Raw genomic sequence first — 114,375 nt, forward strand, 5'->3', positions numbered from 1 at the left:
AAGAGCCAAACCGTAACCCGGCCCCAATCAGCATCCGCCAATCTTTTAAGGTTTTCACCGAAACGAAGAAGTCCGTCGCTAGCAGCGCCGCCGCCCTCGGTCAGTGAGCGGGTTATAGATCCGAGGCCTAGAACAAGTCAACAGGCCTAGTCGCAAAAACTTCAAGAAAAATGCAAGGCGTTGGATTAACATGATAATTCGCCTTTTAAAGCGCAAGGAGGCCGTCAGGACCCGGTTTCCCGAACTCCAATCCGTCTGTCGCTCTCCTTGCCGACCACCGATCGCTGGTTCCGGCTTCCTCACCTCCTGCGACGCATCTCCATCCCGGCAATCGCCTTGTGCCGGCGCGGAAAAACATGGCATAGCCACAGCTCGGATTGATATCATCGAGGCCTTGCAAGCCGCCTCTATATAGAGAGAGCCATGACCGTGCGCGTATTAGACGAAGCCTTCATTGCGGAACTGCCAAACTACTATCGCGGCAAGGTGCGCGATAATTACGATCTGCCTGACGGTTCGCGCATCATCATCTCGACCGACCGGATCAGTGCTTTCGATCGGATCCTGACGGCAATCCCGGATAAGGGGCACGTGCTGACGCAGACTGCCCGCTACTGGTTCGATGCAACGGCCGATATCTGCCCCAACCACGTCATCTCCTATCCGGACCCGAATGTCGTCATCGGCAAGCGGCTGGATATCCTGCCCGTCGAGATCGTCGTGCGCGGCTACCTCGCCGGCACGACCGGCACATCGCTTCTGACACTCTATAAGAAGGGTCAGCGCCGCATGTATGGTCTCGAGCTGCCCGACGGGCTGAAGGACAACCAGGTTCTGCCGTATCCGGTGATCACCCCCACCAGCAAGGCATTCGACGGCGGTCATGACGAACCACTGACGCCGGATGATATCATTGCGCAGGGACTGCTGACGGCGCAACAGTGGGAAACGCTGTCGCGCTATGCGCTGGCATTGTTTGCCCGCGGCCAGGAGCTTGCGGCAAAACGCGGCCTCATACTGGTTGATACGAAATACGAGTTCGGCACCGACACGGATGGTACCATCATTCTCGCCGACGAGATCCACACGCCCGACAGCAGTCGTTACTGGATTGCCGACAGCTATGACGACGCCTTTTCAACCGGCGGCCGTCCAAAAAGCTTCGACAAGGATTTCATCCGCTCTTGGGTGGTCGAACGCTGCGATCCCTACAAGGACGATATTCCGGAAATCCCGGCCGATCTGATCGAGGAAACGGCCAAGGTTTACCGAACCGCGTATGAAACGATCACGGGCGCGCGTTTCGTGCCCGATGAGCGCGGCGAGACGGTGCTGGCGCGCATTCGCAAGAACCTCGAGCCGTATTTCGGTACTTGATCAGCAGCAGTCTCCGGGCGGTATCGGCGGCACACACTTGAGGACATCGTGCGAAGACCAAGGCGCAAGGCGGAAGAGACAAAAGCGGATATCCTGACGGCCGCCGAAGCGCTGCTCAGGAAGAAGGGTTTTGCCGGCTTTTCGATCGCCGACCTTGCAGCCGAATTGCAGATGTCGCCCGCCAATGTCTTCAAGCACTTTCAATCCAAGACGGTGCTTGCGGATGCAATCTGCGACCGGCACACCACCAGGATGATCGGTCGCTTCGACGCGAAGGACGATTCCGTCCCGGCGCCGGCGAGGCTGGGGCTTGTCGCGCGCCGCCTGATGGACGCGCATCTGGCCGATATCAGGGATAATCCGCTGTTTTTCGAAATGCTGGCCATGATGGCAAGTACCGACCTGCCCAGCGGCCGGCATTATCGAAAGCTCATCGAGGATCTTTTCGAAAGCGTCGTTCGCCACGGCTTCGAAACCGGGGTCTACAAGTCCGCACCGGAAAGTACCATCGGGCGGAGCGTTGCCCCTTGCTTTGCAGGGGTCCTCCACCATGTCTTTCTTATACATGCCGACGAGGCGGAGCTGCATGCCCGCTGCGACGGACTTGTCGAACTCGTGAATGCTGCACTGCAAAGCCCGCTTGCAAAGTGACGATAAGTGAATTACGTCACTTCGAGGCTGGGCTGTGGCGGTTCCGCCCCTTGCCATGCTTCCTCCCGCTTCTTGTGGGTTAACCTGTCCCTCCCGAGGAAATCCGGTTCTTCGGAATGCGCAACGACCGGCCCTGGATCCAACGATGACCCGTCGCAAACTGCTTCTCCCCCTCCTTTTCACGGTCTTGCTCGCCTCCTGCAGCGATTCCGATCAGCAGAACGCAAACGCTCCAGCCGGCGGCGCACCTCAGAAGCCGCCGCAGGCCGTCAGCGTCGTCGTCATGCAAAAGGCCGAGCGGCCGATCACCTCGGTTTTGCCGGGCCGCGCCGTTGCGTTCCAGACGACCCAGATCAGGCCGCGTGTCACCGGCGCAATTCGCGAGATCAGCTTCAAGGAAGGAAGCGAAGTCAAGGCGGGCGACATCCTCTATCAGATCGAGGACAATCTCTACGAGGCGACCGTCGCGCAGGCGAGAGCCAGTCTTTCCAAGGCCGAAGTCAGCATCCCGGCGGCACAGGCGAACCTCACGCGCTACGAGCGGCTGGTCAACAGCGGCGCAACGCAGATCGAATATGAAAATGCGAAGGTCACCCTGCTGCAGGCCCAGGCCGATGTGGCGCAGGCGCAGGCCGCTCTGCAATCGGCCGAGATCGATCTCGACCTGACCAAGATCAGGGCGCCCTTCGATGGCGTCACGACCATCTCCAATGTCAGCCTCGGCAATATCGTCACCGCCAACCAGACCGACGCGCTGTCGACACTGCGCAAGCTCGATCCGATCTATATCGATCTCATCGATTCCAGCACCAATCTCCTGGAGCTTCGTGCAGCCTTTGCGTCCGGCCGGGTCACCGGCGATCCGCGCAACGCCGAGATCCGATTGCGGTTGGAGGACGGCAAGGCTTACGAACCTGCCGGCAAGCTCGACATGTCGGAAATGGCTGTCAGCGAAACCACCGGCACGTTTCAGATCCGTGCCGTGTTCCCCAACCCGGACAATATCGTTCTGCCCGGCATGTATGTGCGTGCGACGGTGACGCTTGGCAACGAAAACGGCTATCTGATCCCGCAGCGTGCCGCGACCCGCAATGCCCGTGGTGAACTGACGGCGAAATTCGTTGGCGCGGACAACAAGGTGGAAACGCGGACCTTCACGGTCAGCACCACATCCGGCAACAACTGGCTGGTCACCGACGGCATCGCGGACGGCGATCGCCTGATCGTCGACGGGTTCCAGTGGATTGCCGACGCCGCCGCCGTCCAGCCTGTCGAAGTCACGGTCAACGAGCAGGGATTTACAGTCGAGAAGCCGAAGGTTGATGCGCCGAAGCCGTAGAGGTTGAGGTCCGCATCTCGCAACAACGCGAAGAACGCCGCCCCGAATACGGCAAGGAACAAGTGAATGGCCCATTACTTCATCCGGCGGCCCGTCTTCGCCTGGGTTATTGCGATCGTGATCATGCTCGGTGGTGCGCTTGCCATCACCACGCTGTCGATCTCGCAATATCCGGATATCGCCCCGACCACGGTGCGCATTTCTGCCAGCTATAACGGCGCCAGCGCCGAAACCGTCGAGAAATCGGTCACAACGATCATCGAAGACGGCATGACCGGACTCGACGATCTCACCTACATGAACTCGTCGTCGTCAACGGGACGCGCGACCGTCACGCTGACATTCGGCAACTCGATCATGCCTGATATCGCCCAGGTTCAGGTGCAGAACAAGTTGCAGCTGGTACAGTCCCAGCTGCCTGACGTCGTGCAGCAGTCCGGCATCGAAGTCTCGCGCTCCACCTCCAGTATCCTGATGGTCGGCGCGCTCGTGTCGTCGGACGGCAAACGCAGTTCGGTCGATCTCGGCGACGTGTTCTCGACCCAGATCGAAGATCAGGTGAAGCGCCTGGAAGGCGTCGGCAGCATCAATATCTTCGGCTCAGGCTATGCAATGCGCGTCTGGCTCGATCCCTTCAAGCTCCAGAAATACCAGTTGACGTCGGCTGACGTCACGTCCGCGATCGAAGCGCAGAATACCCAGGTGTCCGTTGGTTCGCTCGGGGCGCAGCCCGTGTCGGAAGGCCAGCAGCTGACCGTCACCATGACCGCCCAGAGCCAGCTGACCACCGTCGACGACTTTGAACGGATCATCCTCAAAGTCGGACAGGACGGCGCAACGGTCAGGATATCGGATATCGGCCGGGTCGAGATCGGCCAGGAAAGCTATGGTGGCAGCTCCCGCTTTAACGGCAAGCCGGCGGCGGGCTTTGCGGTCAACCTCGCGACAGGCGCCAATGCGCTCGATACCGCCGAAAGGGTAAAAACCGCCCTCAACCGGGTTGAGCCGACGCTTCCCGAAAATGTCAGCATCACCTATCCCTACGACACGACGCCGTTCGTCGAGCTGTCGATCGAGAAGGTCATTCACACGCTGATCGAAGCGATCGTTCTGGTGTTCGTGGTGCTTCTGGTCTTCCTTCAGAACCTGCGGGCAACGCTGATCCCCATGGTCGCCGTTCCGGTGGTGCTGCTCGGGACCTTCGGCATCCTGGCGCTGACGGGCTATTCGATCAACACGCTGACCATGTTCGCCATGGTGCTGGCGATCGGCCTTCTCGTGGATGACGCGATCGTCGTCGTCGAAAACGTCGAGCGCATCATGGACGAGGAAGGTTTGTCTCCGCTCGAGGCGACCGAAAAGTCCATGCACGAAATTACCGGTGCCATCATCGGCATCGCGCTGGTTCTGACGGCCGTGTTTATCCCGATGGCCTTCTTCGGTGGGTCGACAGGCATCATCTATCGCCAGTTCTCGATCACGATTGTTTCTGCCATGCTGCTTTCTGCCGTGGTTGCGATCGTGCTGACGCCGGCGCTCTGCGCGACGATCCTGAAGCCGGTCAATCACGAGAAGAAGAACAAGGGTATCGGCGCCTGGTTCAACCGCGGCTTCGACAAGACGACAAACGGCTATGTCGGATCGATCGGTTATCTTCTGAAGCGGCCGCTGCGCGTCATGCTTCTTTTCGCACTGATTGTCGGCGGTTGCGGTCTGTTGTTTTCAAGGCTCCCCAGTTCCTTCCTTCCGCAGGAAGACCAGGGCGTTCTGATGGTGCTTGTCCAGACTCCCAACGGTTCGACGACCGCCAGAACCGAGGAAGTGGTCAAGCAGATCGAGTCCTTCTTCCTCAACGACGAGAAGGACAGCGTCGCTTCGGTGTTCGGTGCGATGGGCTTCAGCTTCAACGGCACCGGCCAGAACAATGCGATGATCTTTGCCAAGCTCAAGGATTTCGACGTTCGCACCGAGCCGCAGCAGGAAGCGGCCGCCGTTGTGCAGCGGGCTCAGCGCCATTTCTTCGGACTGCGTGACGCGCAGGTGTTTGCGCTTCTGCCACCAGCAATCCAGGGCCTCGGCAATTCCAGCGGCTTTTCGATGTACCTTGTCGACAGCGGCAACAACGGCAATCCCGCTTTGACGAGCGCATCGCAGCAGCTGATGCAGATCGCGGGCAGCAACCGCAATATCGGCTCGCTGCGCAGCAACTCGCAGAGAACCGAAACGCAGCTGCAGATCCTGCTCGACCAGGAGAAGCTGGGTGCGATGGGTGTCGACCTCGCTTCGGTCAATTCGATGCTCACCACCATCTTTGCCGGTCGCGACGTCAATGACTTCACGCTCGAGAACAAGCTGAAGCCCGTCTATGTGCAGGGTGATGCGCCTTACCGCATGCAGCCGGAAGACCTCAAATACTGGTTTGCCCGCAACACCGGCGGCGAGATGGTCCCGTTTTCGTCCTTCAGCACCGTCCAGTGGAACACGGGCACGCCGCAGCTTGCGCGGTTCAACGGCGTCAGTGCCATATCGCTTGACGGCGCGACCGGCGCCGGCGTCAGCACCGGTCAGTCCATGGACGAGATGGAGAAGCTGACTGCGGCATTGCCGGGTGGCTACTCCGTGGCCTGGCAGGGCATCTCCTATCAGGAACGGTTGTCTGGCTCCCAGGCTCCCATGCTTTACGGCCTGTCCGTTCTGATCGTATTCCTCTGCCTTGCGGCACTTTATGAAAGCTGGTCGATTCCGTTCTCGGTCATTCTCGCGGTTCCGATCGGCGTCCTTGGCGCATTGGCTGCAGCCTATCTGCTTGGCCAGTCGAACGACGTCTATTTCAAGGTCGGTCTTTTGACGACGATCGGATTGGCGGCGAAGAACGCCATCCTGATCGTCGAATTCGCCAAGGATCGTCAGGAGACAGGTATGGGCGTGCTCGAAGCGACCCTCGAGGCCGCAAGATTGCGCCTTCGTCCGATCATCATGACGTCGCTCGCATTCATTCTCGGCGTGGTACCACTTGCGATCGCAACGGGTGCCGGCTCTGCCGCTCAGAACGCCATCGGCATCGGCGTGCTGGGTGGTATGCTTTCTGCAACACTGCTCGGAATTTTCTTCGTTCCGTCCTTCTTTGTTGTTGTGCGCCGGTTATCAAAGCGTGAAAAACAAGTGAAGACAGTGTGAATCTGTTAACGGATTGCCAGCATCGAATCGCCGCTCGTCTGAGCGGGAGGCTGTGCAGTGATTTGCTCCGCTGTTCGCGGGGCCCCATTCTTAAGCGTTTCGGGACAAAGATATGACATCCATTCGCGTAGCCGCCCCTCTCGTCATGCTCCTCCTTTCCGGCTGCGTGGTCGGACCGAACCATCAGGCGCCGGAAGTGTCCCTTCCTTCGAAGTTTGCCGAGGGTGCGCAGACGAGCAATGGCGACGTTTCCATGAAGGCTTGGTGGACGGCGTTTTCCGACACGCGCCTGAACGGCTACATGCAGACGGGCCTGTCGCAGAACCTCAGCGTTCTTCAGGCCCTGGAACGCATCAACCAGGCCCAGGCGTCCGTCGTCAGTGCCGGCGCCGGCGGTCTTCCGTCGCTCGATATCGATGCGCAGGGCGAGCGTAGCGGCACGAAGGACATCGGCGGGCGGCTCGGTCCAACATCGACCGCTCCGCAATCATCCGCCGTCGGTGGAGCCAGCGCGTCCTGGTTCCTGGATCTGTTCGGCCTTTACCGCCGCAGCAAGGAATCGGCTCTTGCCAGTCTCGACGCCGCCTATGCAAGCGTCGACGTTGCGCGCCTGAGCCTGCTTTCGCAGGTTGCCGCAGCCTATATCGATGTTCGCTACTATCAGGAGCGTATCGCGATCACCAAAAAGAACCTCGGTTCTCGCCGTGAAACGCTTGATCTCACCAAGCTTCAGCTGGAAGCCGGTGCTGCCTCCAGACTGGATGTTGTTCAGGCCGAAGGTCTTGTGAACTCGACACTTTCAGAGCTGCCAGGTCTCGAGACCCAGTATCGCACCGCCGCGCATCGCATCGCGACGCTTCTCGGCATGCCGGCGTCCACACTGCTTCCTGAACTGCAGCGAGGTGCCCGCCAGCCGGTCGCCCGCTACAGCACCAAGACCGGCATTCCCGCCGACCTGATCCGCAATCGACCTGACATCCGTGCGTCCGAACGGCAGCTTGCCGCAGCCGTTGCGCAGATCGGCGTTGCCGAAGCACAGCTCTATCCGGCGATTACGCTCGGTGGCTCCATTTCGCCATCCTACACCCGCGTTGCCGGAAGCGGCGAAAGTGGCATCCTGTCCTGGTCCTTCGGTCCGGCCTTGTCTCTTCCGATCTTCGACGGCGGCGCCCTGCGTGCCAACGTCAAGTCGTCCGAATCGTCAGCCCGCGAAGCCTATCTGTCCTGGAAGCAGACGGTTCTCGATGCCGTCGAGGAAGTCGAGAACGCGCTTGCCGCCGTTGCCCGCGATGGCCGCACCGTGGCAGCGCTCCGTGCGACCGTGAAATCCTATGAGGAAGCTCTGCAGCTCGCGACCGCCAGCTATCGTGATGGCGCCTCCTCGCTGCTCGACGTTCTCGACGCACAGCGCGAAGTCTCCACCGCCCAGGCAAGTCTGGCCCAGGCCGTACAGCAGATGGCGCAGGACTATGTCTCGCTCAACGTCGCACTCGGTGGCGGTTATGCCTTCGGATCACCGACGGCACAGGTGGCCTCTGCCAAGCTGGTTCTGAAAAACTAAACAGCGAAACAGGATGGACCGGCCGGTTCGCCGGCCCTTTTCTTCTCGCAGGATCGCCAGACAACAAAAAACCTCCGAAGCCTGCGGCTCGGAGGTTTTTTTTATGCTCGAATGAAGCCTGATGCTTCGATCAGTTCTTGGCGCGCTCGACGTAGGAATTGTCTTCCGTGGCAATGACGACGCGGGTGCCGGTATCAACATGCGGCGGAACGGCCGTGCGGATGCCGTTCGACAGGATCGCCGGCTTGTAGGAGGACGATGCTGTCTGTCCCTTCGTGACCGGCTCTGTCTCGACGATCTCAAGCGTGACGTGACGCGGCAGCTGCAGCGCGAGCGCGATGCCTTCATGCATAGACAGGACGCAGGTCATGCCTTCCTGCAGATACGCCTTCTGGTCGCCCATCGTATCCACGTCCACGACGATCTGATCGTAGTTTTCCGGGTTCATGAAGTGGAAGCCTTCGCCGTCTTCATAGAGGAACTGGAAGTTGACGTCTTCGACGAAGGCGCGCTCGACCTGTTCCGTGGTGCGCCAGCGTTCCGACACCTTCACGCCGTCAACGATGCGACGCATGTTGACCTGTGTCACCGGAGTGCCCTTGCCGGGGTGGAAGTTCTCGGCGGTGAGAACCACATAGAGCTTGCCGTCGACGTCGATGACGTTACCCTTGCGGACGGAAGATGCGATGACCTTGACCATTTGAATTCCTTGTTGGCGTGCCGGCTTGTAACTGCCGGGAATGCGTCGTAGAGGACCGGGCGATAACCGGCCTGAAGGACGGATGATCTGTTTTCCGGGCAACTACCGCAAAAACGCGCAAAGTGGAAGCCTTGCGGGCAAGAACCCGCGAAGAAAGCCGAAATGAGCCTGTTTCACTCCGAAGCCCGATCTGCCCCGTGGTGGACACCGGAAAGTCACGCCGACCGGCGTCCTTTCCTGATGGGCCGCAACGCGCTTCAAACGGCGCTGCGGGGTTTCTTCGGCAAAGCGGATTTTATCGAGGTCGACACAGCGACCTTGCAGGTATCGCCCGGCAACGAAACCCACCTTCATGCTTTCGCGACGCAAGCGCTGACGATCGACGGCCGCGCAACGCCACTCTACCTGCACACTTCGCCGGAATTTGCTGCAAAGAAGCTGCTTGCGGCCGGCGAGAAGCGCATATTCACCTTCGCGCATGTCTATCGCAACCGGGAGCGCGGACCGCTGCACCACCCGGAATTCACCATGCTGGAATGGTACCGGGTTGGTGAAAACTACGAGCAGCTGATGGCCGATTGTGCCGACATGCTGAAGCTTGCCGCCGAGACCACGGGAACGAAGCAATTTTCGTTTCGCGGCATGCAAACCGACCCCTTTGCCGAACCTGAGATCGTGACGCTGGCGGAGGCGTTTCTCCGCTACGCCGGGATCGACCTGCTTTCGTCCGTGCGAACCGATGGCGCGACCGATCGCGACGCGCTCGCAGCCGAACTGACCCGCACCGGCCATCGGGTTTCGGATGACGATACCTGGGCGGATCTGTTCAGCAAGGTTCTCGTCGAAAAGATCGAACCGCATCTCGGTCAGGGCCGGGCGACGATCCTCTGCGAGTATCCCATCTCGGAAGCAGCCCTCGCCCGACCCTCGGCCCGCGATCCCCGCGTTGCCGAACGCTTCGAGCTCTACGCATGCGGCGTGGAACTGGCGAACGCTTTCGGCGAACTGACTGATGCGGCCGAACAGCGCCGCCGGTTCGAGCACGACATGGCGGAGAAAGCGCGCATCTACGGCGAGACCTATCCGATCGACGAGGATTTCCTGTCAGCGCTTTCGATCATGCCGCAGGCGAGCGGCGCAGCACTGGGCTTTGATCGCCTGGCGATGCTCGCAACCGGCGCGACCCGCATCGACCAGGTCCTGTGGGCGCCCGTCGCCGAGGTTCTGCCGTGAGCGTGGCGCGTACCTTGAAAACGCCCGAGGAACTGGCCGATGCAGGTCTGATTGCGCAAGACCGTCTCGACGGCATCCGTGCCGTCGCCGGCAGTTACGCGATCGCGCTGACGCCGACGGTCCTCTCGCTGATCGACCCGACCGATGACGCCGATCCGATTGCACGACAGTTCGTGCCCGACGCGGCCGAGCTTGTCGGCACACCGGACGAACGGGCCGATCCGATCGGCGACGCGGCGCATAGTCCGGTCAAAGGCATCGTCCACCGCTACCCGGACCGCGTCCTTCTGAAGGCCGTGCACATCTGTCCTGTTTATTGCCGTTTCTGCTTTCGCCGTGAAATGGTTGGCCCGCAGGGCGATGGAACGCTTTCGCCGGACGAACTAACGGCCGCGCTCGACTACATCCGCACTCATGAGGAAATCTGGGAAGTCATCCTGACCGGCGGCGATCCGCTTGTCCTGTCTCCGCGCCGGCTTTCCGTGATCATGGCTGGATTGGCTGAAATCGAGCATGTCAAAATCGTGCGCTTTCATACGCGCGTGCCGGCGGTCGAGCCCGAGCGGGTGGATTCGCCGATGATTGCGGCGTTGAAGGAAAGCGGCAAGACAATCTATGTGGCGCTCCACGCCAACCATCCCCGCGAAATGACTGAGGACGCGCGGGCTGCCTGCGCAAGGCTGATTGAAGCCGGCTTTGCGATGGTCAGCCAGACGGTCCTGCTCAAAGGCATCAACGACGACCCGAAAGTGCTCGGCGACCTGATGAAGGCTTTCGTCGAAACGCGCATCAAACCCTATTACCTGCACCATCCGGACCTGGCACCAGGCACAGGCCATTTCCGGCTTGATATCGCCGAGGGCCAGAGGATCGTTTCGGCTCTGCGCGGCACCATTTCCGGGCTTTGCCAGCCAACTTACGTGCTCGATATTCCAGGTGGCCACGGCAAGGCGGTGATCGGCGAAAGCGCTGCGCGTGCTGAAGGTGGCTGCTATTCGGTGAGCGATTTCCGCGGCAACGAACACACCTATCCGCCAATGTGAACTCTCTCCGCGTTCGATGATTCACGTGAAATAGCGAGAGCTTAACGCCCGCAGGAAGCATTCTCCGACATCGCTTTCAGAAGCGTTGCCATCTGGGGTTTGTCGGCTTGGCGAACCGGCTGGATGTTAAGGATCTCGTCTTCCGGCCACCAGTCACCGGCTGCCCAATAGGCCCAGCCCAGCCACGCATCCGGGTTGCTCTCGACGACCTTGACCATATCGACCAATGCCGACTGGCATTCCGGCTGGCGCGGAACGGCAAACTCACCCAGCAGGCCACGCCGGTTGTTCTGCTTCAACCAGGTGCCGACGTCGGAGAGCGCCTTGACCGCATCGGCGGCACGCGAGCATTCGTCATTCTTGCCGGAGAAATCCTGGTCAAGATACTGGTGCACCTCGAAAACGTAATTGTTCTGCGGGTCGACGATCGCCGACATCGCGGCAGCGTTGGTGGTGCCGTAATCGCCGGCAGACCAGCTGTGGGCGCCGGTCCAGGCCGTGCCGGGAACAAGGATCAGACTGGCGGACCCGGCCTGCCGGATGGCTGCGATCGCACCGTTGGCGGCGGACACCCAGTCTTCGGCTGCAATACCATGCGGTTCGTTCATCAAACCGAACGCAATGTCTGCCTCTGTGCCAAACCGTACCGAAAGCCTACGCCAAAAGTCGGCGAACGCGCTTTGCGGAACGTTGTCCGTCCCGATCAGATCACCCTTGTAGCGCGCGTAGTTGTGCGGATCGAGAATAACGACCATCCCGGCTTTGCGTACGAGCTCGACAGTAGCCGCAAGCCGCTTGGCCTCAGCCCGATCAAACGACGCATAGAGCTTAGGCTGCAACCTTTCCCATAGAAATGGCAGCCGAACGGCCGTGAACCCCTTGCTCGCAAAATAGCGGATCGTTTCGGCTGAAGGGTAAGTGTAGCCTTTACCGTAGACATCGCCAACCTTGCCGAATTCGGCACCGGCGAGATTGATGCCCCGCATACAGGTCGTGGCAGCAGAAACCGGCTGCGTCGCGAGACCGGCCGCACCGATCAAGGCGATTCCCCTCAAGGCAATGCTTCTGAGGTTTCTACCCAACCAGGCCTTACCCTGAAACCGCCCCGCATCTCTAGCCACCAGCATTCCTCCCGTATCTTACAAAATCCGACGAAATAAATATTCGAAAATATTGAATGACAAATGCGCGGCGGACCAAGCGCCGCGACGGTGATCAACGCGTGAAAGGCGCAAAAGGACCGGAATTTTTGACGTCCTTGCCTAAGCTGCTGTTTGTAAGGGTGGAACGTTCCATTGCTTTGAGCCGGAACGGAAAAACGCCTCCGTATTTCTGTTGTTTCCTACGCCATCGGATATGGTCCGCCGGCGTGGTTATGTCTACAAGGATTTCCGCCAAGTGCAGACCAAGGGGTTATCGATGAAAAGCTATGTACTGACCGTCACCTGCCGTTCCACGCGCGGCATTGTTGCTGCGCTTTCCGGCTTTCTGGCGGAACAGGGCTGCAACATCATCGACAGCTCGCAGTTCGACGATCTGGATACCGGCCGGTTCTTCATGCGCGTCTCGTTCATTTCCGAAGAAGGCGTCGGTCGCCCGGCAATTGCCGAAGGCCTCAAGCCGATCGCCGAAAAGTTCGAGATGGAATGGGACATCTTCGATACCGAGGAGCGCATGAAGGTGCTTCTGATGGTGTCGCGCTTTGGCCATTGCCTCAACGATCTTCTCTACCGCTGGAAGATCGGCGCGCTGCCGATCGATATCGTCGGCGTCGTCTCCAATCACTTCGAATACCAGAAGCAGGTGGTCAACAACGATATCCCCTTCCACCACATCAAGGTGACGAAGGAAAACAAGCCGCAGGCCGAGGCCCAGTTGCTTGATGTCGTCGAGGCAAGCGGGGCCGAACTGGTGGTGCTCGCACGCTACATGCAGGTCCTGTCGGACCAGCTGTGCCAGAAAATGTCGGGCAAGATCATCAACATCCACCACTCCTTCCTACCGAGCTTCAAGGGTGCAAACCCTTACAAGCAGGCCTATCAGCGCGGCGTGAAGCTGATTGGGGCGACAGCCCATTACGTCACCGCCGATCTCGACGAAGGCCCGATCATCGAGCAGGACACGGTGCGCATTACCCACGCGCAATCGCCCGACGATTATGTCTCGCTTGGCCGTGATGTGGAAAGCCAGGTTCTGGCCCGCGCGATCCATGCGCATATCCACCACCGCACCTTCATCAACGGCAATCGCACGGTGGTCTTCCCGCCGAGCCCCGGCTCCTACGCCTCCGAGCGTATGGGGTAATCCATCCGAGTCATCTAATGCTTTGATCCGACTGTCGGTTTACCGACGGTCGGCGCAGCGCCGGATAACAACGTGTCACAATAACTTTAGCCGGTCTCATCTTGTCGCAGACGAGGCCCGCACCTATTTCCTGGCTTGTCGAAGGACAGGCCATCGCGAATGAAATTTCACATTTCCGCCGCGATACTGTCATCAGACAGAAAAATATTTCCTTCAAAAGGATTTTCGTTGATCGCATTCTGCGAGTCACCTAAAGTCCACTTTCGATCGACGGACGTTATCCGTCGGCATTTTACGCAACGCCATGAGGGAGAGTGACATGATTAAACCTGCTTACGTCGCCGCCTACGGTCGGTTCGCGTATAAGATGCTAGGCACGGAGCGTAGCTCCCTTCCGTGCTGTCGAATGTAGACCTTTCAGTTCTTTCGTTCCTGAAAATCCATTCGCCAGTGCTGCGCTTTAGGCAGCAAACGCGGGAGCATGCCATGCAAAAGCAAGTTATAGAATTCGGCGGCGAGCCCGTCGGTATCGTTATCCCGGACGAAGACCGGTTGAAATTCATTGCCGTGAAGTTTCACGTCATCGATCTCGATGAGCAGCGTTTCAATTCGCCCGACGAAGTGAAACTGGCCATCCGTGACCTGGTGCGTGCACGCGCCCAGGCACCGACGGCGCTTGCCTGATCAAACCTGATCATCAAGACAGAAAAGCCGCCCTTGAGGCGGCTTTTCTATTGAAGGCATCACGGATCAAAATGCCGTGAACGTCATCGTCGTCAGCGACCGCTCGATACCGGGGATCGAGGCAATCTTCTCGTTGACGAAGCGGCCGATTTCATCGTCGCCGCTGATATAGACTTTCAGAAGCAGGTCCCAGTCACCGCTGGTGGAATAGAGTTCGGAAGCCAGCTCGGTCTTATAGATCGCATCGGCGACCTCGTAGGTCTTGCCGGGCTTGCAGCGAAGCTGGACGAATATCGGTTTCATCAGGGTCTTCCCGTCGGTCGGTCAAAACAATAACAAGTCTCACGGACTATTGGCCGATAGCGCCCATGATCGCAAGTGACCGGTCGCCATCCGCTTCGATCTCCCGCGAGATCCAGTCGCGAAAGACGGCAAGCGGCGGATAGGTTGCGCGGTCGGGTGGATAGGCGAGATAATATTGTCCCGTCCCCATCGATCCCCCGGCAACCGCCTCCACCAGCAGCCCCTGTTGCAGTTCGCGCTCGATCAGAAAGCGCGGAAGCAGCGCCGTGCCAAGGCCCGCCACGGCCGCCTCGACCATGGTCGCAAACTGATCAAACAGCATGCCATGCAGTGCGTCGAACTCGGTTGCCGCTGTGCGGAACCACGTCTCCCAGGCATCCGGCCGGCTGTTGAGGTGAAGCAGCGGCGCATGCACCAGATCACCGGGTGCCCGAATGGCGTGCTTCCTTAGGAAATCCGGGCTGCAGGCCGGGATCACATCCTCGTCCATCAGGAATGTCAGGGCAGCACCCGGCCAGCGCGCCGAGCCGAAATGGATCGCCGCATCCAGCGTATCGAACCGGAAGTCGAACGGCTCGAGCCGCGTGGTCAGGTTGACGACGACGCCGGGATGAAGATCGAGAAACCGACCGATCCTTGGAGTGAGCCAGCGCGTGCCGAAAAACGGCAAAATGCCGAGATTGAGCGTACCGCCGGACGGATTTGCCCGAAGGTTGAGCGACGCATTGGAGATCCGCCGCAGCGCTTCACGCACCTCGCGCGCATAGGCATCGCCGGCCAGCGTCAGCCGGATCGTTTGACGCTCGCGAAGGAACAGCGCCACGCCCAGCTGTTTTTCCAGCGCGGAGATCTGTCGGCTGACGGCGCTCTGCGTCAGGCCGAGTTCGTGCGCCGCCGCAGTGACGCTGCCACTGCGAGCCGCCGCCTCGAAGGCGGCGAGAAGCGAAAACGATGGAAGAAACCGTCTTGGCGGGAGCATTGTCATTCCTCCCGCGAATGACCTGTTGAGATTATGTCGATATTCATCGGGAAACGGGTTCTGTAAAGTCTGCAAAACATAAAGTGCGAGAACTTTCGATGCTCGACGACCAGCGCTCCCACGGCCTCTGGGAAAGAACCGCTCCTGCGGCTCCTTCCACTCTTCCTCTGAGGGGATCAACGTCGTCGGACGTGGTGATCGTCGGCGGCGGTTACACCGGTCTCTCCGCGGCCTTGCATCTGGCGGAACGCGGTGTCGACGTGGTTCTCCTCGAGGCCGCCGAGATCGGCTTTGGCGGTGCCGGCCGCAATGTCGGGCTGATTAATGCCGGCATGTGGGTCATGCCCGACGATTTTCCGAAAGAACTCGGCGATCTCTACGGCGAGCGGGCGCTCGACCTGCTCGGCAACGGCCCCTACCTCGTCCGCGAACTGATCGAGAAGCACGCCATCGCCTGCGAGCTCGAAACCAACGGCACGCTTCACTGCGCTGTTGGTGACAAGGGACTGCGGGAACTGGAGGAGCGCGCGCGCCAGTGGCAAAAGCGCGGTGCCCCGGTCACCATGCTGGATGCCGCAGAGACCGAACGCCGGATCGGCACAAGCGCCTATTCAGGCGCGCTTCTCGACATGCGCGCCGGCACGCTCCAGCCGCTCGCCTATGCCCGCGGCCTTGCCCATGCGGCGATCAAGGCCGGGGCCAAAATTCACACCGGCAGCGCCGTCATCGAAACGTCCGAAGCCGATGGCAAGAAGATCGTTAAGACTGCTGACGGCGAAGTTCACGCCCACTGGATCATCGTATCGACCGACGCCTACAGCACCGGCCCGTGGGCGCAGATACGGCGCGAACAGGTGCACCTGCCCTATTTCAACCTGGCAACAAAGCCGCTGTCCGCCAACCTGCGCGGATCGGTTCTGCCCAATTGCGAAGGCTGCTGGGATACGAAGGAAGTCCTGTCCTCCTTCCGGATGGACCAAGCCGGCCGCCTTGTCTTCGGGTCCGTCGGCGCATTGCGCGGAACGGGCCTCGACATCCACAAATCCTGGGCGCGGCGGTCGCTGAAGCGGCTGTTTCCGCAGCTCGGCGACGTGGAATTCGAGGCCGAATGGTATGGCAAGATCGGCATGACCGACAACGCCCTGCCGCGCTTCCACAAATTCGGCCGCAACGTCATCGGCTTTTCCGGCTATAACGGTCGCGGCATCTCGCCGGGCACCAATTTCGGTAAGGTTCTTGCCCGCCATATCCTTGGCGAGATCACCGAGGAAGACCTGCCGCTGCCGCTGACCACGGTCATGGAACCAGGCTTTCGCACCATCAAGGAAGCCTATTACGAGGCCGGCGCTCAGATCGCTCATTTCACGGGCGAACGCTTCTGACCCAGAACGAATATCGGCGCACCTGTTGTCAAACCGGCGCCGATTTGTAGATTGACCCCAAATTTCGATATCCGGAGACCGACATGACGCTCGCCAAACTCGACCTCGTCGCCGAAGTGGACAAGATCTTTGCTGATCTCGGCGTCACAGCCGACCAGTACAAGGGCGGGACACTCACCGTCCGCTCGCCGATCACAGGCACGGAAATCGGCAAGCTGCCGGAAGTGAGCGCAGACGATGCCGGAAAGGCGATCGACGCAGCGCATCAGGCCTTCCTCGAATGGCGCCTCGTGCCGGCGCCCAAGCGTGGCGAACTGATCCGTCTCCTGGGCGAGGAACTGCGTGCCGCCAAGACTTCCCTCGGTCGCCTCGTGTCGATCGAAGTCGGCAAGGTCACATCCGAAGGTCTTGGCGAAGTCCAGGAAATGATCGACATCTGCGATTTCGCAGTCGGCCTGTCGCGCCAGCTCTACGGCCTGACGATCGCTACCGAGCGTTCCGAGCACCGGATGATGGAAACCTGGCATCCGCTTGGTCCCGTCGGCATCATCTCCGCGTTCAACTTCCCCGTCGCCGTCTGGTCGTGGAATGCAGCGCTTGCCCTCGTCTGCGGCAATTCCACCATTTGGAAGCCTTCGGAAAAGACCCCGCTCACCGCACTCGCCACCCAGGCGATCTTCGAAAAGGCGCTGTCGCGCTATATCGCCGATGGTGGAAAAGCCCCTCAGAACCTCTCGACCCTGCTGATCGGCGGCCGCGACATCGGCGAAATCCTCGTGGACCACGACAAGGTGCCGCTCGTCTCTGCGACAGGCTCCACCCGCATGGGCCGCGAAGTCGGTCCGCGGCTGGCGCAGCGCTTTGCCCGCTCCATTCTCGAACTCGGCGGCAACAACGCCGCGATCGTCACCCAGACGGCCGATCTCGATCTGACCCTGCGCGGTGTCGCCTTCTCTGCCATGGGCACAGCCGGACAGCGCTGCACGACGCTCCGCCGCCTCTTCGTCCATGACAGCGTCTATGATGCGCTCGTGCCGCGCCTTGCCAAGGCCTACCAGTCGGTCACCATCGGCTCCCCGCTGCAGGACGGCAATCTCGTCGGCCCGCTGATCGATCAGGCCGCTTTCGACAAAATGCAGGCAGCACTCGAGGCAGCCAAGGCCGCCGGAGGCACAGTCGTTGGCGGTGAACGCGTGCTGGATGGCGAAGCGGCTGATGCCTATTACGTGCGTCCGGCCATCGTCGAAATGCCTGATCAGACCGGCCCGGTCAGAGACGAAACCTTCGCACCGATCCTCTACGTCATCCGATATCAGGACTTCGACGAAGCGATTGCGCTGCACAACGACGTGCCCCAGGGCCTGTCCTCCTCGATCTTCACCAACGACATCCGGGAAGCCGAAGCCTTCGTATCTGCGCGCGGATCCGATTGCGGCATTGCCAATGTGAATATCGGTCCGTCGGGCGCTGAAATCGGCGGCGCTTTCGGCGGCGAAAAAGAAACCGGCGGCGGACGCGAATCGGGCTCCGATGCGTGGCGCGCCTATATGCGCCGCGCCACCAACACCGTGAACTATGGCCGCACCCTGCCGCTCGCGCAGGGCGTCAAGTTCGATATCGACTGATACTCGCATGGTGGCGCCATTGAACCTTCTCACCGATATCGAAGGCGTGGCTGTTGGCCACGCGACCGATCTGCAGCTTGGCTCAGGCGTCACCGCGATCATCTTCGACGAGCCGGCGATCGCCTCCGGCTCGGTTCTAGGCGGTGCACCGGGTGGGCGCGAGACCGCCCTTCTCGACCCGTCCATGACGGTGCAGACAGTCGATGCCTTCGTTCTCTCGGGCGGCTCGGCGTTCGGGCTGGATGCAGCCGGTGGGGTGCAGGCGGGCCTGCGCCAGATCGGCCGCGGCTTTCCCGTCGGGTCTGCCAAGGTGCCGATCGTGCCGCAGGCGATCCTGATGGATCTTTTGAACGGCGGGAATAAGAACTGGGGCCTCCATTCGCCCTATCGCGACATGGGCTACGACGCCTTATGCGCCGCCCAGAAAGGCGTTTTCGCGCTCGGCACAGTCGGGGCCGGCACCGGCGCTACGACCGCGACCGTCAAGGGCGGCATCGGTTCGGCAAGCGCAAAGACCGCGTCCGGGCACACGATTGCCGTCCTCATGGCCGTCAATGCCATGGGCGCCGCAACGGTCGGTGATACCAAGCACTTCTGGTCGGCACCGTTTGAGCAGGATGACGAGTTCGGTGGTCTCGGCCTTCCCTCGACATTCACAGACGACCACACGGCCCTGCGGATGAAGGGCGTGACGTTGAAGGCGACGACGATCGGCGTGGTCGTCACTGATGCTGTTCTGACCAAGGCGCAGGCGCACAGGCTTTCTATCATGGCGCATGACGGACTGGCACGCGCCGTCTTGCCCGCGCATCTGCCTGGAGACGGCGACACGATCTTTGCAGCCGCGACCGGAAAGATCCCGATGGACGACATGGGCGCCTTCGCCGAACTCTGCCATCTTGCAACCCTGGTGACAGCAAGAGCCGTTGCGCGCGGTGTCTTCGAGGCTGTTGCGCTACCAAATGCCAGCGCCCAACCGGCCTGGCGAGACCGGTTCGGCGGCTAGAAGCCCCCAAGGGCCGCTTCCAGCCGCGACCAGTCCTTCTCGTCGGGAAGCCCTACCCGCAGATCATCCGGACGCTCTTGGAAGCGTCGGGTCATGATCCCGTGTTCGCCGAGGTGCTGGAAGAGACCTTGAGCGCGCCTGTCACGGATGGAACGAAACAGTGACGTGCCGCCGAAGACCCGAATACCGGCCGCCGACAGAGCTTCGTCCAGCCTTGCAGCATCCGCGCTGAGCCTGATGCGCATCGCGACCTGCCAATCGGCATCCGCCAGCGCTTCGCAAGCCACATGCAGAGCCGGACCGGAGACCGCCCAGGGCCCCAGCCTTTCCTCGATCTTTACGGTGACAGCGGGATGGCCGATCGCAAAGCCCAGCCGCAGGCCGGCCATGCCATAGAACTTGCCGAAGGAGCGCAACACGATCAGCCCGCCCTCGCAGACAGCGCCGACAACGCTCTGCGCTTCCGACACATCCATGAAGGCCTCATCGACGACGAGCAGCCCGCCCTTCGCGCGCATGATTTCGGCCAGCGCCAGAATGTCATCCGTCGACACGATCCGCCCGGTCGGATTGTTCGGGTTGACGATGACGGCGAGACTGGATGTCGCAAGATCGCCGAGATCATCCGTCTCCAGAACCTTAAAGCCTGCCATCGTCGCGGCACGCGCATGTTCCGCATAGGTGGGCGATAGAATAGCTGCCGTTCCGGTCGCTCCGACAAGACCGGCGATGATCGGCAGCAGGATCTGCGTTCCCGGTCCGGCCACGATATGAGCGGGTGACGGTGCCCGATATGCCTCAGCCGCTGCGGCCCTCAGCCTCTCGAGCGATGAAGGCTCCGGCAGACGCGCAAAAACATTGCCGGGGATCGGCGTATGCGGATAGGAATGCGGGTTGATGCCGGTCGACAGATCGATCCACGGCTCGGGCGCGTGAGGAAACAGCGCGCGCGCCATGGCAAGGTTGCCGCCATGCTGTATCGGACTGCCCAACTCAGAGATCGCCAACGTCATGTTCCTTCTCGCATTCTTCGCACTGATCACCGAGCGCATCGTCGGCTATCCGGACTGGCTGTTCAAACGCGTCGGCCATCCCGTCACCTGGATCGGCCGGCTGATATCGGCACTCGACAGTCGATGGAACCGCGAGGGCGAGGATTTCGCCAGCCGCAAACGCATGGGCATCCTCGCGCTCATTGTCCTCATCGGCTGCACCGTCGCCGCCGCGCTGGCGATTGCCGCCGTTCTCATGCTTTTGCCCTTCGGACCGATCCTTCTCGTGCTTGCCGCAGCCAGCTTGCCGGCCCAGAAAAGCCTCGAGACCCATGTTGAAGCCGTGGCAACCGCGTTGCGCTACAACGGGCTCGACGCCGGACGCAAGGCCGTCTCGATGATTGTCGGCCGCGATCCGGAAAAGCTCGATGACGCCGCGGTTTGCCGCGCGGCGATCGAAAGCCTGGCCGAGAATTTTTCCGATGGCGTCGTCGCCCCTGCCTTCTGGCTCGGCATCGGCGGCCTCTCGGGCGGCGCGGCCTACAAGGCTGCCAATACCGCAGACAGCATGATCGGCCATCGGTCGCCGCGTCATGAAGCGTTCGGCTGGGCCGCGGCCCGGTTCGATGACCTGATCAATCTGCCGGCCTCGCGACTGACGGCCGCGCTGTTCGTCGTGGCCGCTGTCTTCGTCAAGGACGCCTCGCCCCGCGATGCCATGCGTGCAATCCGCCGTGACGCGAAACACCATCGTTCGCCGAACGCCGGCTGGCCGGAAGCGGCGATGGCGGGTGCGCTTGGCATCGCGCTCGCTGGTCCCCGAAGTTATGGCGGCCAGATGATCGAAGCCCGCTACATGGGCGATGGCAACCGGACCAATCTGAATTTTGACGATATCACCCGCGCCCTCAAGCTCGCGCGCGTGGCGGATGCGCTGCTGATCAGCCTGTTCGGCATCCTGGCGCTGCTCATCTGGCAATTTTGAGCAGTCCGTCGATATCGAGATGCTGCTCCATATGCGCGGCAAGGCGATCGAGAATGGCATCGACATTCGCCTCGTAATTCAAGCCCGACACTGTGCCGCCGAGACGCGACAGCCAGGCTGAACGCTGCCGGTCGTCGCAAAACAATCCGTGCACATAGGTGCCGACCACCCTGCCATCCCGAGACGACGCACCTTCCGGATTGCCGCCAATGCTCGAAAACGGACGTGAACAGTCGACGCCAGTGGTATGACCCGTATGCATTTCGTAGCCGGCGAAGGATATTCCGTCTGCGCTGACGCCTGTTACCGCCTCCAGCCGCTTCGACGCCGACAGAACGGTTTCGACATCGAGAAGCCCCAGCCCCTCCGCCGAACCGGGAGGACCTTCCGATCCCTCTGGATCCGATATCCGTCTGCCGAGCATCTGATACCCGCCGCAGAGGCCGAGCACCCGCCCGCCGCGCCTGTAATGAGCTGCGATATCGGTATCGAAGCCCGCTTCCCGGAGCGCCGCCAGATCGGTGATCGTCGCCTTCGAGCCGACCAGCAGCACGAGATCGCAGTCTCCAGGGATAGCCTCGCCGCGCCTGACACGGATGAGCTCGACATCCGGCTCCGCTTCCAGCGGATCGAGATCATCAAAATTGGAAATATGCGGCAGGATCGGCACTGCGATACGCATCTTCGCGCCGGGCTTGCGCGCAAACGACTGGGTCAGGCCGAGCGCATCTTCTGCCGGCAGGAGAGCCGCATCGGCGAAATGCGGCAAGAGGCCGATCGATTGCCAGCCGGTAAACGCACCGATTATCCGCATGCCCTCGGCAAACAATGCCGGATCGCCGCGAAAGCGGTTGACGATAAAGCCGTGGATCATGGCCGCGTCGTCGTCATCGATGACGAGTTTCGTGCCGGCGAGGCTGGCAATCACGCCGCCCCGGTCGATATCGCCGATCAGAACCACCGGCACATCGGCAGCGCAGGCAAAACCCATATTGGCAATGTCGTTCTGGCGAAGGTTGATTTCGGACGCGCTGCCAGCCCCTTCGACCAGAACCAGGTCCGCCCTGGCTTTCAGGATCTCGAAGCTCTCAAGCACCCGCGAAAGCAGCCTCGGCTTCAGAAGCTGGTATTCGGCCGCCTTGGCATTGCCCTCGACCCTGCCCTGCACCACCACCTGGGCGCCGACCTCGCTCTGGGGCTTCAACAGAACCGGGTTCATATGGACGCTGAGCGGCACGCTGGCCGCCCTCGCCTGCAGGGCTTGCGCCCGGCCGATCTCGCCGCCATCGGCAGTGACCGCAGCATTGTTGGACATGTTCTGCGGCTTGAAGGGCAGGACACTCAAGCCACGCAGCGTGAAGACGCGGGCAAGCCCGGCAACGACCAGCGACTTGCCCACATCCGAGCCTGTCCCCTGAAACATGAGAGCGCGCGCCACCACCCGTCAGAACTCGATGCCGGCCTGGGCTTTGACGCCGGCCTTGAAGTGATGCTTGACGAGCGTCATCTCGGTCACCAGATCCGCCGCCTCGATCAGAGCCGGTTTTGCATTACGGCCGGTGACGACCACGTGCAGATCCGCCCGGCGCGCCTGTAACTGGGCAACGACCGTTTCGAGATCGAGATAATCGTAACGCAACGCGATATTGAGTTCGTCGAGAATGACGAGGCCGATCGTTTCATCCGCCATCAGTTCGAGTGCCATGCCCCAGGCCTTCTCGGCAGCGGCGATGTCGCGTTTGAGATCCTGGGTTTCCCAGGTAAAGCCCTCGCCCATCGTGTGCCAGGCAATGCGGTCACCGAACACAGCAAGCGCCGGCTGCTCGCCGGTTGACCATGCGCCCTTGATGAACTGCACGATGCCGACGCGGCGGTTGTGGCCGAGCGTCCGCAAGGCCAGCCCGAAGGCCGCCGTAGACTTGCCCTTGCCGGAGCCGGTATGAACCATGAGGAGCCCCTTCTCGACGGTCTTCTCCGCGACTTCGGCATCCTGAACCGCCTTGCGGTTTTCCATCTTGGCGCGGTGGCGCTGCTCGGTGGTCTGATCGATTTCCTTCAACGGACTGCAAGCTCCTTGGACGTGGTCGAAATTTCCTCACCAGCACGAAAACGCTCGCGAATGACGCCGGAAAGCGCTCCGAGAACGGCCCAGAAGACGAGGTTCGTCGCGTAGACGGCATTGACGAACCGCGCATGCAGGTCGATCGGTACTGCGCTGTCATGGGTCGGCGGCAGCGGTGCACCGATGATGTGCGGCGCAACGAGCAGGACCACCGCGAGCGCTGCAAGAAGGGCGGAGCGGGTATAGGCAAGCAGGCCAAGGGCCAGGGCAGTGCAGACGGCCGTCGCAATCCACCAGATCTGCCGCGGTCCGAGTTCGGCGACGGGCATGCCCGGAAGTTCCGGCGGCAGGCCAAGGCCGGGTGCGAGGCTGACGGTGAGGAAGCCAGCAATGCCGAACATCAATCCGCCGCGCCATCCGCCAAACCCGCCGAGTGCTTCGGCAATGGCGATGGCAACCAGCGCAAAACCGATGGCAGAAAGCGCATTGGCCGCAGCCGTGTAGGCAAAGCGCTCGATCCCGTCAGCCGGCGCCCATGCCTCTTCGGCGGGATCATGCTGAGCGGAAGCCGGCGCTGCAGTGCTGGCTACCGTATTCGGAGCTGTGCCATGGCTATGTCCAGCGCCGTTGCCGCCGGCGTGTTCATAGGTCTCCGCTGCGAGAATAAGCGGCACGACGGAAAAGCTTTGCATCACGGTCATCAGGAGCCCGGACAAAAGCCCTGCGATCACCGCCGTGAGGACGATGTTTCGAAACAGCGACATTTAAGGAATTCCTCTTAGTGGCAGGGAAAGGCCAGCGAGTGGCGCGTATCGTGAGCCGCATTGTGCACAGCCTCGATATGCGAAAAGCCGACAAAGCCGACGATGAACAGGCCGAGTATGGCTGTCATGCCAAGAGGAATGATTTTCGATGCGGAAACGCTGGCTGCACCGGCAGCAGAGTTCGTAACCATGGACGTCGTCTTTCTGCCCTCCACCCGAGGACTTTCACTGTGCCTATCGTCTCCGGCAGGTCTCCTGGCTCGCGGATCGAACGCCTCTGACCCGCCTTCCCGGATGTCTCCAGTGGCATGTTGAGCAGAGACTTTCCGCTTACAGTTGCGGGGGCAGCCGCGGGTTTGACGCCAAGATGTCGTCGCACCGCATTCCCTTCGATGAGCCCTCTCGGGCACCAAAGACGTGATCACTATAGACGGTTTCCCCATACGGGCAATCGCCTTTGCGACATTGACACTGCCCTGCGACAAGGCTTAGGTGACTGCGATACGGTCCCTTGCCGGCAACGGTAGGGGCTAAGAGAGAATGCGGTGCGAGCCCGGGATCATCTTTGAGATCCCATGGTTCAATGCCGCGGCTGCCCCCGCAACTGTAAGCGGCGAGCCATCCTGCCACGAAAGCCACTGGAGAAATCCGGGAAGGCAGGCGGATGGTGACGACCCGCGAGCCAGGAGACCTGCCGTTCGAAAACGTGCCTTTCCGGGCGGGGTGCTCCGGAAAAGCTTCTTTCACTCTGCAGGATAGGCTTGCCTTCCTGTCGTGCACCCCGATGTTATTGACTTGGGCGGTAGTGCGACACGATGGTGATTGACGAACGAAAAGACGAACGCGATGCGTCCGCAGACGGCCTTGCCGGCGAGCCGGATGTGACGATTTTCGTCTGCACCAATTGTCGCGAGGCCTCCGATAGCCAGGCGCGCCCGGGCATCGTCCTGATGGATGCCCTGCGCGAAGCTGCCGCCGGCAAGCCGCTCTCGGTCAAACCCGTCACCTGCCTTGCCAACTGCGAAAAAGGCCCAAGTGCTGCCTTCAACCATCGCTCCGGCTGGTCCTATGTCTTTGGTCATCTGTCGCTCGACACGGTCGAGGACATCTTGATCGGCGCGATGATGCTGTCTGACGACGAGCGCGGTTTACTTCCCCTTCGCGGCCGTCCCATGTGCCTTCGCGGCAAGGGCATGACGGCCCGCATTCCACCATTCCAGCACCACGAGGACCTGCCTTCATGAGCGTTTCATTCGACCGCGTTCCCTGCACCGTCATCACCGGGTTTCTCGGTGCCGGCAAGACGACGCTGATCCGTCACCTGATCGAAAACCTCAAGGGCAAGCGCCTCGCGATCATCGTCAACGAGTTCGGCGATGTCGGCATCGATGGCGACGTGTTGAAGAGCTGCGGCATCGAAAGCTGCCCTGATGATAATATTGTCGAACTTGCCAACGGCTGCATCTGCTGCACCGTCGCCGACGATTTCGTTCCGGCGATCGACCAGATCCTGGCCCGCGAACCGCGCGTCGATCATATCCTGATCGAAACCTCCGGCCTTGCCCTGCCGAAGCCGCTCGTCCAGGCCTTCCAGTGGCCGGATGTGAAGGCCCGCGTCACCGTGGATGCCGTCATTGCCGTGGTGGACGGTCTGGCGCTTGCGCAAGGTCGCGTGGCCGACGATCATGAGGCGCTGGAAGCGCAGCGCAGCCAGGACAGCTCGATCGACCACGACGACCCGGTCGAGGAAGTGTTCGAGGACCAGATCGCCTGCGCCGACATGATCGTGCTGACCAAGACCGACCTTCTCGACCAGGCATCGCTTGCCGCCGCCAAGGGCCGTGTCCAGGCGCATCTGCCGCGCGCGGTCAAGATCGTGCCCGCCGCAAACGGCGCCGTCGATCCGAGCGTGCTGATCGGTCTCGGCCTTGCCGTCGAGGACGATATCGAAAACCGCAAGACCCATCACGACGATGAGCTGGATCACGATCACGACGATTTCGACAGTTTCGTCATCGATATTCCAGCCGTTGCCGATGCGGACGAACTCGCCGCCCGCATTTCCGCCACGGCGGAAGCGGAAAACGTGCTGCGCATCAAGGGTTTTGTCGACGTCGCCAACAAGCCGATGCGCCTTCAGGTGCAGGCGGTCGGTTCGCGCGTGAACCATTATTTCGACCGCGCCTGGGGTGCAGGCGAGACCCGCCAGAGCCGCCTCGTCGTGATCGGCGAAAAGGGCATGGACCGGGCGGCGATCGAAAAGATGCTGGCGGCATAAGAGGGCTTTAGAAGGAAAAGGATGCATATTCTCGCCACCACCTCGTCGTCGCTCGACGACCTGATCGAGCCGGTCGACCTCAACCAGTCGCCGGCAGATGTGGTGGTGCTGTCTTTTTCCGGCAGTGACCTCAACGGCATTGCAGCGGGTTGGAGCGATGGCAAGGCGAGCCTTTGCCTCACCAATATCTCCGACCTTCGCCATCCGATGTCCGTCGACCTGTGGCTCGAAAAGACCGCTGCCCATGCGCGCTTCATCCTCGTGCGCATTCTAGGCGGCTACGATCGCTGGGCCTATGGCGCCGATCAGTTGTCGCGGCTGGCGAAGCGAAAGAAGATCCCGCTCGCGATGCTGCCCGGCGAATGCAGCATCAGCGATGACCGCCTGGCCGCTGCTTCCACAGTGCCCGATGAGACGCTGACCGACGTTCTCGCCTTCTTCCGCGAAGGCGGGCCGGACAATATGCAGCTTCTGGCGCGCCGCCTGGATGCGCTGGCAAGCGGCGATACGCAAAGCTTGCCAACCGCGACGCCGATGCCGAAACGGGGCTTCTACAAGCCCGGCCACGGCATCTCGACCGCAGATGAGCTTACTGCTGGCTTCCCGCCCGATGCGCAGCGGCTGCCGATCCTGTTCTACCGCTCCACCTTGCTTGCCAATGATGCGGCCCCGATCGACGCGATGTACGAGGCGCTGGCCGCCCGCGGGTTCGCACCGATGCCGATGTTCGTCGGCGGCCTGAAGGATGCGGACACCATCGGCTTTGTCGAACAAGCGATCGCAGAGCTCGATCCGGCCGCCATTCTCACCACGACCGCCTTTGCAAGTGCGACCGACGACAACGGCGACACGATTTTCGACCGCTCAGGGATTCCCGTCTTCCAGCTGGTCACCGCAACGACACGGCGGGACGGATGGATGGAAGGCCGCCGCGGCCTCAACCCTTCCGACCTTGCCATGCATGTCGTGCTGCCGGAACTGGACGGCCGCATCCTTGCCGGCGCGATCTCGTTCAAGGCGGGCGACAAGACGGCCGACCTCGTCAACCAGCCCGAACCGGACCGTATCGAACACGTCGCAGACCGGATCGCCGCCTTCCTGGCGATGAAGACCGTGTCCCGGGCCGAGCGAAAGCTCGTGATCCTGATGCCGGATTATCCGAGTGCGCCGGGCCGCACCGGTTATGCCGTCGGTCTCGATGTGCCGCAAAGCGTTCTGACGATCCTCAGCACGCTATTGACAGCCGGCTATTCTATTTCGGATATCCCGCAAACCCCGCGCGCGCTACTGGATCTCCTTGCCGCCAGGACGGCGCAATATCCGCTGGCAACCTACAGCCCTTCAGCTGGCATTGATTCCGCCTGGGGCGAACCCGCGATGGACGCGGATCTGGAAGACGGCGCCTACCGTTTCCGTGCCGCGCAATTTGGGAACGTCACGGTGGCGCTTGCCCCGGAACGTGGTCGCGATGCCGACCGGCGCACTGACTATCACAGCCCCGACCTGCCGCCGCGCCACGCCCTGAATGCCTTCGGTCAATGGATGCGTGATGGCGTTGGCGCCCATGCGATCGTTCATGTCGGCGCCCATGGCACGCTGGAATGGCTGCCGGGAAAGACAGTGGCGCTGTCGAAAGACTGCTTTCCGGAGCTTGTGACCGGCGGCCTGCCGGTCATCTATCCCTTCATCGTCTCCAATCCCGGCGAGGCGGCGGTTGCTAAGCGGCGCATTTCTGCGGTCACCATCGGTCACCTGCCGCCGGTTCTGGCCGGTGCGGGCCTTTCGGTTGAGCAGACGAAACTCGAGCTGCTGGTCGACGAATACGCGCAGGCCGACGGGCTCGATCGGCGCCGCCGCGACCGGCTGGCGAAACTGATCGTCGAGACTGCGGCCGACTGCGGACTGGCATCCGAGGCCGGCATCACAAGTGATGACGACCCCGACACCGCACTCAACCGCATCGACGCGTTTCTCTGCGACCTCAAGGACTTCGCCATCAAGGATGGCCAGCACGTGTTTGGTGAAGTCGCCGACGGTGACGACGATCCGCTGCGAATCGCCAGTGCCGGAACCGAAATGCAGGCGCTGCTCGATGCTCTCGATGGCCGGCATATCCGCCCCGGACCATCGGGCGCGCCGGCACGGGGCCGCCGCGACGTGATGCCGACTGGCCGCAATCTTTACGCCAGCGATCCGCGCACCCTGCCGACCCCGACCGCGTTCGAACTGGGCAAGCGCGCCGCCGACGAGATATTGCGCCGATACCTGCAGGACCATGGCGACTGGCCGAAAAGCCTCGTCTTCGATCTCTGGGGCAGCGCTTCGCTTCGAAGCGGCGGCGAGGAAGTGGCGCAGGTTCTGGCGCTGATGGGTGCCAGACCCGTCCAGGACGCCGCAACCGGCCGCGTCACCGGTATCGAGGTTCTGGCGCCTGCCACACTCGGACGCCCGCGTATCGATGTGAGCCTTCGAATTTCAGGCCTGTTCCGCGACATGTTTCCGGCACTGATCGCGCTTCTTGATGCCGCCATGCGGGCGATTGCCGCGCGCGAGGAAGCACCGGGCGACAATCCGCTGGCAGAGGATGCGCAGACGCTCGGCCATTTGCCCCCGCGCATCTTCGGCTCGGCCCCCGGTACCTACGGTTCCGGCATCGAGGAAAAGCTTGCCGACGGCAGCTGGGGCGAACGCGAGGAACTCGGCCGTCTCTATCTCGAAGCCACCAGCCACGCGTTCGGCGGCGCTGATGGCGACGGCGTCCACGTTCCCGGCGGGTTTGCCGAGCGAATCGGCAGCGCCGACCTGCTTGTCCATACCGGCGACGATCCCGGCCGCGATCTTCTCGATGGTTCCGCTGACGTTGCCTTCATCGGCGGCTTTTCGGCAGCCGTCGCGGCACTTGGCGGCAGGGCGGATGTGATCGCGCTCGATACGACCGATCCGCAGAAGCCCAAAGCCCGCTCCATCTCCGAGGCCCTGACCCGCGTCGTGCGCGCCCGTGCCGTCAACCCACGCTTCATCGCCGGCCAGATGCGCCACGGCCCGCGCGGTGCAGCCGAACTGGTCGAAACCGTCGACCGGCTGATCGGCTTTGCCGAGACCACCCACGCCGTTCCGCAATCGCTGATCGACGCGACCTATGACGCCTATCTGGGTGACGAGACAGTCCGCGACTTCCTGCTGTCGCAGAACCCCGAAGGCGCCCGCTACATGGGCCTGCGGTTCCGCGCCGCGCTCGATCGCGGTCTCTGGCATCCACGCCGCAACGCGGTGGATGCCGAGTTGGAGATGCTGGCCGAAGACTGCGAAAGGCTGGTCGCATGACAGTATTCGCACGCGACCGGGCCGATCTGGACATGAGACGCGGCGCCTGCCCTGCCCTGTCTGCGCCGATGATGACGGGCGACGGCCTGCTTGCGCGCGTGCCGCTGACCGCTGCAATTGCGCCGGAACAACTGGCAGATCTCTGCCGCCTGGCAATGCGCCACGGCAACGGCATGATCGACATTTCCGCCCGTGGCAACCTGCAGATCCGCGGCTTGAGCGAAACCTCTGCGCCGCAGCTCGAGGCCGAGGTCCGGGCGCTGGACCTGCCGCTGCGCGATGGCCTTGCCGTCGAAGTGCCGCCGCTTGCCGGTGAGGACGCCACCGAGATCGCCGATCCGCGCCCGCTGGCAGACGCAATCAGAGACCGCGACCGCGACATCCAAGGCCTTGCGCCAAAGACATCTGTCATCGTCGATGGTACGGGTCGCCTGACACTGTCCGGGCTGATTGCTGATATAAGGCTGGTCGCCGTGGAGGCGGATAGCGAAATCCTCTGGAAGATCCTGCTCGGCGGCACCGAAGCTTCCGGGCGTGTTTTCAACGTTTTACGTGAAACAGAGGCCATCGAGGCGACCGTCTCGCTGCTCGAAAACCTCGCCTCGCTTGGAAGCGATGCCCGGGGTCGTGACCTCGCTTCAGGTCTACCTGCCAACGATTTTACTGCCGCAACCATCTCCCCCTTCACGCTGCATGCCCTTTCAAACGGCACGTTCGCGACCGGCCTAGGCCCGGCATTCGGCCAGACCCATGCCGAAAACCTGATTGCCCTCTGCAACGAGGCCACACGCCTGGACATTCGCACCGTCAAACCCGCGCTCGATCATTCGCTCCTCTTTTTCGGCAGCGAGACCGCGTGCCGAACACTGACGGCTTTTGCAGATGGCAACGGTTTCGTGACGTCGGATGCCGATCCGCGCGGTCATGTCGCTGCCTGTACCGGACGCCCGGCCTGCCGGTCCGGCACCATTGCCACCCACGAGATCGCCACGCGCGCTGCCACAGAATGCGCCGATCTGCTGGACGGTTCGTTCAAGCTGCATGTGAGCGGCTGCCCCAAGGGCTGCGCCCATCCGCAGGCAACGGCACTGACGCTGTGCGGCATGCCGGACCACGTTTCGCTGCTTGCCTCGGCGAAAGCGAGCGGGCAACCCTTTGCTTCCATCGCTTTTGCCGATACCAACGCCACGCTTCGCCGCCTTGCCGATCTCGTTCGATCGGAACGGCGCTCGGGGGAAAATTCCGCTGCCTGCCTTGCCCGGATCGGTCCGGACCGGCTTTGCCAGGCGGCCATACCAGGATGACCATGACCAGTTACGACTATATCCACGAAGGCGATGCGATCTATCTGAAGTCCTTTGCGATCATCCGCGAGGAAGCCGACCTTTCCGCATTTTCGGAAGAGCAGGCGGATGTCGCAGTCCGCATGATCCACGCCTGCGGCCTGGTCGAGGCGGCCGAACATTTCCGCTTCTCCGACGACTTCGTTTCTGCAGCCCGCAATGCGCTGCTGGCCGGCAAGCCCATCTATTGCGACGCATTCATGGTGGCACAGGGGGTAACCCGGGCAAGGCTTCCGGCCGACAACGAGGTGATCTGCACGTTGCGCGACAGCCGCACGATTGAACTCGCCAAAACGATCGGCAACACGAGATCGGCAGCGGCACTGGATCTGTGGGACGCGATGGAAGGTTCGGTGGTCGCCATCGGCAATGCGCCGACGGCCCTGTTTCACCTGCTGGAACTGCTGGATGCCGGTGCACCACGCCCCGCCGCGATCATCGGCATGCCGGTCGGCTTCGTCGGTGCAGCCGAATCCAAGGAAGCCCTGATGGAATCGACGCATGGCATTCCCTATGCCGTGGTGCGCGGCCGCATGGGCGGCTCTGCCATGACGGCGGCCGCCGTCAACGCGCTGGCGAGGACAGGCCTTTGAACCCCAAAAGTATAAAGGGCAGACTGATCGGCGTCGGCACCGGACCGGGTGATCCGGAACTGATGACGCTGAAGGCCGTGCGTGCCATCAATGAAGCGGATGTGCTGGCTTTCTTCTGCAAGAAGGGCTCCTCCGGTAACGGCCGCACCATCGTCGACGCGCATATCCGCCCGGGCACGATCGAGCTGCCGCTCGTCTATCCGGTCACGGTCGAGACCCACAAGGACGAAGCCGACTACAAGACGCCGATCAACGATTTCTTCGATCGGTCGGCCGAAGAAGTCGCAGCTTACCTCGATGCCGGAAAGACCGTCGCGGTTCTGAGCGAAGGAGACCCGCTGTTTTACGGGTCCTACATGCATCTGCATGTCCGGCTGAAGGATCGCTACGAGGTGGACGTGATTGCCGGCGTCACCGCAATGTCCGGCTGCTGGTCGATGACGGGCCTGCCACTGGTGCAGGGAGACGATATCCTGAGCGTGCTTCCCGGCACGCTGTCTGAAGAAAAACTAATCGAGCGTCTCTCCGATACCGATGGCGCCGTGATCATGAAGGTCGGGCGCAACCTGCCGAAGATCCGCCGGGCGCTGGCCGCAGTCGGCAAGCTTTCAGGCGCGCTCTATGTCGAACGCGGCACCATGGCCAACGGCGCCTCGGAGCGGCTGGAAACCCGCGACGAAAGCCCGGCGCCCTATTTCTCCCTCGTGCTCGTTCCCGGATGGACCAATCGTCCGGGGCCCGATCATGGAGCGGCAGAATGACGGGATCGCTGACGGTCGTCGGGCTTGGCCCCGGAAGTCCGGACCAGATCACCCCGGAAGCACTGTCGGCGGTTGCGTCGGCAACCGATTTCTTCGGCTACTTTCCCTATATCGACAGGCTGAACCTGCGACCGGACCAGCGCCGCCATGCCTCTGACAATCGCGAGGAGCTGGCACGCGCCAAGGCGGCGATCGACATGGCAGCGAGAGGCGGCAAAGTCTGCGTCGTCTCGGGTGGAGATCCCGGCGTCTTCGCGATGGCGGCAGCCGTCTGTGAAGCGATCGACGAAGGCCCTGCAGAATGGCGCGACATCGATCTATCCATCGTTCCTGGAGTCACCGCCATGCTGGCGGTTGCGGCGAAGGCGGGAGCGCCTCTCGGCCATGATTTCTGCGCGATTTCGCTCTCGAACAACCTGAAACCCTGGGCCATCATCGAAAAGCGTCTCGTCGCCGCGGCAACGGCCGGCTTCGTCATGGCCTTCTACAATCCAATCAGCAAGGCACGGCCGCATCAGCTGGATGAAGCCTTCGAGATCCTGCGCGCCAACCTGCCGGGAACGGTTCCGGTCATCTTCGGTCGCGCCGCCGGCCGGCCTGACGAGGCGATCCGGATCGTGCCCTTGGCGGAAGCTCAGGGCCACATGGCCGACATGGCGACCTGCGTCATCGTCGGCACAGCAGAGACCAAGTTGATCGAAAGAACCAATAAGCGACCGATCGTCTATTCGCCGCGGTTCCTGCGGGAGAGCGCCCAGTGACGCACCCGGTCGACCAGCGCATCCACGCTTGTGGCAGACGGCACATCCGGCAGCTCTGGCCGGTCGATCAGGATGACGTCTATGCCAAGCCGCCGTGCAGCGCTGATCTTGGCCACACTGGCGCGACCGCCGCTGTTCTTCGAGACGATAAGATCGATGCCGTGCTCCTCGAGCAGCCGGATCTCGACACCCTCGGAAAACGGCCCACGAGCGGTGATATAGGTCACATCCGGCAGGTCCAGCGGCGGATCGACCGGATCGACGCTGCGCACCAGGTATCGATGCTGTTTCCTCACTTCGAACGGCAGCAGTTCCTGTCGGCCAAGCGTCAGGAAAACCTTTCGCGGGGCGATATCGAGCGCGGCGACCGCCGCTTGGATGCTGCCGACCTCCTGCCAGCGATCACCGTCCTGGCGCAACCAGGCGGGACGGCGCAGAGCCAGGATTTCGACGCCCGAGGACGCCGCCGCTTCAGCCGCATTGCGAGAAATCTGCGCCGCGAACGGATGCGTCGCGTCGATCAGCAGATCCACGCCCTTCTCACGGATGAAGGCATCGAGGCCGACAGCACCGCCGAACCCGCCGATCCGCACGGGCACTGGCTGTTTCGCCGGCGCTTTGGTGCGGCCGGCAAGCGAAACGAGGATCTGGTATTCCGGGTCGGTCGCCAACCGGCCGGCCAAGGCCTTGGCTTCGGTCGTGCCGCCCAGAATGAGGATGGAGTAAGTCAAGTTGCCTCCTGAATCAGAGATGAGAGCTTTAAACCAAAGCCGCTGGCTGTCCATCGTCGGCATCGGCGAGGATGGCGTGAAGGGTCTCGGCGAGAATGCCCGCGACGCGATCGCGGCCGCCGCATTTGTGTTCGGCGGAAAGCGACATCTGGAGCTTGCCGCGTCCCTCATCACCGGCGAAGCGCGGCCCTGGCCGATGCCCTTCGATCCAGCGATGCGCGATGTCGTCGCCCTGCGTGGCCGAAAAGTCTGCGTGCTTGCCTCCGGCGACCCCTTCCTGTTCGGCGTCGGTGCGACGCTGTCACGCCATGTGCCGGCGGACGAATTCATCTCCTATCCGTCCTCCTCTGCATTTTCGCTCGCAGCCTCGCGTCTCGGCTGGCCGCTGCAGGAGATCGAGATGGTCTCGCTGCATGGCCGTCCGTTGGATCTCATCCGTCCGCTTCTGCATCCGCGCCGACGCGTGATCGCGCTGACCTCGGATAAACGGGGCCCTGCGGAACTGGCGACGCTCGTGACAGAGAGCGGCTTCGGGAAATCGCAGCTGACCGTGCTCGAAGCGCTTGGCGGCCAAGCGGAGCGCATTCGCAAGGTGCAGGCGGACGAATTTGCATTGCAGGATATCAACGTGCTGAACGTCGTCGCGATCGACGTTGCCTCGGACGGTCCGGCTCGCATTCTGCCGCTGGGCTTCGGCCTTGATGATGCGCTGTTCGAGCATGACGGTCAGATCACCAAACGCGAGATCCGCGCCTTGACGCTATCAGCGCTTTCGCCCCGGCGCGGCGAGCTGCTCTGGGATATCGGCGCTGGATCCGGCTCGATCGGCATCGAATGGATGCTGGCCGATCCGGCGATGAAGGCGATCGCCATTGAAATGCATCCCGAGCGGGTCGCCCGTATCAGACGCAACGCCTCAAGCTTCGGCGTTCCGGGCCTCGTCGTGGTCGAGGGCGAGGCACCGTCGGCGCTCCATGGCCTCCCCCCACCGGATGCGATCTTCATCGGCGGCGGCGGCAGCGAACCGGGCGTCTTCGATGCAGCCGTCGCAGTACTCAAGCCGCGCGGCAGGCTCGTTGCCAATGCCGTGACGCTGGAAATGGAAGCCGTGCTGCTGACCGCAAAAGCAACGCTCGGCGGCAGCCTCATCCGCATGGACGTCTCGCGCGCCTCGCCCGTCGGGTCGATGCAGGGCTGGAAACCGGCCATGCCCGTCACGCAGTGGACTTGGACAAAAGGAACAGAACCATGATCGTCGCCGGTTTGGGTTGCCGCAAGGGCACCACGCGAGCAGACCTTCTGTCCGCGCTGGATGCGGCCTGCACCGAGGCCGGTATCGTCAGGGGATCGATTGGGGCACTCGCCACCGGAGAGATCAAGCGGCAGGAACCGGGCATCCTGCAGCTGGCCGAAACGCTGGACATTCCCCTTCACATCGTCAGCGACCAGGCGTTGCTGGCGGCTGAGCCGCGGACCAAGACCGTTTCCCGCCACAGCTTGGCCCAGACGCCGTCATCAAGCCTCTCCGAGGGTGCAGCACTTGCCGCTGCGGGGGAATGGTCCGAAATCATCGTGCCGCGGCTGATATCCCAGGGCGCTACCTGCGCCTTGGCGCAAACGAAAGACTATCCATGACCGTCCATTTCATCGGTGCCGGCCCCGGTGCCGCGGATCTGATCACCGTCCGCGGCCGCGATATCCTCAGCCGCTCGCCGGTCTGCCTCTATGCAGGCTCGATCATGCCGAAGGAACTGCTGGACTATTGCCCGGCCGACGCACGGATCGTTGATACCGGCTCTCTGTCGCTTGACGATATCGAGGCCGAATATGTTGCCGCTCACCAGGCCGGTAAGGATGTGGCCCGCCTGCATTCGGGCGATCTTTCGGTCTGGAGCGCCGTGGCCGAACAGATCCGCCGACTGGAAAAGCACGGCATCGACTATACGCTGACCCCTGGCGTCCCCTCGTTTGCCGCCGCCGCAGCCGCGTTGCGGCGGGAGCTGACAATTCCCGAAGTCGCGCAAAGCCTCGTCCTCACACGCATCTCCGGTCGCGCCTCGAAAATGCCCGAGGGCGAAACGCTGAAAGCCTTTGGCGCGACAGGTGCAACGCTTGCGATCCATCTCGCCATCCATGCACTGGACAGGATCGTCGAGGAACTGACGCCGCTTTACGGTCCCGATTGCCCGGTGGCGATCGTCGTTCGCGCCTCATGGCCGGAAGAGCGCATCATCACCGGCACGCTTGCCGATATTGCGGCGAAACTGGCCGCAGAACCCGCCGAGCGCACCGCGCTCATCTTCGTCGGCAAAGGGCTGGGAGCGACGGATTTCGTCGAGAGCCAGCTATACAATGCAGACTATGTACGACGCTTCCGCCCCGGCTGGGATCAGCTCTCCGGCGCCAAGGACCCGGAATGATCGGACGGCGTGAATTCCGTTCGTCCGGCAAGCTGGCCGTGCCGGTCGAACACCAGGATCTCCAGCGCGATCGCAGGGTCGCCGAGCGACTTTGCGGCGGTCTTCCAGGCAAGCGCTGCAATGCGGTCACCGAGCTTCAGACCACGCGCGCCAGCCATCTCGAACGCCTGCGCGACGGTGTTTGCAGCGATGATCCGCGCAACGAGATCGGCACCGGCGCCAGCGTCTTCAGCCACCTTCGCAAGCGCCTCAAGATCGGCAAGCCCGCGCTTGGAATGCACGTCGAGCATGCCTTGGGCGAGCTTGGTCATCTTGGCGACGCCGCCGGCAACCGTCACCTTCGGCACCGGATGGCTGCGGATATATTTCAGCATGCCGCCGACGAAATCGCCCATGTCGATCAGCGCGACATCGGAGAGGTCATGATAGGCCTGCGCCGCCTTTTCGGACGTATTGCCGGTGGCGCCGGAAATATGATCGAGGCCGGCCGCGCGCGCCACATCGATGCCGCGCCAGATGGAATGGATCCAGGCCGAGCACGAATACGGAATGACGATCCCGGTCGTACCGAGGATCGATATTCCGCCGACAATGCCGAGCCGGCCGTTAAGCGTCTTCTCGGCGATCTTCTCACCGTCGGGCACCGAAATCTCCACCTCGAAATCGGCGCCCTCGCCGGCAACCTCTGTTATCGCCTGCGCAATCATCTGCCGTGGCACCGGGTTGATCGAGGGTTCGCCGGGTGGCAGCGGCAGACCGGGCCGCGTCACCGTACCGACGCCAGGTCCTGCCCTGAACGTGATGCCGCTTTTCGCCGCGCCGCGCCGCACCGTGCTGATGATCAGCGCGCCATGGGTGACATCTGGGTCGTCGCCGGCATCCTTGATGATGCCAGCCTTGGCGAAACCCTCGCCCACCTCTTCGATGGCCAGCGCAAAACCCGGCCGTTGGCCGCCGGGCAGGGTCACCTCCACCAGCGCCGGAAATTCGCCTGTCATCAGCGCCAGACAGGCAGCCTTCGTGGCCGCCGCAGCGCAGGTTCCCGTGGTCCAGCCACGTCGCAGGGTCTTGCTGTCAATATCGATGGCGGCTTCCATGGTCGTTTCTATAGCCCGGCCTTCACCGGCCGGCAAAAGGTTTGCACTCCATGCCCATGAATGAGTTGATCGAAACCATCGTCGAAGCACCGGAATTCGAGCCCGGCCATGTCTGGCTGGCCGGCTCCGGCCCCGGTCATCCGCGCTATCTGACGCTGGAAGTCGCCGATGCGCTGCAAAAGGCCGACGTGATCGTGCATGACGCGCTGGTCTCCGACGCCGTGCTGGCATTGGCGCAGACACACGACATGATCTTTGTCGGAAAGCGGGGCGGCAAGCCTTCGGTGGCGCAGGACGATATTACCGCACGGCTGATCGAACTCGCCAGATCGGCCAAACGCGTGCTGCGTCTGAAGGGCGGAGACCCGTTTATCTTCGGTCGCGGTGGCGAAGAGGCGGAGGCGTTGGTGAAGGCCGATATCCCCTTCCGGATTCTGCCCGGCATGACCTCTGCCCTTGCGGCACTTGCCTGCGCCAACATTCCGGCGACGATGCGCGGCATCAGCCGTTCGATCACGCTCGCAACCGGCCACGCCGCCGGTACGCCTGGCGATCTCGACTGGAAGGCTTTGGCAAAGACGGGCGAGCCCATCGTCGTCTATATGGGTGTGAGCACGATCGGCACGATCGCGCGGCTGCTGATGGAGGGCGGATTGGCAGGAGATACACCCGTCGCGGTTCTGATGGCGGCAACCACACCCCAGGAGCGCTCGATGATTGCGACGCTTGCGACCGTGGAAGCAGAAGTGCAGCGCCAGGATTTCCAGGCGCCAGCGCTGATCGTGATCGGCAGGATCGTCGATATGCAGGCGGTTCTTACGGGACCTGCATCATGACGGCCCGCGCCCTGATCATCGGCGCACCGCGCTCCGGCTCCGGCAAGACCAGCGTCACCATCGGCCTGTTGCGTGCCTTCCAGCGGCGGGGCATCAAGGTGCGCGGCATCAAGACCGGGCCTGATTATATCGATCCCGGTTTCCACGAAGCGGCAACCCGCCTGCCCGGGCTCAATCTCGACAGCTGGGCCATGGCCCCCGATCTTCTGCGGCATCTGGCACGCGGCCAGGCAGAGGATGCGGACCTGATTCTGATCGAAAGCGCCATGGGTCTTTTCGACGGCATTCTAGGCGAACCCGGTCGCTCGGGCGCAGCGTCCGATCTCGCGCGCCTGTTCGGCCTGCCGGTTCTGCTGGTGCTCGACGTGTCGGGACAGAGCCAGACGGCGGCGGCCGTCGCCTGCGGCTTTATGCATTATGATCCGACCGTGAAGATGGCAGCCTGCGTGCTCAACCGGGCCGGAAGCGAGCGCCACAGAAAACTCTCCGGCGACGCCATCTCCGCGATCGGGCTTCCGGTTGTCGGCACGATTTTGCGCGATCCGACCCTGACCCTGCCCGAACGCCATCTAGGCCTCGTGCAGGCAAGCGAACATCCGCAGATGGACGCCCATATCGACCGGCTGGCCGATGCGATGGAACGCGCGCTGGATCTCGACGCGATTTTCGAGGCAGCGCGTCCGTTCCATATCCCGTCCGGTACGACGGAAAAGGCACTACCCCCGCCGGGCCAGCGGATCGCGCTCGCCGAAGACGCCGCCTTTACCTTTCTCTACCCGCATATCAAGCGGGAATGGCAGGCGATGGGGGCGGAGATCATCCGCTTTTCGCCGCTCGCCGACGAAGTGCCGCCGGCCGACTGCGACGTCTGCTGGCTGCCGGGCGGTTATCCCGAACTGCATGCGGGACGGCTTGCGGCGGCTGACACGTTCAAGACAGGGCTGAAGACCTTCTCGGAGACGAAGCCGGTCCACGGCGAATGCGGTGGTTACATGGTGCTTGGCGAAAGGCTGGAGGATGCCGACGGCGTCAGCCACACCATGACCGGCCTGCTTTCCCATTCCACAAGCTTTTCCAAGCGTAAGATGAACCTCGGCTACCGCCAGGCGCGCCTGATGAGAGAAAGTGCCATTGGTAAAATAGGCGACGTGGTGCGGGGCCACGAATTCCATTATGCTCGAGTGATCGAAGCCGGAACCGACCAACCTCTCGCTATGATTGCAGATGGTCGAGGCGACGAAATAGGTCCGTCGGGCGGTTTCCGGGGAAGGGTGACCGGCACGTTTTTCCATGCGATAGCGCGCGATTAGCAGGATTTGCATCCCTTTCGACAGGCGCCTAATTTTCGCAACCCATGGGGGGTTGCTAAATGTGTCGCATCGAAGGCACTTAATGTCGTAGCGAAGGCTCACCCACGCGGCAACGCGACCGTAATCTCCATCACGCCTCAACGGGCCTTCGATCGCTAAGCAGACTATTTCCCGAGGCATAGAGCTCGCACGATAAGAGCCGGGGACTGCATCAGAAAGGAAGTTATGTCGGCCGCAACCGAACCATTTCCCACGATCGACGGAATAATGCGCAAACCGCTGTGGAAGAGGAAACCCGGCGAGACAGCGCAGATAAAGAACGCAGAAAACTGCATCGAATAAAAGGGAACAGGGAAATGAACGATATTACGAAATACCTCGCTGGCCGTGTCACGACAGGTGGCATGAACCGCCGCGAATTCATGGGCCGCGCCATGGCAGCGGGCGTGACACTGGCTGCAGCAAGCCAGCTTTACGCAACCAGCGCCTCTGCGCAGGCCCCCAAGAAGGGCGGCAACCTAAAGCTCGGCCTCGAGGGCGGCGCAGCCACCGACAGCATCGATCCCGCCAAGGCGACCTCGCAGGTGATGTTCACCGCGGTCCGCACCTGGGGCGACACGCTGGTCGAAACCCATCCTGAAACCCGCGCGCCGGTTCCATCGCTTGCCGAATCCTGGTCGCCATCACCCGACGCCAAGACCTGGACCTTCAAGATCCGCAAGGGCGTGCAGTTCCACGACGGCAAGGAGATGACCACGGACGACGTGGTCGCGACCCTGAAGCGCCACAGCGATAGCAAGACCGAATCCGGTGCAGCCGGCGTTCTGAAATCCATCAAGTCGATCGAAAACAAGAGCGGCGATCTGGTCGTGACGCTGGATAGCGGCAATGCCGACCTTCCCGCGATCTTCACCGACTACCATCTCGTCATCCAGCCGAACGGCGGCGTCGACGCGCCGAACGCCGGCATCGGCACCGGTGCCTACAAGGTGAAGAGCTTCGAGCCTGGCGTTCGCATGACCTTCGAGAAGAACACCAGCGACTGGCGTTCCGACCGCGGTTATGTCGAAACGGTCGAAATCATCACCATGAACGACGCAACCGCCCGTATCGCGGCCTTGTCGTCCGGCCAGGTGCAGTTCATCAACCGCGTCGATCCAAAGACCGTGCCGCTTCTGACCCGCGCCCCGACGGTGCAGCTTCTGACCACGTCCGGCGGCGGCCACTACGTTTTCATCATGCATTGCGACAAGGCGCCGTTCGACAACAACGATCTGCGCATGGCCCTGAAACTGTCCATCGACCGCGAGGAAATGGTCAAGCGCATCTTGGGCGGCTACGGCAAGGTCGGCAACGACTTCCCGATCAACGATACCTATGCGCTCTTCCCCGAGGGCATCGAGCAACGCTCCTACGATCCGGACAAGGCGAAGTTCCACTTCAAGAAATCAGGCCATAGCGGCTCGGTGCTTCTGCGCACGTCGGAAGTTGCCTTCCCGGGCGCTGTCGATGCATCGGTTCTCTTCCAGCAGAGCGCGAAGAAGGCCGGTATCGATATCGAGATCAAGCGCGAGCCGGGTGACGGCTACTGGTCGAACGTCTGGAACGTGCAACCGTTCTCGGCCTCCTATTGGGGCAGCCGCGCCACGCAGGACCAGTTCTATTCCGGCGCCTATCTGTCGTCTGCAGACTGGAACGACACCCGCTTCAAGAACGAGAAGTTCGACAAGCTGCTGATCACCGCCCGCGGTGAACTGGATGAAGCCAAACGCCGTGAAATGTACCGCGAGATGGCGGTGCTGGTGCGCGACGAAGGCGGCACGATCCTGCCGATGTTCAACGACTTCGTGAACGCGGCGTCGAAGAAGCTTCAGGGTTACGTCAAGGACATCGGCAACGACATGTCGAACGGCTATGTCGCGACCCGCGTCTGGCTCGACGCCTGATACCCGACAGGGGCTTGTCCAGCCCCGCCGATGAATATGGACCGCAGGAAAACCTGCGGTCTGAACCCTTCATTTCGGATACGGGATCGCGCCACATGTCCAATTCCACAGAGGCTGGCGGCTCGCCGGCCCGCAGCTTGAGAGAGCGCTTTCCGCTGCTGAGCATTATCGCCCAGCGCATGGTGCTTTCGCTGATTCTGCTTCTGGCAGTGTCGGCCCTGATTTTCGGCGGCGTCGAAGCGCTGCCCGGCGATTTCGCCTCCACCTATCTCGGCCAGTCCGCGACGCCGGAGGCTGTGGCCAACATCACCGCGGAACTCGGCCTCGACCGGCCCCTTGTCACCCGCTATTTCGACTGGCTGGGCGGCGTCCTGCAGGGCGATTTCGGCACATCCTGGGCAAGCCGCAATTCGGTCTCCGAACAGGTCGGCAACCGGTTGGGCAATTCGCTTTTCCTCGCGGCCTTTGCGGCCGTCATCGCCGTGCCGCTGGCGATCTGTCTCGGCATGCTCTCGGTGCATTTCCGCGATCGTATTCCCGACAAGATCATCAACGTGATCTCGCTCGCGGCCATCTCGCTTCCGGAATTCTTCGTCGGCTACCTGCTGATCCTCTATTTCGCCGTCAATTTCGGCATCGCCACCTTCCCGGCCACCGTCTATCAGGGCATGGGCTTTCTGGAGCGCCTCCAGACGATCGCCCTGCCGACCGCGACACTCGTTCTCGTCGTGCTCGCCCACATGATGCGCATGACGCGGGCGGCGATCCTCTCCGTCATGTCCTCGGCTTATATGGAAACCGCCGAGCTCAAGGGCCTGTCCGGCTGGCGCGCGATCGTCAAGCATGCGGCACCCAATGCGCTTGCCCCGATAATCAACGTCGTAGCGCTGAACCTTGCCTATCTCGTGGTCGGCGTCGTGGTGGTCGAGGTCGTGTTCGTCTATCCCGGCATGGGTCAGTACATGGTCGATGCGGTAACCGTGCGCGACATGCCGGTCGTCCAGGCCTGCGGCCTGATCTTTGCGGCCGTCTACATCCTACTCAACATGGTGGCGGACATTCTTGCGATCATCGCCAACCCCCGTCTGAGGCATCCACGATGAGATTGAGAGAGATCCCCATCACCGCCTGGGTCGGCCTGTTCGGCATCGCGCTCGCTGTTTTCTGCGCCCTGTTCGCGCCCTGGATTTCCCCTTACGGCGAGACCGAAGTCGTCGGCAATGTCTGGCAGGAGGCCGATGCGCAATTCTTCTTCGGCCTCGACAATCTCGGCCGCGATATCCTGTCGCGCCTGATCTTCGGTGCGCGCACGACGCTGATTGTCGCTTTGGCGGCAACCGTGATTTCCTTTTCGCTCGGGATCATCCTGAGCTTTACCGCCGCCGTTTCAGGTGGTCTGGTCGATACGGTGTTTTCCCGCTTCAACGACCTGATGATGTCGATCCCGACGCTAATCTTTGCGCTCGTGGTGCTGGCCGTGCTGCCGCAACACCTGATCGTACTCATCCTGGTGATGGCGATCCTTGATTCCACCCGCGTGTATCGCCTTGGCCGGGCCGTGGCGCTGGATGTGGCCGTGATGGAATTCGTGGAAGCGGCAAAGCTGCGCGGTGAAGGCAAGATCTGGATCATCTTTCGGGAAATTCTGCCCAACACGCTCTCGCCGCTGCTGGCCGAATTCGGCCTGCGTTTCGCCTTTGCGATCCTGTTTCTCTCCACCCTCTCGTTCCTCGGCCTCGGCATCCAGCCACCGACCGCCGACTGGGGCGGCATGGTGAAGGACAACAAGGACGGCATCATCTTCGGTATTCCCGCAGCCCTAGTGCCTGGAACCGCGATTGCGGCCCTCGCCGTCTGCGTCAACCTTGTGGTCGACTGGCTCCTGAAGCGAACCTCCAGCCTGAAGGGAGGCCGCGGCGATGCATGAAGCTTCATCCCATCTCCTCTCCGTCCGTAACCTCAAGATCGAGGCGACCAGCTATCCGCCGGGCGAGCCTGCCAAGCGCATCACCATCGTCGACGACGTCTCGTTCGATCTCGCCAAGGGCAAGGTTCTGGGCCTGATCGGCGAATCCGGTGCCGGTAAGTCAACGATTGGGCTCGCGGCGCTCGGCTACGGCCGCGGCGGCGCCGAAATCACCGGCGGCGAAGTGAAACTTGACGGCACCGACATCCTGCAACTGGGGAAGGGTGGCATCCGCAAGCTGCGCGGCGCCTGCGTCTGCTATGTCGCGCAATCGGCAGCTGCCGCATTCAACCCCGCCCACAAGCTCGGCGACCAGGTTATCGAGGCGACTGTCAAGCATCGCCTGATGAGCAAGGAAGATGCTCGCGAGCGCGCTCTCTATCTGTTCCAGGTTCTTGGCCTGCCGAACCCCGAAACCTTCGGCGATCGGTTTCCGCACCAGGTTTCCGGCGGCCAGTTGCAACGCGCCATGACGGCGATGGCGCTCTGCTCCAAACCCGACCTGATCGTGTTCGACGAACCGACGACCGCACTCGACGTGACGACCCAGATCGACGTTCTCGCAGCGATCAAGCACGCGATCGAGGAAACCGATACGGCAGCGCTCTACATCACCCACGATCTGGCCGTCGTCGCGCAGATCTCCGACGACATCATGGTGCTGCGCCACGGCAAGATGGTCGAATACGGTCCCGTGCAGCAGATCATCGAGGCACCGAGACAGGATTACACCCGGGCTCTGGTCAATGTGCGCCAGGCCGCCCGCGAGGAGGCAGTTGACCAGACCGAAGCGGTTCTGCGGGTCGATCATGTCAGCGCTCAGTATTCGAACGGGTTCAAGGTGCTGCACGATGTTTCCCTGCATCTGTGCAAGGGCCAGACGCTTGCGGTCGTCGGCGAATCCGGCTCGGGCAAGTCGACGCTGGCGCGCGTCATCACCGGCCTCCTGGCCCCCAGCAGCGGCGCGATCACCTTCGAGGGCCGGCCGCTGACGCCGTTGCTGAAAAGCCGGCCGCGGGACGACCTGCGCCGCATCCAGCTGATCTACCAGATGGCCGATACGGCCATGAACCCGCGCCAGACGGTGCGCGACATCATCGGCCGTCCGCTGACCTTCTATGACGGCCTGCGCGGTTCGGCCAAGACCGCCCGCGTCAAGGAACTGCTCGACCAGATCGAGATGGGCACCGGCTTTATCGATCGCTATCCGGCTGAGCTTTCCGGCGGCCAGAAGCAGCGCGTCGCCATTGCCCGCGCCCTTGCGGCAAGGCCCGAACTCATCCTCTGCGACGAACCCACATCGGCGCTCGACCCGCTGGTGGCGGAAGGGATCCTGAAGCTGCTGATGAAGCTTCAGGAAGAACAGCAGCTGTCCTACCTGTTCATCACCCACGACATCGCCATCGTGAAAGCAATCGCCGACTCGGTCGCCGTCATGCATCGCGGCAAACTCGTGCGCTTCGGCCCGAAATCTGAGGCGCTGTCGCCACCATTCGACGACTATACCGACCTTCTCCTCAAATCCGTGCCCGAAATGCAGCTGGGATGGCTGGAAAAGGTGCTTGCAACGCGGCGGATGGAAAGTGCGGGGAATTGAAGATCGATATTTGAGAGCGCATGACCATGACTGACCGCACCTTCACCGTCATCGAGAACCAGTGGATCAGGCTGAAGGACGGTACCCGACTTGCCTCCCGCATCTGGATGCCTGACAATGCCGACGCCGATCCGGTGCCGGCCGTGTTCGAATTTCTGCCCTATCGCAAACGGGATGGAACGAGCCCGCGCGACGAATCCACCTATCCGGTCTTTGCGGCAGCGGGCATTGCGGGCGTTCGCGTCGACATCCGCGGCTCCGGGGAATCCGACGGCGTCATCGACGGCGAATATACCGAGCTGGAGCTTGCCAATGCCTGCGAGCTGATCGCCTGGATCGCAGAACAGCCCTGGTCGAACGGCAGCGTCGGCATGATGGGCATTTCCTGGGGCGGCTTCAACTGCCTGCAGGTGGCGGCGCTTCGACCACCGGCGCTCAAGGCCGTGATCTCGATCGCCTCAACCACCGACCGCTACAATGACGACATCCATTACAAGAATGGCTGCCACCTGTCGGCCCAGCTCTCCTGGGCCGCCACCATGCTCGCCTACCAGTCGCGATCGCCCGATCCCGACAGCGTCGGCGATCGCTGGCTTGAGATGTGGATGGAGCGGTTGGAAAATGAACCCTTCTTCCTGGAGGAATGGCTTTCCCACCAGCGCCGGGACTCCTTCTGGAAACACGGCTCCATCCGCGAAGATTATGCGGCTATCGAAATTCCGGCGCTCGTCATTGCCGGCTGGGCGGACGGGTATCGCAACACGCCGCTGCTGGCCGTCGAAGGGCTCGGTGACAAGGCGAAGGCCCTGCTCGGGCCCTGGGTGCACAAATATCCGCATTTCGCCTGGCCGAAACCGCGCGCCGATTTTCATGGCGAGGCAATCGCCTTCTGGAACCGCTGGCTGCGGGGTGAGGAAAACGGCATAGAAACCCTGCCCCAGGTTCGCGCCTATATCCTCGACGGCCCGAAACCGGCGGTACGGCGCGATGTCGATCCGGGCTTCTGGGTTTCCAAGCAGCGCTGGAGCGCGCCGGAGAGCGAGTGCTTCTATGTCGACCAGTTCGGTACGCTGCTGGAGGGGATGCCGATCCCGCATGCACAGGCGCACGAGATCTATCTGAAGTCACCGCTCGACACCGGAACGGCGGCCGGCGAATGGTTTACCCTCAAACCCGACGCGGAACTCGCCGGTGACCAGCGCAGCGACGATGCCGGATCGTTGGTCTTCCAGACAGCGCCGCTTGCCACGGCCAAAACCTTTCTCGGACGCCCGAGCATCACCTTGACGCTCAGCGCCGACGCCGAGCTTGCCAATCTTTGCGCCCGGATCGTCGATATCCATCCCGACGGCACCGCGACCCGCGTCTCCTTCGGCGTGATCAACCTCGCCCATCGCGACGGCAATGAGGATCCGCAACCGCTCATTCCCGGCCAGCCGGTCGAAATCCGCCTCGATCTCGATGCCTGCGGCTACCGGTTCGGGGAGGGTCACCGAATCCGGCTATCGCTCTCGACCGCCTACTGGCCGATGATCCTGCCGCCACCTGTCGATCCCGGTGTGACGATCGATATCGCCTCGCTCGGGCTTGCCATGCCGCTTCTCGGCGATCACCAGACATTCGAGATGAAGCAGCCGGCGAACCCGGATCCGCTGCCGAAATATATCGAGCACGCGCCGTCCACTACCCGCCGCAGCGTCACCCGTGACCTTGCTGAAAACCAGACGCGCTACGAAGTGGCTGAAGACACAGGCCTGTTCGAACATCCGGGCACCGGCCTTTCCACCCGGCAGTTGCGCGAGGAGACCTGGGCGATCGACCCGACCGATCCGCTGTCGATGACGGGCACTTCGGTCTGGACCTGCGACATGAGGCGCGACCGGTGGTCCGTCCGTACCGTCTCCACGGCAAAACTCGCCTGCACGGCAACTGACTGGCTGATCAGCGCTTCGGTGCTTGCCTATGACGGCGACAGGAAGATCTTCGAAAAGACGTTCGAGAAGGCCATTCCCCGAGATCACATGTAAGCGTCGCCGGCCGTGGCCGGCTGCGTACGTCTATGTGATTTGACGCCAAGCCCGGATCCCTGAGACAGTCGTTTCGAACAGGAGGAGTTCCCATGGCAGTCTTCGCAAATCGTCTGGCGGCGGCAATGCTGAGCGCCATCGTGATGGCGTTTCCGGTATCGACGCTGCGTGCGCAGGAGGCCGCCGTTGCCATTCCGGCGCCGGCGATCGACGAAGCCGCGAAGGGCGACGTCGAGAAAGCTATCTTCGCCGGCGGCTGCTTCTGGGGCGTTCAGGGCGTTTTCCAGCATGTGAAGGGCGTCAGCAATGCCGTTTCCGGCTATTCCGGCGGCGACCAGAAGACTGCGACCTATGAGACGGTCAGCTCGGGCAAATCGGGCCATGCGGAAGCTGTGGAGATTACCTTCGATCCGAAGCAGGTGAGCTACGGCAAGCTGCTGCAGATCTTCTTCTCCGTCGCCCACAACCCGACCCAGCTGAACTACCAGGGTCCCGATCGCGGGACGCAGTACCGCTCTGCGATCTTCACCACCAGCGACGAGCAGAAAAAGGTCGCCGAGGCCTATATCGCCCAGCTCGATGCGACGAAATTGTATCCCGCAGCCATCGTCACGAAAATCTCCAGGCTCTCCGCCTTCTACCCGGCCGAGAAATACCACCAGGACTTCCTGACGCTGAACCCGAGCTATCCCTATATCGTCTATAACGACATGCCGAAGATCGATAATCTGAAGGCGATCTTCCCGAGCGCATTCCGCGCCGATCCGGTTCTGGTGTCCAAGGCTAAGAGCTAGCCATCCGCCGCACGGCCTCACAGAGCGCCTCGAATCCGCTGCGTGCGCCAGCACTCATGTGGCGGGCACGCATCCAGGCATGCACCATCTGCGGCTCCTCGCGGAACGTCGCCTCGACGCCCGCCTCTCGCAACCGTCGCGCATAGAGTTCGCCATCGTCCCGCAACGGATCGAAATGCGCAACGGTGATATAGGCCGGCGGCAGGCCCGAGAGGTCGCGGGCCAGAAGCGGATGCGCGACGGGTTCAATCTCTGGCGCCCTAAGCACTGCCCGGTAATAGGCAACATCGGCCGTGCTGAGCCCCGGCGCATGTGCCATCTCACGGTAAGAGCCCGACACAAGATCGCCGCCGAGCGCTGGATAGATCAGCACCTGGCCGGCAATCCCAGAGAGTCCTTCGTCCCGCGCACGCAAAGCAAGGCCCGCCGCAAGATTGCCGCCGGCGCTGTCGCCGATCAGCACGACCTTTCGCCCCTCCCCTAAAAGCTGCTTCATCACACCGAAACAATCGTCCGTCTGAGCCGGCCAGACATGTTCTGGAGCAAGCCGGTAATCGACAGAGACCAGTTCCGCCTGCGCGAAATCGGCAATCTCCGCGCAGATCGCGTGGTGGCTATCCAGCGACCCGACGACGAACCCGCCGCCATGCAGATAGAGGAGAACGATACCGGTGCCGATTATCGCGGGACGGTAACGCCGGATCGGCACGACCAGCATCTCGTCCTGAAACGTCAGGCCTTGCGGCAGCGGCTGGTCGAAGCGGGCGCAGAGCGCATCATACCAGTCCCGCTGCTGTTCGATCGGCGCATCCACGGCGCCGACAGGATAGAAGCGATCGCAGATATCGAGAAATTCAAGGATCCCGGGCTCTTCCGGAAACGGCCCGGACTTCTGGTCACTGTCTGACATCGGCAAGGCACTCCCAATGATTGCGGGATACTATGCGCAACCGTCGCCGCAGGGCAACAACCGGCAGCCATGAACGCCTACTCCGTGCTGATCTTCGCCTTGACGAACACGTCGTACCGGGTGCTTTTCCCCAATATCTGGTGGGACGGTTTGCGCACGCCCGGCATCGGCTCGGCGCGCAGCGGCCACTTCAGCACGACCCGGTTTTGGGCCGCCTCCAGCGCGACCTGCATGAGCTGCACGGAATCCGCATCGGTCCCGACGATATCCCGGATCAGCCGCATCTCTTTCTTCACCAGAGCCGTCTTGTCGCGTGGCGGATGCATGGGATCGATCAGGATCACCTGTGGCCTCATCTGCGGCAGCAGAACACAGGAATCCCCGTGCACCAGCGTCATCCGAGACACGGTTTCCGCGTGGCGCCCGCCTTCCGCCCGCGCCCGTTCGAGCCCTTCCAGAAGCAGCGCATGCATCGTTTCGGATCGCTCGATCAGCGTGACGCGCGCGCCGAGCGATGCCAGCAGAAACGCATCCCGGCCGAGGCCTGCCGTCGCATCGACGACATCAGGGATCGTGCCGCTCGAAAACCCGACGGCCTTCGGCAGGTCCTGTTTGCGGCCCTCGCCGGAGCGGAAACGGTGGCCGACTGCGCCACCGACAAAATCGACGATCAGCGGCGTTTTCTCGAGGTTTTGTGCCAATGTCCGATCTCAGAAAGGCGTTGGAGCGGTGAACGTGACGTCCGAACCGTCAGGATGGCGGAAGCTTAGTTCTTCGGCATGGAGAAGCAAACGGTTCGCAGCCAGAAGCGCATCGCCCTCGGCATAGAACTCGTCGCCGATGATAACATGTCCCAGCGCTTTCATATGCACGCGCAGCTGATGGGTGCGTCCCGTCAGCGGAAACAGCCGAAGCCGCGTCCTGTTCTCGCCGTATCCCATCACCTGCCAGCGCGTCTGCGCCGGCTTGCCGTGCTCAGGATCGACGCGGTGGCGCGGCTTGTTATCCGGATCGATCGCCAACGGCAGGTCGACCACGCCTTCCGCCTGCTCGAGCCTTCCCCAGACTTCGGCCACATAGGACTTCCGCGTGGTCCGCCCTTCGAACTGCGCTGCGACAAGCGCATGTGCCCGGCGGTTGAGCGACATCACCACGACACCGGATGTATCCTTGTCCAGCCGGTGCACGATCAGCGCCTGCGGATAATCTTTCTGGACCCGGGTTAGGAGACTGTCGGAGAGCGCCGGATGCCGCCCGGGCACCGACAACAGACCGCTCGGCTTGTTGAACACAAGCAGATGCGCATCGCGGTGCAGCAGCGAAAGATAGGGATCCTGCGGCGGGTTATAGATCGGAGCGGCATCGGAAAGCGCGTTCATGGCGACCCTCTACCAATGATTCCGTCGGCGTGAAAGGTCCTCGACAGCGCTCGGCAGCAAGCCAAGGACGAAAACCGGGCTGAAACACTTGCAAATCCCGGTCCGGTTCTGAACTGTCGCTCCCGACACCTCACGCAAGACCGTATCGACATCGCCATGGCCACGAAGACGACCCTCAACGCGAAGAACCTGGAAGCGCTCGGCACGCAACTACTTGCCGAGCTGCTGATCGAGATCAGCATGGGCAGCGCCGCAAACAAGCGCCGACTGCGCATGGAACTGGCCGGCAGCCACAGCAGCGGCGAAGTGGCGCGAGAAGTTCGCAAGCGGCTCGGTAGCATCGCTCGCGCCCGGACCTTCATCAGCTGGCGACGGGTGAAGGCGACGAAGGCCGACCTCGAAACCCAGCGCAAGACGATTGTCGAGACCGTGGCGCCGGACGATCCCAGTGAGGGCTTCGAGCTGATCTGGCAGTTCCTTGCCCTCGGTGAGCCGATCTTCGACAGAACGGACGATGCGAGCGGCGTGCTGCTTGCAAGTTTCCATCAGGCCTGCAGCGATGCCGGCACCATCGCCAGCGCCTCGGGCATCGACCCCGATATATTGGCCGACAGGGTTCTGGCAGCGGTTCAGAACAATGGACACGGTCAATTCGACCCGTTCATTCCAGCCATGGCCCCGGCCCTCGGGGCAGAAGGCCTCGACCGCCTGAAATCGCTGCTTGTGCAGTGGTTGAACGAGCCCGATGAGAGCGACCGGCATCGCGAGACGACGGTGCGTATCGCGCTTCAGGCAATCGCCGATGCCACGGGAGATGTGGATGCCTACATTGCGCAACAGCCCGAGAAAACCCGCCGGATACCGGTGATCGCTGCCGAAATCGCCCGCCGTCTCCTCTCCGCAGGGCGCGCCGATGACGCGCTGCAGGCACTCGATGGCGCGGACGTAACCGGTTCGCCCGACCGCGAGATGGAGTGGCAGCTTGCCCGCGCCGAGACGCTGGAAACCTTGGGACGCACCGACGAAGCGCAGGTCGATCGCTGGCGATGGTTCGAACAGTCGCTCAGCGACATTCACCTGCGCGCATTCTTGAAACGCCTGCCGGATTTCGACGATATGGACGCCGAGGAAAGGGCGTTTGCCTATGCCCAGACATTCCCGGATGTTCACGAGGCGCTCGCCTTCTTCCTGCGCTGGCCTGCATTGGGCCAGGCGGCGAAACTGGTGATCAACAGGCCGGCAGAACTGAATGGCGATCTCTACGACCTGATGACACCAGCTGCCGAAGCGCTCTCACCCCATCATCCTCTTGCCGCAACGCTGATCCTGCGCAGCATGATCGACTTCTCGCTCGATCACGGAAAAGCCAGCCGCTACAAGCACGCGGCCCGGCACCTCGCCACAGCGCAAGCCCTCGCGCCCCATATCCTCGATCCCGGCACCCTGAAATCCCACGAGGCCTATGTCGCAGCGCTAAAGCGTCTGCACGGGAGCAAGCGTGGCTTCTGGAAGCATGTGGCGTGAGGACTTGGCGGCGTTAAGGCGAACCTGCCTTGTCCGGCGCCCAATACGGCGCCGGACAAGGGTAGCAGCAAAACTGCGAAAGCAGATCACGCGGCTTTCGTCAGGTCTCCATGAGGATCCAGCACGTATTTGACCGCGGCCCCTTGGTCGAAGCTTTCATAGCCTTGCGCTGCCTCATCAAGCGAGATGATCTTCGCGTTGACGATGTCGGCGATCGGCAGCCGGTCGTGAAGGATGGCTTGCATGAGCTGACGATTGTATTTCAAAACCGGCGTCTGCCCTGTGTGGAAAGACTGGGCCTTCGCCCAGCCGAGACCCAGCCGAAGCGACAGACTGCCCTGTTTGGCGGCGTCATCCACCGCACCGGGATCTTCCGTCACGTAAAGGCCAGGAATACCGATCGAGCCCGCCGCGCGGGTGATCTCCATCATCTGATTCAAAACGATAGCCGGCTGCTCGCCACCCGAATGCCCACGGGCTTCGAAACCGACGGCATCGATGGCGCTATCGACCTCGTCCGTGCCGGTAACCTGCGCGATCATCTCGCCAAGCCGGTCGCTTTTCGACAGATCGATCGGCTCGAAGCCGACCTTTGCGGCGTGGGCAAGACGATCCTTGTTGAAGTCTCCGATCATCACGACCGCTGCACCGAGAATGCGCGCTGACGCCGCAGCCGCAAGACCGACCGGACCGGCGCCCGCGACATAGACCGTCGACCCGACCCCGACGCCTGCCTTGACCGCCCCGTGAAACCCCGTCGGCAGGATATCCGACAGCATCGTCAAATCGCGGATCTTCGACATTGCCCGGTCGCGATCCGGAAATTTCAGAAGATTGAAATCCGCATAGGGAACAGTGACATAACGCGCCTGGCCGCCGATCCAGCCGCCCATATCGACATAACCATAGGCGCCGCCGGCGCGCGATGGATTGACGGTAAGGCAGACGCCCGTATCCTGCGACTTGCAGCAGCGGCAACGGCCACAGGCGACGTTGAAGGGCACGGAAACGATATCGCCGATCTCGAGCATCTCGACATCGACGCCCTTTTCGATGACCTCGCCGGTGATTTCATGGCCGAGCACGAGACCCGGCAAAGCCGTCGTGCGCCCGCGCACCATATGCTGGTCTGACCCGCAGATATTGGTGGAAATCACTTTCAGGATAACGCCATGCTCGATCCGGCGTCCATCCGGCGCCTCAAGCTTGGCGTCGTCGATATCCCTCACCTCGACCTTGCCCGGCCGCAAATACACGACACCTCTGTTCCTGCTCATGCCCATTCCTCCTCTGGATTAGACGGAAAGCCAATGCTGCTCGCCGGCAGTTCGCTAGAAGCGGCACTTCCGCCGCATTCCTCGATCTCTTCCTCCTCGAAAAGATCAGGCGAGCAAAACAATGTACCTCAACCCCAGCAGCAGACCACCATCATTCCCATTCGACTGCCGCGACAACGACATGCGGAGATGCAATGGCGACGAGTGGCGATTTGGCGAGGAAGACTTCCGAAATGCGCAAAGGTCACAGCGCCCGAGGAACAGACAAGACGTCACTCAGGAACGCCGCTCCGACGTGGAAACACTGTGACCGCGTTAAGGCAGATGGAGGTGTGTTAATTTCTATGACGAACGGTAAGCAGAGGTTGCTTCGAGCGCGGAACACATCCGATGGTACAAGGGCGCAGGCGAGAGATTCCACAGGGTAATGGGAACCTCACGACTTAAGGTTCGCCAATGGCGGAGAGGGTGGGACCCTCTCCCAAAATCGTTGTAAGTCATTGATTTCCCGTAGAACGGGACACTGTCTGGGTGCACATGGTGGTACACAATTTCGGCACGCCTGTCAAAGTCCGAGCCGCGTTTCCGCGCGTCACCCCAATAGCAATCAGGGATCGCCAAGGTTTTTAAGCGCTGGAATCTTGAAGCAGCCCCTAGCGCAATCCCCTACAGGTGCCGCAAGAGGTTAGTGGACTTCGTCTGAAACTTAGTGGATTTATCCGCTAATCGGCATCGGTTGAAATGTTGGAAGCCGGATCATTCCGGCAATTCCTCACCCGAGACCATCCTTTTTGAAAATCTTCAGGTGTCAATGCCAGCTTTGATTTGCTCCTTGGGAGAAGCTTTAATCAGATCGTCGGTCCGCGCAAAACGACATTGCTTTCAGCCATTGACGCCTTGAGTGCAGCTTCCTTCTTGTCATGAAGAGCAGCACGGGCTTTCAGCAGGACGAAGTCTGTGCCACCGAAAGCGTACTCTGGCTGTAGTCGCAAAGTGTCATAGGCAGCTTCCACGAGTTCCAGAGTCGGTCCGGCATCGCGCTTGCACTCAACTATTTTCCTGACTTTAGCTTCATGACGTCTTTTCTCGGCGGTTTCCTCGTTAACGACCGTCACGTTCAGCTTGTGCAAGCTGCGTTCACAGGCGGATACCTTGTCCGATGACTCCTTTTCTTCATCCTGTAATGCTCGAAAACGGCGATCTACGATGAAAGCCACACCGATAAGGTAATGCCACCAGCGAAGCCGAGGAGCCTTTCGCAAACGCGACCTGGCATCAAATTGGCGATCCCGTGCAGCTAGAAGCTTCTTTTCCAGACTTTTGATTTCAGTTTGAAGTTTCGTAACCTTTTCCGAAAACTTGAAGACGGGCGACACTCTATGGAAATCGTATTGGGCTTGCTCTTCAAGGTGCCATATTGAAGCCATTACGCGCTCAGCGGGCGTCATAGCCAACGTGTTCGCCCGCCCCAATAGCTCCGACAGACGCGTTTGATGCCCGACAAGCCCTCGAACCCAACCAACTGATTTCAAACCTGGAGAGGCTGCATTGCCTGCGGCTGGCTGAGACATTCGAGTCTGGTAAGGAGCTGTTCGAGGCTTTCCAAAATCCTGCTTTGCATCTGGATCAACATTTCCAAGCCCTGCATCTCGGAGCTGGCTGATTTGTCGAGCAGGGCTCGTATTCCCAGGGCCTCGTTGAGAATTGCCTGCTCGATTGTCGCTTTGGCCGGGTGCTGGTTCATTTTTGCTATTCCTCATCAAATCATCGATATCTTTTTTACGCCTGCTACTCAGGCGGGAAAGTGAACCGATCAAATTGCCATCGAGGTCATTTACGATCCACGTCCCTTCCTTTTCACCGGCCGTTACGCTCAGAGATTTCGACTTAAGGAAAACCTCCAGCTCAGCGCGTGTCGTTGCGGTTGCCACTGCGGTCTTCACTACCTGCCGGATTGCAGGGAGATTGATACCAGCTCTCTTTTTTTCCTGGTGCTGCGATTGCGTGAATGCTTCGCCCGGCGGTGGCTGGGATCGCGCAGACTGGGTTGCAAGCTCTTGGGCTGTATCGACAGCACCGCGCTTTTTTAGGCCAGCGATCACCGATTTCGTGTGCTTTCCAAAGACGAACTTGTGCCCGAATTTGAATTCTGACCACCGCGCAATAAGCTCGTGGATGATCCAATCAAAAGAGCAACGCAGAGCTTTACCGGAAGCGGGGTCAATTTCGCCAACGAGAACGTGCCAATGTGCACCGTAGGCATCTGCGGTAGTGCGCTTTTTCTTATGTTCTACAATGACCGCTCGCGCTGCATCAAATTCGAATTCCTTGGCGATCATTGCCACCACTTGCTGCATCTGCTGCCGGGTGGTCGCTTCATGGGGAGCCACAATAAAATGTCTGATGGCATATGTCGAACGCTTGGCAGATGCATCTAGGTGCATGTCGGTGATATCTGCTGCGGTGCCGCTGACAAACTCGACCACATCATTGTCCTTGCCATTTTCTAGGTGGTTGATCAGCCTCTTGACGTTTGATCTGGTGAGAAACCTGATGGCCTTGATAATCATGCTGCAGATCACGACAGCACCCTGACGGCATCCTTGCGAACCTGAACCGCAATTTCTTTGAGCTTTGGAACGTCAATGGGTTTTGCCGCGAAGGCTTCGATCATGCGGTTCGTGGAACGGCGCAATTTGGCAATATTTTCGCGTCGCTGGTGACCGGCGACCTGCCCACGTTTGGTCTCATTAATTGCAGAACGCACAATCTCTGAAACCGATTTCCCGGCTGAGTCGGCAAACTGCTCTAACTCCGTCTTGTCAGCGTCTGATATACGAATTTTTACTATCGAGCCTTTGGTCAATGTTCGCTTCTTGGGGGTCCACGGGGGCACAGCCCCCTGGCCTGCTGCGTCAACAAACGCATGGCTGGCAGCCTTAGGCCCCTCGATAATTTGTGCCTACATTCAGGGTTGACCGAATTTCAGTCGGCCGCAAGATGTCGACTGTCACACGGACCAATCTTGTGCAGCCGATGAGATTTGATGACCTCTATTACGGTGTTTGCCGTACAAGCCCGATAGCCGGTGATAAACCCATTGGTTCGAAGGAGCCAACGTTAACCGAATATGACTCTACGGGTTTTTGCCACGTATCGCTCTGTATTGGTGAGAGACGATTAATATCCGTTAGTGTAACACGATCATGCCATTTTAAATTGTGGGACAAGTCATGGAACTTTTCGACGTTAAGCGGGATGAAGTAATTAAGAGCGCCGTAATCAGCGGTCGCACTACATATGAAGATGCGCTTGCGCGTTTCTATCCGCTAATTGACCGATTTGAGGAGCAAAGAAAGCTCCAACGCCCACGCTTCTACGACAGATTAAAAAAAGACATTCTTGGCGGGTGCATAATGCCGCCGATTACACTTGCATTCGTCAATGTTGAAATGTCAGCAGAAGTCAACATACACACCATTTCCGACTTCATTCAAAAAGAAATCAGCCAGGGGTATGTGCTCGATGGGATGCAGAGGCTTAACACGCTGGAGGCAGCCAGCAAAGAGGACGGCTTCGATCCAACCCGGCCTATTTTCCTGAACGTCATCATCGCCGAAAAATACGATCTTCTTTTATACCGGATGATTACTCTCAACAACGGTCAGAAGCCTATGACTGTTCGACATCAGGTTGAGATGCTGACCGGAAACCTTATCGGCAAGATGATAGCTGATGGCGCTCTCAGCAACATCACAATCCTTAAGGAAAAAGAAACAGAGCAGAATTCCCCTAAAGGCAGTTTCCGTATGGCTGACGTGGCGTCAGCCTACCTAGCTTTTCTCACAGGTGGCCCGAACAACCAGAATTCGCGGTTCATAGAGGAGAAGCTGGATGAAATCCTTGTTGGAAAGGTGATGGAGTCCGGCCTCACGTCAGAACAAACGAGCTTCACCGATGTTCTAGTCCAGGTTGACAGGGTCTCAGTAAATAACGATTCCAAGGATTGGCTGCGAAACGAAAATAATTTGATTGGCTTTACGTTGGGTGCCAAAAAGTCGATGTCAGAGCTAAACCAGCTTACCCCAGATCATTTCAGCGCATGTATAGCTGCGTTCGAAGCCGCGTTCCAGGCGATCAATCCGTCGAAGGTTAATGTAGGCAAGTATCGTAGGGAGTTGTCTCTGCATTTCATCGCAAATATTGGCGACTTGAAGGACGCCCCGGAAGATCAACTCACGGAAGTATTCTTTGAATTGACGGCCAACTAATGCCAGTCGTCAAGCTCAAAATAGTCGAAAAATTCGAAGTGCCACCGGGGTCCTGCAGTCCCTCGTTGCTTCTCGACAGCGATCCTCCTGAAATCATCAAGATTTTGCGCCTGCTGTCTGGGACAGCACATCTGCGCAATGACGAAACCGATGAAATTCTCTACCAGGCGCAAAAGAATTTCATAAATCCGGGTGACGATATCACGTTGGATGGGATTGACCGGATTCTTGACTACGTTTTTGAGGATCGTCCAACCGAGCCCGAACTTATTGCTCTCTTCCGGAAAGCTGGCATCCTCAACAAAGGATTTTACATAGAGGTGCTTGCGGAACTTGGATTTCTACTAAAGTCCGTCGGTGACGGAAAATTCACCGAAAGCTTCCTTTATATTTACCGTATACTTGAACGAATATCGGTGGCGTGTCCTCTAATATATATTTCTAACGAGAAGGACTTTCGAACGGCATACAGCTTTCTTTCGAGTATTTACGAAGATAAGAAAGCTCAAGGCGAGTTGATTATGTTGCAGAGGTTCTTACAGCATTACAGCGGTTTGAACGATAGTTTCGCGGGCGCAACGTTGGACTTTTCTTTGGCAGAATTAGAGGGCGACCTCGCCATTGAACTCATAGATGAATTTAAAACCATTATCGTGCCAGAAGTAAAATCCCTTGTGATCGATGAGGAGAACGGGACGATTTCCGTCCCATTCAAGGATGTCGGCTCTTTCGTTGTAACCGTTCGAAATAGAACTTTTCACAACCTTGGTGCCCGAGCAAACTTCAACCTTTCGCGTATCGGTGGCTCGGAGCCGCTGTTTGCGCTTTTGGTTCCAACCCTTATCTATTGGTTCTCTTACGTTTTTGTGGACTTCGCCAAATGGCAGATATCGAAAGCATGAACAGCATCTGTTTGAGATAACGGCACTTTGTCGACCGATCACACCGCTGTACAAGCCCACCCGGGTGGACATCGAAAGCTGATTGTCACGCGCAGCAACATCGTTTCCATGACATTGAAAAGGTTACGGGTAAAGTGACGGGTTGCCGCCGATGGTGTCCGCCTTCATTCTTAGTCTCATAAACGAACGTTTAAGTGACAAGGAATTTTGTGATGGGTGAATTGGTCGGATATATGCGAGTTTCGAAGGCGGATGGAAGTCAAACGCTCGACCTCCAGAGAGATGCGCTGATTGCTGCGGGGGTGAACCCGGCAATGATTTATCAAGATTTCGCATCGGGGAAGAAAGATGATCGTGCCGGTTTGGAGAATTGCCTCAAAGCCGTTCGCCCTGGTGATACGCTGACTGTCTGGAAACTCGACCGACTGGGCCGCGATCTCCGTCATCTGGTTACCACCGTGGATGACCTCTCCAGAAGGGACATTGGCTTTCGCGTATTATCCGGACAAACGCCTATCGATACCGGGTCTGCCCAAGGAAAGCTCATGTTCGGAATTTTCGCCAGTCTGGCTGAATTCGAACGTGAGCTGATCCGAGAACGAACAATCGCCGGTTTGCGGTCAGCCCGCGCTCGTGGAAGGGTCGGGGGTCGAAAACCAACGATGACCTCAGCAAAGGTTCGCCTTGCCCAAGCCTCCATGGGTAAACAGGGAACGGTCGTTGCCGATCTTTGTACTGAGTTGAAGATTTCCCGCCAAACTTTGTATCGCCACGTTTCTCCGACCGGTGATCTACGGCCTGATGGTATGCGAGTTCTCGGAATCACAGAGATCGAGCTTCCTGCGTTAACACGTAAGCTTTCTTAACAGCGCTTTCCCGGCTTCGTAAATTCTACCTATCAGAAACGAAACCGGTCTCCCTACGTCCCTCAGGTGCCTTTTAAAGGTGCTCCAGGCCTTGCTTGCAGCTTCCGACGACCGTTGCGACCCGGCGGCGGAGCGATGCCCTATGACATCCTGAGTTATGATATTAGCCGCTGAAGAATACTCCCGTTCCTCCGGTGCAGATGAAACATCGTCGGAGGTCTTTCTGTCTGGTGCCGCTTCAAACAGAAGAGCAAGCGTTTTAACACCACGAATTTTGACCATAATCTTGGAAAGCAGCCTGTCACCATTAACGACTTGCTGCCGTGGATCGGCTGTTGCCTCTCGATTACAGCGTTTCTGGGCGTCATCGACGGTCGAGCACGCCTTCTCCTTCAGCCGCGCTTTTGAAGCTCTCCACTGAGCGAAGGAGCCTCCGGTCCTCACGAAGTGAAAGCGGCTCTCAGTAAGCTTCCAAGCCGCTATCAGGGCACTGTCTGGCCAATCGATCATGATCTTATTACGGAAGATTCCCCACAGCATGTACGTCGCCACCGCCGCTGCCTTGCGAATGCGATTGTGCGGGAAATCGGTTTTGCTGAATTTGCGGCGCAATCGATGCGCGACCGCATCTCGATGTTCGACGGGAATCCTGGCAACGAAATGAGCATGCAAATCGAAGAGGCCAGACACTTGGTCGTAACGAGGATGAATTACGAGAAGCAGCTGCTCAAATCGGCCGCTGTTCCGCAGTTCGCTAAACTCGATATTGATCCTGTCGTTGAAGCCCTCTAACGCGGCCTCAAGGCACTCGGAGTCCGCTTTAGCTCCGGTAAGGCCAATACACCAGAAAACGCAGTCTTTAAGGCCGTCTTCCTCCGCGAATGCCTCGAAATCGGCCACCATTGGTCGATCCTTGCGGACAGCATTCGGTTCAAAGAACCGCGAGCCCCGCAACGGTCGCCCCCAATCCACGATTTCGCCAGAACCATCGCCCAATAGGACAATATACCTGTGTTCTTGGGACTGGAATGGATTGATGCCGAGATTGAGCAGACGTTTTGCCAGAGGCAACGCCCGAGAAAAGGGAGATTGTTGGGGGGACATAAGTTTGGACTGATTGTAGACAATCCAAATGGTCAGCGCATCTGTGGCAACAGTCAAGTTCCATACGGGCAGGCTAAGTGCCCTAACGCGGGAGTTACGTCAGCGTTTGAGATACGGGGAAAGGTCGAGACCATGCGGCAGAGGCATTGCTTTCAAAACCTCAAGTTCTTCCTTTTTTAGATGCTTTTTTCCGTAGTTCTTTGACACGGTAGGCAGCCGGTGGCCGCTTTGAAGATCGCTTGTTCGCTCATCTATAAGAGCCAAGCGCATCGCGTCTTTCGCATTGTGGCGCGTGCTATGAAACGTGCTCTCGATGGTTTTGTGAATCCCGACTTTTTTCAGCATGTTGTTCATCCGTTTACTAGCGGCGTCAGCTGGGTCCTTGACCTTCTCCTTGTTGAACCGGAAAGCTGCCGGAAAGACCCATTCTGTGGCTTCTCTATCGCGAGCGTACTCGATAAAACCCGCCTCCTCGAAAACCTCATGCAACGCTATCAATCGGCGACTAGGCCTATTCTTTAGCTGCCGCTTTTCCTTGCCGCCACCCTCGTCAATCAAATCCGTTCGCAAATCGAGGACCCAGGAAAGCTCTCCATCGGAACCGATCATCGGATAAACATCTTTCCCCTGGAGGAAGATCAACTCACCAACCCGGGCTCCGGTTATCATACCGAGGAGTGGAAGCCACTTGTGATCTGGCCGCGATTCTTTTGCTGCATGTGCAAACCAGGCATTGAGGTCTTCCACCTCGAACGGGATTCTGTCGACGGATTCCTTTGCGTCTTTTGGAATTCGGATGTTCGACTCGGCCAATGGCGAACGAAACTGATATTGGGCGGCCATGTCACGAAAAAACATTCGCAAAGGCGACAGGTAATTGTCTTCGATACTTTTTCCGACGAGTGTATCCAGCCGCTCTTCAGGTCTTAAGCCACTGTTGTAGTCAGCTGCCTCTTGCCTTGTCTTGCCCCTTAATTCAGGAAGCTTCGAGTAATTGGATGGCACACGAGCCAGTAGGCTCGCGAATTTCTGAAAATCGAAGTATCCATATTTGTTCACCGGCTTGTCGCCAGCGAACTCCTTAAAATCATTTATCCGATTCTGGTCTGTCCTCACTTTTTTCGCGTCAATGCCCTCATGATACCGAATCTCGTTGGTCCACTGCTCCAAGCATTCTGACAGAAGAGGGCGCTGCGGGCCGCCGTCCAGTGATTGAGCGACTAAGCTTGCAAGAACATCAAGGTCTGCCTTCACACCTTGCATGCCATTGGAGCCGACTTGATCGGCTTGCCTCTGTAGCCTCTCGATTCGCTGACCGACTTCCTGGATTTTCAGCGCGGTCGAGGAATGGTGCTGAATTTGCTCCAGCTGGTGTCGTAAATTCAGCGCCTTAATTTCATTTTCGCGAGCCTTTTCCTGCATCTCGACCATGGAGAATGCGTCCTCGACGGTCGCTTCAAGGAGGTCGACAAGTTGATCGATAATGAGGCCGCGCATATCGGCGATTGTCATATTTGTAAGTCCGGTGGTGCGAACTGCCATGAATAAGCGTTCGGCATGACCGGCGAGTAAACGAGCAGTCTTTTTGGCCGCCGATACGCCAGTGCTTTTCAAGGGGATGCGGAGCGGTGTGTTGCCGAGCCGGTCAATTAAATCGCGGGGTACGCGAATTTGAAATCGAAATCCGGCAGCTGACCGGGTAAAATACATTGAATTTCCTGGTACAATGTGAGGTACAAAGCCCAGTCACAGTGCCCAATCAAAGGGAAATTCAGTGGTACAGCGATGGCGGAGAGGGTGGGATTCGAACCCACGATACGGTTGCCCGTATGCCGCATTTCGAGTGCGGTGCTTTCGACCACTCAGCCACCTCTCCGCTTTGCTGGTCGGCGCATTTGATGCGCGGCTGTCTCATAGCGGCGAAAAATCGGGCTGGCAAGGGGTGAAATGCAAGTCTTCATATCCTTTCGCCTTGACAGTTTTTAGGGCCTCGCGTAAGGCCGGACGCGTCGAAGTCTGGAAAAATGTCCAGATCAGACCTTGCACGCCAAGGCGTGCAGAAAATCACCGGCAGGTCCGTTCTGGAAGATCGTTCTTTCGCAGCCCTGCTATAGCCCGACTGAGAAAAAGACGGCCGTCCTTTCGGGGATAGAGCCGGAACGAACATGAAAGGATAACCAATGTTCGCAGTCATCAAGACCGGCGGTAAACAGTACCGCGTGGCCGCCAACGACGTGCTCACCATCGAAAAGCTGGAAGCAGAAGCTGGCGCAATCGTAGAATTCAACGAAATCCTGGTCATCGGCGTCGGCGCCGATGCCAAGTTCGGCGCCCCCTTCGTTTCGGGTGCGACGGTCAAGGCTGAAGTTGTAGAGCATAACCGTGGCAAGAAGGTTCTGTCCTTCAAGAAGCGTCGCCGCCAGAATTCCAAGCGTATTCGCGGTCATCGCCAGCATCACACGGTCGTCCGCATCACGGACATCCTCGGCTAATCCAGGTTTTCGAAAGTTAAAGGAGAACACCAATGGCACATAAAAAAGCTGGCGGCTCGTCGCGTAACGGTCGCGATTCTCAGTCCAAGCGCCTTGGCGTGAAGAAGTTCGGTGGCGAAGTCGTCATTCCGGGCAACATTATCGTGCGTCAGCGCGGCACGCAGTGGCATCCGGGCGCCAATGTCGGCATCGGCACAGACCACACGATCTTCGCACTGACGGCAGGCAACGTGAATTACCGTACGCGCGCTAATGGCCGCGTATACGTGTCCGTTATGCCGAAAGCCGAAGCCGCAGAATAAAGCCGGCAAGCGTTAAGCAACCGGCGTCTCATCGACCCGGTTGAACGTTTGAAGGTTCAGTCAAAGAAAAGGGGAGATGGGGCGCTACCCATCTTCCCTTTTTCTTTTATCCCTCAAAGGAGACTGAACCATGCAAGGCGAATTAGTAAGGGCTGGCCAATTACGGCCGCCGGAAACAAGACCAGAGGAACGGCTCAGGCCGGACCGGTTGAGAAGCGATTGCCCCGTCTTACTGTCGCAGAGCCTTGTTCTGCGCGCACCGCACGAAGACGATATTGACGCACTTGCCCATCTCGCCAACAATGCGAACATTGCGACCATGGTGTCGCGCATGCCGCATCCCTACACGTCTAAAGACGCGGCCGATTTCGTGCGACGCACGAATGCGGGCGAGATTGGCAAATGCGTTTATGCCGTGACCCGAGCTGACAATGGCCAGTTTCTCGGCTGCTGCGCGCTCGAACCCCAGGTTGACGAACGAACCCTCGAAATCGGCTACTGGCTGGGCGAACCCCACTGGAACAAGGGCTATGCCACGGAAGCGGCGCATGCGCTGATCGACATGGCCTTCCGCACCCGCAGCCATATCGATCACATCGATGCCCGTTGCCGGGTCACCAATATCGCGTCGAAGCGGGTGATCCAGAAATGCGGCTTCCAGTTCCAGGGCACCGGCATGATCGAATGCCTGGCGGTGGGCGGAATGGTCCCCGTCGAATGGTTCCGGCTGGACCGCAAGACATGGATGTCGCTGAGAAGCTGGGGAGAGCTGAGATGAGTGCCGTCGTTCTCGAAAAGGCAAAAGCGGTTCGCACTGAGCCTGGCCCCTGCCCTGAAATCGTTACGCAGCGCCTGACGCTTCGCCCGCACCGCCTGTCGGATGCGGTAGCGATTGCCGAAACGCTTAGCGATTTCAAGGTCAGCCGCATGCTGTCGCGCGTGCCACAGCCCTATGACCGTCAGGATGCGCTCGACTGGCTGGTGCCGCAGACATCAGGCATCCTGCCAAACTGGCAGCTGGCGATCACCACCGGCGACGATGTGCATATCGGCATTGTCGGGCTGGAACTCAGGCACGGCCGCTGGCATCTCGGTTACTGGCTGAACCGGCTTTACTGGGATCGCGGCTATATGAGCGAGGCAGCGTCGGGGGTCCTCGACCGGTTCTTCCGCCGCATGCCGGACACTGTCGTCCATTCGGGCGCGTTTGCCGACAATCTCGGTTCGCTCAATGTGCAGACAAAGCTCGGCTTCCGCATCACCGGCGCAAGCGATGTGTTCAACCGTGCCCGCAATGTCATGGTACCGCATATCGAGACGGAGCTTGTGCCGGAGGATTTCCGGCTTCTGGCACCCGCTCCCCGGCATGATCGCGCCTGATCATGCCTTGATCACGATCGGCCCCGGCGGATGGCTTGTCCGCCGCGGCCGTTTTCAGCGCATTCTGTCGATAGGCTTTGACCTAAAGCCTGTCGGACGGTATCGAAAACCTTAAGTACGTCCCGCCGGAGAGCGGGAGCGACCAAGAACAGGACTACCAGACCGATGAAATTTCTCGACGAAGCAAAAGTCTATATCCGCTCCGGTGACGGCGGCGCGGGCGCAGTTTCGTTCCGACGGGAAAAATTCGTCGAATTCGGTGGACCTGACGGTGGCGATGGCGGCCGTGGCGGCGATGTCTGGGTCGAAGCCGTCAACGGCCTCAACACGCTGATCGATTTTCGTTTCCAGCAGCATTACAAGGCAAAGGTCGGCATTCACGGCATGGGCCGCAACCGCACCGGCGCCAATGGCGACAGTGTCACCCTCAAGGTTCCGGTCGGCACGCAGATCTTCGAGGAAGACAACGAAACGCTGATCATCGACATGACCAAAGAAGGTCAGCGGTTCAGGCTTGCCAAGGGCGGCAATGGCGGCTTCGGCAACACGCATTTCAAGAACGCCACGAACCAGGCACCGAACTGGGCAAACCCCGGTCTGGAAGGCGAGGAAGCCACCATCTGGCTGCGGCTGAAGCTGATTGCCGATGCAGGACTTGTCGGCCTTCCGAATGCCGGCAAATCGACCTTCCTGGCCTCGGTTACCCGCGCCCGCCCGAAGATTGCGAACTATCCCTTCACCACGCTGCACCCGAACCTCGGCGTTGCCACGATCGACGGGCGCGAGTTCGTTCTCGCCGATATTCCGGGCCTGATCGAAGGCGCCCATGAAGGCGTCGGCATCGGCGACCGCTTTCTTGGCCATGTGGAACGCACCCGCGTTCTGCTCCACCTCGTTTCCTCCATCGAGGAGGAAGTCGGCAAAGCCTACAAGACGGTCAAGACCGAGCTTCAGGCCTATGGCGGCGGCCTGACCGACAAGCGCGAAATCGTTGCGCTGTCGCAGATCGACGTTCTCGACGAGAAGGAACTGAAGAAGAAGGCCAAGGAGCTTGAGAAAGCCTGCGGCCAGAAACCTTTCCTGATTTCCGCCATCACCGGCACGGGTATGACCGATGTTCTGCGCGCGTTGCGCGATGTCATCGTCGCGGCAAGCGTCGGCGAAGACACGGCCCTGCCGAACCGCTCCGTTCCCGTTCAGGAGTTCGACGAGGACGTCGACGAATGACGCCAGGCCACGAGATCGGTCAAAAGCACGCCTCTTCCGGGCAAGCCGGCGGCCGCAAGCCGCTTGGCGACCATCGCCGGATCGTCATCAAGATCGGCTCGGCCCTCTTGGTCGATCGCAAGACCGGCCTGAAATCTCCCTGGCTCGACGCGATCTGCGCCGACATCGCCGCGCTTCGGGCGAAGGGTATCGATGTTCTCGTCGTCTCCTCCGGCGCGATCGCCCTCGGCCGGACTGTGCTGGACCTTCCCCACGGCGCCATCAAACTGGAGGAAAGCCAGGCAGCGGCAGCCGTCGGCCAGATCGCGCTGGCCCGCGCCTGGTCGGAAAGCCTGTCGCGGGACGGGATCGTCGCGGGACAGATCCTGCTGACGCTGGGCGATACGGAAGAGCGTCGCCGCTATCTCAACGCCCGTGCCACGATCAACCAGCTTCTGAAGATCGGCGCTGTTCCGATCATCAACGAAAACGACACCGTCGCGACATCCGAAATCCGCTACGGCGACAACGACCGGCTTGCCGCGCGCGTCGCCACCATGACCGGCGCCGACCTTCTGGTTCTCCTGTCGGATATCGACGGGCTCTACACGGCACCGCCGCATCTCGATCCGAATGCGCAGTTTCTCGAGAGTATCGAAGTCATCACGCAAGAAATCGAGGCGATGGCCGGCGGTGCGGCATCCGAACTGTCGCGCGGCGGCATGCGCACCAAGATCGACGCCGGCAAGATCGCGACGACTGCGGGCTGCGCCATGATCATCGCATCCGGCAAGCCCGATCATCCGCTGCGCGCCATCGAACAGGGCGCGCGATCCTCCTGGTTTGCCCCGTCGGGCACACCAGTGACGGCGCGCAAGACCTGGATTGCCGGACAGTTGCAGCCGGCCGGCGAACTTGTGGTCGACGAAGGCGCCGAACACGCGCTGGGTTCTGGCAAAAGTCTGCTGCCCGCCGGCGTGCGCCGCATCGAGGGCAATTTTCACCGGGGCGACACGGTTGCGATCATCGGCGCGGAAGGCCGCGAGATTGCCCGCGGTCTTGTCAGCTACGATGCCGACGAGGCACGCCAGATCACCGGCCGCAAATCGGCGGAAATTGAAGCCATTCTGGGCTATGCCGGCCGTGCCGCCATGGTCCATCGCGACGACCTTGTTATGACAGGCGCGATCAGGCGCACGACCACCCGCAAGGAGGATGCCGTTCATGTTGGATAAGGTCCAGATGACCGACGTTGCCGCAATCATGGATGCGATCGGCGTCAACGCAAAGGCTGCAGCCGGCGCATTGGCAACGGCATCGACCGAGCAGAAGAACGTCGCGCTCAATGCCATGGCCGATCTGGTTCTCGCCAACAGCGCCGCGATCCTGAGCGCCAATGCCGAAGATCTTCGCAACATCGAGGGCAAGGGGCTCCTCCCCTCCTTCATCGACCGGCTGACCCTCACCGAAAAGTCGATCGCCGGCATGGCGGAGGCGCTTCGCGAAATCGCCGCGATCAAGGATCCGGTCGGTGAAGTGATCGCCGAATGGGATCGCCCGAACGGGCTCCATATCGAACGTGTCCGCACGCCGCTTGGCGTGATCGGCGTCATCTACGAAAGCCGCCCGAACGTGACGGCCGACGCCGGCGCGCTCTGCCTCAAGGCCGGCAATGCGGTGATCCTGCGCGGCGGCTCGGATTCGATCCATTCATCGCAGGCAATCCATCACTGCCTGGTGGCGGGCCTCAAGCAGGCGGGTCTACCCGAACATGCGATCCAGCTCGTGCCGACGACCGATCGGGCGGCCGTCGGCGCCATGCTGTCGGGCCTCTCCGGCGCTATCGACGTCATCGTTCCCCGCGGCGGAAAAAGCCTGGTCGCCCGCGTCCAGTCCGAAGCCCGCGTGCCGGTCTTTGCGCATCTGGAAGGTCTCTGCCACATCTACGTCGATGCGTCAGCGGATCTGGAAATGGCAAAGGCGATCGTCGTCAACGCCAAGATGCGCCGCACCGGCGTCTGCGGTGCGGCAGAAACACTACTGGTCGACAGCGCCGCGATCGGGACCCACCTGATGCCGGTGCTGGAAGCGCTGACGCAAGCCGGCTGCGAAATCCGCGCTTCGGCGGCCGTGCTCAAGGTTCACCCGGGCTTCAAGCCGGCGAACGAGGATGACTGGCATACGGAATATCTCGATGCCGTGATTTCGGTGGCGATCGTCGATGGCATTTCCGGTGCGATCCGCCACATCAACACCTATTCGTCCAGCCACACCGAAGCGGTGATTGCGGAAGATCCGGCAGTGGTCGCGCGCTTCTTCAACGAGATCGATTCGGCGATCCTCCTGCACAACGCGTCTACCCAGTTTGCCGATGGCGGTGAATTCGGCATGGGCGGCGAGATCGGCATTTCCACGGGCAAGATGCATGCGCGCGGCCCTGTTGGCGTCGAACAGCTGACCTCGTTCAAATACAAGGTGCACGGCACCGGCCAGATCCGGCCCTGACGTGACGATAGAACGGATCGAAAGACGCCATCTCGCCATGCCGCATGTGGAACGGGGCATGGCCGTCGGCCTTTTTGGCGGTTCGTTCAACCCTCCACATGAAGGTCACCTTCTGGTCGCCGAAATCGCCCTTCGCCGGCTCGGACTCGATCAGCTGTGGTGGATGGTGACACCTGGCAATCCGCTGAAAAGCCGGTCGGAACTCGCGTCCCTCCCCGACCGCATCGCCATGAGCGAGCGGCTGATCCAGGATCCGCGCATCAAGGTCACCGCATTCGAGAAAGCGCTCGGCGGCGCCTATACCGCCGATACGCTGTCCTTCGTCAAGGCGCGCAATCCGCATATCCATTTCATCTGGATCATGGGTGCAGACAGTCTCAGGACCTTTCACCACTGGCAGAAGTGGCAGGAGATCGTCTCCACCTTCCCGATCGCCGTCATAGACCGGCCGGGTGCGACACTTTCATTCCTGTCATCCAAGATGGCCCGCACATTCCAGCATGCCCGTGTTGACGAGACGGATGCCGGAACGCTGTGGAAGCGCCGCCCGCCCGCCTGGACCTTTATCCACGGTCCGCGATCGGCCCTGAGTTCGACCGCAATCCGGGCATCGGGAAAGACGTCCGATTCCTGAAGTGGAACATTCCGATCACTTGAAAGATAAAGCATTCAATGCCACCTTCGGTATGCGGCCGGTCATCAGACGGGATTCGCGCGAAGAGGATGTTGCTGTTACCGGACGAAAGGAACGACCCTGACAACAGTACACGCCAAGGGAAGGACGGCCACCGTCATCCCACAGAGCCTGGAACGTGGCGATGATGCCGCCGCCCATGCCCTCGATCAGGTCCTCACCAGCCTTGAGGACTCCAAAGCAGAAGATATCGTCACCATCAATATTGCCGGAAAATCCGCTCTCGGAGACTACATGGTCGTCGTCTCCGGACGATCGAGCCGGCATGTCATGGCGATCTGCGATCACCTCATCACCGACCTGAAAGCGGAGGGCCTCGGCGGCGCCCGTGTCGAAGGCATGGAGACGGGTGATTGGGTGCTGATTGACACTGGTGATATCATCATCCATGTGTTCCGCCCCGAAATCCGCGAGTTCTACAACATCGAAAAGATGTGGGCCGCTCCGGATGTCGAGGAAGGCACAGTGCTTCACTAACAGGCCGGGACAGTCCTGAGCCGACCAGAGGCGACGATTGCATGCTGACGGCGGCGCGTTGACGACGTGCCGGCGCGGTGGCTTCCGAGAGCTCTCAAAAACAACGGATCAGGACATGCGCATCAGCCTTTTCGCCGTGGGACGGCTCAAAGCCGGACCGGAGAAGGATCTTGCGTCCCGCTATCTGGACCGTTTCTCCAAGGCCGGGCCCGCGATCGGGCTCGAACTTGCAAAGATGATCGAAGTGCCGGAAAGCCGCGCTTCCAATGCGGAAACGCGCAAGCGCGAGGAAGCAGCCGCACTCGAAAAGGCCCTTCCCGATGGTGCCATTCTGGTGCTCCTCGATGAACGCGGTAAGGCGCTGGACAGCGAGGCATTTGCCGGCCTGATCGACAAATACAAGGACGGCGGCAAGCGCGACATGATGCTCGCGATCGGCGGCGCCGATGGGCTAGACCCGGATCTTCGCGCACGCGCCGATGTAGTCCTCAATCTCGGCTCGATGACATGGCCGCACCAGCTCGTCCGCATTCTCATAGCCGAACAGCTTTATCGGGCCGTGACCATCCTTTCAGGCCATCCCTACCACCGCGTTTAGACTTCGTTTACCTTCCGGGCCGATGTTGCAAAACACGATGTTGTTTATGGCTGGCCCCGGCAAATCAGCTTAGGCTCCACCGGTCCGCTGCAAAATTCGAGAACGCGATGACAATCAGGAGAGCCATAGCCCTGGGCCTTGCGCTGCCAGCGATGGCATCGGCGCTTGCCTTCGCGCCTCTCCGCCTGCCCCCCTTTCACTGGACTGCCTTGGCACAGGAACCGGCACCGCCTGCAGCCCAACCCTCCCCGCCCGCGGCCGAAGCCTTGGCCGATCCGACAGCCGATCTTCAAAAGAGACGCAACGAGACCCGCGGCGAGCTGGAAGTGCTGGCCAAAAGCATGAGCCTCTCGTCGGAAAAGGTCGCCCAGATCGAGCACAGCATTTCCGGCATCAAGAAAACGTCTGCGGATATGCGCCAGGCTCTGATCGATTCAGCCGCACGGCGCAAAGACCTGCAGTCGAAGATACAGGTGAGCGAAGACAAGCTCGCCTCGCTCAAAGTGCAGGAAGACAAGATCCGCGTGGCCCTGAGGGGGCGTCGCTCGATTCTCGCCGAAGTGCTGGGTGCTCTGGAGCGCATGGGCCGCAGCCCGCCGCCGGCGCTGCTGGTCTCCCCCGATGATGCGCTGGGTTCCGTGAGAAGCGCCATCCTGCTCGGCGCCGTCGTGCCCGGCATGCGGGCCGAGGCCGAAAGACTGGTCACGGATCTTCAAAATCTCGCGAGCCTTCAGGCCGAGGCGGCACGGGAAAAGGAAACCGTTTCGCAAACCATCACGGCAGGCGTCGAGGAAGAACGACGGATGAACCTGCTGCTGGCTGAAAACGCCAAGCTGAACGCCGAGAATGAAAGACAGCTCGCCGCAGAACGCGCGCGTTCTCAGGAACTTGTTGGCCGCGCCACCTCGCTTCAGGATCTTATTCAGGGGCTTGAAGGACAGATCGCATCCGTGCGCGAAGGCATGGATCTGGCCCGTGCCGAGGAAGAGCGTCGGCGGCAGATGTCCGAAGAGGAACGCGAAAATGCCCGGCAATTGGCCGAAAGCGGTGTGCCCGACAAAAACCGCATTGCGCCCGCATACGCGTTTTCAAGCCTCAGGCAAAAACTTGAGCTTCCGGTTGCCGGCGAAATATTGCGTGCGTTCGGCGATGCAGACGGAACGGGACACCCGGCACGCGGTATGACCGTGGCCTCCAACCCCGGCGCAGTGGTGACGGCACCGGCCGATGGGCTGGTCGTGTTTGCCGGTGCATTCCGGAGCTATGGCCAGATGATCATCCTGAACGCCGGCGACGGCTATCATGTTGTTCTGGCAGGAATGGACATGGTCAACGCGCGGCAGGGCAAGTTTGTCTTTGCTGGCGAACCGATCGCTGCCATGGGTGAGAAAAGAGTAGCAAGTGCGACTGCGTTGGCGCTGGAAACGGATCGCCCGACGCTTTACATTGAATTCCGAAAAGACGGCACTCCGGTTGATTCTAAACCGTGGTGGGCCAGCAAAGAAACTGGAAGGGCGCGAAATGATTCGTAGGGCTTCTCTTGTCATCGTCGGAGCACTGTTGGGTGCGACCGCGATGAGCGTCATTTATTCGGCCGGTGTCCCGGCCCAGGCCGCCGGGGCTTCCACCTATAAGGAACTGTCGATCTTCGGCGACGTGTTCGAGCGGGTTCGCGCCCAGTACGTCACGCCACCGGATGAGAACAAGCTGGTCGAAAATGCCATCAACGGCATGCTGAGCTCGCTTGATCCGCATTCGAGCTTCATGAATTCCAAAGATGCCGAAGACATGCGCACCCAGACCCGCGGTGAATTCGGCGGTCTCGGCATCGAAGTGACGATGGAGAACGAACTCGTCAAGGTCATCACGCCCATCGACGACACACCGGCATCCAAGGCTGGTATCCTTGCCGGCGACTACATTTCCGAGATCGATGGCCAGGCGGTTCGCGGCCTGAAGCTTGAAGACGCTGTCGAAAAGATGCGAGGCGCCGTCAATACGCCAATCAAGCTGACCGTCATCCGTCAGGGTGCCGACAAGCCGCTCGACATCACCGTCATGCGCGACATCATCGCCGTCCGCGCCGTGAAATCGCGCGTCGAAGCCGGCGATATCGGCTATGTGCGCGTCATCTCCTTTACCGAGAAGACCTATGACGATCTCGAAAAGGCGATCAAGAAGATCAAGGCCGACGTGCCTGCCGACAAGCTGAAGGGCTTCGTGCTTGACCTGCGCCTGAACCCGGGCGGTCTGCTGGATCAGGCGATCAACGTCTCCGACGCCTTCCTGGAACGCGGCGAAGTGGTTTCCACCCGCGGCCGCAATGCAGATGAGACACGCCGCTTCAATGCCGGCCCTGGCGACCTGACCGATGGCAAGCCGGTGGTTGTGCTTGTCAACGGCGGCTCGGCTTCCGCATCTGAAATCGTCGCCGGCGCCCTGCAGGATCTGAAGCGCGCGACCGTTGTCGGGACCCGCTCGTTCGGCAAGGGCTCCGTCCAGACGATCATTCCGCTCGGCGAATCCGGTGCGCTGCGTCTGACGACGGCGCTCTATTACACGCCATCGGGCAAGTCGATCCAGGGAACGGGCATCACGCCTGACATCAAGGTCGAACAGCCGCTTCCGCCGGAACTGCAGGGTAAGGTCCGCGCCGAGGGCGAATCCAGCCTCAAGGGCCATATCCAGGGTGCGGCTGAGACCGACGAAGGTTCCGGTTCGGCTGCCTATGTGCCGCCGGAAACCAAGGACGACCTGCAGCTGAACTATGCCATGGACCTGCTGCATGGGACAAAGACAGACCCGTCCTTCCCGGCTAGCCCGGACAAGGCTGCGGCAGCCGTCAAGAACTAATCAGGCAAACCGGTCAGGCGGCTGTTTCATCACAGCCGCCTGACCGCATTCATTTCGGCAGCGCAGACGCGGGCATATCCCTTGGGCAGCGATCTCCATGCACCGCTCGGTCAAAACCGGCCGCCGAAGCGACGAACGGCGCGTCGCCTGTCGGCCGTTGCCGTTTTAGGAAGCATCGGCGTGATTGCCGTCGTCGGCTTGTCGATCTATGCGATGCGAAACGACCCTCAGCTTGAGCGCATCGCCTCGAGCGAGCCCCCCTCCTCCACGGCGATCGCCCCCAAGACACCTACCGATGATGCAGTTTCTCCCGAAAATGCCAACCCCAACGGCATGCCCCGGTCCAATCCGAATTCCGGCGCTACCATTGAGCAGAACCGGATGGCGGACGGCTCGGTCGTGACAAAATACACGCCGCGCGCAAGGGATGGAAACGGTCCCGTCCTTATCAATGCCCAGAGAATTGGCCAGGACCCGCGATTTGCGGCAGAGCCGAATACGTCTCTTCTGGAAGACACGGAATACGGCAAACTGCCGATCCTCGGCGAGGATGGCATGCGACCCATGGACCAGTATGCACGACCCTGGTCCGGCGCCCGCGGCACAAGGATCGCGATCGTGGTCGGTGGCCTCGGCCTCAGCCAGACGGGCACCCAGCGCGCAATCCAGCAACTGCCGCCAAGCGTAACGCTGGGCCTTGCTGCAAGCGGCAACAGCCTGCAGCGCTGGATGCAGGAAGCGCGCCGCGCGGGCCACGAAATCCTCATCCAGGTCCCGTTCGAGCCTTACGACTATCCGGCCAACGACCCCGGACCAGGCACGCTTCTCGTCAAGGATCCTGCCGCAAAGAACCTTGAGCGACTGGATGTGGCGATGGGCGAGATCACCAACTATACGGGGATCATGAACTACCAGGGCGGCCGCTATCTCTCCGACGTCAAGGCGCTTGAGCCTGTCCTGCGCGACATGGCCTCCCGCGGCCTGCTGTTCCTCGATGACGGCACCTCGGCCCAGTCGAAGACGGAGGTGCTGGCAAAGGCGATGCAACTGCCGCACGCCTTCGGTGACCTGACCCTGGACGGTCAGCTTCAATCCGACGCGATCCTCAAGAAACTTGACGAACTGGAGCGGATAGCCCAACGCAAGGGAACGGCAATCGGCATCGCCTCCGCCTTCGACGAGAGCATCGCGGCGATCCGCAAATGGGCCGACGAAGCCTCGCAACGCGGTGTAGAAATCGTCGGTGTATCGACGCTTGCCCGCGAGAGCGTGGCACCTTGAAGCAAGGGGAATGATATGGCCAAGGATCACAAGAAACCGGTGAAAGCGGACGATCTTCCCTATCGTCCCTGCGTCGGGGTCATGGTGCTCAACAGCGAGGGCCTCGTTTGGGCCGGACGCCGCATTGCTGCCGGCAACAGCGAATTCGACGGGTCTCCGCAACTGTGGCAGATGCCGCAGGGCGGGATCGACAAGGGCGAAGATCCCCTGCCCGCCGCCTATCGTGAACTGTACGAAGAAACGGGCATGCGTTCCGTCGCGCTGCTTGCCGAAGCCGGCGAGTGGATCAATTACGATCTTCCGGAACACCTGATCGGTATCGGACTGAAGGGAAAGTATCGCGGCCAGACGCAGCGCTGGTTTGCCTTCCGCTTTGACGGCGATGAAAGCGAGATCGCCATCAACCCGCCGCCGGGCGGCCATACGGCTGAATTCGATGCCTGGGAATGGAAGCCGATGCAGGATCTGCCCGGCCTGATCGTGCCGTTCAAGCGCGCGGTCTATGACAGGGTCGTCGCCGAATTTGCCCACCTCGCGCCGGCAGGCTGATTGCACGTCCGGTTAGCGCTGGTCGGATAAAGCAAAGCCCGGTGAAAGCATCTTCCACCGGGCTCGAGCGATAGAGTGTCGATGATTTGAGCTTTACTCAGCGGAGTCGGCTGATTCCGCGTTGAGCTGGCCGTATCTCTCTTCGCCGATCTTCGAGAGAAGTTCGAGCTGCGTTTCCAGGAAGTCGATATGACCTTCCTCATCCATCAGCAGCTGTTCGAAAAGCTTCATGGAGACATAGTCGCCGGCGGCGTGACAGATATCACGCGACGCCTTGTAGGCGGTGCGGGCATCGTATTCGCCAGCCAGATCGGCTTCGAGAACTTCCTTGACGTTCTGGCCGATGCGAAGCGGTGCCAGCGTCTGAAGGTTCGGATGACCCTCGAGAAAGATGATGCGGTCGATCAGGCGATCGGCATGCTGCATCTCTTCGATGGATTCGGCCCTCTCCTTCTTGGCAAGCTTGGTAAAACCCCAATCATGCAGGAGACGATAGTGCAGCCAGTATTGGTTCACAGCGCCAAGTTCGAGGAAGAGTGCCTCGTTAAGCCGCTCGATGACCTGTAAGTCGCCTTTCAATGTCCGCTCTCCTGTTTTCTTCGTGGAGTTGTTTCAAGCGCGACATATAGACGATCACGTCAGCTTCCGTCGAGTGCCGCTGGGCGTGATATTCCTCAGTGGTCTTGATGATCAGATCGACGACATTGGGAAAGCAACCGCAGCAACGGCCGCGTTTTTCCATCGCATGGTAGACCTTGACGGGAACGATAAGCTGCCAACAGTCCTCAGTGAGGAGTTGGATGATCGTATCCTTGATCTCCCTTTCGGTGATGTAATTGCAACTGCAAACCAGCATTTTGGATCGACCTGGAGAACATTGACCTCGATACAGACTTTTTGCAAAAGAGGACAAGCGATGTCAAGAAAGAATCCAGCCCGGTAATTGACATATCATAACCCCCTTATCAACGATCCGTGATCGGAGGCAGTGATGCCTAACCGGCTGCTGTGTCGCTGCGATATCTCTGAAAAGGCTCGGACGTCACTCGATCGAAACAACGCGCCGCCACAGGTTCCGTCCGCGGCAGAAGCAGAATCGCTCCACACGCCCGGAAAAGATGCGAGTGTCCCTTTGACGTCGAAACCCATCTGACGGAGTCTGCGGGAGGCATTGCCGAGCAAGCCCTGCTCTCCGCCACCGTAATCCGCACAGCCCGTGATATCCAGAGAGAGCCCGTTGCGCCCTTCTAGCGTCACCAGTGGCGTATATCGGTCGCACCAGTCGGAGAGCGCCATCAGAAGCGCCGCGTCGGCATCATCGTCTTCGTCCATTACGTCGAGCTCCGGAAAGATCGCTCGCGCTTCTGAAACGCCCTGCCCCAGCTTCAGGTTAAGGCGTTCGGCGGCCGCGTCGAGCACTGTCAGGCACATCCTGTCGGCGTGGCGCCCGGCAAAGACGATCGGTGGATGGTCGTGATGGCGGGAAGACCGCCAGTCCATACCCCAGCGGCGGCGCGCGATTCTGTCGGTTGACAGACGCGGGAACACGAGTGTCAGAATACGCCTCTGTCCATGCGCCAGAGGGAATCGAAAACAGGCGGTCATGCGGGTTCCAATCCAGACCAGACGCGAGCATCACGAGCAAGCTCGCCGACCGCTTTCCGTTTCCGAGATCGGCTTGCGCAGGGCAAAAGTCTCTCCCGCGCCCAGGCACCTTTGGCCATGGCGTTAACTCCATCGATAATGTTCGCTTTATGTTCTTATGGATTCCAGACACGTGGCAAAGAGTCAACAGCTCCCGATCAGGAATCTTTTCCTCTAAAAGCTATCGCAATGATTCTTTTCTCGAAATAGCTGCTTCAGGTATTATATGTGCCTGAGTTGGAAGGAGATCCCATGGCCCGCATTGACCAGACCGATGATTGGCAGGATCGCCATGCGCCGACGATCAGCACGTTCGAGTCGCTGGCATTAGAAGCCTACAGCCACCTTCCGGACGAATTCCGCAAACTCACGACGAACCTCACCATTGAGGTCGAAGAATTTCCGGACGACGACGTTTTCGAAGACATGGCGCTGGAAACGCCGTTCGACCTTCTGGGCCTGTTCGAAGGACGTGGCATTTCGGAACGGTTTACGGTCGAAACCGGCGAACTGCCCAATCGCATCCGGCTCTATCGCCGGCCTATCCTCGATTACTGGGCGGAGAATGAGGAAACGCTGGGCGATATCATCACCCACGTCCTTATCCACGAGATCGGCCATCACTTCGGCCTGAGTGACGACGACATGGAGCGCATCGAGGCGAGCGCCGAGGAAGCAAGCCAGCGCTGATCCAGCGCTGGCAGACACACCTCGGCCTAGCTTTTTACTGCTCGCCGAGCTTCATGTCGGGGCTGTATTCCTTGCCTTCTACGGTCTTCATCACGGCCTGGCCGCAATGCATCTCGCCCGTCTTGCCGTTGAAGGCGTAGCTTGGCGAACCGGAGAGTTCCCAGCCCTTGTTCAGCGCCGCCGTCACCCGGTGACAAAAGGCGGCATCGTCAGGACCGGTGATGAAACGATATACTTTCATGGCTTTCTCTTTCTGTTGGCGATGACCGCCGCGCTGGCGACGAGCTTTTCCGCATCTTCGAGATGCAGACGCTCGACCATGCGACCGTCGAGGTTGATGACGTTGAGCGTTTCGGCTCCCGGCTGGCGGAAGGCCTCGATGATGGCGCGCGCCTCTTCAAGCGCATCATCATCAGGACCGAAATGACGGTTGGCCGCGTCGATCTGCGCCGGATGGATCAGCATCTTGCCTGAAAATCCCATGGCGCGGCCCTGGGCGCACTCGGCTTCGAACGCGACTTCGTCCTTGAAATCGTTAAACACGCTGTCGATCACATCGACACCATAGGCCCTGCCCGCCAGCACGACCTGCATCAACCAGGGTATGAGATTGGCCCGCCCCGGTTGCGGCAAAACACCCGTTGCCTTGCGAAGATCGTTGAGCCCCACGACGAGGCATTTGATCCGTCCGCCCACGCTCGAGATTTCGGCGGCGTTGAGGACGCCGAGCGGCGTTTCGATCATCGCCCAGATAGAGACCCTCTCCGGCACGCCCGCCTGAGAAAGGCGCTCGGCGATCACCCGGACGTCGTCCGCATGCTCAACCTTGGGAATGACCACCGCATCCGGCAGAAGTTCGACGATGAGCTCGAGATCCGCAGGACCGAATTCGCTTGTGAGCGGATTGATCCGGATAGCCGTCTCGAGACCATCGGAATTCAGCTCGGCAAAGCTTCTGCGGAGGTTATCCCGCGCTTCCGCTTTCTGCGCGAATGCCACGGAATCCTCCAGATCGAAAATCACGCCGTCGCAGTCGAGCTGCGGGATTTTCGAAAGCGCACGGGTGTTGCTCGCGGGAACGCTCAGGAGCGAGCGCCGGATCAGAGCGGCCATCGCTTCGGGACCATGTAATCATTGGGAAAAGTCATAACGTGGTTGTGACAAGCTTTTTGGCCCTCGGCAAGACAGGAGGTCGTGAAACCACTTGTAAGCGGGGCCGGCCGGTCCCACATTTCAGACGTTGAAAGGTATGATCCATGCAAAACATTCGTGCATTTTTCGTCGTCGCCTCAGCTATTGCGGTGCTTGCCATGGCGGCGCTCTTTACAGCGTCTCTGACCGTCGCATTTGCCGGCATTCTCGTCCTTCTTTCAATTGGTAGGGCGATCTCGACCAGGTTGAACCCTGTACCCGTGCGAGCGAAATCGTTCGGACCAAAGCCGGCCAGCCGCGATATCCGTGTTTGGAACGACGGCCGCGGTACCATCATCGACCTCTAGCGTCATCATGTTCGCTCCGCCTGCGCGCTCTGGCGCAGCGGAGTACCGGTTGAAGGCATAATGCCCTTCAAATCGGCGGCAAATTGCTTTATTTGGCCTTCACGACAACTCCCTTGGAGGCAGATCATGGACAAGTTCACGCAACTCACAGGCGTCGCAGCGCCGCTTCCGGTCGTCAACATCGACACCGACATGATCATTCCCAAGGACTACCTGAAGACGATCAAGCGAACCGGTCTCGGCAAGGGACTGTTTGCAGAATCCCGCTACAATCAGGATGGGTCAGAAAACCCGGATTTCATCTTGAACAAGCCGGCCTATCGCAATTCCAAGATCCTGGTGGCCGGCGACAATTTCGGGTGCGGCTCGTCGCGTGAGCACGCGCCCTGGGCACTTCTCGATTTCGGCATCCGTTGCGTGATCTCGACCAGCTTTGCCGACATTTTCTACAATAACTGTTTCAAGAACGGCATCCTGCCGATCGTCGTATCTCCGGAAGATCTCGAAAAGCTGCTCGATGATGCGGATCGTGGCTCCAATGCCGTCATTTCGATCGATCTCGAAGCACAGAAGATCACCGGCCCGGATGGCGGCTCGCTGCATTTCGACATCGACCCCGGCCGCCGCCAGATCCTTCTCGAAGGTCTCGACGATATTGCATCGACGCTGAAGAGCGACGCCGTGATCTCGAGTTTCGAGGACAAGAACAGCACGGACCGCCCCTGGCTCTGAGGGTTATCAGATGGTCACGCATATCTCCTCCGGATCACCGTTCGAAGCGCGGATCGGCTATTCCCGCGCAGTTGTTGACCGTGACATGGTCTATGTCTCTGGCACGACGGGCTATGACTATGCCCTGATGGTGATGCCTGACGATGTCGCTGACCAGACCCGCAACGCGCTCGCCACTATCGAGAAAGCGCTTGGCGAAGCCGGCAGCAGTCTGAAGGACGTGGTCCGCGTGCGCTATTATCTCGTGGACATGGCCGATTACGATGCCGTGGTCGAGGTGCTCGGATCGGCATTTGCCCAGATTAGGCCGGCAGCGACCATGATCGTCTGTGGCCTCACCACCCCTGAAATGAAAATCGAGATTGAAGTGACCGCCCGCATCGGCGCCGGCGCTTCCTGAAACAGCTGCCCAACCGTCGGCCGAACAACCAAGGACATCTGCACAATGGCAAAACACCTTTTCCTGCTTCCCGGTGATGGCATCGGTCCAGAGGCCATGGGCGAAGTGCGCAAGATCATCGCCCATATGAATGACGCCATGAGTGCCGATTTCGTCACCGACGAAGGTCTGGTCGGCGGCTGCGCCTATGATGCGCATGGTGCCGCCATTTCCGACGCGGACATGGAAAAGGCGATGACGGCCGATGCCGTCCTGTTCGGTGCTGTCGGCGGTCCGAAGTGGGATAGTGTGCCCTACGAGGTTCGGCCGGAAGCCGGCCTGCTGCGCCTGCGCAAGGATATGGAGCTTTTCGCAAATCTTCGCCCGGCCATCTGCTATCCGGCGCTTGCCGCCGCCTCTTCGCTGAAACCCGAACTGGTGGACGGGCTCGACATCCTGATCATCCGCGAACTGACCGGCGGCGTCTATTTCGGAGAGCCGAAGGAAATCATCGATCTCGGCAACGGCCAGAAGCGCGGCATCGATACCCAGATCTACGACACCTACGAGATCGAACGCATCGCAGGCGTTGCTTTCGAACTGGCGCGCACCCGCAAGAATGCCGTGTGCTCGATGGAAAAGCGCAACGTGATGAAATCCGGCGTGCTGTGGAACCAGGTCGTCACCGAGATCCACAAGGCCAAGTATTCCGATGTGAAGCTGGACCACATGCTGGCCGATGCCGGCGGCATGCAGCTGGTTCGCGCGCCGAAACAGTTCGACGTCATCGTCACCGACAACCTGTTCGGCGACATGCTGTCTGATGTTGCGGCCATGCTGACGGGTTCGCTCGGCATGCTGCCGTCCGCTTCCCTCGGCGCACCCGATGGCAAGACCGGCAAGCGCAAGGCGCTGTACGAGCCGGTCCATGGTTCGGCACCGGATATTGCCGGCAAGGGCATTGCCAACCCGATCGCCATGATCGCGTCCTTTGCCATGTGTCTTCGCTATTCCTTCAACATGATCACTGAAGCCGACAACCTGGAAAAGGCGATCGCCAACGTTCTCGACCAGGGCATCCGCACCGGCGACATCATGGCCGACGGCTGCCGCCAAGTCGGCACCGGCGACATGGGCGACGCCATCCTCAAGGAATTTGCCGGCCTCTCGGCCTGAGGCATCCCGCGAGGGGACCACTGCCCTGAAACGAAAAAGGGCCCGGCGTTTCCGCCGGGCCCTTCTTTTTTGCTGACTGATCAGTCGTTAAGATCGATATTGCGCCGGTCCTTCACGAAGACCGCGCCGATGATGATCGTGAGAACGGCAAAGCCGACCGGGTACCAGAGGCCGGCATAGATATCCCCGGTCGAGGCAACGATCGCGAAGGAGGTGGCCGGCAGCAGCCCGCCGAACCAGCCGTTGCCGATGTGATACGGCAGCGACATGGCGGTATAGCGGATGCGTGTCGGGAAAAACTCCACCAGCGCCGCGGCGATCGGGCCGTAGACGATCGTCACATAGACGACCATGACCCAGAGAATGGCAATGACCGTCAAAGCCTGGGCATTGCCGAACACCGCGAAGAAGCCATCCACACGCACCTTGGCAGCATCGTTGGCGGCAGGGTAGCCGGCTGCCACGCTGGCCGGGCCGAGACGCTGGGCGAAGGTTTCGGTCTTGCCGTCCGGCAACGTCACATTGGCAACGGGAACGTCCGTGCCCGCCACGCTGACCGTGGTTGGCGCACCGGCGGCTGCTGGCACCAGCGTGTAGGTAAACGCCTGCTGCGACAGCGTGCGTCTCGCGACGTCGCAGGGCTGCGTGAAGGTCCTGATACCAACCGGGTCGAACAGGGATCCGCATGTCGCCGGATCCGCCGAAACCTGGATCTGGACGTTTTTGATCGCTGCCGCGTAGGTCGGATTGGCGGTATTGGTCAATGCGTGGAACAGCGGGAAGTACGTGACCGCTGCGAGCGCGCAGCCTGCCAGAATGACCCATTTGCGGCCCACGCGGTCAGACAGCGCACCGAAGACGAGGAAAAATGGTGTGCCGAGAAGAAGCGACCAGGCAATCAGTACGTTCGCCGTCAGAAGGTCGACTTTCAGGATGCTCTGCAGGAAGAACAGCGCGTAGAACTGGCCGGTATACCAGACGACGGCCTGGCCGACGACAAGACCGAACAGTGCGATAATTACGATCTTGCCGTTCTTCCAGGTGCCGAAGGCTTCCGTCAGCGGTGCCTTCGAACGGGTGCCTTCTTCCTTCATCTTCTGGAAGACGGGGGACTCGTTCATCTGCAAGCGGATGTAGATGGAGACCGCAAGCAGCAGTGCCGATCCGAGGAACGGAATGCGCCAGCCGCCCAGCAGACCGAATATGACCGGATAGCTTGTGGCAAAGGCTTCTTCACCCATATTGACGCGCAGCGTCACGATGACGGCGAGCGACAGCAACAGGCCAAGCGTCGCCGTCGTCTGAATCCAGGCCGTGTAAAATCCGCGGCGACCGGGGGGCGCGTGCTCGGCCACATAGACAGCAGCACCACCGTATTCGCCACCGAGCGCCAGGCCCTGCAACATGCGCAGCGCGATGAGAAGGATGGGCGCCGTTGCACCAATCTGCTCGTAGCTTGGCAGAAGACCGACAAAGAATGTCGATAGGCCCATGATCACGATCGTGACCAGGAAGGTATATTTGCGTCCGACAAGATCGCCGAGCCGTCCGAAGACCAGTGCGCCGAAGGGGCGGACGAGAAAGCCTGCAGCAAAGGCCAGCAGTGCAAAGATGGCCTGCGTGGCGGGCGGAAACGCCGAAAAGAACTGCCGGCCGATGATGACGGCAAGCGTTCCGTAGAGATAGAAATCATACCATTCGAAAATGGTACCCAGCGACGAGGCGAAGATGACCTTCTTTTCCTCGCGCGTCATGGGGCTAGCCTTCGTCCGGGCTGCCGTTGCGACGTGTGCCATTGTCGTCCTCCCAACAAGATGAACTCCGTGCCTTCCTGTCCGGCCATTCTCCTCCTCGGCCAGACAGGTTAGCGCAATCGTTGCAGAGTGACAGAATTTGGCACGCCGGATGAGACATGCTTTCGGCTTATGACTTTCGTCTAATGACGTAGCCCGGATTGGTCAGGAGCGAAGCGCCTGGGCGGGCGACTGCCGATAGGCAAGAAGTGCCGGCACGGCCGAAAGGACCGCTGCAAAGCCCAGCAGAAAAAGTGCCAGACGTACGTCGTCTCTCGTGAACCCGACCGGCAGGATGACCCCGCTTTTCGCGGTAAACAGATGGGCGCCGAACTGCGCTGCCAGTAGCCCGCAGACGAAGCCGAGCCCGATGCCGAGCGCAACCAGGAGAAGCAGCTCCAGCCACACGATGAGGAACACGGCGCCGCGTGGTGCCCCGAACGCGCGCAGCGCGCCGATCTGCCGGCGCCTCTGCCCCACATGGATCACCGTCACCAGCACCAGTGCCGCCGCGACAAGAGCCTGCGATCCCGCAGCGACCGCACTCAACACCATTTTCGCATCGCCAAGCGTCGCATAAAGGCCGGTCAGCACCTCGCCGGGAAAGACCGCCACCGTGCCATTGCCGCGATAGGCCTGACGCAGGCGATAGGCATCGGCAATCGACTTCGGTTTGACCAGAATCGCTGGAAGGCCGGGGGTATCAGCCCCGAAATCCTCGACGAGCGGCGCATCCGGATCGATGCCGCCGTGATGATGGTCTTCGTCATGGGTGGTAGAGGCGACAGCTGCCGCAGGCTCCGTGCTTGCGTCCTCGTGCTCATGCTCAGCGCCTAAACCATGAACGTGCCATACGGCCTGGATCGGCACGAGAATGGCGCGGTCCCATGGCGTGCCGGTCGGTTTGAGCTTGCCGACGACCTTGTATGCGATCTCCGTATGGGTTGGACCACCGGTTTCGGCTGTTCCATGCATCGGCTTGACGACGGCGCCGACCGTAAGAGTGACTGAAGCGCCGAGAACCGCTTCGCCTTCCGCGGCAAACATGCGTCCCTCGCCAAAGCCCGGCGTCGTGTTGGTCACAAGCGTCGTCGTCGTTCCCACGATCGGATAGCCGGCAAAGGAATCGCCGAAACCGACGGGAGCTGCCCAGGCGACACGCGGATCGGCGGCAAGTTTCGAAAGTAGCTCTCCATCGACCAGCGGCAGCGGCGCGGGCTGGAGAAAGATCGAGGAGAGGATCAGCTGCGTTTCGCTGCCGGAGGCGCCGATCACGAGATCGAACTTGTCGGCGGCGCGGGCACTGCCGAGACGCAGCGACCGTTCCTGCAGGGTCACGGCAACCCCGAGCGCCGTCGCTAAGGCAACCAGAAGCACCACGACGGCGCAGCCCAGCCAGAGACGCCGCAGGTCGGCGACAATAAAACGGATCATACTGGCACCTTCGCGACAACATCATCGCCGACGATGCACCCGCCCCTGAGCACGATGCGCCGGTCGAGGCGTTCGATCATGCGTTGGTCGTGCGTCGCCACAACGAGCGTGCTGCCGGCACCGGCCGCGACTGACAAAAGCAGATCCCCCACCGCCTCCCCGTTTTCGAGGTCTAGGCTTGCCGTCGGCTCATCGGCGATGATGATACCCGGCTTGCGCAGCAACGCCCGGGCGATCGCCACCCGCTGCATCTCGCCACGCGACATGGTCTCGACAGGCTGGCCTGGACGCTTCAACCCCACGGTCTCGATCAGCTCCTGTGCTCTTTTCACCAGAACCGGGGTCGAGACCCGCGAAAGCCTTGCCGGCAGGAGCACGTTATCCAGCGCTGACAGACCCGCAAACAGATGGAAATCCTGCATCACCAGGCCGACATTCTCGGCCCGCCAGCGGTCTCTCCGGCCTTCCGATAGCCTAGCAATATCCTGCCCGCCCCAGATGACCTCGCCGGTGCGAACACGCTCGAGACCTGCGATAATATTGAGAAGCGTGCTCTTGCCGGATCCCGACCCGCCCGTCAGCGCAACGCGGCTGCCGGCGGCGATGTCGAGGCTCGCGATGGAAAGAACCGGTGTCGCCAGACCGGGAAACGAGACGGCGAGAGATTGCACCTTCAGAGGCATCATGTCTTCAGACCGTACCGTATTCCGCCTGTCGGATCCGCAGCAGGCTGACGAAGCCGGTGTCCGGATCGGTCCACGAGCCCATCTCGAGCGTGCCGCGCACCTCGATCGTCTGGCTTGGCTGGGTGAATGTCTGCTTCTCATCGAGATAGACAACGACGATATTGTCCGGCCAGTCCGCATCGGTGGAGCAGAACGGGCAGATCGACATCGGCACTTCGGTCAGAACGAAGAACGAGGCTTCCGCCTTCAGCGGTGGCGCCATGAAACCGCGCATGGCGATCTCCCGACCGTTCAGCCGCTTAACCTTGTCGGAAAATTCCAGACCGAGAACGCTGACCTTGCCATAGAGTTCGTCGAAGGAAAGCCCATTTTCTGCGCGGGCGGTTGCGCCTGATATCAGCAGCGGCAGGCCGGCAATGATGCCAAGCGAGGTCTTGAGCATCTGGCGACGGTCGACCATCTCGAGCGCTCCCATGATCGCTCTCCCTTGTCGAGCGCCGTCATCATCCTGCAGCTGAGGCATATCTTCAAGTCCCGCGATATCTGAAGTAGATAGGGGCACGCCTCAGGACATGCCCCCTCTTTAACCATGGTCGTTCAGACCCAGTCGGTCTGATCAGTTGGTCTGCTTGGCGCCCAGCGCGAAAGTCTCCGCGAGAACCTTGTAGACGTCGCTCTGCTCCATGTAGCCGCGGAAGCCTTCCGAACCTGGGCCGGCAGCCTGAAGCACGACATCGTCAACCGCATGGACGCCACTGTCGGCGCTTTTCGGAATGATGCCGGTCACGAGAACAGCGCCCGGGATATCCTTGTAGGCTTCGTTGGCGACATATTCCTTCTTTTCGTTCTGGATGGCGGGAACGAAGGGATTGTCGAGCTTCGGACGGAATGTCTCGTAATGATCAGGGCCGTTATTGGCGTTCAGGAACAGGCGCTTGGTAACATCGACCTTGTCAGGATAACCGTCCTTGTTCTCGTCCATATAGTTCGGGAAGCCTGCCTCGGCATAGGTCCCGACCTTTTCGCGCATGTCGTCGCCCGGCTTTTCATCGTTGACCGTACCGATGATCGAAACACCGTGGGTATGATCGCCGGTGACGATGATCAGCGTGTCGGGGTTCTTGTCGGCAAATTCGCGGGCTGCGGCGATTGCCTTGTCGAATTCGATCGTATCGACGACGGCGCGGTCCCAGTCCAGCGGATGGGACATCTTGTCGATGTTGGCAGCTTCGACCATCAGGAAGAAGCCGTCCGGGTTCTTCGACAGCGTGTCGAGCGCGACCTTGGTCATGTCGACGAGGCCCGGCTGATCCGGGAACTTCGCCGTCGTGCCCTTTTTCAGGAATTCGCGGTCAAGCGTCGTGTCCATGTTGCCGGTGTGGAACAGGCCGAGGATCTTGCCGGTATTGGTGCCGGATGCCGTTGCCAGTTCAGCCTTGCTGGTCGCAAGCATGTAGCCGGCGTCCTTGAACAGGGCGATATAGTCCTTGTCGTCCTTGCGCTTGGATCCAGGCGTCGCCTGGGGCAGGAAGTAGGCGGAACCGCCGCCGAGCAGGACGTCCGGCTTGACGTCGAACAGCATGCCGTTGATTTCCGCCTTGTCGCCGCGCTTGCGGGTATGGGCGACGACGGCTGCGGGTGTTGCGTCCTGAACTTCTGCGGTCGTGACGATGCCGATCGACTTCTTCGTCTGGCGGCGGACCGCCTCCGCGTATGTTTCAACCTTCGGATCGTCCATCGAGTCAGGCGTGCGGTCGGCATAGACGCCGATTGCGTTCACGGCTGTCTTGTGGCCGGTCATATAGGCCGACATCGTGTTGGCGCTGTCGGTGGCGACAGCGTCCGTCGCGGACGTCCCGATAAAGGCTGCCGGCGGGATGTCGTCCATGGCGAGACGACCGTTCGCTTTGCCCTCGGTCATGCCCTTGGCCATGATGCGGGCAGCGGTGCGATGCGCCACGGAAAGACCGTCACCGATCAGGAAGATCACGTTCTTGGCCTTTGGCTGCGCCGCGGTGCCATAAACGTTCCAGGTCACGCTCTTGGTTTCCGGACCAGCAGAGACTTCAACCTTGTATTCGCCGGCATTCGCGATCGTCAGTGCGCGCAGCACGACGGCGGAACCGAGGACCTTGTCCTTGTTCTTCTCTTCTGCAACGAACTCGACATCCTTGCCGAACACAGACTTGTAGTCCTTGCCGTTGACGGTGATCTTAACGTCCTCAGGCTTCACGACCGAGCTGAACTCGACCTTGAAATCGAATGGAGAGCCGGTCAGGATCGTCGCCCGATCAAGCGGAAAGACGTTCGCGGCGTGGGCGGCTTGCATGCCGCCGGAAAGAATTGTGGTGGCTGCAAAGGCAGCAAGAAGCATACGCATGGAAAACCCCCGTCGTTGCGTCGCATAGAGGTTCGGGGATAGCCCCATGCGATGACAGTGCAATGACAGAAACGTGATAACGGCGCCGATGTCCGATCGCATCAACCTTGACTCTGTGGCAAAATCTTTTATGAGCAGCGTTGGAAAAGGAGTGTCCATGCTTCGCCGCGACTTTCGCTTTGCTGCGTGCTATGACCTGGCAGTATCTGCCGGGCGGCTGGATGTTGCCCTTTCGGTTTCCGACAAAACCACGGCCAAAACGACGACGAAAATTATCGTCTGACGTCTCTGGCCACCGCTCTCTCCCCGGTACGGCCGGGGACAAGGAACACCGCGTCGCGCACGACACGGGCTTCCCCCTCAGAAAACCGAGGAGAGACAGAAAGAGAGCAAAGAAATGGGTTTCAAGATCGCAGTCGCCGGAGCAACCGGCAATGTCGGCAGGGAAATGCTGAACATTCTGGCCGAACGTGGTTTTCCGGCTGATGAAGTCGTCGCACTCGCCTCCGCCCGCAGCCAGGGCACGGAAGTCTCCTTCGGTGACAAGACGCTCAAGGTGTCCAACCTCGAGAACTACGATTTCTCCGATACCGACATCTGCCTGATGTCAGCCGGCGGCGATGCCTCCAAGAAGTGGTCGCCGAAGATCGGTGCGCAGGGCTGCGTCGTCATCGACAACTCGTCCGCCTGGCGCTACGATTCGGAAGTGCCGCTGATCGTTCCGGAAGTGAACCCCGATGCCATCGTCGGTTTCTCCAAGAAGAACATTATTGCCAATCCGAACTGCTCGACGGCCCAGCTCGTCGTCGCGCTGAAGCCGCTTCACGACTTTGCCAAGATCAAGCGCGTCGTCGTTTCCACCTACCAGTCGGTGTCCGGTGCCGGCAAGGAAGGCATGGACGAACTCTTCACCCAGACGCGCGCCGTGTTCGTGGCCGATCCGGTCGAATCGAAGAAGTTCACCAAGCGTATTGCCTTCAACGTCATCCCGCATATCGATAGCTTCATGGAAGACGGCTACACGAAGGAAGAGTGGAAGGTTCTGGCCGAGACCAAGAAGATGCTCGACCCGAAGATCCGTGTCACCTGCACGGCCGTTCGCGTTCCGGTCTTCATCGGCCACTCCGAATCCGTCAACATCGAGTTCGAAAACGAGATCACGGCCGATCAGGCCCGCGATATCCTGCGCGAAGCGCCGGGTTGCCTCGTGATCGACAAGCACGAAGACGGTGGCTACATCACGCCTCTCGAATGCGCCGGTGAAGATGCGACCTACATTTCGCGTATCCGCGAAGACGCAACCGTCGAAAACGGACTCAACATCTGGGTCGTCTCCGACAACCTGCGCAAGGGTGCCGCGCTGAACGCGATCCAGATCGCCGAACTTCTGGTCAATCGCGGTCTCATCAAGCCACGCAAGGTTGCTGCTTGATAAGTAACGTACTTTATTAAGCAAATCCGCTTAGAAAGCCCCGTCAGAAATGACGGGGTTTTTTCGATTCGTCTCTCTTCACGAACTATTCATGGGAAGATGAATTGCGATTATCCGCCACTGGGGTCATAAGGCCGAATATAGCGCAATTCTTCCGGAAGCTTTCGGCCAAGCAATCCGGACTTTCGACGGGTTTGACCGCATGATGAAGACTATTCTGGCAGGATTGATCGCAGCAGCAACGCTTGCAACCGCAGCCCCGGCCTTTGCCGCCGCCTGCGGCAATGATGGAGCCGGTTTCGACCGCTGGGTCGCCGATTTCAAGCAGCAGGCACCGTCCAAGGGTATCAGCCCTGCAGTTCTCGACCGCGCCTTTGCCAACGTCGTCTACAACCGCCCGACCATTCGCGCCGACCGCGGCCAGAAAAGCTTCAAGCTTTCCTTCGACGAGTTCATGAAGAAGCGCGGTGGCGCAACGATCATCTCGCGCGGCAAGTCCATGAAGAAATCCAACGCAGCGCTGTTTGCGTCGATCGAGCGCCGCTACGGCGTTCCGGCCGGTCCGATCCTGGCGATCTGGGGCATGGAAACCGGTTTCGGCAATTACATGGGCGACCAGCATACGCTGTCAGCCGTCGCAACGCTTTCCTATGACTGCCGCCGTTCGGCATACTTTACCGAACAGCTTTACGCTGCCCTGCAGCTCGTTGCCCGCGGTGATCTCAGCACCACTGCAAAGGGTGCAGCGCATGGCGAAATCGGCCAGACCCAGTTCCTGCCGCTCAACGTCATCCGCTACGGCGCCGATGGCGACGGTGACGGCCATATCGACATGGTCCGTTCGCGCGCCGATGCCCTGGCATCGACCGCCAACTTCCTCAAGGGTCATGGCTGGCGTACAGGCGCCGGTTACCAGCAGGGCGAGCCGAATTTCGTCGCCATCCAAGGCTGGAACGCGGCAACCGTCTACCAGCAGGCGATCGCATACATGGGCGCCCAGATCGACGGCGGCTGAGCCGTTACACGGTTGAAATGATCAGGCCGGGCTCTGCTCGGCCTCGATCGCGGGTACACTGATGTCTGGCCGGGTGAAATCGCCCTTCTCGTTCATCACCCACAACTCGCCGGTCGAGATATCGAACCAGGCGCCGTGAATGTCGAGTTCTCCCTTTTCCGTGAGATCGCGGACGAAGGGGAAGGTCTGCAGATTGGCGATCGAATTGCGGATCGACACCCGTTCGAGCGCTGTCTGACGCTCGCTCTGGGTCATCAGGTCGTTGCTCTGGATCTGCGTGGCCGCAGGCCTGACCAAACCCATCCACTTGCCGATGAAATCCCCCTCCGACAGCGGCTTCATGGAAGCGTCGAGCGCTGCCTGGATACCGCCGCAGCGGCCGTGGCCCATGACAACGATATTGCGGATCTCGAGCACCTGCACCGCGTATTCAACCGCAGCCGATGTCCCGTGAAACTGGCTGTCGGGCTCGTAGCGCGGTACCATGTTGGCGACGTTGCGGACCACGAAGAGTTCTCCCGGACCGCAGTCGAAGATCGTCTCGGGCGCCGCGCGACTGTCGCAACAGGCAACCAGGAGCGTATGCGGCTTCTGGCCGGTATCGGCGAGCGCGCGGTAGCGCTCCCGCTCGTCGCTGTAGCGACCACTCATGAAGTTACGGTAGCCCGAAAGCAGTTTTTCTGGAAATTCGCTCATGGCTCACGATTATCGTGCAGCCAGACGAGAATCAACGGCCATTGTGTGGATGGGCATGCTCTTTGAGCTTACGGCTTGCGCCTCTTAAGGGGATGCACGAGCCGGCGCATCTGGACCATCGCCATCGGCGTCGAGAGGCTGGCGGCATCCATTTCCAGCGTCAGCTCGTTGGCCCCGCGCTTTACCGAACGCGCCAGCACTTCGAACACGCTGGCAGTCGTTGTCTGCAGGGCTTTCTCTTCATCCATGCCGGACATGACGCGGGCGAGAAAAACCGCTGAGAGCAGGTCTCCGAGCCCGTTCGGGGCGTGGTCGATCAGCCTGTGTTCAGCCAGCAGCGCATGATTGCCGGTGAGATAGAGATTGCCTGTACTGCCTGTCATCATCGGCACCGCCGAGGTCACCAGCATCCGCGGCGGCCCAAGCGCGATCGCTGCCTCCATGATTGCATTGTTGTCATCGAGCGGTGCACCCGAGAGCCAGGCAAGCTCGTATCGGTTCGGCGTGGCGATGGTGGCAAGCGGCAGAAGCTCGTCGCGGATCGCTTCGGCTGTCGGCTGCGGGATATAGAGCCCGCCGAGATCGCCCATCACGGGATCGCAGACGTAGATAAGGTCCGGGTTGTTTTTCCGCAGCGCCTCGATCAGTCGTGCCACGGCGCGCGGCTGCGCGGCATTTCCGAAATACCCGGTCAGCACCGCCTTCACTTCGCCGAGCCATGGCGCCCGGATGAGATCGTCTATAGCCTTGTCGAAATCCGATTCGGGAAACGTCAGGCGCGTCGAAGGACCGTGCCCGGGATGCCAGGGCAGAACGACGGTCGGCATGGCCCAGACGGGATATCCCAGGGTCTCGAGCGCGAAGACGGCGGCCCGGTTACCGACCGAGCCACGGATCACATGGCTGGAAATGACGATGACCGCGCCTGAATTACCCTGCATGATGCTTGCTTTCGACGTTATCGAACCGTTGATCGGATCTCTGTGTCGGCATGTCAACAAGACGTGACACGCCTATGACAAATTCCAGCCGCAAGCACCGGTGAGACACCGCGGCAAAGCATAATGACATTGGCTGCGTTTTATCGCACGTTGAGAAAAAATTTAGGGAGAGACAGATGGCAGGCCGGCAAAACCCGAAGCGGGACAAGCAGATCGAGAAGGCGGGCAGGATTGCGGCCGCTTCCGGCATGGAGGACCATCTCGATCCCTTCCTGATCTTCAGCCGCGCCAGCAGTGACGATCTCGAAAACTACACGCCAGAAATGCTTGCCCTGTGCGCGGGACATGCCGCAAGACGGCTGAAAGCCTGGACGCGAATCAAGGCCGACATCACAATCGAAACCCTTGATGGTGTCGAGCCCGATGGAATGCCGGTTTCGATCATTACGGTGATTGATCGCAACATGCCGTTTCTGTTCGATTCGGTCATGGGTGAAGTGACGACGGCCTATCGCGACCTCACGATGGCCGTCCATCCGATCCTGGTCATCGAACCGGGCAAGCAGCCGACGCTTCACTCGAGCGAGCGACCCGGCGACCCGGCCCATCATGTCAGCCTGATCCAGATCCATGTGCCCCAGCTCAACGACGAGCAAGCCGAAGGGCTGGTCGAGCGAATCCGCTTTGTTCTTAACCAGGTGCACCAGGCCATCACCGGCTGGTCCGCGATGCTCGGCGTTCTCAAAGACGCCCAGGCCCAACTCGTCAACGCTAAAAAAGGCAAGAAGGCCGATGCCGACGAGGCGTATGCTTTTCTCGACTGGCTCAGGAACGACAATTTCACCTTCCTCGGCATGCGCGAATACACCTATTCGGGCAAGGGCGCCGATGCCAAGGTGGAGCGCGGCAAGGGCAGGGGCCTCGGCATTCTGTCCGATCCGGATGTGCTCGTGCTGCGACAGGGCAAGGATCAGGTCACGACCACGCCCGAGATCCTCGAATTTCTCGACGGCCCGGATTTCCTTATCGTCGCCAAGGCCAACGTCAAATCCGTCGTGCACCGTCGCGCCTATATGGATTACGTCGGGGTGAAGCGCTTCGACGAAAAGGGCAATGTGGTCGGCGAACTGCGCATCGTCGGCCTTTTCACCTCCACGGCCTATACCCAGTCCGTCCGCGACGTGCCGCTGCTGCGCGCAAAGATCGCCCGCATCGAGAAGAATTTCGGGTTCGATCCGGAAAGCCATTCGGGCCGCATGCTCGAAAACACGCTGGAATCCTACCCGCGCGACGACCTTTTTCAGATCGATCTCGATGTTCTCTCGAGCTTCTGCGAACAGATCATGGAGCTGAGCGAGCGGCCGCGCGTGCGCGTACTGCCGCGTATCGACCATTTCGACCGTTTCGTTTCTGTCATCGTCTATGTGCCGCGCGAGGATTATAACTCGATCGTCCGCGAAAAGGTCGGCGCATATCTCTGCGAAATCTTCGACGGCCACGTTTCGGCCTATTACCCGGCCTTTCCGGAAGCCCGCGTTGCCCGCGTCCACATGATTATCGGCCGCAGCGGCGGCAAGACGCCGCGCGTCGCGCAGGCAAAGCTTGAGGAGGCCGTGCGCCTTATCGCGACGCCGTGGGAAGACAGGTTCGCATTGCTTGCGGAAGACGGCCCCCGCCTTTCCGTCACCCGCGCCTTCCAGGAAGCATTTTCGCCGGAAGAGACCTTTGCCGACCTGCCCGATATTGCCGCCTGCGCTGCCGGCGAGACCATCCGCATCGACTTCTACCGGCGCCCCGGTGACGATGCCAATACCGTTTCGCTAAAGATCTTCCACCGCGACCAGCATCTTTCCCTGTCGCGCCGCGTGCCGCTTCTCGAAAATCTCGGCTTTCACGTGGTCAGCGAGCAGACATTCGAGATCCACGCCGGCCCGCAAGCGGACCTCATCGTCCTGCACGACATGGAACTGCAGCTCGACGGTGCCCGTGAGATCGATCTCGCCCGCGAGGGACAGCGGCTCGAAGACGCATTCCTCAGGGCGTTCGAGGGACTGATCGACAATGACGGCTTCAACCGCCTTGTTCTGCTCGCCGGACTTTCCGCCCGCGAAGTGACCGTGCTGCGCGCCTATGCGCGCTATCTGCGCCAAGCCGGCATCGTCTACTCGCAGACCTACATCGCCGATACGCTCAACAAGTACCCGGAAATTTCCGCCGCCGTCTTCCGCCTGTTCCGCGACGGGTTCGATCCGAAGATTGCCGAAAAGACCCGCATCAAGAAGCTGACCGAGCTGCACGAGACGATCGAGGAAGCGCTCGGCAACGTCCCGAACCTCGACGAAGACCGGACGCTGCGCCGGTTCGTCAACGCGATCGACGCAACGCTTCGCACCAATTACTTCCAGGTGGACGAGAACGGCGGCGCAAAGCCGATGCTGGCGTTCAAGCTCGATCCTGATTTACTCGACGGCCTGCCGGAGCCGCGCCCGTTCCGCGAGATCTTCGTCTACGGCACCGAAGTCGAAGGTGTTCACCTGCGCTTCGGCAAGGTCGCTAGAGGCGGCATCCGCTGGTCGGACCGCGGCGAGGATTATCGCACCGAGGTACTGGGCCTTGTGAAGGCACAGCAAGTCAAGAACGCCGTCATCGTTCCCGTCGGCGCAAAGGGCGGCTTCTTCCCGAAAATGCTTCCCCCCGCCGCCTCGCGCGACGCGTTCTTCAACGCCGGCAAGGAAGCTTACAAGACCTATATCCGCACGCTTCTGTCCGTCACCGACAACATCATCGAAGGAGAGGTGGTCCCGCCCGAAAACACGCTGCGCATCGATGAGGACGATCCTTACTTTGTCGTCGCCGCCGACAAGGGCACAGCAACCTTCTCCGACACCGCGAACGGTCTGGCGCAGGAAGCCGGCTTCTGGCTGGATGATGCCTTCGCATCGGGCGGCTCGGCCGGCTACGACCACAAGAAGATGGGCATTACCGCCCGCGGCGCGTGGGAAGCGGTCAAGCGGCATTTCCGCGAAAAGGACATCGACATCCAGACGACGCCGTTCTCCGTCGCCGGTGTCGGCGACATGTCGGGCGACGTCTTCGGCAACGGCATGCTTCTGTCGGAAAAGATCCGCCTGATCGCCGCCTTCGACCACCGCGACATCTTTATCGATCCGGATCCGGATATCGAGAAATCCTTTGCCGAGCGCAGTCGCATGTTCGCGCTTGCCCGCTCCAGCTGGCAGGATTACGACCGCTCGACGCTGTCTGAAGGTGCAATGATCATTTCGCGCACGGAAAAATCCGTCAAGCTGACCAAGCAGGCGGCAGCGGCGATCGGTATCGACAAGATGACGGCCTCGCCCTTCGAGATCCTGACGGCGATCCTGAAAAGCAAGGTGGACCTTCTCTGGTTCGGCGGCATCGGCACCTATATCAAGGCCGCGTCCGAAACCGATACCGAAGTGGGCGACCGCGCCAATGATCCGATCCGCATCACGGCCGGCGAAGTCGGTGCCAGCGTCATCGGCGAGGGCGCCAATCTCGGCGTTACCCAGAAGGGCCGCATCGCCTATTCGCTGGCCGGCGGGCGCTGCAATTCCGACGCGATCGACAATTCCGCAGGCGTCAATTCGTCCGACGTCGAGGTCAATATCAAGATCGCGCTCAATCCGGCCATGCAGGACGGCAGGCTGACCCGCGCCAAGCGCAATACGCTGCTCGCCTCTATGACGGAAGACGTGGGGCATCTCGTCTTGCGCAACAACTACCTTCAGCCACTGGCGATTTCTCTCGTCGAGCGCAAGGGTGCCGCCAATCGCGAGCAGCTCGCCCGCCTGATGTCGGTCCTCGAAAGCGAAGGGCGGCTGAACCGCAAGGTCGAGACTCTGCCCGACGATGTCGAACTTGCCGAGCGCTACGCCAGCGGCCGACCGCTGACACGACCCGAGATCGGCGTGCTCGTCTCCTACTCGAAGATCGTTCTGTTCGACGCCCTGATCGACAGCACCATCCCAGACGACCCGTATTTCGCATCCGTGCTGAAAGCCTATTTCCCGCCGAAGATGCAGAAGGCCTACGCCGCCGATATTGCCGGCCACCGCCTGCACCGTGAAATCGTTGCGACGGCGCTTGCAAACGAAGCCATCAACCGCGGCGGCCCGGGCTTTATCCACATGATGAGCGACATGACGGGGGCCACCGCGGCAAATGTCGTCAAGGCAATCTTCCTTGTTCGCGACGGCTTCGACCTGGAGAATATCTGGGCCGAAATCGACCAGCTGGATGGCAAGATCTCGGGCAGGGTTCAGAATGATCTCTATGCCCAGGTTACCCGCATCATCGGCATCGGTACCTATCTCGCGCTCCAGACGCAGATCGGCACGACGGAACTGACTGATGCCATCGCCAGGCTCAGGGCCGCCATCAAGGGGCTGCGCGCCACCGTGACCGACGATATCATCGCCGAAACGGGCCCGCTTGCCGCAGAACTGGAGGCCGAAGGGGCGCCGTCCGGTCTCGTGAAAGAGATACGCCTGCTGTCGGCACTCGTCATCGTGCCGGAGATCATGCGGATTGCCGACCGGACCGGCGAAAGCATGGCGCGCGCCATCGAGAGCTATTTCGCCGTCACAGAAACGTTCCGCGTCAACCGGCTGATCGTGGCCGGCGAGCGGATCGGCACAAGCGACCATTACGAAAGCCTGGCATTGTCGCGCAGCCTTCAACAGCTCGCCTCGGCCCGCCGCGACATCGTCATTGCGGTCTTGACCGAGCACCGCAAGGACAAGAAGCCGGTGGAGGCCTGGATCGCTGGCGATCGACTGCGCGTCAACCGCATCGGCGCCGAACTGATGAGCCTCAGCGAAAGCGGCGATCTGACGCTCTCGAAGATTTCCGTCGCCGCCGGCCTGCTGGGAGACCTGGCACACGCACGGTCGACTTGAAGGCAGGGGCTTCGGGGGTAAGAAGATGGCCAATACGGGGATTGACGAGGCGCCGGCTAAAACACGCCGGCGCGGCATCTGGGGCTGGATGCTGTTCGACTGGGCGGCACAGCCATTCTTCACGGTTGTCATCACCTTCATCTTCGGCCCGTATTTCGTCGCGCGCCTGACGCAAGACCCGATCTCCGCCCAGACCACCTGGAGCAACATGGCGACGGCATCCTCCGTCGTCATCGCCATCCTGTCCCCAATTCTAGGCTCGATCGCCGATCAGTCGGGCGCCAGAAAGCCATGGATCGCAAGCTTTGCACTGATCAAGATCGCAAGCCTTGCCCTGCTCTGGCAGGCGGCCCCCGGCTCGCCGCTTACCCTGCCGGTCACCTGCATCATTCTTGCCTCGATCGCGGCCGAATTTTCGATCGTCTTCAACGATTCCATGATGCCGCGTCTGGTGTCCAAGGTCGATATCGGCAGGGTTTCGAATATCGCCTGGGGTCTGGGTTATCTCGGCGGCATGACCGTGCTGATCGCGGTCGTCGCGCTGCTTGCAGCCAATCCGGAAACGGGCCTGACGCTGATTGGCATTCCGCCGCTGTTCGGTCTGGATCCGGCGCTCGGCGAGGACGCCCGCATCACCGGCCCGATCGCGGCGATCTGGTATCTTCTGTTCATCCTGCCGATGTTCTTCTTCACGCCGGATGCCCCGAAAGGCCTGCCTCTCGCAAAGGCCGTCGGCTCCGGCTTCCGTGAACTTGCAGGCACCTTGCGTGAACTCAAGCAACGCCCGGGCATCATCCGTTTCCTGATTGCCCGCATGCTCTACCAGGATGGCGTCAACGGCCTGATCATTCTGGGCGGCACGTTTGCGGCGGGCATGTTCGGCTGGGCGACCATCGAGATCGGCATCTACGGCATCATCCTGAATGTCGTGGCGATTTTCGGCTGTATCGCCGCCGGGGTCCTCGACCGCGTGCTCGGATCAAAGACGGTGGTGGTTACAAGTCTCGTCCTGCTGCTGATCGCAACACTCGGCATCGTTTCCACCAGCCCGGGCGAGGTCTTCTTCGGCCTGATGCCGCTTTCCATGGAGGACTCAGGTGGAATGTTCGGCACCGCGGCGGAAAAGGCCTATATCCTGTTCGGGCTTCTGATCGGTGCCGCCTTCGGCCCGGTCCAGGCCTCGTCGCGGTCATACCTTGCCCGCAGCATCGATGTCTCGGAGGCCGGCCGCTATTTCGGGATCTACGCGCTGTCTGGACGCGCCACGAGCTTTCTCGCGACGCTGTCGTTTTCCATCGTCACCTATGCAACGGGTTCGGCCCATCTTGGCATGGCGACGCTGACAGTCTTTCTCGGCACCGGCCTGATCCTGCTTCTGACCGTGCCCTATCCGGCCGATAGACCGGCCGGATAGAAAGTCTTCAGCCTGGATTAGTGCCGGAAGTGACGCATGCCGGTAAACACCATCGCCACACCATGCTCGTCGGCGGCCGCAATTACTTCCGCATCGCGCATCGAACCGCCGGGCTGGATGACAGCGGTTGCGCCGGCAGCAATCGCCGAAAGCAGACCATCGGCAAACGGGAAGAAGGCTTCCGAAGCGACCGCTGACCCCTTGGTCATCGGCTCGGCCCAGCCCATCGCCTTCGCCGCATCTTCGGCCTTGAGGCCGGCGATGCGGGCGGAATCGATGCGGCTCATCTGGCCGGCGCCAATGCCTGCCGTCTGGCCGTCCTTGGCATAGACGATGGCGTTGGACTTGACGTGCTTTGCCACCTTGTAGGCGAACTTCATGTCTTCAAGCTCGGTCGGCGTCGGTGCGCGCTTGGTCACGACCTTCAGATCGACATCCTCGATGACACCGTTGTCGCGGCTTTGCACCAGAAGGCCGCCGGCAACGGTCTTTGCCGTAATGCCGCGCGAACGCGGGTCCGGCAGACCGCCGGTCACCAGCAGGCGCAGGTTCTTCTTGGAAGCGATGATCGCCTTTGCCTCGTCGGAAACCTCGGGCGCGATGATCACTTCGGTAAACAGCTTGACGATCTCTTCCGCTGTCTCGGCATCGAGCAACTGGTTGAGCGCAATGATGCCGCCGAAGGCAGAGGTGCTGTCGCAGGCAAGCGCCCGCAGATAGGCGTCCCTCAGCGTCGAGCCGGTCGCGACGCCGCAAGGGTTGGCGTGCTTGATGATGGCGCAGGCCGGTCCCTGGTTGGCCGCAAATTCGCCGATCAGCTCGAAAGCGCCGTCGGTATCGTTGATGTTGTTATAGGACAGCTGCTTGCCCTGCAGCAGCACCGCCGTGGCAACGCCGGGGCGGTTCTCGCCGGTCACGTAGAAGCCAGCGCTCTGGTGCGGGTTCTCGCCGTAGCGCATGGCTTCCTTCAGCACGCCGCCGATTGTCCGATAGCTCGGCGTCTCGATCTCGAGCGCTTCGGCGAACCAGTTGGAGATCGCAGTGTCATAGGCTGCGGTGCGGGCATAGGCCTTGGCGGCAAGCTTCTGGCGGAACGCATAGTCCGTTTCGCCGCCATTGGCCTGCAGCGCCTCGATCAGGGCAGGGTAGTCGGAGGGATCGGTGACGATCGTGACATAGGCATGGTTCTTGGCGGACGCACGGATCATCGCCGGGCCGCCGATATCGATATTCTCGACCGTCGTCGGATAGTCGCCGCCTGCCGCGCGCACTTCCTCGAATGGATAGAGATTGATGACCGAAAGATCGATGCTCTCGATGCCGTGTGTCTTCATCGCCGCGACATGCTCCTCATCGTCGCGGATGGCGAGAAGACCGCCATGCACGGTCGGATGCAACGTCTTGACGCGACCGTCCATGATCTCAGGAAAGCCCGTGACTTCGGAGACGTCGGTGACGGCAAGACCCGCGGCGGCGATCGCCTTGTGCGTGCCACCGGTGGACAAGAGCTTCACACCCTGCACGGTCAGCGCTTTGGCGAGCTCGATGATGCCGGCCTTGTCGGACACGGAAAGGAGCGCTGTGCGGATCTTGACGCGGTCGGGCGCTGGGATTTTCTTGGATGCGACGGCCATCGGTCTCTCCTGAAAGAGGGTGCCCAAAAGGGCGAAAAGGGATTGGCCGCCGGTTAGCACAGCTGCCCCTTCAGGGAAACCCTATTCCAACCAGGGCTAATCGGCGCGACGCAGCATCCAGCGGATTTCGGTGACCTCGGGCAGGGTAAATTCGATCGCCAGCTGCTGGCTCGGGCGAGGGCCGGAAACATCCGCAAAGAAGATGTCCTCGTCGATCATGACATCGAGACCCGGAGCCGAAAACAGCCATTTCTCGCCGTCACTCGCCTGCATGACCACGCTTTCCGGGTCGCGCCGCACCAGACGGATGGCCGGGTGAATATGGAAGCGAACCACCGCCACCAGTCTCTCGTCGCTTGCCTCTTCGCCATCAGGCACGAACAGCCGGTCATGGCCCTTGATCTTGTTGCCTGTCGTATTGAGGCCGATCTCGCGGTGGTAGAGATAGCCGAACTCCTTGAGATACCCGTCATGGGTCGCCCGCAGCCAGTCGTTGCCATGCGCATCGTCACGTCGGTCGATCGTGACGTCCGAAACGCCGGGAAGGAGGATGGGGCCGGCAAGCTTCGACTTGGCGATCCGGCTCGACGACGTCTCCGACAGCGTCAGCGTCGAATGCGCCGCCGTCGAGCGCGCCATCTTGCGGTGGCCGCGCCCGGAAAATTTCGGTGAGCCCGAGTTGACGATAAACCTGTTGCGGCCAGACGAGAGCTCGAAGGCGAGGCAACCGGCATGCGCCGTGCGCGAGAATTCCGGCTCCGACCAGCCGGTATCGACGATCAGCGTCGTGTCCTCGGCCGTCAGCCGGTGATAGTTCATATGCGGCAGCGCCTTGAACGGCTTGCCACCGCTTTCGTCGTATCGCAGCACCGACATCAGTTCGCTTGCCGGTGTCGCCGTCGCACCGTTGAACAGCGCCAGATCGCCATCCTGGTGGCGGAAGAAGCGCAGCGCCGGATAGATCCGGTCGATCGTCGGGATCAGCTTTTGAGGCAGATCATGGCCGAGATTGATATAGGTCTGTCGCAGCGGCAGAAGATCGAGCAGCGCATCCAGCATCGAGCGCGGATTGCGCGAGAGATGGCCGCCATCGGCAAGGATCTGGAATTCCAGTTCACGGTCGAGCCGCGCACCTTCGCGACGGATAAAGGCCGCGCGTGTAGGCATGGAAACCGACGCCATGGCGAGCGCGATGCGGATGCGAAGCCGGGTCTCGTCGGCGGGAATGCAGCCGGCGATCTTGCGCAGGTAGCGAACCTGAAACGCCAGGCTCTTCATGAAGCGGCGGTAGAAGCCGGCCTCCGCGCCCTGCAATAGGACGGTCGAGTGGGACAGCCACGCGACCACGCGCTCGGCCACCACGCTCGGTTCCCAGCCGATGCCCCTCTGGCGACGGCCATGCAGCGTGATCCAGTCCGCCACCACGTCACGGGCGTGGTCGCAGGCTTCTTCTGTCTTGTTGGCACGAACATGCCGCAGCCAGGCAAACGAATGCAGCCGCTCGGCAAAGGCCTTGGACGGAAGCTCGACCTGAAACGGCGAATGACCGAAGGTTTCGAGAACGCGCCCGGCCAGCGGATAGCGCCCCTCGAGAATTTCCTCGGCAATGAACGGATCGATCGATCGCAGATCGGTTGGCGCCACGATCAGCCTGTCCGGCACCGGCAGCGGTGTCAGAGCAAGGCGCATGCCGGCGGACCGGCGACACATGCGTCGCCAGATCTCCCGCATGCCGAAGGCAAGAATCCTTCGGCGATCGGCAAGCCGCATCGTCACTTGAGATATTCTCCGCAGGGCCGGATGCTCTCCCCGAGCGCCCGGAATCGATTATGGATCAACCGAAACTATGTAAGGTTATAGTGAATAAAGACTTACCTGACGCAGAGCACGCTCGCGAAGAAGCCATCCATGCCACCGGCAAAGGTCTCATCCCCCGGCAGCATGGCCGGCGTGGTCCGGAATTCACCGAGATCTGAAATCGCGGATTCCAGACCCGGCCAATCGCTCGGGCTGACCGGCTGCCGTTCCAGTGTCGGCGTATCCGCCAGCACCTTGGCCACCAGCTTTTCGCCCTCTAGCGGATCGAGCGAGCAGTTCGAAAACACAATGAGCCCGCCCGGTTTTACCAGCGTCACCGCGTGCCGCAGCATGCGTTCCTGCAGCACGGCAAGCTTGCCGATATCCTCGGGACCCTTGGTCCAGAGCACATCGGGATGGCGGCGGGTGGTGCCGGTGGATGAGCAGGGTGCATCAAGCAGCACGCCATCAAGCAATTCGTCCGGCTTGAATTCGAACAGATCACCGCTCGAGAGCTCCGCCTCGAGACCGAGCCGTGCCAGATTTTCCTTCAGCCGCGCCAGCCGGTTGGCGGATTGCTCGACGGCAATCACGTGCGCGCCGGCCACAACCAACTGCGCCGTCTTGCCGCCGGGGGCGGCACACAGATCCGCGATGCGCTTGCCTGTGAGGTCACCGAACAACTGTGCCGGAATGGATGCGGCAACGTCCTGCACCCACCATTCACCGTCCTCGAAGCCCTCGAGACCGGTCACCGATCCCTGGAAAGCCTGGAGGCGGATGCTGCCTGTTGGCAACAGCTTGCCGCCGAGCTTTTCCGCCCAGCCCTTGGCATCGCTCTTTACCGTCAGATCGATGGCGGCCGGCGTCAGCTGCGCTTCGGCAATCTTGTCGGCCTCGGTCTCGCCGTAGGCGGCAACCAGACGCTTGCGGAACCAGTCCGGCACCGGCGACACCGAAGCGGTGGCGGCGAGGATCTCTTCCTTTTCGCGCACCATCCGCCGCAGAACGGCATTCACCAGCTTGGCGAAGCGACGGTTGCGCGGATCGCGATTGGCCTGCTCGACGGCCAAGTCGACTGCCGCATGCGAGGGGACATCGAGATGCAGGATCTGCGCAGCGGCAACCACCAGAACGTGATGCAGGGATTTCGCGCCATGCGGCAGCGGCGTATCGATCATCGAGGAGATCGCCGCTTCGAGCCGCGAAAGATGGCGAAGGGCCGTGGTCAGGATGGCACGCGTCAGGGCCCGGTCGGCATCTCCCAGCGCCTTGTAGGCCGGGTTGCCATGCGAAAGGTCGAGCATACCATCGAGCGAAATCTTCTTGTCGATCGCCGCGGACAAAAGCTTTGCCGCCGTCATGCGGACTTCGAGCCCCGGCTTTGCCGGTCCGGCGTCCGGACGGGAGCCTGGAGCATGGGATGTGGGGTTTTCCCGCGCGCCAGTTGATCTGGAAGGCTTGTTGTTTTTCTTGTCGTTCAAGACCATGGACCCTTGGGCGGTTCGTTCGAACTGCGGCCCCACCGGCTGTCGGAGCCGGAATTCGGAACGGAGCGCGCGCTTCGCTGCGGTCTAGCAGCCGAAGACTGCCCCGTCGAGCCACCGCCGCCGATGTCCCCCCGGAACTCACCGGCCATCTGCTGAAGTGCTGCGATCCGGTTGTCCGTATTCGGATGGGTCGAAAACAGATTATCCATCCGCTCGCCCGAAAGCGGGTTGATGATGAACATATGCGCCGTCGCCGGGTTGCGCTCCGCTTCGTAATTCGGAACCTGGCGCGCCGTGCCGGCGATCTTGGAGAGTGCGGAGGCAAGCGCCAGCGGTTTGCCGCAGATCTCGGCGCCGCGACGGTCGGCCGAATATTCGCGCGTCCTGCTGATCGCCATCTGCACCAGCATTGCCGCAAAGGGCGCAACGACCATGGCAACAATCACCCCGATAAAACCGAACGGATTGCTGTTGTTTCCGCGATTTCCGCCGAACAGAAACGCAAAATTGCCCAGCATGGAAATCGCGCCGGCGAGCGTCGCTGTGATCGTCATGATCAGCGTGTCGCGGTTTTGCACATGCGCCAGCTCATGCGCCATGACACCGGCCACTTCGTCATGGGTCAGGCTTTGCAACAGACCGGTCGAAGCGGCAACGGCAGCATTTTCCGGATTGCGGCCGGTCGCAAACGCATTCGGCTGCGGGTTGTCGTAGATATAGACCTTCGGCATCGGCAGGCCCGCATTGGCCGCAAGCGATTGCACCATCAGGTAAAATTCCGGCGCCGACTGCGCATTCACTTCCTGCGCATGATAGGCAGACAGCACCATCTTGTCGGAGTTCCAGTAGGAAAACAGGTTCATGCCGGCCGCAATCACCAGCGCGATCATCATCCCGCCCTTGCCGCCGATCAGGAAGCCTATGCCCATGAACAACGCCGTCATGAAGGCCAGAAGCATGGCGGTGCGCATCACATTCATCGTCATATCTCCTGTTGCCAATTCAACCCGTGTAAGGGTTTTCGAAATCTTCAGAACGCCCTATAATGTGGTGAATTCGCTCAGACTTTCAATAAACCATCCGGTGAATGAAATGCAGACGCCCGACAACGACAACAGCGAAACGCAGATCGAGACCGCAGCGCCCAGCAAACCGCTCTCGCCGGCTGCCCAGCGCGCGCTGAAGGAAGCCGAGGAGCGCCGGCAGGCTGCAGCGAAGGCGGACACGCCAGAAGAATTCGGCGGCCGCGGCGGCGCCGATCCCGCCCGCTTCGGCGACTGGGAAATCAACGGCCGCGCCATCGATTTCTGAGCGGTAAAGCGGTAAGCAAATATTCCTATTGACTTCGCTCAATGATCGGAATTTATTCCTTTCATGGTCAGATATCTCGTGCTCATTGCTGTTCTCCTCGGAGCCCCTGCGGCTGAGGCGACAGCGCGCGAAGAAATCTCGGGACCTGTTGCTGCCAAGATCCTACGCGTCATCGATGGCGATACGATCCTGGTCGAGGCACGGCCTTGGCCGCAGCAGAGGGTGGAAGTCTATGTCCGCATCCGCGGCATCGATGCACCTGAGCTCAAGTCGAAGTGCGGATCTGTCCGTCAAGCCGGTGGCAATGCACGCCAGGCCCTGGAGGCACTGACGCAGGCGTCCGCCACGATCCAGCTCGTCAACATTACCGGAGACAAATATTTCGGCCGCATCGTCGCCGACGTCGTGCTGCCGGATGGCCGCAGCGCCGGCTCGGACCTGCTTCTGGCAGGACTGGTTCAACCCTATGACGGCGGCCGCAAAATGGCGCAGGTCTGTGGTGACTGAGCCTGTATTGGCCGCTTGGACTAATACGCAGAAATTCGTTTGATGGCGGAGAAATGCGTGGGATGCCATCGCTGACACCCCACGCAAGTTGTCGGATCACTCCGCCCTGTTCTGCCGGTTGGCGATCAAATCGTCCACAACGCCTGGATCCGCGAGTGTCGACGTATCCCCAAGCGCGCCAAAGTCGTCCTCGGCAATCTTGCGCAGAATACGCCGCATGATCTTGCCGGATCGGGTCTTGGGCAGGCCGGGCGAGAACTGGATCTTGTCCGGTGCCGCGATCGGGCCGATCTCCTGGCGCACATGCTTGACCAGTTGCTGGCGAAGCTCTTCCGTCCCCTCGTTGCCGGCCATCAGCGTCACGTAGCAGTAGATGCCCTGGCCCTTGATGTTGTGCGGGTATCCAACGACGGCCGCCTCCGACACGAGGTTGTGCGACACCAGCGCCGATTCCACTTCCGCCGTACCGAGACGGTGGCCGGAAACGTTGAGCACGTCGTCGACGCGGCCGGTGATCCAGTAGTAGCCGTCCTCGTCACGCCGGCAGCCGTCGCCGGTGAAGTACTTGCCCTTGTAGGTGGTGAAGTACGCCTCCACGAAACGGTCATGATCGCCGTAGAGCGTGCGCATCTGCCCCGGCCAGCTGTCGATGATGCAGAGATTGCCGTCGGCAGCCCCTTCCAGAACATTGCCTTCGTTATCGACCAGCTGCGGCTGCACGCCGAAGAAGGGTGTCGTCGCCGAACCCGGCTTGAGCGCTGTGGCACCCGGCAGCGGCGTGATCATGTGGCCGCCGGTTTCCGTCTGCCACCAGGTATCGACGATCGGGCAGCGCTTGTTGCCGACCACTTCGTGATACCAGTTCCAGGCCTCCGGATTGATCGGCTCGCCGACCGTTCCGAGTAACCGCAGGCTGGCCCGCGACGACCGCGTCACGAACTCGTCGCCGGCACCCATCAGCGAACGGATGGCGGTTGGTGCGGTATAGAAGATGTTGACTTTGTGCTTGTCGACGATTTCCCAGAACCGGCCCTGATCGGGGAAATTCGGCACGCCTTCGAACATCAGCGTTGTCGCGCAGTTCGCGAGCGGCCCGTAGACGAGATAGGAATGCCCGGTCACCCAGCCCACATCGGCCGTGCACCAGTAGATATCCCCGTCATGGTAGTCGAACGTGTATTCATGCGTCATCGCCGCATAGACGAGATAGCCGCCGGTCGTGTGCAGAACGCCTTTGGGCTTGCCGGTGGAACCTGACGTGTAGAGGATGAACAGCGGGTCTTCCGCCTTCATCTTTACCGGTTCGCAATGCTCTTTGACGGTGGCGATTTCCTGGTGATACCAGAGGTCGCGGCCGGGCGCCCAGTTCGTCTTGCCGCCGGTTCGGCGCACGACCAGAACCTTGTTGACCGTAACATACTGCTTGGCCGCTATACGGATAGCGGTATCGGTATTTTCCTTGAGCGGCACCGGTTTTCCGCCGCGCACACCTTCATCGCAGGTGATCACGAATGTCGACTGGCAGTCGATGATGCGGCCGGCCAGCGCTTCCGGCGAAAATCCGCCGAACACGACCGAATGAACCGCGCCGATACGGGCGCAGGCAAGCATCGCATAGGCTGCCTCCGGGATCATCGGCATGTAGATCGTCACCCGGTCGCCCTTCTTGACACCGTGCTTCTTCAGCACGTTCGCCATGCGGCAGACCTGATCGTAGAGCTGGTTGTAGGTGATCTTCTTGTCGATATACGGGTTGTCACCTTCCCAGATGATCGCAGTGCGCTCGCCATGCGTCTTCAGGTGCCGATCGATGCAGTTGTAGGAAACGTTGGTCTGGCCGTCCTCGAACCACTTGATCGAGACCTTGCCCTTGAACGACGTGTTTTTCACCTTGGTGAAAGGCTTGAACCAGTCGATCCGCTTGCCATGCTTGCCCCAGAACTTGTCCGGGTTTTCAATGCTTTCCTCATACCACTTGTCATACTTTTCCTTGTCGATGAGCGCCTTTGCCTTGGTGGCTTTTTCGACCGGATAGATTTTTTCGGACATGTGCTCCTCCCTGCTTTGACCCATATCTAACACTTGGAACATGGGCCGCAATTAGACAAAGGGTAAGGTGCTGGACGATTTGCAATTCCGACGCAAATCGAATATAGGGCAATAAATTCCCGGAAATTGTGGTTGATACCCACGCCCGCGACACCGGCGCGGACGGACAGAGGAACTATATCTATGGCTCAAACACTGCTCATGCCGAAAGCGACAGCCGTCTGGCTCGTCGACAACACCGCGCTTTCGTTCGACCAGATCGCCCAGTTCTGCAAACTTCACCCGCTTGAGGTGAAGGCGATTGCAGACGGCGAAGCAGCGCAGGGTATCAAGGGCCTCGACCCGATCGCCACCGGCCAGCTGTCGCGCGACGAGATCGAGCGCGCTGAAAAAGACATCAACTACAAGCTCAAGCTTTCCGAGCCGAAGGTTCGCGTTCCCGAATCCAAGCGCCGCGGCCCGCGTTACACGCCGGTCTCCAAGCGCCAGGATCGCCCCAACGCCATTCTCTGGCTGGTGCGCAATCACGCAGAACTGAAGGACGCGCAGATTTCGCGCCTCGTCGGCACCACCAAGTCGACCATCGAACAGATCCGCGAGCGCACCCACTGGAACGCCGCAAACCTGGCGCCGATGGACCCGGTCACGCTCGGCCTTTGCAGCCAGATCGATCTCGACCTTGAAGTCGAGAAGGCCTCGAAGGGTCGCCCGCTGCCCACCGCTGCCGAACTCGGTGCATCCCTGCAGCCGGCTGCAGAAGCCGAAAACATCGGCTTCGGCGGTTTCCGCAGCGAACGCGAAGAAGAGAAGGAAAAGGAAATCGATGCGAACGCCGTGTTCGCCAAGCTTTCCTCCCTCAAGTCGACCCGCAAGGACGACGACGAAGAAGACGACGGCCGCTTCTAAGCCGCGATCTTCGAGATACGATTTTACGAAAGCCCTGGGCCACAGCCCGGGGCTTTTTATTTGGGCGCTCAGTCGCCAGCCTAGGTGTCGCCTGTGCGCGATACAGCCCGCATGCCCCCTCCATAGCCTTTCGCGGTGAGCGCGGCTGTCACCGCATCCAGTGCGCCCGGATCCTCGATCGTTGCCGGCATGGTCCAGGGCATCCCGTCCGCGATTTTCTGCATCGTGCCCCGCAGGATTTTGCCCGAGCGTGTTTTGGGCAGTTTCGGCACAATCATGACCGTCTTGAACGCCGCAACCGGGCCGATCTCCGAGCGCACCATTTCTGCGACTTCCGACGAGATCTTATCCGTTTCCCGTGAAACATTGTGCTTTAGAACAAGGAAGCCGCAGGGGATCTGCCCCTTCACCGTATCGCTGATGCCGATCACGGCGCATTCCGCCACATCAGGATGTTTCGCACAGACCTCTTCCATCGAACCGGTCGAAAGGCGATGCCCGGCGCAGTTGATGATGTCATCCGTGCGCGCCATCACGAAGACGTAGCCGTCCTCGTCGATCACGCCTGCATCTGCGGTCGTATAGTACCCAGGGAAGGTGCTGAGACAGGTCTCGCGGAAACGCTCATCTGCTCTCCAGAAGGTCGGCAGGCATCCGGGCGGCAGCGGCAGCCGGATGGCGAGGTTGCCGAGCGTCCCCGCCGGCACGGGCAGTCCGGCATCGTCGAGAACATCGATGGCGTAGCCGGGCATAGGTCGCGTCGGAGATCCGTGCTTGAACGGCATCAGCCCCAGACCCATCGGATTGGCGGCGATCGGCCAGCCGGTCTCCGTCTGCCACCAGTGGTCGATCACCGGCACTTTCAGTTTCTGCTCCGCCCATTTCAGCGTTTCCGGATCCGCCCTTTCGCCGGCCAGAAAAAGAGCGCGCAGACCATTGAGATCGTAACGCGCCATGAGCTCGCCGTCCGGGTCTTCGCGGCGGATAGCGCGGAACGCCGTTGGCGCCGTGAAGAACACCTTGACGTCATGGTCGGCGATGACGCGCCAGAAAGTCCCTGCATCCGGCGTTCCCACCGGCTTTCCTTCAAAGATGACGCTGGTATTGCCCGCAAGCAGCGGCGCGTAAACGATATAGGAGTGACCGACCACCCAGCCGATATCGGACGCGGTCCAGAACACCTCGCCCGGCTTGATCCCAAAAATATTCGGCATGCTCCAGGCGAGCGCCACCATGTACCCGCCGTTGTCGCGCACCACGCCCTTCGGCTTTCCCGTCGTACCGGATGTGTAGAGGATGTAGAGCGGATCGGTTGATTTGACTGCCACGCAGTCGATATCCCTCCCACGCGCCTTGCCGACCAGATCGGCAAAGTCGAGCTCACCCTTTTCGGGCCTGAGCTGCGCTATGAGTTCCGGCCGCTGCACGATGAGACAGTGCTCGGGCTTGACGGTTGCGAGGTCGATGGCCTTGTCGAGCAACGGCTTGTAGGCGACGACCCGGCCGGGCTCCAGTCCGCAGCTCGCGGAGATGACCAGTTTTGCCTGGCTATCGTTCAGCCGTGCTGCGAGTTCCTGTGCCGCGAAACCGCCGAACACCACGGAATGCACAGCACCGATCCGCGCGCAGGCGAGCATCGAAAAGATCGCTTCCGGCACCATCGGCATGTAGATGACGACCCGGTCGCCGTAACCGACGCCGAGATCGCGCATCACAGTCGCAATCGCCTTCACCTCCGCCAGAACCTCGGCATAGGTGAAGGACCGCTGTGCACCGGTCATCGCACTATCGTGGATGAAGGAAAGCCGATCGCCGTTACCCGCCGCAACATGGCGGTCGAGGCAATTGTAGCAGGTGTTGGTCTCACCCCCCACGAACCACCGGCCATAGACACCGGCATCGGCGTCAAAAACCGCGTCCGGTTCTTTGAACCAGTCGATCGCCTCGGACGCGGACTTCCAGAAGGCCTCGGGGTTGTTTTCCCAGCTGCCATAAACGTCGAAATATTGGCTTTGCATCTGTACCTCCCAACACAACCGCATAGCCTGATCGTGCGAGTGTAGGGGAGGGATGATCGGGCGGGAAGCCCGACCAACGGGTTAGACTTCAGCGCGTGCCGAAGATCGCCGAACCGACGCGAACGCTGGTGGCGCCGAATTCCACCGCCGTCTCGAAATCGCCGGACATGCCCATGGAAAGCTTGTCCACGCCGCATTCCCCGGCAAGCTTGGCCAGAAGCGCGAAGTGCGGCCCCGGATTTTCATCCGCCGGCGGAATGCACATCAGCCCTTCGATTGCGAGCCCCAGCTCGTTTCGGCAGAGCTCCACGAACGCTACCGTCTCTTTCGGCTCGATGCCGGCCTTTTGCGGTTCGAGCCCGGTATTCACCTGCACATAGAGCTTCGGCGACTTGCGCTGCTTGGCCATTTCCGCCGCCAGCGCTCGTGCAATCTTCTCGCGGTCCACCGTCTCGATCACATCGAACAGAGCCACCGCATCACCGGCCTTGTTGGATTGCAGCGGGCCGATCAGATGCAGCACAATATCAGGCGTTTCCGCCTTCAGCTCCGGCCACTTTCCCTGGCTTTCCTGTACCCGGTTTTCGCCGAACACCCTCTGGCCCGACGCGATCACCGGCCTAATGTCACCGGCATCGAATGTCTTGGAGACAGCGACGAGCGAGACAGAGCCCGCGGAGCGATTGGCCGTCTCTTCCGCCTTGCCGATCCTTGTCCTGACTTCCTGGAGCCGTTCTTCGACGCTCATTGTCCGTCACCTTTCGCTATTCTTGTGATGCAAGCGATTAAAGCCCATATGAGGCTCTGCCAAGGGCATGTCCCATCAAAGTTTGGCACGTGTCAGGCCTCAAAAACTTGACGCTTGCGGCCATTCATGGTGAAGGTCTGCCCGACTCCTATATCCTGATTTCCCGGAATATCATCCAGATGGCGACTGAACGTTACAACCCGCGCGATGCCGAGCCCCGTTGGCAGCAGACCTGGAACGAGGCGAAGGTTTTCGAAACCGACAATGCCGATCCGCGGGAAAAGTATTACGTCCTCGAGATGTTCCCCTATCCGTCCGGCCGCATTCACATGGGCCACGTCCGCAATTATGCGATGGGTGACGTTGTCGCCCGCTACAAGCGCGCCCGCGGCTTCAACGTTCTGCACCCGATGGGCTGGGACGCGTTCGGCATGCCGGCAGAAAACGCCGCGCGTGACAACAAGACCCACCCGAAGGCCTGGACCTACCAGAACATCGAATCCATGAAAAAGCAGCTGAAGGCGATGGGCCTTTCGCTGGACTGGTCGCGCGAGTTCGCCACCTGCGACGTGGCATATTACCAGCAGCAGCAGCACCTCTTCCTCGACATGATGGAAAAGGGCCTGGTCTATCGCAAGCAATCCAAGGTCAACTGGGATCCGGTCGACCAGACGGTTCTGGCTAACGAGCAGGTGATCGACGGTCGCGGCTGGCGTTCGGGCGCGCTGGTCGAGCAGCGCGAGCTTGTGCAGTGGTTCTTCAAGATCACCGATTTCAGCCAGGATCTGCTCGACGAGCTGGATAACCTGGACCAGTGGCCTGAAAAGGTCCGCCTGATGCAGAAAAACTGGATCGGCCGCTCCGAAGGCATGACCCTGCGCTGGGAAATCGTAGCGGAAACCGCACTCGCCGGCGTCGACAAGGACGTAACGGTCTATACGACTCGTCCCGACACGCTGTTCGGCGCATCGTTCCTGGCGATCGCTGCCGACCATCCGCTGGCGAAGGCCGCGGCTGCGAACAACCCTGAGATCGAATCCTTCGCCGAGGAATGCCGGCGGCAGGGCACGTCTCTCGCTGCGCTGGAAACGGCCGAGAAAAAGGGCATCGACACAGGCGTCCGCGTCAAGCATCCGCTCGATCCCTCGTGGGAACTGCCGGTCTATGTCGCGAACTTCGTGCTGATGGAATACGGCACAGGCGCAATCTTCGGCTGCCCGGCCGGCGACCAGCGCGACCTGGATTTTGCCCGCAAATACAATCTTCCAGTCGTTGCCGTGGTGATGCCCAGGGATGGTGATGCCGCCACGTTTGAGATCGGCGATACCGCTTTCGTCGACGACGGCGTGATGATCAATTCCCGCTTCCTGGACGGCAAGTCCACGGACGAAGCGTTTCAGATCATTGCCGATAGGCTGTCCGAACAGACGCTCGGCAATGCACCGCAGGGCGAGCGCAAGGTGAACTTCCGCCTGCGCGACTGGGGCATTTCCCGCCAGCGCTACTGGGGTTGCCCGATCCCGGTCATCCATTGCGAAGTCTGCGGCGTCGTGCCGGTGCCGAAGAAGGACCTGCCGGTGCAGTTGCCCGACGACGTCACCTTCGACATGCCGGGCAACCCGCTCGACCGCCACCCGACCTGGCGCCATGTCAGCTGCCCGAAATGCGGCCACGATGCCCGTCGCGAGACGGACACGATGGATACGTTTGTCGATTCCAGCTGGTATTTCACGCGCTTCACAGCCCCTTGGCTGAACGAGCCGACAAACCCGGCCGTTGCCGATCACTGGCTGCCGGTCGATCAGTATATCGGCGGCATTGAGCACGCGATCCTGCATCTGCTCTATTCGCGCTTCTTCACCCGTGCCATGCGCGAGACCGGCCACGTGGCCGTGAAGGAACCGTTCAAGGGCCTGTTCACGCAGGGAATGGTCGTGCACGAAACCTACCGTCTCGGCGAGTCCGGCCAGAACGGTGAATGGGTCGCTCCCGCCGATATCCGCATCGAGGAAGTCGACGGCAAGCGTACCGCGACGCTGCTGACAAGCGGCGCCGACGTCACCATCGGCTCGATCGAAAAAATGTCGAAGTCGAAAAAGAATGTCGTCGATCCCGATGACATCATCGCATCCTACGGCGCCGATACGGCCCGCTTCTTCGTTCTATCCGATAGCCCGCCGGATCGCGACGTGATCTGGTCGGAAGCTGGTGTCGAAGGTGCCTACCGCTTCACGCAGCGTCTGTGGCGCCTGATTTCTGAAGCTGCCGAAAACCTCAAGACGGTCGATCCGACTCCGGCTAAGGATGGCGATGGACTGGCAATCTCGCAGCTTGCCCATAAGACGCTGAAAGCCGTGCAGGGCGATCTCGACAAGCTGTCCTTTAACAAGGCGGTGGCTCGCATCTACGAACTGGTCAACGCGCTGGCAGCGCCGCTGACCGATGTTGCAGCCGGCAAGGGCGACGCCGCCTACCGTGCCGCTGTTCGCAACGCCTCGGAAATCCTGATCCAGATCGTCGCGCCAATGACGCCGCATCTGGCCGAGGAATGCTGGGCCGTGCTCGGCAATGGCGCGATGGTTTCGACAACTGCCTGGCCACAGTTCGACCAGGCACTCGTTGTCGAAAACGACGTCACGATGCCGGTCCAGATCAACGGCAAGAAGCGCGCCGAATTGACAATCGCGCGCGACGCGGATCAAACTGCCGTCGAGGCTGCAGCCCTCGCACTCGACGTGGTAAAAGCCGCTCTCGATGGCAAGCCACCGAAGAAGATCATCGTCGTCCCACAGAGGATCGTGAACATTGTTGCCTGATCGTTCATTCCGCCGCTTTGGCATCGCACTTGGCATCGCCGGCCTTGCCCTTCTGGCGGGATGCCAGGCACGGCCTCTCTATTCCGAACAGGAAGGCACCGGTCAGAAGCTCGCATCCGTGGAGTTTGCGGATCCGAAGACCCGTATCGAGCAGGTGATCCGCAACAATCTCGTCTTCCTCACCGGTCATGGTGCAGGCGAGACCGCGCATCCGCTCTACGAAGTAAAGATGACGGCCACGAGCTCCGCCTCGAGCATTCTAGACCTTACCAGCGACGATGACACCGTGTCTGTCAGCAACATCCCTGTTGCCGGCCGCGTTCAGGTGGATGTCACCTATACGCTGACCCGTATCAGCGACAGCAAGATCCTGAAATCGGCCAAGCGCGAAGTTGTCGCCTTGATCGATGTCCCGGGACAGAGCTTTGCAAAATTGCGCGCAATCCGCGACGCTGAAAACCGTGCTGCCCGCGAGACAGCCGAGTTCCTGCGTGGTGAAATCGCCATTGCCCTTGCCCGCGAGCCCCAGTCGCCTCCCGTATGGCAGAAATAAAATCCCACGAGTTCGACCGGTTTCTTGACAAGTCGGTCGGCCTCTACAAGATCTTCGTCATCTATGGGCCCGATCGCGGGCTCGTTTCCGAGCGGGCTGCGCAGATCGCAGCCAAGACCGGTGTCGCGCAGGACGACCCATTCGCGATGCTCAAGCTGGATGTATCCGATCTCCAGGGCGATCCCGGCCGTCTGCTTGATGAGGTCAACTCACTCGGCCTTTTCGGAGGCGCCAAGCTCGTCTGGCTCCGTGGCGCAATGAACGAGAAGCCGCTGCTGGATGCCATGCAGGCGCTCGCCAAGGATGAGCCTCCCGCCAATATCTTAATCATCGAGGCTGGTGACCTGAAGAAGGGCAGCGGCCTTCGCAAGGTGGTGGAGCCGGTCCGCTCCATCGCCGTCATTCCCTGCTATGCGGACGATGCACGCGCGCTTGCTGGCCTGATCGATACGGAACTGTCGGCCGAAGGCCTCACCATCAGCGGCGCTGCCCGCCAGCGCCTGATGGAGCTTCTCGGCGGCGATCGAATCGCATCCCGCAACGAGGTGAAGAAGCTTGCGCTCTATTGTCGCGGTGCGGGGACTGTTACCGAAGATCACGTCGATGAAATCATCGGCGATGCGAGCAGCGTCTCCGCGGACGAGGCCGTCGACGCCATTCTCTCCGGAGACGTGGCGTCTCTTCAGCGCGCTTTCCAGAAGGTGCTTGTATCCAAGACGCCGATCTTCCTGATCCTGCAATCCTGCCTCAGACAGTTCCAGTTGCTGGATGTGATGCGGGCGGAAATGGACGACAAGAAGCTGCAGGCCGCACAGGTCATGATGACTCTCGGTCGGCATATCCACTTCAAGCGCAAGCCGATTATCGAAAAGGCGCTGCGATCCTGGACCGCACCGGCACTTGCCCGGGAAACCGAGCGCCTGCAGGCAGCCGTCCTTCAGTCCCGGCAAAGACAAAGTCTCGAGCCCAGCATCGCCTTCCACAGCCTGATGGCAATCGCGATACAGTCGTCGCGATATCGCTGATGACGATCTGGGAAGGCGCTAACCGCGCCGCTCCAGCAACCGGCAAACCTCTTCAAGCTGCTCGAGATTGCGGTAGTTGATCCGAACCTGACCGCTGCCCCCTCGGTGATTGATCTTCACATCCAATCCGAGAGCATCGGTCAACGTGC

Annotated in this window: 104 protein-coding genes, 1 tRNA gene and 2 riboswitches (1 of these 107 only partly in view); of the genes, 65 read left to right on the forward strand and 40 right to left on the reverse strand. The window is 60.6% G+C overall.

Going from position 1 to position 114,375, the window contains the following annotated elements; all coding sequences use genetic code 11:
* Positions 1-429 precede the first annotated feature (429 nt).
* The 5 genes from G6K99_RS16935 (at position 430) to G6K99_RS16955 (ending at position 8,105) form a co-directional block, all read left to right on the forward strand.
* Entirely contained in the window at positions 430-1,377 is a 948-nt protein-coding gene (locus G6K99_RS16935) for a phosphoribosylaminoimidazolesuccinocarboxamide synthase (RefSeq protein ID WP_174197337.1), read from the forward strand.
* Positions 1,378-1,425: 48 nt separating this feature from the next.
* Complete coding sequence (locus tag G6K99_RS16940; protein ID WP_062463649.1) at positions 1,426-2,028, forward strand: TetR/AcrR family transcriptional regulator; 603 nt, start codon at positions 1,426-1,428, stop codon at positions 2,026-2,028.
* Between the two features lie 145 nt (positions 2,029-2,173).
* Complete coding sequence (locus G6K99_RS16945; protein ID WP_174197249.1) at positions 2,174-3,367, forward strand: efflux RND transporter periplasmic adaptor subunit; 1,194 nt, start codon at positions 2,174-2,176, stop codon at positions 3,365-3,367.
* Between the two features lie 66 nt (positions 3,368-3,433).
* Complete coding sequence (locus G6K99_RS16950; protein WP_062463643.1) at positions 3,434-6,544, forward strand: efflux RND transporter permease subunit; 3,111 nt, start codon at positions 3,434-3,436, stop codon at positions 6,542-6,544.
* A 112-nt stretch (positions 6,545-6,656) separates the two neighbouring features.
* On the forward strand, positions 6,657-8,105 hold the full coding sequence (locus tag G6K99_RS16955; protein ID WP_062463641.1) for an efflux transporter outer membrane subunit: 1,449 nt from the start codon (positions 6,657-6,659) through the stop codon (positions 8,103-8,105).
* Between the two features lie 130 nt (positions 8,106-8,235).
* On the opposite strand, the gene efp is transcribed toward G6K99_RS16955, so the two are convergent.
* On the reverse strand, positions 8,236-8,805 hold the full coding sequence (gene efp / locus G6K99_RS16960) for an elongation factor P (protein ID WP_062463637.1): 570 nt from the start codon (positions 8,803-8,805) through the stop codon (positions 8,236-8,238).
* Between the two features lie 162 nt (positions 8,806-8,967).
* On the opposite strand from efp, the gene epmA reads away from it, so the two are divergent.
* Together epmA and G6K99_RS16970 are read left to right on the forward strand one after the other, a co-directional pair.
* The gene (gene epmA / locus G6K99_RS16965; protein WP_174197250.1) at positions 8,968-10,038 is read left to right on the forward strand and encodes an EF-P lysine aminoacylase EpmA; all 1,071 of its coding nucleotides are present in this window, start codon (positions 8,968-8,970) and stop codon (positions 10,036-10,038) included.
* Between the two features lie 14 nt (positions 10,039-10,052).
* Positions 10,053-11,081: a lysine-2,3-aminomutase-like protein gene (locus G6K99_RS16970; protein WP_180215557.1), complete on the forward strand. Its 1,029-nt coding sequence runs from the start codon at positions 10,053-10,055 to the stop codon at positions 11,079-11,081.
* A gap of 41 nt (positions 11,082-11,122) precedes the next feature.
* On the opposite strand, the gene G6K99_RS16975 is transcribed toward G6K99_RS16970, so the two are convergent.
* Positions 11,123-12,136 (reverse strand): glycoside hydrolase family 5 protein, encoded by a 1,014-nt coding sequence (locus G6K99_RS16975; protein WP_244631510.1) that lies wholly within the window; start codon positions 12,134-12,136, stop codon positions 11,123-11,125.
* 364 nt (positions 12,137-12,500) lie between these two features.
* On the opposite strand from G6K99_RS16975, the gene purU reads away from it, so the two are divergent.
* Complete coding sequence (gene purU / locus G6K99_RS16980) at positions 12,501-13,385, forward strand: formyltetrahydrofolate deformylase (protein WP_113112157.1); 885 nt, start codon at positions 12,501-12,503, stop codon at positions 13,383-13,385.
* Positions 13,386-13,871: 486 nt separating this feature from the next.
* Positions 13,872-14,069, forward strand: coding sequence for a hypothetical protein (locus G6K99_RS16985; protein ID WP_062576904.1), 198 nt, complete (start codon positions 13,872-13,874; stop codon positions 14,067-14,069).
* A gap of 66 nt (positions 14,070-14,135) precedes the next feature.
* Here the strand turns inward: G6K99_RS16985 and G6K99_RS16990 are convergent, their stop codons facing one another.
* Positions 14,136-14,372, reverse strand: coding sequence for an Lrp/AsnC ligand binding domain-containing protein (locus tag G6K99_RS16990; RefSeq protein ID WP_062463623.1), 237 nt, complete (start codon positions 14,370-14,372; stop codon positions 14,136-14,138).
* 46 nt (positions 14,373-14,418) lie between these two features.
* Positions 14,419-15,357, reverse strand: a complete 939-nt coding sequence (locus G6K99_RS16995; RefSeq protein ID WP_174197253.1) for a LysR family transcriptional regulator — start codon at positions 15,355-15,357, stop codon at positions 14,419-14,421.
* Between the two features lie 92 nt (positions 15,358-15,449).
* Here G6K99_RS16995 and G6K99_RS17000 point away from each other — a divergent pair, with 92 nt between their 5' ends.
* The 3 genes from G6K99_RS17000 (at position 15,450) to G6K99_RS17010 (ending at position 19,364) form a co-directional block, all read left to right on the forward strand.
* On the forward strand, positions 15,450-16,733 hold the full coding sequence (locus G6K99_RS17000) for an FAD-binding oxidoreductase (RefSeq protein WP_174197254.1): 1,284 nt from the start codon (positions 15,450-15,452) through the stop codon (positions 16,731-16,733).
* An 83-nt stretch (positions 16,734-16,816) separates the two neighbouring features.
* Complete coding sequence (locus tag G6K99_RS17005; RefSeq protein WP_174197255.1) at positions 16,817-18,358, forward strand: aldehyde dehydrogenase family protein; 1,542 nt, start codon at positions 16,817-16,819, stop codon at positions 18,356-18,358.
* 7 nt (positions 18,359-18,365) lie between these two features.
* A complete protein-coding gene (locus G6K99_RS17010; RefSeq protein WP_174197256.1) occupies positions 18,366-19,364 on the forward strand; it encodes a P1 family peptidase in 999 nt (332 codons plus the stop codon).
* On the opposite strand, the gene cobD is transcribed toward G6K99_RS17010, so the two are convergent.
* Positions 19,361-20,320, reverse strand: a complete 960-nt coding sequence (gene cobD / locus G6K99_RS17015; RefSeq protein WP_371816228.1) for a threonine-phosphate decarboxylase CobD — start codon at positions 20,318-20,320, stop codon at positions 19,361-19,363. The genes G6K99_RS17010 and cobD overlap by 4 nt on opposite strands.
* A gap of 55 nt (positions 20,321-20,375) precedes the next feature.
* On the opposite strand from cobD, the gene cbiB reads away from it, so the two are divergent.
* A complete protein-coding gene (gene cbiB / locus G6K99_RS17020) occupies positions 20,376-21,341 on the forward strand; it encodes an adenosylcobinamide-phosphate synthase CbiB (RefSeq protein WP_174197258.1) in 966 nt (321 codons plus the stop codon).
* Here cbiB and G6K99_RS17025 read toward each other — a convergent pair.
* From G6K99_RS17025 to G6K99_RS17040, 4 genes are read right to left on the reverse strand one after another with little or no spacing between them, the layout of a single operon-like run.
* Positions 21,325-22,782 carry a cobyric acid synthase gene (locus G6K99_RS17025; protein ID WP_174197259.1) on the reverse strand — a complete coding sequence of 486 codons (1,458 nt, stop codon included), beginning with the start codon at positions 22,780-22,782 and terminating at the stop codon, positions 21,325-21,327. The genes cbiB and G6K99_RS17025 overlap by 17 nt on opposite strands.
* Positions 22,783-22,785: 3 nt before the next feature.
* On the reverse strand, positions 22,786-23,400 hold the full coding sequence (gene cobO, locus G6K99_RS17030) for a cob(I)yrinic acid a,c-diamide adenosyltransferase (protein ID WP_113112114.1): 615 nt from the start codon (positions 23,398-23,400) through the stop codon (positions 22,786-22,788).
* Positions 23,397-24,167, reverse strand: a complete 771-nt coding sequence (locus G6K99_RS17035) for a CbtA family protein (protein WP_174197260.1) — start codon at positions 24,165-24,167, stop codon at positions 23,397-23,399. Before G6K99_RS17035 ends, cobO begins: the two co-directional genes overlap by 4 nt.
* 14 nt (positions 24,168-24,181) lie before the next feature.
* A complete protein-coding gene (locus G6K99_RS17040; protein WP_062576923.1) occupies positions 24,182-24,358 on the reverse strand; it encodes a CbtB-domain containing protein in 177 nt (58 codons plus the stop codon).
* A gap of 36 nt (positions 24,359-24,394) precedes the next feature.
* A riboswitch (cobalamin riboswitch) is annotated at positions 24,395-24,596 on the reverse strand.
* A gap of 58 nt (positions 24,597-24,654) precedes the next feature.
* Positions 24,655-24,881: riboswitch (cobalamin riboswitch) on the forward strand.
* Positions 24,882-24,982: 101 nt separating this feature from the next.
* Here G6K99_RS17040 and G6K99_RS17045 point away from each other — a divergent pair.
* The 7 genes from G6K99_RS17045 to G6K99_RS17075 are packed head-to-tail and all read left to right on the forward strand — an operon-like array spanning position 24,983 to position 33,227.
* On the forward strand, positions 24,983-25,411 hold the full coding sequence (locus G6K99_RS17045) for a DUF1636 family protein (protein WP_174197261.1): 429 nt from the start codon (positions 24,983-24,985) through the stop codon (positions 25,409-25,411).
* A complete protein-coding gene (cobW, locus tag G6K99_RS17050; RefSeq protein WP_174197262.1) occupies positions 25,408-26,445 on the forward strand; it encodes a cobalamin biosynthesis protein CobW in 1,038 nt (345 codons plus the stop codon). Before G6K99_RS17045 ends, cobW begins: the two co-directional genes overlap by 4 nt.
* Positions 26,446-26,466: 21 nt before the next feature.
* On the forward strand, positions 26,467-29,769 hold the full coding sequence (gene cobN, locus G6K99_RS17055; protein WP_174197263.1) for a cobaltochelatase subunit CobN: 3,303 nt from the start codon (positions 26,467-26,469) through the stop codon (positions 29,767-29,769).
* Positions 29,766-31,073, forward strand: a complete 1,308-nt coding sequence (gene cobG / locus G6K99_RS17060) for a precorrin-3B synthase (RefSeq protein WP_174197264.1) — start codon at positions 29,766-29,768, stop codon at positions 31,071-31,073. The genes cobN and cobG overlap by 4 nt, the downstream gene beginning before the upstream one ends.
* Positions 31,074-31,075: 2 nt before the next feature.
* Positions 31,076-31,705, forward strand: a complete 630-nt coding sequence (locus G6K99_RS17065; RefSeq protein WP_062576932.1) for a precorrin-8X methylmutase — start codon at positions 31,076-31,078, stop codon at positions 31,703-31,705.
* Positions 31,702-32,466, forward strand: a complete 765-nt coding sequence (locus tag G6K99_RS17070) for a precorrin-2 C(20)-methyltransferase (RefSeq protein WP_113112120.1) — start codon at positions 31,702-31,704, stop codon at positions 32,464-32,466. Before G6K99_RS17065 ends, G6K99_RS17070 begins: the two co-directional genes overlap by 4 nt.
* On the forward strand, positions 32,463-33,227 hold the full coding sequence (locus G6K99_RS17075) for a precorrin-3B C(17)-methyltransferase (protein ID WP_113112121.1): 765 nt from the start codon (positions 32,463-32,465) through the stop codon (positions 33,225-33,227). Before G6K99_RS17070 ends, G6K99_RS17075 begins: the two co-directional genes overlap by 4 nt.
* Here G6K99_RS17075 and G6K99_RS17080 read toward each other — a convergent pair.
* Entirely contained in the window at positions 33,191-33,958 is a 768-nt protein-coding gene (locus G6K99_RS17080; protein ID WP_244631511.1) for a cobalt-precorrin-6A reductase, read from the reverse strand. The genes G6K99_RS17075 and G6K99_RS17080 overlap by 37 nt on opposite strands.
* 19 nt (positions 33,959-33,977) lie before the next feature.
* Between G6K99_RS17080 and cbiE the strand changes: the two genes are divergently transcribed.
* Genes cbiE through cobM form a run of 3 tightly spaced genes read left to right on the forward strand, consistent with a single transcriptional unit; the run spans position 33,978 to position 36,378 of the window.
* Positions 33,978-35,210 carry a precorrin-6y C5,15-methyltransferase (decarboxylating) subunit CbiE gene (gene cbiE / locus G6K99_RS17085; protein ID WP_174197266.1) on the forward strand — a complete coding sequence of 411 codons (1,233 nt, stop codon included), beginning with the start codon at positions 33,978-33,980 and terminating at the stop codon, positions 35,208-35,210.
* Entirely contained in the window at positions 35,207-35,593 is a 387-nt protein-coding gene (locus tag G6K99_RS17090; protein ID WP_174197267.1) for a cobalamin biosynthesis protein, read from the forward strand. The genes cbiE and G6K99_RS17090 overlap by 4 nt, the downstream gene beginning before the upstream one ends.
* On the forward strand, positions 35,590-36,378 hold the full coding sequence (gene cobM / locus G6K99_RS17095; RefSeq protein WP_174197268.1) for a precorrin-4 C(11)-methyltransferase: 789 nt from the start codon (positions 35,590-35,592) through the stop codon (positions 36,376-36,378). The genes G6K99_RS17090 and cobM overlap by 4 nt, the downstream gene beginning before the upstream one ends.
* Here cobM and G6K99_RS17100 read toward each other — a convergent pair.
* A complete protein-coding gene (locus G6K99_RS17100) occupies positions 36,348-37,463 on the reverse strand; it encodes a cobalt-precorrin-5B (C(1))-methyltransferase (RefSeq protein ID WP_174197338.1) in 1,116 nt (371 codons plus the stop codon). The two genes, cobM and G6K99_RS17100, sit on opposite strands and share 31 nt — an antisense overlap.
* Before the next feature lie 62 nt (positions 37,464-37,525).
* Between G6K99_RS17100 and cobA the strand changes: the two genes are divergently transcribed.
* The 8 genes from cobA to msrA all read left to right on the forward strand — a co-directional run bounded on the left by cobA (position 37,526) and on the right by msrA (position 47,951).
* Complete coding sequence (gene cobA / locus G6K99_RS17105) at positions 37,526-38,311, forward strand: uroporphyrinogen-III C-methyltransferase (protein WP_174197269.1); 786 nt, start codon at positions 37,526-37,528, stop codon at positions 38,309-38,311.
* Entirely contained in the window at positions 38,308-39,621 is a 1,314-nt protein-coding gene (locus tag G6K99_RS17110) for a cobyrinate a,c-diamide synthase (RefSeq protein ID WP_174197270.1), read from the forward strand. The genes cobA and G6K99_RS17110 overlap by 4 nt, the downstream gene beginning before the upstream one ends.
* 356 nt (positions 39,622-39,977) lie before the next feature.
* Positions 39,978-41,567, forward strand: a complete 1,590-nt coding sequence (locus G6K99_RS17115) for an ABC transporter substrate-binding protein (protein WP_062463547.1) — start codon at positions 39,978-39,980, stop codon at positions 41,565-41,567.
* Between the two features lie 95 nt (positions 41,568-41,662).
* Positions 41,663-42,670, forward strand: coding sequence for an ABC transporter permease (locus G6K99_RS17120; RefSeq protein ID WP_062576949.1), 1,008 nt, complete (start codon positions 41,663-41,665; stop codon positions 42,668-42,670).
* On the forward strand, positions 42,667-43,494 hold the full coding sequence (locus G6K99_RS17125) for an ABC transporter permease (protein WP_113165455.1): 828 nt from the start codon (positions 42,667-42,669) through the stop codon (positions 43,492-43,494). The genes G6K99_RS17120 and G6K99_RS17125 overlap by 4 nt, the downstream gene beginning before the upstream one ends.
* On the forward strand, positions 43,487-45,130 hold the full coding sequence (locus G6K99_RS17130; RefSeq protein ID WP_174197271.1) for an ABC transporter ATP-binding protein: 1,644 nt from the start codon (positions 43,487-43,489) through the stop codon (positions 45,128-45,130). The genes G6K99_RS17125 and G6K99_RS17130 overlap by 8 nt, the downstream gene beginning before the upstream one ends.
* 20 nt (positions 45,131-45,150) lie before the next feature.
* Positions 45,151-47,157: a CocE/NonD family hydrolase gene (locus tag G6K99_RS17135; protein ID WP_174197272.1), complete on the forward strand. Its 2,007-nt coding sequence runs from the start codon at positions 45,151-45,153 to the stop codon at positions 47,155-47,157.
* Between the two features lie 92 nt (positions 47,158-47,249).
* Positions 47,250-47,951, forward strand: coding sequence for a peptide-methionine (S)-S-oxide reductase MsrA (msrA, locus tag G6K99_RS17140; protein WP_174197273.1), 702 nt, complete (start codon positions 47,250-47,252; stop codon positions 47,949-47,951).
* Here msrA and G6K99_RS17145 read toward each other — a convergent pair.
* From G6K99_RS17145 to G6K99_RS17155, 3 genes are all read right to left on the reverse strand, one after another.
* A complete protein-coding gene (locus G6K99_RS17145) occupies positions 47,941-48,861 on the reverse strand; it encodes an alpha/beta hydrolase (protein WP_174197274.1) in 921 nt (306 codons plus the stop codon). The two genes, msrA and G6K99_RS17145, sit on opposite strands and share 11 nt — an antisense overlap.
* A gap of 77 nt (positions 48,862-48,938) precedes the next feature.
* Positions 48,939-49,562 carry a class I SAM-dependent methyltransferase gene (locus G6K99_RS17150; protein WP_174197275.1) on the reverse strand — a complete coding sequence of 208 codons (624 nt, stop codon included), beginning with the start codon at positions 49,560-49,562 and terminating at the stop codon, positions 48,939-48,941.
* A 9-nt stretch (positions 49,563-49,571) separates the two neighbouring features.
* Positions 49,572-50,240 carry a pseudouridine synthase gene (locus G6K99_RS17155; RefSeq protein ID WP_174197276.1) on the reverse strand — a complete coding sequence of 223 codons (669 nt, stop codon included), beginning with the start codon at positions 50,238-50,240 and terminating at the stop codon, positions 49,572-49,574.
* A 156-nt stretch (positions 50,241-50,396) separates the two neighbouring features.
* Between G6K99_RS17155 and G6K99_RS17160 the strand changes: the two genes are divergently transcribed.
* Positions 50,397-51,764, forward strand: coding sequence for a DUF6880 family protein (locus G6K99_RS17160; RefSeq protein WP_174197277.1), 1,368 nt, complete (start codon positions 50,397-50,399; stop codon positions 51,762-51,764).
* A gap of 86 nt (positions 51,765-51,850) precedes the next feature.
* Here G6K99_RS17160 and fdhA read toward each other — a convergent pair whose 3' ends face one another.
* The 3 genes from fdhA to G6K99_RS17175 form a co-directional block, all read right to left on the reverse strand.
* On the reverse strand, positions 51,851-53,041 hold the full coding sequence (gene fdhA, locus G6K99_RS17165; protein WP_174197278.1) for a formaldehyde dehydrogenase, glutathione-independent: 1,191 nt from the start codon (positions 53,039-53,041) through the stop codon (positions 51,851-51,853).
* 848 nt (positions 53,042-53,889) lie between these two features.
* A complete protein-coding gene (locus G6K99_RS17170; RefSeq protein ID WP_174197279.1) occupies positions 53,890-55,611 on the reverse strand; it encodes a relaxase/mobilization nuclease domain-containing protein in 1,722 nt (573 codons plus the stop codon).
* 8 nt (positions 55,612-55,619) lie between these two features.
* Complete coding sequence (locus G6K99_RS17175) at positions 55,620-55,907, reverse strand: ribbon-helix-helix protein, CopG family (RefSeq protein ID WP_174197280.1); 288 nt, start codon at positions 55,905-55,907, stop codon at positions 55,620-55,622.
* A 367-nt stretch (positions 55,908-56,274) separates the two neighbouring features.
* Between G6K99_RS17175 and G6K99_RS17180 the strand changes: the two genes are divergently transcribed.
* The 3 genes from G6K99_RS17180 to G6K99_RS17190 all read left to right on the forward strand — a co-directional run bounded on the left by G6K99_RS17180 (position 56,275) and on the right by G6K99_RS17190 (position 59,080).
* Entirely contained in the window at positions 56,275-57,312 is a 1,038-nt protein-coding gene (locus tag G6K99_RS17180) for a hypothetical protein (protein WP_174197281.1), read from the forward strand.
* Positions 57,312-58,214, forward strand: a complete 903-nt coding sequence (locus G6K99_RS17185) for a hypothetical protein (RefSeq protein WP_174197282.1) — start codon at positions 57,312-57,314, stop codon at positions 58,212-58,214. The genes G6K99_RS17180 and G6K99_RS17185 overlap by 1 nt, the downstream gene beginning before the upstream one ends.
* 212 nt (positions 58,215-58,426) lie before the next feature.
* Positions 58,427-59,080, forward strand: a complete 654-nt coding sequence (locus G6K99_RS17190; RefSeq protein ID WP_174197283.1) for a recombinase family protein — start codon at positions 58,427-58,429, stop codon at positions 59,078-59,080.
* Here the strand turns inward: G6K99_RS17190 and G6K99_RS17195 are convergent.
* From G6K99_RS17195 to G6K99_RS17205, 3 genes are all read right to left on the reverse strand, one after another.
* On the reverse strand, positions 59,060-60,241 hold the full coding sequence (locus G6K99_RS17195; RefSeq protein WP_174197284.1) for a hypothetical protein: 1,182 nt from the start codon (positions 60,239-60,241) through the stop codon (positions 59,060-59,062). The genes G6K99_RS17190 and G6K99_RS17195 overlap by 21 nt on opposite strands.
* 42 nt (positions 60,242-60,283) lie before the next feature.
* Complete coding sequence (locus G6K99_RS17200; RefSeq protein ID WP_174197285.1) at positions 60,284-61,894, reverse strand: site-specific integrase; 1,611 nt, start codon at positions 61,892-61,894, stop codon at positions 60,284-60,286.
* Positions 61,895-61,970: 76 nt separating this feature from the next.
* Positions 61,971-62,060 (reverse strand) — tRNA-Ser (locus G6K99_RS17205).
* A gap of 304 nt (positions 62,061-62,364) precedes the next feature.
* Here G6K99_RS17205 and rplU point away from each other — a divergent pair.
* The 14 genes from rplU (at position 62,365) to G6K99_RS17275 (ending at position 74,521) form a co-directional block, all read left to right on the forward strand.
* Positions 62,365-62,676 carry a 50S ribosomal protein L21 gene (gene rplU, locus G6K99_RS17210; protein ID WP_062462732.1) on the forward strand — a complete coding sequence of 104 codons (312 nt, stop codon included), beginning with the start codon at positions 62,365-62,367 and terminating at the stop codon, positions 62,674-62,676.
* Positions 62,677-62,708: 32 nt separating this feature from the next.
* The gene (rpmA, locus tag G6K99_RS17215; RefSeq protein ID WP_062462735.1) at positions 62,709-62,978 is read left to right on the forward strand and encodes a 50S ribosomal protein L27; all 270 of its coding nucleotides are present in this window, start codon (positions 62,709-62,711) and stop codon (positions 62,976-62,978) included.
* A 130-nt stretch (positions 62,979-63,108) separates the two neighbouring features.
* Complete coding sequence (locus G6K99_RS17220; protein ID WP_174197286.1) at positions 63,109-63,756, forward strand: GNAT family N-acetyltransferase; 648 nt, start codon at positions 63,109-63,111, stop codon at positions 63,754-63,756.
* The gene (locus G6K99_RS17225; RefSeq protein WP_174197287.1) at positions 63,753-64,358 is read left to right on the forward strand and encodes a GNAT family N-acetyltransferase; all 606 of its coding nucleotides are present in this window, start codon (positions 63,753-63,755) and stop codon (positions 64,356-64,358) included. Before G6K99_RS17220 ends, G6K99_RS17225 begins: the two co-directional genes overlap by 4 nt.
* A 165-nt stretch (positions 64,359-64,523) precedes the next feature.
* On the forward strand, positions 64,524-65,585 hold the full coding sequence (obgE, locus tag G6K99_RS17230) for a GTPase ObgE (RefSeq protein WP_062577023.1): 1,062 nt from the start codon (positions 64,524-64,526) through the stop codon (positions 65,583-65,585).
* Positions 65,582-66,799, forward strand: coding sequence for a glutamate 5-kinase (gene proB, locus G6K99_RS17235; protein WP_174197288.1), 1,218 nt, complete (start codon positions 65,582-65,584; stop codon positions 66,797-66,799). Before obgE ends, proB begins: the two co-directional genes overlap by 4 nt.
* Complete coding sequence (locus tag G6K99_RS17240) at positions 66,789-68,069, forward strand: glutamate-5-semialdehyde dehydrogenase (protein WP_174197289.1); 1,281 nt, start codon at positions 66,789-66,791, stop codon at positions 68,067-68,069. Before proB ends, G6K99_RS17240 begins: the two co-directional genes overlap by 11 nt.
* 37 nt (positions 68,070-68,106) lie before the next feature.
* Positions 68,107-68,703 (forward strand): nicotinate-nucleotide adenylyltransferase, encoded by a 597-nt coding sequence (locus tag G6K99_RS17245; RefSeq protein WP_113110014.1) that lies wholly within the window; start codon positions 68,107-68,109, stop codon positions 68,701-68,703.
* A 120-nt stretch (positions 68,704-68,823) separates the two neighbouring features.
* Positions 68,824-69,240, forward strand: a complete 417-nt coding sequence (gene rsfS / locus G6K99_RS17250; RefSeq protein ID WP_180215563.1) for a ribosome silencing factor — start codon at positions 68,824-68,826, stop codon at positions 69,238-69,240.
* A gap of 115 nt (positions 69,241-69,355) precedes the next feature.
* Positions 69,356-69,838 carry a 23S rRNA (pseudouridine(1915)-N(3))-methyltransferase RlmH gene (rlmH, locus tag G6K99_RS17255; protein WP_174197290.1) on the forward strand — a complete coding sequence of 161 codons (483 nt, stop codon included), beginning with the start codon at positions 69,356-69,358 and terminating at the stop codon, positions 69,836-69,838.
* Between the two features lie 107 nt (positions 69,839-69,945).
* On the forward strand, positions 69,946-71,370 hold the full coding sequence (locus G6K99_RS17260) for a murein hydrolase activator EnvC (RefSeq protein WP_371816229.1): 1,425 nt from the start codon (positions 69,946-69,948) through the stop codon (positions 71,368-71,370).
* Positions 71,360-72,691, forward strand: a complete 1,332-nt coding sequence (locus G6K99_RS17265) for a S41 family peptidase (RefSeq protein WP_174197291.1) — start codon at positions 71,360-71,362, stop codon at positions 72,689-72,691. Before G6K99_RS17260 ends, G6K99_RS17265 begins: the two co-directional genes overlap by 11 nt.
* Before the next feature lie 81 nt (positions 72,692-72,772).
* A complete protein-coding gene (locus G6K99_RS17270) occupies positions 72,773-73,972 on the forward strand; it encodes a divergent polysaccharide deacetylase family protein (protein ID WP_244631512.1) in 1,200 nt (399 codons plus the stop codon).
* 15 nt (positions 73,973-73,987) lie between these two features.
* Complete coding sequence (locus G6K99_RS17275) at positions 73,988-74,521, forward strand: RNA pyrophosphohydrolase (RefSeq protein ID WP_062577041.1); 534 nt, start codon at positions 73,988-73,990, stop codon at positions 74,519-74,521.
* Between the two features lie 93 nt (positions 74,522-74,614).
* Here the strand turns inward: G6K99_RS17275 and bfr are convergent, their stop codons facing one another.
* The 3 genes from bfr to G6K99_RS17285 all read right to left on the reverse strand — a co-directional run bounded on the left by bfr (position 74,615) and on the right by G6K99_RS17285 (position 75,940).
* Positions 74,615-75,100, reverse strand: a complete 486-nt coding sequence (gene bfr, locus G6K99_RS17280; protein ID WP_062462773.1) for a bacterioferritin — start codon at positions 75,098-75,100, stop codon at positions 74,615-74,617.
* Positions 75,066-75,377 (reverse strand): (2Fe-2S)-binding protein, encoded by a 312-nt coding sequence (locus tag G6K99_RS23320; RefSeq protein WP_062462776.1) that lies wholly within the window; start codon positions 75,375-75,377, stop codon positions 75,066-75,068. Before G6K99_RS23320 ends, bfr begins: the two co-directional genes overlap by 35 nt.
* 95 nt (positions 75,378-75,472) lie before the next feature.
* Positions 75,473-75,940, reverse strand: a complete 468-nt coding sequence (locus tag G6K99_RS17285; RefSeq protein WP_174197292.1) for a hypothetical protein — start codon at positions 75,938-75,940, stop codon at positions 75,473-75,475.
* A gap of 477 nt (positions 75,941-76,417) precedes the next feature.
* Between G6K99_RS17285 and G6K99_RS17290 the strand changes: the two genes are divergently transcribed.
* A complete protein-coding gene (locus tag G6K99_RS17290) occupies positions 76,418-76,855 on the forward strand; it encodes a metallopeptidase family protein (protein WP_062462782.1) in 438 nt (145 codons plus the stop codon).
* A 34-nt stretch (positions 76,856-76,889) separates the two neighbouring features.
* Here the strand turns inward: G6K99_RS17290 and G6K99_RS17295 are convergent, their stop codons facing one another.
* Positions 76,890-77,096: a DUF1737 domain-containing protein gene (locus G6K99_RS17295; RefSeq protein ID WP_062462785.1), complete on the reverse strand. Its 207-nt coding sequence runs from the start codon at positions 77,094-77,096 to the stop codon at positions 76,890-76,892.
* A complete protein-coding gene (locus G6K99_RS17300) occupies positions 77,093-77,968 on the reverse strand; it encodes a CoA ester lyase (protein ID WP_092665109.1) in 876 nt (291 codons plus the stop codon). Before G6K99_RS17300 ends, G6K99_RS17295 begins: the two co-directional genes overlap by 4 nt.
* A 143-nt stretch (positions 77,969-78,111) precedes the next feature.
* On the opposite strand from G6K99_RS17300, the gene G6K99_RS17305 reads away from it, so the two are divergent.
* From G6K99_RS17305 to leuB, 4 genes are all read left to right on the forward strand, one after another.
* Positions 78,112-78,354 carry a hypothetical protein gene (locus G6K99_RS17305; protein WP_062462792.1) on the forward strand — a complete coding sequence of 81 codons (243 nt, stop codon included), beginning with the start codon at positions 78,112-78,114 and terminating at the stop codon, positions 78,352-78,354.
* 126 nt (positions 78,355-78,480) lie between these two features.
* Entirely contained in the window at positions 78,481-79,086 is a 606-nt protein-coding gene (leuD, locus tag G6K99_RS17310) for a 3-isopropylmalate dehydratase small subunit (protein WP_174197293.1), read from the forward strand.
* 10 nt (positions 79,087-79,096) lie between these two features.
* On the forward strand, positions 79,097-79,486 hold the full coding sequence (locus G6K99_RS17315; protein WP_174197294.1) for a RidA family protein: 390 nt from the start codon (positions 79,097-79,099) through the stop codon (positions 79,484-79,486).
* Between the two features lie 45 nt (positions 79,487-79,531).
* Complete coding sequence (gene leuB / locus G6K99_RS17320; protein ID WP_174197295.1) at positions 79,532-80,641, forward strand: 3-isopropylmalate dehydrogenase; 1,110 nt, start codon at positions 79,532-79,534, stop codon at positions 80,639-80,641.
* A gap of 80 nt (positions 80,642-80,721) precedes the next feature.
* Here the strand turns inward: leuB and G6K99_RS17325 are convergent, their stop codons facing one another.
* The 5 genes from G6K99_RS17325 to G6K99_RS17345 form a co-directional block, all read right to left on the reverse strand.
* On the reverse strand, positions 80,722-82,437 hold the full coding sequence (locus tag G6K99_RS17325; protein WP_244631513.1) for an MFS transporter: 1,716 nt from the start codon (positions 82,435-82,437) through the stop codon (positions 80,722-80,724).
* A gap of 162 nt (positions 82,438-82,599) precedes the next feature.
* Entirely contained in the window at positions 82,600-83,868 is a 1,269-nt protein-coding gene (locus tag G6K99_RS17330; RefSeq protein WP_174197296.1) for an FtsX-like permease family protein, read from the reverse strand.
* Positions 83,865-84,554, reverse strand: a complete 690-nt coding sequence (locus G6K99_RS17335) for an ABC transporter ATP-binding protein (protein WP_174197297.1) — start codon at positions 84,552-84,554, stop codon at positions 83,865-83,867. Before G6K99_RS17335 ends, G6K99_RS17330 begins: the two co-directional genes overlap by 4 nt.
* A 4-nt stretch (positions 84,555-84,558) precedes the next feature.
* Positions 84,559-85,029, reverse strand: a complete 471-nt coding sequence (locus G6K99_RS17340; RefSeq protein WP_244631514.1) for a hypothetical protein — start codon at positions 85,027-85,029, stop codon at positions 84,559-84,561.
* A gap of 141 nt (positions 85,030-85,170) precedes the next feature.
* Positions 85,171-86,934, reverse strand: coding sequence for an alkaline phosphatase (locus G6K99_RS17345; RefSeq protein ID WP_174197298.1), 1,764 nt, complete (start codon positions 86,932-86,934; stop codon positions 85,171-85,173).
* A gap of 88 nt (positions 86,935-87,022) precedes the next feature.
* Between G6K99_RS17345 and G6K99_RS17350 the strand changes: the two genes are divergently transcribed.
* From G6K99_RS17350 to G6K99_RS17360, 3 genes are all read left to right on the forward strand, one after another.
* Entirely contained in the window at positions 87,023-87,217 is a 195-nt protein-coding gene (locus G6K99_RS17350) for a hypothetical protein (protein ID WP_156461724.1), read from the forward strand.
* Positions 87,218-87,331: 114 nt separating this feature from the next.
* Positions 87,332-88,366, forward strand: coding sequence for an aspartate-semialdehyde dehydrogenase (locus tag G6K99_RS17355; RefSeq protein WP_062577062.1), 1,035 nt, complete (start codon positions 87,332-87,334; stop codon positions 88,364-88,366).
* A 202-nt stretch (positions 88,367-88,568) separates the two neighbouring features.
* Positions 88,569-89,381 (forward strand): lytic transglycosylase domain-containing protein, encoded by an 813-nt coding sequence (locus G6K99_RS17360; RefSeq protein ID WP_062462825.1) that lies wholly within the window; start codon positions 88,569-88,571, stop codon positions 89,379-89,381.
* Between the two features lie 21 nt (positions 89,382-89,402).
* On the opposite strand, the gene G6K99_RS17365 is transcribed toward G6K99_RS17360, so the two are convergent.
* Together G6K99_RS17365 and pdxY are read right to left on the reverse strand one after the other, a co-directional pair.
* Positions 89,403-90,077 (reverse strand): carbonic anhydrase, encoded by a 675-nt coding sequence (locus G6K99_RS17365; protein ID WP_113109984.1) that lies wholly within the window; start codon positions 90,075-90,077, stop codon positions 89,403-89,405.
* Positions 90,078-90,145: 68 nt separating this feature from the next.
* Positions 90,146-91,018 carry a pyridoxal kinase PdxY gene (gene pdxY / locus G6K99_RS17370; protein WP_174197299.1) on the reverse strand — a complete coding sequence of 291 codons (873 nt, stop codon included), beginning with the start codon at positions 91,016-91,018 and terminating at the stop codon, positions 90,146-90,148.
* Positions 91,019-91,194: 176 nt separating this feature from the next.
* Between pdxY and G6K99_RS17375 the strand changes: the two genes are divergently transcribed.
* Complete coding sequence (locus tag G6K99_RS17375; RefSeq protein WP_174197300.1) at positions 91,195-95,958, forward strand: NAD-glutamate dehydrogenase; 4,764 nt, start codon at positions 91,195-91,197, stop codon at positions 95,956-95,958.
* A 25-nt stretch (positions 95,959-95,983) separates the two neighbouring features.
* The gene (locus G6K99_RS17380; RefSeq protein ID WP_174197301.1) at positions 95,984-97,372 is read left to right on the forward strand and encodes an MFS transporter; all 1,389 of its coding nucleotides are present in this window, start codon (positions 95,984-95,986) and stop codon (positions 97,370-97,372) included.
* Positions 97,373-97,389: 17 nt separating this feature from the next.
* Here the strand turns inward: G6K99_RS17380 and purH are convergent, their stop codons facing one another.
* The 4 genes from purH to htpX form a co-directional block, all read right to left on the reverse strand.
* On the reverse strand, positions 97,390-99,006 hold the full coding sequence (gene purH / locus G6K99_RS17385) for a bifunctional phosphoribosylaminoimidazolecarboxamide formyltransferase/IMP cyclohydrolase (protein WP_174197302.1): 1,617 nt from the start codon (positions 99,004-99,006) through the stop codon (positions 97,390-97,392).
* Between the two features lie 96 nt (positions 99,007-99,102).
* Positions 99,103-100,776: a heparinase II/III family protein gene (locus G6K99_RS17390; RefSeq protein ID WP_174197344.1), complete on the reverse strand. Its 1,674-nt coding sequence runs from the start codon at positions 100,774-100,776 to the stop codon at positions 99,103-99,105.
* A 101-nt stretch (positions 100,777-100,877) separates the two neighbouring features.
* Complete coding sequence (locus G6K99_RS17395; protein ID WP_174197303.1) at positions 100,878-102,293, reverse strand: RsmB/NOP family class I SAM-dependent RNA methyltransferase; 1,416 nt, start codon at positions 102,291-102,293, stop codon at positions 100,878-100,880.
* Positions 102,284-103,273, reverse strand: coding sequence for a zinc metalloprotease HtpX (gene htpX, locus G6K99_RS17400; protein ID WP_062463049.1), 990 nt, complete (start codon positions 103,271-103,273; stop codon positions 102,284-102,286). The genes G6K99_RS17395 and htpX overlap by 10 nt, the downstream gene beginning before the upstream one ends.
* Before the next feature lie 112 nt (positions 103,274-103,385).
* Here htpX and G6K99_RS17405 point away from each other — a divergent pair, with 112 nt between their 5' ends.
* Together G6K99_RS17405 and G6K99_RS17410 are read left to right on the forward strand one after the other, a co-directional pair.
* Positions 103,386-103,604 carry a DUF1674 domain-containing protein gene (locus G6K99_RS17405; protein ID WP_174197304.1) on the forward strand — a complete coding sequence of 73 codons (219 nt, stop codon included), beginning with the start codon at positions 103,386-103,388 and terminating at the stop codon, positions 103,602-103,604.
* 63 nt (positions 103,605-103,667) lie between these two features.
* Positions 103,668-104,111, forward strand: coding sequence for a thermonuclease family protein (locus tag G6K99_RS17410; protein WP_174197305.1), 444 nt, complete (start codon positions 103,668-103,670; stop codon positions 104,109-104,111).
* Positions 104,112-104,207: 96 nt separating this feature from the next.
* Here G6K99_RS17410 and acs read toward each other — a convergent pair whose 3' ends face one another.
* Positions 104,208-106,160 carry an acetate--CoA ligase gene (gene acs / locus G6K99_RS17415; protein WP_174197306.1) on the reverse strand — a complete coding sequence of 651 codons (1,953 nt, stop codon included), beginning with the start codon at positions 106,158-106,160 and terminating at the stop codon, positions 104,208-104,210.
* 183 nt (positions 106,161-106,343) lie between these two features.
* On the opposite strand from acs, the gene G6K99_RS17420 reads away from it, so the two are divergent.
* On the forward strand, positions 106,344-107,066 hold the full coding sequence (locus G6K99_RS17420) for a DUF1013 domain-containing protein (protein WP_062462856.1): 723 nt from the start codon (positions 106,344-106,346) through the stop codon (positions 107,064-107,066).
* 80 nt (positions 107,067-107,146) lie between these two features.
* Here the strand turns inward: G6K99_RS17420 and G6K99_RS17425 are convergent, their stop codons facing one another.
* Positions 107,147-109,084 (reverse strand): propionyl-CoA synthetase, encoded by a 1,938-nt coding sequence (locus G6K99_RS17425; RefSeq protein WP_174197307.1) that lies wholly within the window; start codon positions 109,082-109,084, stop codon positions 107,147-107,149.
* Positions 109,085-109,172: 88 nt separating this feature from the next.
* A complete protein-coding gene (locus G6K99_RS17430) occupies positions 109,173-109,832 on the reverse strand; it encodes a YggS family pyridoxal phosphate-dependent enzyme (RefSeq protein WP_174197308.1) in 660 nt (219 codons plus the stop codon).
* Positions 109,833-110,011: 179 nt separating this feature from the next.
* Here G6K99_RS17430 and leuS point away from each other — a divergent pair, with 179 nt between their 5' ends.
* From leuS to holA, 3 genes are read left to right on the forward strand one after another with little or no spacing between them, the layout of a single operon-like run.
* Entirely contained in the window at positions 110,012-112,648 is a 2,637-nt protein-coding gene (gene leuS, locus G6K99_RS17435) for a leucine--tRNA ligase (protein ID WP_174197309.1), read from the forward strand.
* Positions 112,641-113,201, forward strand: coding sequence for a hypothetical protein (locus G6K99_RS17440; protein WP_371816224.1), 561 nt, complete (start codon positions 112,641-112,643; stop codon positions 113,199-113,201). Before leuS ends, G6K99_RS17440 begins: the two co-directional genes overlap by 8 nt.
* Complete coding sequence (gene holA, locus G6K99_RS17445; RefSeq protein WP_113167256.1) at positions 113,189-114,226, forward strand: DNA polymerase III subunit delta; 1,038 nt, start codon at positions 113,189-113,191, stop codon at positions 114,224-114,226. Before G6K99_RS17440 ends, holA begins: the two co-directional genes overlap by 13 nt.
* Positions 114,227-114,244: 18 nt before the next feature.
* Here holA and G6K99_RS17450 read toward each other — a convergent pair whose 3' ends face one another.
* Positions 114,245-114,375 carry the 3' portion of a ParB/RepB/Spo0J family partition protein gene (locus tag G6K99_RS17450; protein ID WP_174197310.1) on the reverse strand. 751 nt of this gene lie beyond the right edge of the window, so the window shows 131 of its 882 coding nt (coding positions 752-882); its start codon lies off the right edge, out of view; its stop codon occupies positions 114,245-114,247.

Origin of the sequence: Neorhizobium sp. AL 9.2.2, from assembly GCF_013317225.1 — a bacterium.
Lineage (GTDB): Bacteria > Pseudomonadota > Alphaproteobacteria > Rhizobiales > Rhizobiaceae > Neorhizobium > Neorhizobium soli.

What these genes read in the sequence shown, in the direction of transcription:
- G6K99_RS16945 (WP_174197249.1), top strand. Translation starts at nt 2,174, where the DNA reads ATGACCCGTCGCAAACTGCTTCTCCCCCTCCTTTTCACGGTCTTGCTC.
- G6K99_RS16950 (WP_062463643.1), top strand. Translation starts at nt 3,434, where the DNA reads ATGGCCCATTACTTCATCCGGCGGCCCGTCTTCGCCTGGGTTATTGCG.
- G6K99_RS16955 (WP_062463641.1), top strand. Translation starts at nt 6,657, where the DNA reads ATGACATCCATTCGCGTAGCCGCCCCTCTCGTCATGCTCCTCCTTTCC.
- efp (WP_062463637.1), bottom strand. Translation starts at nt 8,805, where the DNA reads ATGGTCAAGGTCATCGCATCTTCCGTCCGCAAGGGTAACGTCATCGAC.
- epmA (WP_174197250.1), top strand. Translation starts at nt 8,968, where the DNA reads ATGAGCCTGTTTCACTCCGAAGCCCGATCTGCCCCGTGGTGGACACCG.
- purU (WP_113112157.1), top strand. Translation starts at nt 12,501, where the DNA reads ATGAAAAGCTATGTACTGACCGTCACCTGCCGTTCCACGCGCGGCATT.
- G6K99_RS16985 (WP_062576904.1), top strand. Translation starts at nt 13,872, where the DNA reads ATGCAAAAGCAAGTTATAGAATTCGGCGGCGAGCCCGTCGGTATCGTT.
- G6K99_RS16990 (WP_062463623.1), bottom strand. Translation starts at nt 14,372, where the DNA reads ATGAAACCGATATTCGTCCAGCTTCGCTGCAAGCCCGGCAAGACCTAC.
- G6K99_RS16995 (WP_174197253.1), bottom strand. Translation starts at nt 15,357, where the DNA reads ATGACAATGCTCCCGCCAAGACGGTTTCTTCCATCGTTTTCGCTTCTC.
- G6K99_RS17000 (WP_174197254.1), top strand. Translation starts at nt 15,450, where the DNA reads ATGCTCGACGACCAGCGCTCCCACGGCCTCTGGGAAAGAACCGCTCCT.
- G6K99_RS17005 (WP_174197255.1), top strand. Translation starts at nt 16,817, where the DNA reads ATGACGCTCGCCAAACTCGACCTCGTCGCCGAAGTGGACAAGATCTTT.
- G6K99_RS17010 (WP_174197256.1), top strand. Translation starts at nt 18,366, where the DNA reads ATGGTGGCGCCATTGAACCTTCTCACCGATATCGAAGGCGTGGCTGTT.
- cobD (WP_371816228.1), bottom strand. Translation starts at nt 20,320, where the DNA reads ATGGCGCGCGCGCTGTTTCCTCACGCGCCCGAGCCGTGGATCGATCTG.
- cbiB (WP_174197258.1), top strand. Translation starts at nt 20,376, where the DNA reads ATGTTCCTTCTCGCATTCTTCGCACTGATCACCGAGCGCATCGTCGGC.
- G6K99_RS17035 (WP_174197260.1), bottom strand. Translation starts at nt 24,167, where the DNA reads ATGTCGCTGTTTCGAAACATCGTCCTCACGGCGGTGATCGCAGGGCTT.
- G6K99_RS17040 (WP_062576923.1), bottom strand. Translation starts at nt 24,358, where the DNA reads ATGGTTACGAACTCTGCTGCCGGTGCAGCCAGCGTTTCCGCATCGAAA.
- G6K99_RS17045 (WP_174197261.1), top strand. Translation starts at nt 24,983, where the DNA reads ATGGTGATTGACGAACGAAAAGACGAACGCGATGCGTCCGCAGACGGC.
- cobW (WP_174197262.1), top strand. Translation starts at nt 25,408, where the DNA reads ATGAGCGTTTCATTCGACCGCGTTCCCTGCACCGTCATCACCGGGTTT.
- cobN (WP_174197263.1), top strand. Translation starts at nt 26,467, where the DNA reads ATGCATATTCTCGCCACCACCTCGTCGTCGCTCGACGACCTGATCGAG.
- cobG (WP_174197264.1), top strand. Translation starts at nt 29,766, where the DNA reads ATGACAGTATTCGCACGCGACCGGGCCGATCTGGACATGAGACGCGGC.
- G6K99_RS17065 (WP_062576932.1), top strand. Translation starts at nt 31,076, where the DNA reads ATGACCAGTTACGACTATATCCACGAAGGCGATGCGATCTATCTGAAG.
- G6K99_RS17075 (WP_113112121.1), top strand. Translation starts at nt 32,463, where the DNA reads ATGACGGGATCGCTGACGGTCGTCGGGCTTGGCCCCGGAAGTCCGGAC.
- cbiE (WP_174197266.1), top strand. Translation starts at nt 33,978, where the DNA reads ATGAGAGCTTTAAACCAAAGCCGCTGGCTGTCCATCGTCGGCATCGGC.
- G6K99_RS17090 (WP_174197267.1), top strand. Translation starts at nt 35,207, where the DNA reads ATGATCGTCGCCGGTTTGGGTTGCCGCAAGGGCACCACGCGAGCAGAC.
- cobM (WP_174197268.1), top strand. Translation starts at nt 35,590, where the DNA reads ATGACCGTCCATTTCATCGGTGCCGGCCCCGGTGCCGCGGATCTGATC.
- cobA (WP_174197269.1), top strand. Translation starts at nt 37,526, where the DNA reads ATGCCCATGAATGAGTTGATCGAAACCATCGTCGAAGCACCGGAATTC.
- G6K99_RS17110 (WP_174197270.1), top strand. Translation starts at nt 38,308, where the DNA reads ATGACGGCCCGCGCCCTGATCATCGGCGCACCGCGCTCCGGCTCCGGC.
- G6K99_RS17115 (WP_062463547.1), top strand. Translation starts at nt 39,978, where the DNA reads ATGAACGATATTACGAAATACCTCGCTGGCCGTGTCACGACAGGTGGC.
- G6K99_RS17120 (WP_062576949.1), top strand. Translation starts at nt 41,663, where the DNA reads ATGTCCAATTCCACAGAGGCTGGCGGCTCGCCGGCCCGCAGCTTGAGA.
- G6K99_RS17125 (WP_113165455.1), top strand. Translation starts at nt 42,667, where the DNA reads ATGAGATTGAGAGAGATCCCCATCACCGCCTGGGTCGGCCTGTTCGGC.
- G6K99_RS17130 (WP_174197271.1), top strand. Translation starts at nt 43,487, where the DNA reads ATGCATGAAGCTTCATCCCATCTCCTCTCCGTCCGTAACCTCAAGATC.
- G6K99_RS17135 (WP_174197272.1), top strand. Translation starts at nt 45,151, where the DNA reads ATGACCATGACTGACCGCACCTTCACCGTCATCGAGAACCAGTGGATC.
- msrA (WP_174197273.1), top strand. Translation starts at nt 47,250, where the DNA reads ATGGCAGTCTTCGCAAATCGTCTGGCGGCGGCAATGCTGAGCGCCATC.
- G6K99_RS17145 (WP_174197274.1), bottom strand. Translation starts at nt 48,861, where the DNA reads ATGTCAGACAGTGACCAGAAGTCCGGGCCGTTTCCGGAAGAGCCCGGG.
- G6K99_RS17155 (WP_174197276.1), bottom strand. Translation starts at nt 50,240, where the DNA reads ATGAACGCGCTTTCCGATGCCGCTCCGATCTATAACCCGCCGCAGGAT.
- G6K99_RS17160 (WP_174197277.1), top strand. Translation starts at nt 50,397, where the DNA reads ATGGCCACGAAGACGACCCTCAACGCGAAGAACCTGGAAGCGCTCGGC.
- fdhA (WP_174197278.1), bottom strand. Translation starts at nt 53,041, where the DNA reads ATGAGCAGGAACAGAGGTGTCGTGTATTTGCGGCCGGGCAAGGTCGAG.
- G6K99_RS17170 (WP_174197279.1), bottom strand. Translation starts at nt 55,611, where the DNA reads ATGATTATCAAGGCCATCAGGTTTCTCACCAGATCAAACGTCAAGAGG.
- G6K99_RS17180 (WP_174197281.1), top strand. Translation starts at nt 56,275, where the DNA reads ATGGAACTTTTCGACGTTAAGCGGGATGAAGTAATTAAGAGCGCCGTA.
- G6K99_RS17185 (WP_174197282.1), top strand. Translation starts at nt 57,312, where the DNA reads ATGCCAGTCGTCAAGCTCAAAATAGTCGAAAAATTCGAAGTGCCACCG.
- G6K99_RS17190 (WP_174197283.1), top strand. Translation starts at nt 58,427, where the DNA reads ATGGGTGAATTGGTCGGATATATGCGAGTTTCGAAGGCGGATGGAAGT.
- G6K99_RS17200 (WP_174197285.1), bottom strand. Translation starts at nt 61,894, where the DNA reads ATGTATTTTACCCGGTCAGCTGCCGGATTTCGATTTCAAATTCGCGTA.
- rplU (WP_062462732.1), top strand. Translation starts at nt 62,365, where the DNA reads ATGTTCGCAGTCATCAAGACCGGCGGTAAACAGTACCGCGTGGCCGCC.
- rpmA (WP_062462735.1), top strand. Translation starts at nt 62,709, where the DNA reads ATGGCACATAAAAAAGCTGGCGGCTCGTCGCGTAACGGTCGCGATTCT.
- G6K99_RS17220 (WP_174197286.1), top strand. Translation starts at nt 63,109, where the DNA reads ATGCAAGGCGAATTAGTAAGGGCTGGCCAATTACGGCCGCCGGAAACA.
- G6K99_RS17225 (WP_174197287.1), top strand. Translation starts at nt 63,753, where the DNA reads ATGAGTGCCGTCGTTCTCGAAAAGGCAAAAGCGGTTCGCACTGAGCCT.
- obgE (WP_062577023.1), top strand. Translation starts at nt 64,524, where the DNA reads ATGAAATTTCTCGACGAAGCAAAAGTCTATATCCGCTCCGGTGACGGC.
- proB (WP_174197288.1), top strand. Translation starts at nt 65,582, where the DNA reads ATGACGCCAGGCCACGAGATCGGTCAAAAGCACGCCTCTTCCGGGCAA.
- G6K99_RS17240 (WP_174197289.1), top strand. Translation starts at nt 66,789, where the DNA reads ATGTTGGATAAGGTCCAGATGACCGACGTTGCCGCAATCATGGATGCG.
- G6K99_RS17245 (WP_113110014.1), top strand. Translation starts at nt 68,107, where the DNA reads ATGCCGCATGTGGAACGGGGCATGGCCGTCGGCCTTTTTGGCGGTTCG.
- rlmH (WP_174197290.1), top strand. Translation starts at nt 69,356, where the DNA reads ATGCGCATCAGCCTTTTCGCCGTGGGACGGCTCAAAGCCGGACCGGAG.
- G6K99_RS17260 (WP_371816229.1), top strand. Translation starts at nt 69,946, where the DNA reads ATGACAATCAGGAGAGCCATAGCCCTGGGCCTTGCGCTGCCAGCGATG.
- G6K99_RS17265 (WP_174197291.1), top strand. Translation starts at nt 71,360, where the DNA reads ATGATTCGTAGGGCTTCTCTTGTCATCGTCGGAGCACTGTTGGGTGCG.
- G6K99_RS17275 (WP_062577041.1), top strand. Translation starts at nt 73,988, where the DNA reads ATGGCCAAGGATCACAAGAAACCGGTGAAAGCGGACGATCTTCCCTAT.
- G6K99_RS23320 (WP_062462776.1), bottom strand. Translation starts at nt 75,377, where the DNA reads ATGCTGGTTTGCAGTTGCAATTACATCACCGAAAGGGAGATCAAGGAT.
- G6K99_RS17290 (WP_062462782.1), top strand. Translation starts at nt 76,418, where the DNA reads ATGGCCCGCATTGACCAGACCGATGATTGGCAGGATCGCCATGCGCCG.
- G6K99_RS17295 (WP_062462785.1), bottom strand. Translation starts at nt 77,096, where the DNA reads ATGAAAGTATATCGTTTCATCACCGGTCCTGACGATGCCGCCTTTTGT.
- G6K99_RS17300 (WP_092665109.1), bottom strand. Translation starts at nt 77,968, where the DNA reads ATGGCCGCTCTGATCCGGCGCTCGCTCCTGAGCGTTCCCGCGAGCAAC.
- G6K99_RS17305 (WP_062462792.1), top strand. Translation starts at nt 78,112, where the DNA reads ATGCAAAACATTCGTGCATTTTTCGTCGTCGCCTCAGCTATTGCGGTG.
- leuD (WP_174197293.1), top strand. Translation starts at nt 78,481, where the DNA reads ATGGACAAGTTCACGCAACTCACAGGCGTCGCAGCGCCGCTTCCGGTC.
- G6K99_RS17315 (WP_174197294.1), top strand. Translation starts at nt 79,097, where the DNA reads ATGGTCACGCATATCTCCTCCGGATCACCGTTCGAAGCGCGGATCGGC.
- leuB (WP_174197295.1), top strand. Translation starts at nt 79,532, where the DNA reads ATGGCAAAACACCTTTTCCTGCTTCCCGGTGATGGCATCGGTCCAGAG.
- G6K99_RS17325 (WP_244631513.1), bottom strand. Translation starts at nt 82,437, where the DNA reads ATGGCACACGTCGCAACGGCAGCCCGGACGAAGGCTAGCCCCATGACG.
- G6K99_RS17330 (WP_174197296.1), bottom strand. Translation starts at nt 83,868, where the DNA reads ATGATCCGTTTTATTGTCGCCGACCTGCGGCGTCTCTGGCTGGGCTGC.
- G6K99_RS17335 (WP_174197297.1), bottom strand. Translation starts at nt 84,554, where the DNA reads ATGATGCCTCTGAAGGTGCAATCTCTCGCCGTCTCGTTTCCCGGTCTG.
- G6K99_RS17340 (WP_244631514.1), bottom strand. Translation starts at nt 85,029, where the DNA reads ATGGGAGCGCTCGAGATGGTCGACCGTCGCCAGATGCTCAAGACCTCG.
- G6K99_RS17345 (WP_174197298.1), bottom strand. Translation starts at nt 86,934, where the DNA reads ATGCGTATGCTTCTTGCTGCCTTTGCAGCCACCACAATTCTTTCCGGC.
- G6K99_RS17350 (WP_156461724.1), top strand. Translation starts at nt 87,023, where the DNA reads ATGTCCGATCGCATCAACCTTGACTCTGTGGCAAAATCTTTTATGAGC.
- G6K99_RS17355 (WP_062577062.1), top strand. Translation starts at nt 87,332, where the DNA reads ATGGGTTTCAAGATCGCAGTCGCCGGAGCAACCGGCAATGTCGGCAGG.
- G6K99_RS17360 (WP_062462825.1), top strand. Translation starts at nt 88,569, where the DNA reads ATGATGAAGACTATTCTGGCAGGATTGATCGCAGCAGCAACGCTTGCA.
- G6K99_RS17365 (WP_113109984.1), bottom strand. Translation starts at nt 90,077, where the DNA reads ATGAGCGAATTTCCAGAAAAACTGCTTTCGGGCTACCGTAACTTCATG.
- pdxY (WP_174197299.1), bottom strand. Translation starts at nt 91,018, where the DNA reads ATGCAGGGTAATTCAGGCGCGGTCATCGTCATTTCCAGCCATGTGATC.
- G6K99_RS17375 (WP_174197300.1), top strand. Translation starts at nt 91,195, where the DNA reads ATGGCAGGCCGGCAAAACCCGAAGCGGGACAAGCAGATCGAGAAGGCG.
- G6K99_RS17380 (WP_174197301.1), top strand. Translation starts at nt 95,984, where the DNA reads ATGGCCAATACGGGGATTGACGAGGCGCCGGCTAAAACACGCCGGCGC.
- purH (WP_174197302.1), bottom strand. Translation starts at nt 99,006, where the DNA reads ATGGCCGTCGCATCCAAGAAAATCCCAGCGCCCGACCGCGTCAAGATC.
- G6K99_RS17390 (WP_174197344.1), bottom strand. Translation starts at nt 100,776, where the DNA reads ATGCGGCTTGCCGATCGCCGAAGGATTCTTGCCTTCGGCATGCGGGAG.
- G6K99_RS17395 (WP_174197303.1), bottom strand. Translation starts at nt 102,293, where the DNA reads ATGGTCTTGAACGACAAGAAAAACAACAAGCCTTCCAGATCAACTGGC.
- htpX (WP_062463049.1), bottom strand. Translation starts at nt 103,273, where the DNA reads ATGAATGTGATGCGCACCGCCATGCTTCTGGCCTTCATGACGGCGTTG.
- G6K99_RS17405 (WP_174197304.1), top strand. Translation starts at nt 103,386, where the DNA reads ATGCAGACGCCCGACAACGACAACAGCGAAACGCAGATCGAGACCGCA.
- G6K99_RS17410 (WP_174197305.1), top strand. Translation starts at nt 103,668, where the DNA reads ATGGTCAGATATCTCGTGCTCATTGCTGTTCTCCTCGGAGCCCCTGCG.
- acs (WP_174197306.1), bottom strand. Translation starts at nt 106,160, where the DNA reads ATGTCCGAAAAAATCTATCCGGTCGAAAAAGCCACCAAGGCAAAGGCG.
- G6K99_RS17420 (WP_062462856.1), top strand. Translation starts at nt 106,344, where the DNA reads ATGGCTCAAACACTGCTCATGCCGAAAGCGACAGCCGTCTGGCTCGTC.
- G6K99_RS17425 (WP_174197307.1), bottom strand. Translation starts at nt 109,084, where the DNA reads ATGCAAAGCCAATATTTCGACGTTTATGGCAGCTGGGAAAACAACCCC.
- G6K99_RS17430 (WP_174197308.1), bottom strand. Translation starts at nt 109,832, where the DNA reads ATGAGCGTCGAAGAACGGCTCCAGGAAGTCAGGACAAGGATCGGCAAG.
- leuS (WP_174197309.1), top strand. Translation starts at nt 110,012, where the DNA reads ATGGCGACTGAACGTTACAACCCGCGCGATGCCGAGCCCCGTTGGCAG.
- holA (WP_113167256.1), top strand. Translation starts at nt 113,189, where the DNA reads ATGGCAGAAATAAAATCCCACGAGTTCGACCGGTTTCTTGACAAGTCG.